The organism is Brevundimonas sp. (genome assembly GCF_035998205.1).
Taxonomy (GTDB): Bacteria; Pseudomonadota; Alphaproteobacteria; order Caulobacterales; family Caulobacteraceae; genus Brevundimonas.
On record NZ_DASYHT010000004.1, the window covers coordinates 447,066 to 552,374 of the forward strand.

Consider the following 105,309-nt stretch of genomic DNA (forward strand, 5'->3'; position numbering starts at 1 on the left):
CCCTCGAAGACCGAGGTGGTCGACGGCGAGCCCAGCTTGGCCAGAACGGTGGACTTGTCGTCAGTGCCGGCGACGATGTCCGTCGGCATGACGTCGATGGGCTGGAAGCCGTTGCGGCCGACCGTCGGGGCGCAGGCGGCCACGGCCGTCGCCGTCGCGAGCGCCGCCAGGACTGGGAAGATGCGAGCCATGCGGTTCCTCTGGTGGGTGCGGTCGTGCGCCGCTGGGGTCCCTCGGACCTTTGACCTATCGTCTGCGGAGCCCTAGTTCAACGGCGCGGCGGAAAGAGGGCCGTGAACCCGATGCTGAAATCCCTGTTCCGGCCCCGCGCCGTCCGTCTCTCGATCGAGCACCTGTACGCCCAGGCGGCGACCCAGGCGCGCGCCCCGGCCTTCTACACCACGCTGGGCGCGCCGGATCGCATCGATGCGCGGTTCGAGCTCTACACCCTGCACGTGCTGCTGCTGGTCATGCGCCTGCGCGACGAGGGGCCGTCCGGGGCGGACGCGGCCCAGGACCTGTTCGACGTCTATGTCTCGGCGCTGGACCATGCCTTGCGCGAGCTCGGGGTCGGCGATCTGTCGATCGCCAAGAAGATGCGCAAGCTGGGCGAGTCGCTCTACGGGCGCATGACCGCCTATGAGGCCCCCCTGCGGGCCGGGGATACCGCCGGTCTGGGCGAGGCCTTCGCCCGCAACCTGTTCGAGTCGGACGACGCCCCCGGGGCGCCGGCCCTGGCCGCCTACGCCGTGGCCAGCCGGGCGCGGCTGGCGGTCCAGCCGATCCGGGACTTGCAGTCGGGCCCCGACTGGGCCGACATCACCGCATGACCCTTCCGAGCGAGCCCCTGCGGCTGAACCAGATCGGCCCCGGCGTCAGCCGCAGCCTCACCGCCGACGCCGCCGCCTGCGAGGCCGTGCGCCGCGATCTCGGCCTCGGGGCGATCCGCGCCCTGTCCGCCGAGGTCGGCATCGCGCCTGCGGGCGAGGGCTGGCGCCTGTCCGGACGGGTTGTGGCCGACCTCGACCAGGTCTGCGGCGTGACGCTCGAACCGCTGCCGACCCGGATCGATGCCCCGTTCTCGGTTGATCTGGTTGAGGGCGAGCCGCCGGTCGAGGACGGCGAGGTCGACATCGATCCGGATCATGACGGTCCGGACTGGGTCGTCGGCCACATCGATCTGTGGGCCTATGCGCTGGAGCATCTGGCGCTGGCGCTCGACCCGTTCCCGCGCAAGCCGGGCGCAGTGTTCGTCCAGCCGGAGGAGGCGGCCGAGGTCTCGCCCTTCGCCGTGCTGTCCCGACTCACGCCCCGGCCCGAAGGCGAAGGTTGACCTGACGTCGGTTCCCTTGCATCCCGGCGCGCGCCGGGTATCGTCCGGCACGTTCGCGACGCGCCCGGGTGAGGCTGGACCGGCGCAGGAGCCCTTCACGCGTGACTTCTCCCATCACCCTGTCCCTCGACGCCATGGGCGGCGACCACGGCCCGACCGTGGTGATCCCGGGCCTGGCGGACTACCTCGAGCGCAGCGGCGACCGCAGCGTCCGCTTCCTTCTGCATGGCGATGCGGCGGCGATTGAGGCCGAGCTGAAGCGCCATCCGGCCGTCGCGGCCGTGGCCGAGATCCGGCAGGCCGAAAAGGTCATCGGCATGGACGAGAAGCCGGCCCAGGCGATGCGCCGCGGCAAGGGCTCAAGCCTGTGGAACGCGGTCGAATCGCTGCGCGCCGGCGAAGCCCAGGCGGCGGTGTCTGCCGGCAACACCGGGGCCCTCATGGCCATCTCCAAGCTGATCCTGCGCATGTCGGCTCCGGGTCTGGAGCGGCCGGCCATCGTCGCCAGCTGGCCCACCCTGCGCGGCGTCACGGCGGTGCTCGATGTGGGCGCCAATATCGAGAGCGACGCCGAGCAGCTGGTCGAGTTCGCCATCATGGGCGAGGCCTTCCACCAGGCTGTCCACGGCGTCGAGCGGCCCTCCATCGGTCTGCTCAATGTCGGCTCCGAGGACATCAAGGGGCACGAGGAGGTCCGCGAGGCGGCGCGCGTGCTTCGCGAGGGCGGCCTTGACCTGAACTATCACGGCTTCGTCGAGGGCGATGACATCGCCAGGGGCACGGTAGACGTCGTCGTCACCGACGGCTTCACCGGCAACATCGCCCTGAAGACGGCCGAGGGCGTGGCCCGCTTCATCTCGACCCTGATGCGCGAGGCCCTGACCTCGGATCTGCAGGCGAAGCTGGGGGCCCTGATCGCCATGCCGGCGCTGAAGCGCATGAGCCGGCGCATCGACCCCAGCGCCATCAACGGCGGGCCCCTGCTGGGGCTCAACGGCATCGTTGTGAAGAGCCACGGCGGCGCTGACGCCCGCGGCTTCAGCAACGCTGTCCGCATCGCCATCGATCTTGGCCGCAGCGGCTATCTGGAGCGGGTCAGCCACAGCCTCGGCCGTCTCGCCGCGCTCGCGCCGCCTGTCGCGACCCCCCAGACCGAGGACGTGTCCCAGTGAGTTCCGCCGCCCCCACCGTGCGCAGCGCCATCACCGGCGTCGGCGGCTACCTGCCCGAGCAGGTGGTGACCAATGACGACCTGGCCGCCATCGTCGACACCTCCGACGCCTGGATCCAGGAACGCACCGGCATCCGCCAGCGCCACAAGGCGCGGGACGATCAGCCGACCAGCGACCTGGCGGTCGAGGCGGCGCGCCGCGCCCTCGCCGACGCGGGCCGGACCGCCGACGAGGTCGATCTGATCATCGTCGCCACGACCACGCCGGACATGACCTTCCCGGCAGTGGCCTCGATCGTCCAGCGCAAGCTGGGCTGCCCCGTCGGCATCGCCTTTGACGTCCAGGCGGTCTGCTCCGGCTTCGTCTACGCTCTCAGCGTCGCCGACGGCTTTGTGGCGCGCGGCCACGCCCGCTGCGCCCTGGTCATCGGGGCCGAAGAGATGACCCGGCTGATGGACTGGACCGACCGCACCACCTGCGTGCTGTTCGGCGACGGCGCTGGCGCCGTCGTGCTGGAGCCGCGGCCGGGGCAGGGGACCAAGGCGGACCAGGGCATCCTCGGCTTCGCCCTGCGTTGCGACGGGACCCGCACCGAGCTGCTCTATGTCGACGGCGGCCCGGCCACGACCGGCACGGTCGGCCATCTGCGCATGGCCGGCAACCAGGTGTTCCGCCACGCCGTGGTCAACATTTCCGAGGGCATCACCGCCGCCGCCGGGGCCGCGGGCCTGACCATTCCCGAGATCGACTGGTTCGTGCCGCACCAGGCCAACCAGCGCATCATCAAGGGCGTGGGCGAGCGGCTGGGTCTCGACGAGGCCAAGGTGATCTCCACCGTGGCCCTGCACGCCAACACCTCGGCCGCCTCGATCCCGCTGGCGCTCGACGCGGCCATCAGGGACGGGCGGATCAGGCGCGGCGACCTGCTGATGCTGGAGGCCATGGGTGGCGGCCTGACCTGGGGCGCCTGCGCGATTCGCCTGTAACCTTCTTTGCCCCTTTGATTTCCCGTGGGTTTGGCGTTCAATGCGCCTGAGACGCGAGGGAGGGGCCCATGCATCAGACCGTGACGCGCGCCGATCTGTGCGAGGCCGTGCATGAATCGCTCGGCCTGTCGCGCCAGGAATGCGCCACCCTGGTCGAGCGCACCCTGGAGTTGATGGTCGAGGCGCTTGAGCGCGGCGAGACGGTCAAGCTGTCGGGCTTCGGCGTCTTCCAGGTGCGTGAGAAGCGCGCCCGCATGGGCCGCAACCCCAAGACCGGCGAGCCCGCCGCCATCCATCCGCGCCGCGTCATCACCTTCCGCGCCTCGCAGATCATGAAGGGCAAGGTCGACGGCGCGAACGGCGCGGCCTGACCCCGATGGCGTCCAAGAGTCCCGACGCCTTTCGCACCATCTCCGAAGCGGCCGAGGAGGTCGGCGCCCCGCAGCACGTGCTGCGCTTCTGGGAGAGCCGCTTCACCTTCATCCAGCCGCTGAAGCGCGCCGGCGGCCGTCGCTTCTACCGGCCACAGGACATTGCGGTGCTGAAGGCGGTGCGGCGGCTGCTGCATGACGAGGGCCTGACCATCAAGGGCGTGCTGCGCCTGCACCGCGAGCAGGGACTGAAGCGGCTGGTCAGCTACGCCGATCCGGCGACGGTCCTCGCCTTCCAGGCCGCGCCTGAGGATGCTTCCGACGCCGGCGATCCGGGCCAGGGGCCGCCCCCCGCCGCACGGCTGGACGCCAGCCGTCGCCGGCGTTTGCAGGATGTGCTGGAGCGGATCGAGCAGGCCCGCCGGCGTCTCGAGACGGCGCTGGCGCGCTGATCGCCTTTTTCGCTTGGCGAGGCGACGACGCCGCGTCTATAGGGGGCCCCTTCGGAGCGTGGCGCAGCCTGGTAGCGCACTTGACTGGGGGTCAAGGGGTCGCAGGTTCGAATCCTGTCGCTCCGACCATCTTCCCTGATCCCCAACCCCTTAGGGCCCGGCGGGCCGTCGTGGCGGCGCTATTCCCCGCCCTTCTCGGCCCAGGTCAGCAGCGGCAGGATGGGCACGCCCCAGGCGGTGCCAGCGATGCCGAAATAGAGCAGCTGGGCCCACCAGACCTCGGGGATGAAGGGGGCCAGCGAGATCACGCCCCAGACGTAGACCGTCAGGAACACCAGCACGCCGATCGCGGCGATGGCCCGGCGCAGGCGCGGGTTCATCGCTTGCTCCGGAACAGGAAGAAGGCGATCAGGGCGACGACCGCGCCGACCCAGCTCCACAGGGCCCAGCCCCAGCTCTCGAGCGTCGCCACGGCGAACACCCGCACCGCCAGAAAGGCCCCGCAGCCGGCCCCGGTCAGGGCCACCAGGGTGGCCATGCCGACACCGCGACGCCCGGCCAGCTGGTCCGCCGCCCAGGCGATCGCCACGGTGGCGAGGACCACCACCCCCGCTTCGAGATACTGCACGGCGTCCGCTCCCTGATCCGCTGCGACGCCGAGGAACGTCGCGCCGACTCGATCTTGCCTTAGCGCGGCGCTATCGCCCATGGGAACGGTCGCCGCGTCTGCGGTCGATCCTAACTGTCCCAGTGTCGAGCGTCGAATGCCCGTGTTCACTCCCCCGGATCGATCCCGCCCCGTCGCCCTCTGGCTGGCGGGCGTGGCCACGCTCGTCTTCATCATGGTGATCGTGGGCGGAGTCACCCGCCTGACCGGCTCGGGCCTGTCGATCACCGAGTGGAAGCCGATCATGGGGGCCATCCCCCCGCTCAACGCCGCGGACTGGAACGAGGCCTTCCAGAAGTACCGGGCCATCCCGCAGTACCAGCTGGTCAACGCCGGCATGTCGCTGGACGAGTTCAAGTTCATCTTCTGGTGGGAGTGGGGTCACCGCCAGCTGGGCCGCTTCATCGGGCTGGCGTTCTTCCTGCCCTGGGCGGTCTTCATGCTGCTGCGGTTCGCCCCGCCGGCCTCGCCGCTGCGGGCCTGGGCCATGCCCGACCGCCTCGTCTGGCGCACCACGGCGCTGCTGGCGCTGGGCGGGCTGCAGGGTTTCATCGGCTGGTGGATGGTCGCCAGCGGCCTGTCCGAGCGGGTGCTGGTGGCGCCGGAGCGTCTGGCGACGCACCTCGGGCTCGCCTTTCTGATCTTCGCCGCCCTGATCTGGACGGCGCTGGAGGCCTGGCACGGGGAGAGCCGCAACGTGCCGCCCGCGGGGTGGGCCCGCGGCGCCGGGGCGCTGCTCGGTCTGGTGTTCGTGCAGTGCCTGCTGGGCGCGCTGGTGGCGGGCGGCAAGGCCGGGCTGGTCTATACCGACTGGCCGATGATGAACGGCGCGCTGCTGCCGCCGGTCGACTGGTCGCAGGGCGCGGTCGCCTTCCTGCACGACCAGGCCCTGACCCAGTTCAATCACCGGATCACCGCCTATCTGCTGCTGGCCTTCGTCACCGTCTATGCGGTGCAGGCCTACCGCTGGCGGCTGGCGGAAGGGGCGGGGGCAGGGGCCTATGCGGTCGCCGCCGGGGTCTGGGCCCAGGCGGTTCTCGGCGTCTTCACCCTGATCTGGTCCGTGCCCCTGTGGCTGGGCGTGGCCCACCAGGGCGGGGCGGCGGTGCTGCTGGGGCTGGCGACGCTGAACCTCTGGCTGGTCCTGCGGTCGCAGCCCCGGCGCTTCATGTCCGGACCGAGGTCCACGGGCCTCTGATCGCCAGGGTCATGCCCGGGTACATGATGTTGACGAACAGCACCTCGCCGTCGGGCGAGAAGCAGGCCCCGGCGAACTCCGAGTTGCCGTGGAAGACGTTGCGGCCGATCGTGTAGATCCTGCCCTCGGGCGTGACGCCCTTGAGGTGATTGCGGATCCGGTCCGAATAGTTGTCCTCGCACAGCACCAGATGGCCCCAGGGCGCGATGGTGATGTTGTCGGCCATGTTGACCGTCTTCTCGTCCGTGCTCTCCACGAACAGCTGCAGCCGGTCGGGGCCGCCGTCGAGGTTGGGCTGCAGGCGCAGCACCTGACCGCGACGGATCGGGCCGCCCGAGGTGGCGGTGAAGTAGGCCTCGTTATCGCCCCACCAGATGCCCTCGCCGCGGGCCACGAGGGCGGCCCCGGCGGCGTGGCCGCGCTGGCGCAGGTCGCCAGCCGGCGCCTCGACGTCCTCCAGATCGACCCAGTCCACCTCGACCCAGTCGCCGACGTTCCAGGCGCGCTGGTCCTGGTTGCGGGTGTCCGCGCCGGGCTGGCCGCGCAGGGCCATGGCCTGCAGCTTGCCGCCCTCGGCCAGACGGCCGGGCGTAGTCGGGATGAAGCGGTAGAACAGGCCGTCGTTCTGGTCCTCGGTCAGATAGACGACGCCGCTACGGGGATCGACGCAGACCGCCTCGTGGTCGAACCGGCCCATGGCCTTGAGCGGTACGGGCTCGACGGGCCCGGTCGCCGTGGCCGGCACCTCGAACACCCAGCCATGGGCCTTGGCCACGTCGCCGCTTTCCGGGGTTTCGTCGGTCTCCTCGCAGGTCAGCCAGCTGCCCCAGGGCGTCGGGCCGCCGCAGCAGTTGGTCGAGGTGCCCGCCAGCGTCAGGCGCTCGCTGACGGTCTGGCGCGTGGCGAGGTCGTAAATGACGGTGGTGCAGCCGCCGGGCAGGGGGCGGCCGTTCTTGTAGGTGTCGAAGGCCTTCGACGCGTCGACCATGCTGATCCGCTCCTCGTTCAGCCCGCCGGGCCCGAGGTTGCGGTGCAGGGCGCTGCGCCCGCGCAGTTCGTGGTTGCGGACCAGGGCGACGCGCGTGCCCTCCAGCGGGAAGCAGGCCATGCCGTCCGGCTGTCCCGGGACGAACAGGCCGTCGTCCATGGTGTCGCCGCTCTGGGAGATGATCTGGTAGGTGAAGCCCGCCGGCAGATCGAGCAGGCCGTTGGGATCGCGCACCAGCGGGCCATAGCCCTCGACCTCGTTGACATAGGTCTCGGCGGTCTGGGCCTCGACGCTGCGGGCCAGGCCGGCGAAGGCGAAGGCGACGGCGCCGGTGTTCAGCAGGCCGCGACGATCGATGCGCATGGGGGCACTCCTCTACGAGCGCGCCTTATGCCTCCGGTCGGCGGGGGGGTCATCACCGAACCATGACGGTTTCGGGGGCGGAATCGTCGCAATACGGGCGCTGCGCATATGGTATTTTAATACCGCGCACGAAAAGTATTTTGAAAACAGAAACTTGATCTGATTTCGGCGCGCTTCCCGCTGTTGACCGCGCGCCGCGTCTCCTCTATCAGCGCCGCTCCCGTCGGTCCGGTCTTCCGGTCCGCCCGTCAGTCCCAGGACCCGAACCCATGCTGAAGACCACCACGGCTTCGCTGAAGCCGGCCGAGGTCGAGAAGAAGTGGATCCACATCGACGCCGAAGGCGTCGTGGTGGGCCGCCTCGCGACCTTCATCGCCAACCGTCTGCGCGGCAAGCACCGCGGCGACTACACCCCGCACGTCGACTGCGGCGACTACGTCATCGTCACCAACGTCGACAAGGTCGTGTTCACCGGCAACAAGCTGACGGACAAGGTCTACTATCGCCACACCGGTCACCCGGGTGGCATCAAGGAAGTGACCGCCGGCAAGCAGCTGAACGGCCGCTTCCCCGAGCGCGTGCTCGAGAAGGCCGTCGAGCGCATGCTGCCGAAGGAATCCCCGCTGGCCCGCAAGCAGATGACGCACCTGCGCCTCTACACCGGCGCCTCGCATCCGCACGAAGCCCAGTCGCCCGAGACGATCGACTTCAAGTCGGCCTCGCCCAAGAACACCCGGAGCGTCTGAGCATGACCGACGTGACCCCCACCGACACCGCCACCGGCTTCGACGCCCTGAAGGGCATGGGCACCGCCGCCGCCGAGGACGCTGCGCCCCGCGAGCCGCAGATCGACGCCCTGGGCCGCGCCTATTCGACCGGCAAGCGCAAGAACGCCATCGCCCGCGTGTGGGTGAAGCGCGGCACCGGCAAGATCACCGTCAACGGCAAGGACGTGGCCGCCTACTTCGCCCGTCCGGTGCTGCAGATGATGGTCGCCCAGCCGCTGAACGTGGCTGACCGCGCCACCCAGTACGACGTGATCTGCACCGTCGAGGGCTCGGGCCTGTCGGGCCAGGCCGGCGCCATCCGCCACGGTCTGTCGCACGCCCTGACCCACTACGAGCCTGAACTGCGCAAGGTCCTGAAGCCGCACGGCTTCCTGACCCGCGACAGCCGCGTCGTCGAGCGCAAGAAGTACGGCCGCGCCAAGGCCCGCCGTAGCTTCCAGTTCTCGAAGCGCTAAGCCGCGTCATACGGTCTGGATTCGGGGCGCTTCGGGGAAACCCGGGGCGCCCTTTCTTTTTCCCTTCTCCCGTTGCGGGAGAAGGGAAGGGGCGGCGGAGCGTCTGCCGTCTGCCTGCCACCTTCTCCGGACAGAGCAGACGGGATAGGAGCGGCGGCATGACCCACACCATCTTCATCGACGGCGAGGCCGGGACCACGGGGCTGGACGTGCTGCGGCGGCTGGAGGGGCGGCGCGATCTGGAGCTGATCCTGCTGGGCGAGCGGCGGCGCGAGCTTGAGGCGCGGCGCGAGGCGCTGAACGCCGCCGATCTGGTGATCCTGTGCCTGCCTGACGAGGCGGCGAAGGAGGCGGTCGGGCTGATCGACAATCCCGAGGTCAAGGTGATCGACGCCTCGACCGCGTTCCGGGTCGCTTCAGGCTGGACCTATGGCTTCGCCGAGCTGGCCCCGCACCAGCGCGGCGAGATCATCGGCGCCCGTCGGGTGTCGAACCCGGGCTGCTATCCAACCGGCTTTCTGGCTCTGGTCGCGCCGCTGGTGCGCGCCGGGATCGTGCCGAGGGACCAGCCTCTGACCGTCAATGCCGTGTCGGGCTACTCCGGCGGCGGCAAGGCGATGATCGCCGAGTTCGAGGAGGGGGCCGGCGCGCCGCCGTATCGGGCCTACGGCCTGTCGCTGAAGCACAAGCATGTGCCGGAAATGACCAAGCACGCCGGGCTGGAGACGCCGGTGCTGTTCGCCCCGGCCGTCGGAGCCTATCGGCAGGGCATGCTGGTGGAGGTCCCGCTGCACCTGTCGGCCCTCCCGGGCTCGCCCTCGATCGAGGTGGTGCACGGGGCGCTCAGCGAGGCCTATGCCGGGTCGCGCTTCGTCGAGGTGGTCGATCTGGAGACGACCGAGGCCATGACCGGCCTGTCGCCGGAGGGGCTGAACGGCACCAACCGGCTTCGGCTGCATGTGTTCGGCGACCGCGGCGGGGCCCAGGTCCGGCTCGTGGCCCTGCTCGACAATCTCGGCAAGGGCGCCTCGGGCGCCGCGGTGCAGAACCTCAACCTGATGCTGGGGCTGCCCGAGGACGCCGGGCTCGCCTGACGGTCAGAGGAAGCGGGCCTTCAGGTCGACGCTGGAGCGCTGGCCCACGGCCGGCAGACAGGTGTCCAGCCAGGCTTCGGCGGCTTCGCGCCCTCGCGCCTTGAGCTCCTGCAGGAAGGTCCATTCCGTGTCGAACTTGGAGCTGAGGCTCAGCTTGCCCAGGTAACTGTCGGCCTCGATGGCGTGCATCAGCACCCGCCGGTAGCGGCCGCGGGCGGTCTCGTTGAGCAGCCCCTCGTCGAGCAGCTTCTGCACGAAGGCGATGGCCCGCAGCTCGGCGGTCAGGGGGGCGTTGAAGGCGATCTCGTTCAGGCGGTCGACGATCTCTCCGGCCTTCTTCGGCGTCTCGTCGCGCCGGAACGGGTTGAGCGGCAGCAGCAGGATGTCCCGGGGCAGGTCGCCGCTGAACAGCGGCCAAAGCGGCGGATTGGCGAGGTAGCCGCCGTCCCAGTAGTCCTCGCCGTCAATCTCGACGGCCTGGAACAGGTGCGGCAGGCAGGCCGAGGCCAGCAGCACCCGGTCGGTGATCTCGGCATTGGTGAAGATGCGCGACTTCGCCCGCTGCACCGCCGTGGCCGCGACGAACAGCCGGATCGGCGAGGCGCGTACCGCCTCGAAATCGATCGCCGCCTTCAGCGCCCGGTCCAGCGGGTTCAGGTTGAAGGGATTGAACTCATAGGGGCTGAGCGACAGGGCCAGGGTCTCGCCGGCGCGCCACAGGGGGTTGTCCTTCAGCCAGCCGCCGCCGAAAGCCGCGGTCCAGATGTTCGAGTCCCCGAAGACATTGCGGCCGCCGGACTGGTTGATCTCGCGCCACAGCTTGTCGAGGGCGGCGCGACCGCCCTCGGGGCCGTCGGCGGCGAGGCCGGAGAGCAGGGCCGCGCCGTTCATGGCCCCGGCCGAGCTGGCCGTCACGGCGCGGATGTCGAGCACGTCGGCTTCCAGCAGCCGGTCCAGCACGCCCCACTGGAAGGCGCCGTGGGCGCCGCCGCCCTGCAGGGCGAGGCAGACGGGCGCGCGGGCCGGCGTGTCGGGGCGTCTGAACGGGTTCCGCACGCCCCCTCCTGTCACCGCTACTGGGCGGTCCAGCCGCCGTCGATGGAGAAGCTGGCGCCGTTGGCCGAGGCCCCGAGGTCGGACACCAGATAGAGGAACAGGCCCGACAGCTCCTCGGTGGTGACGAACTTCTTGGTCGGCTGGGCCGCCAGCATCACGTCCTCGACCACCTTGTCCTTGCTGATGCCGCGGGTCCGGGCCTGGTCGGCGATCTGCTGCTTCACCAGCGGCGTCTCGACATAACCGGGGCAGATGGCGTTGCAGGTGATGTTGTCGCGCGCCACTTCCAGCGCCACCGTCTTGGTGAAGCCCAGCACCCCGTGCTTGGCGGCGACGTAGGCCGACTTGAACGGGCTGGCGACGAGGCCGTGGGCCGAGGCGACGTTGATGATGCGGCCGCGCCCTTGGGCCTTCATGATCGGGATCGCCGCCCGCGTGGCGTAGAACACCGACGACAGGTTGATGGCGAGGATCTTCTCCCACTTGTCGGACGGGAAGGTCTCGACCGCCTCGACGTGCTGGATGCCGGCGTTGTTGACCAGAATGTCCAGGCGGCCGAGCTGGTGCCGGGCGAAGGCGACCATGTCGGCCACCTCGTCGCCGCGGGCCATGTCGGCGGCGTGGTAACGCACGCGCACGCCGCAGGAGGCCTCCAGCTCGGCGCGGGTGCGCTCGATCTCGGCCGGATCGCCCAGCCCGTTCAGCACCACGTCGGCCCCGTGGCTGGCGGCGGCGCGGGCCAGGGCCAGGCCGATGCCGGACGTCGAGCCGGAGACGACGCACACCTGCCCCCGCAGGTCGCCGGGGGCGCGCGGGGCGGCGTCGGCTTGGGGAGCGGCGTCGCCGCGCTTGGACCAAGGGAACATGGGCAATCCGGACTGCTGCAGAAGGCGACAGGCTAGCGGCTGATCATGCCGCTGGCCACCGTCGGGCTCAAGTATTTCCCGACCTGATGAATATCCAGTCGGTCTCGGTCGAGGCGGCGGCGTCGAAGCGGTAGCCGTCGCGGTCGAAGGCCTTGAGATCGGCTGCGCGTTCGATCCGCTGGTCGATGATGAACCGCGCCATGGCCCCGCGGGCCTTCTTGGCGAAGAAGGAGATGATGCGGCTTTCGCCGTCCTTCGCCTCGCGGAACTGCGGCGTCACCACCGGCAGCTTCAGCGCCCTGGCGTCGACGGCGCCGAAATACTCCTGGCTGGCCAGGTTCACGAGCGTCGGGTCGACGTGCCCCTCGGCGTCCGCGTTGAGTTGCGCCGAGATGCGGTCGCCCCAGAAGTCATAGAGGCTGGCCCCGCGCCTGGTCTTCAGCCGGGTGCCCATCTCAAGGCGATAGGGCTGGATCACGTCGAGCGGTCGCAGCAGGCCGTACAGGCCCGACAGGATGCGCAGCCGGTCCTGGGCCCAGTCCAGCGCGGCCGTATCCAGATCGCGCGCCCTCAGCCCCTCATAGACATCGCCGGCGAAGGCCAGCACCGCCGGGGTGGTCCCGGCCGCCACGTCCGGGTCGAAGGCCTGGAAGCGCTCGCGGTTCAGGTCCGCCAGCTTCTCGGAGATCGACATCAGCCGGCGCAGGTCGGCGCGACTCAGCTTGCGCGTCGTCTCGGACAGGCTCGCCACGTCCGCGGCGAAGCGGGGCGTGGTGCGCGGCAGCTCGACCGCGGGCGGGTCGAAGTCGAGGCGCTTGGCGGGGGACAGGACGATCAGCATGGCGCGGGAGATAGCGTCTCCCCCCGCCGATGCAAACGCGGCCTAACCGCCGCCCTAGAACAGCACTGCCGGGTTCATGATGCGCTGGGGGTCCAGCGCGGCGCGGATGGCCTGCATGGCGGCGATCTCCACCGGCGTCTTGTAGCGCCGGGCCTCGTCGGTCTTGAGCCGGCCAAGGCCGTGCTCGGCCGAGATCGAGCCGTCGTAGGTGGCCACCACGTCGTGGACCACGCGCGAGCCCTCCATCCACTGGCCGAGGAAGGCCTGCAGGTCGCCGCCGGGCGGGCACAGGATGTCGTAGTGCATGTTGCCGTCGCCGACGTGGCCGAAGGCCGAGACCCGGGCCCCGGGCGCGAATCGCTCGACCGCGGCGGTGGCCTCGTCGAGGAAGTCGGCGATGCGGCTGACGGGCACCGAGACGTCATGCTTCCAGCCGCCGCCCTCGGGCTTCTGGGCCGCCGACTGCTCCTCGCGCACCTTCCAGAAGTCGGCGCGTTGGGCGGCGTTCTGGGCGATGGCGGCGTCGATGATCAGCCCGGCCTCGAAGGCGTCGGACAGCAACCGCTCCAGCGCCGCCTCGGCCGCGCCCGGCTCGCCCGAGACCAGCTCGATCAGCACATACCAGGGCGGGGCGCTGTCCAGTGGCTCGCGGGTGTCGGGGATGTGGCGCAGCACGAACTCCATGCCGAGGCGCTTCATCAGCTCGAAGGCCTCGACCCCGCCGCCGGTCTCGGCCTTGGCCCGGGCCAGCAGCTCGATGGCGGCGTGGGGCGTCTCCAGTCCGACCATGGCGGTGGCGCGCGAGCGCATCACCGGGAACAGCTTCAGGCTGGCGGCGGTGACGATGCCCAGCGTGCCCTCGGCGCCGATCAGCAGCTGCTTCAGGTCGTAGCCGGTGTTGTCCTTCCGCAGCCGCTTGAGGCCGCGGAAGATCTCGCCGTTGGGCAGGACCGCCTCCAGCCCCAACACCAGGTCGCGCATCATGCCGTAGCGCAGCACGGCGGTGCCGCCGGCATTGGTGGAGACGACCCCGCCGATGGTGGCGGTGCCCTCGGCGGCGAGGCTGAGCGGGAACAGCCGGTCGGCGGTGGCGGCGGCCTGCTGCGCCTCCAGCAGGGTCACGCCGGCCTCGACCACCATGGCGTCGTCCAGCGGGGTCACATCGCGGACGGCCCGCATCCGCCGTGTCGAGATCAGCACCTCGCCGTGCGGGATCTGCCCGCCGACCAGGCCGGTGTTGCCGCCCTGGGGCGTCAGGGCCAGGCCCAGCTCGCCGCACAGGCGCACCATCTGCGCCGTCTCCTCCGTCGAGCGCGGCAGGAGCAGCAGCGGGGTCTCGCCGGTCCAGCGGTTGCGCCACTCCTTCAGCGAGGGGGCGATCTCGAACGGGTCGCGGGTCCAGCTGCCCGGGGGCAGGGCGGCGGCGAGGGTGTCGACGGCGGCGGGGGAGGGCGCGGTCACCACATAATCTCCGATCCGAATTTCTTCAGCGTAGCGTCAGCAGACACCAGCACGAGGCCCTCTACCATCGCCTGTGCAACGATCAGCCTGTCCCACGGGTCTTTATGGTCTCGATCCAGCCGGGCGGCGCTGGCCGCATGGCGCGGGTCGATCGGCAGCCATTCTGCGGGCAGGGCCTCGGCGGCAGGCAGCAGATCGACCGGCAACCGTCTCAGAAACGCATCGCGATCGCGCTTGTACTCGATCTCGTAGACGGAAACGGCGCTGAGGAAGACGTCGTTGTCCGGATTCCGGATCGCCTCGGCGACCGCCGCCGGCAGCCTCGAGACCTGGCCCATGGCCCAGACGAAGACGTGCGTGTCGAGAAGGAGCCTCACGGCTCGTCAGGGAAGATGCGGCTGGCCTCGACCGCCCGCTCCAGTTCCGGGTCCGGGTCGAAGAACACGCTGTCAGGGATGTCGAGATTCAGATGTTCCCATACGCCCAGTCTCCGGGGAGCCTTCCGCTGCGGCTCGATAGGCGTGATCCTGACGGCCGGCTTGCCGTTCCGCGCGATCAGGACCTCCTCGCCCGCCTCCGCGCGGGCGACGAGTTCGGACAGATGCGCCTTGGCTTCAGCAATGTTCATCGTCGTCGACATGCAGGAAATGTAGCATGTGGGGTTCAGATGGACCAACTGGTGTGACCATGTCGAACCTGACGCCCGTCCCCGCCGTTGGTGTCGTCTGTCTGCGGGGCGACGAGGTGCTGCTGATCCGTCGCGGGCGGCCGCCGCGGGTCGGGGAGTGGAGCCTGCCGGGGGGGCGGATCGAGCCGGGGGAGACGGTGCGCGCCGCCGCCCTGCGCGAGCTGCGCGAGGAAACCGGGGTCGAGGCCGAGCTGCTGGGGCTCATCGACGTGGTCGACGGCCTGTTTCCCGAGGCTGGCCGGCACTACGTCCTGATCGATTTCGCGGCGCGCTGGCGGGCGGGCGAGCCCGTGGCCGGCGACGACGCGGCGGCGGCGGCGTTCCATCCCCTGTCAACGATTGATGAGCTGATCGCCTGGGACGAGACCCGGCGGGTCATCCGCGCCGCGGTGAAGATGACGACGAGTTCATGAGGCCGCGTCCGGTTTTGCTGGCGAGCGGGGGCGTCACGCCCTAGCTTTCTCCCAGATAGGGAGATGCAGATGGATTTCTTCAGCCTGTTCGCGATCGCACTGGTCGTCATGGCCTTCATCCTGCTGTTCAGCGTGGTGAAGATCGTGCCCCAGGGCCGCGAGTTCACGGTCGAGCGCTTCGGCAAGTACACCAAGACCCTCAATCCGGGCATCCACATGCTGACGCCCTTCGTCGAGCGCGTTGGTCGCCGCATGAACATGATGGAGCAGGTGCTCGACGTTCCGACCCAGGAGGTCATCACCAAGGACAACGCCATGGTGAAGGTCGACGGCATCGTCTTCATCCAGGTGATGGACGCCGCCAAGGCCGCCTATCGCGTCGATGATCTGCCCTACGCCATCTCGCAGCTGTGCATGACCAACCTGCGGACGGTGGTCGGCTCGATGGAGCTCGACGAGGTGCTGAGCCAGCGCGACAGCATCAACACCCGCCTGCTGCACGTCATCGACTCGGCGACCGAGCCGTGGGGCGTCAAGGTCAACCGCATCGAGATCAAGGACCTGACCCCGCCCGTCGACATCACCAACGCCATGGCGCGCCAGATGAAGGCCGAGCGCGAACGCCGCGCGGTCATCACCGAGGCCGACGGCGAGAAGCAGGCCGCCATCGCCCGCGCCGAGGGGGCCAAGCAGTCGGCCATCCTCGAGGCCGAGGGCCGCAAGGAAGCCGCCTTCCGCGACGCGGAGGCCCGCGAGCGCGAGGCCGAGGCCGAGGCCCGCGCCACCGCCATGGTGTCGGAGGCGATCGCCCGCGGCGACGTCAATGCGATCAACTACTTCGTCGCCCAGAAGTATGTGGAGGCCTTCGCCGAACTGGCGCGCAGCCCGCAGCAGAAGACGGTCATCGTGCCGTCGGAGATGGGGGCCCTGGTCGGCTCGATCGCCGGGATCGGCGAGCTGGTCGGGCTCGCCCGCGCCCAGCAGGACACGCCCCGGCCCGCCAGCCCGCCGCCGTCGGCCTCGCCTGCGGCGGCGCCCGTCGCCCCGCGCCGTCCCCGCGGCGGCGTGCCCCTGACGGAGTGACCTGACCATGCAGACGCTCGCCGACATCTATGCCGCCCAGCCGTTCTGGATCTGGCTGGCGGTCGCCGTGACCCTGCTGGCGGTCGAGGCGGCCTTCACCACCGAATGGCTGCTCTGGCCGGCCGCCGCCGCCGGTGTGGTGGCGCTGCTGACGGCGCTGGGCCTCGACTATGGCCCGGCGTTCGAGGTGGCGGTCTTCTCGATCGTGACGGTCGTCCTGACCCTGTTCGCCCGGCGTTTCGTGCAGAAGGTGAACCCGGCGGCCGAGCCGGACATCAACGCCCGCGACGTCCGCTTCGTCGGCCAGCAGGCGCGGGTGGTCGAGCCTTTCGTCAACGGCCAGGGCCGGGTCTTCATCTCGGGCGCCGAGTGGCAGGCGGAGATCGCCGCCGGCGAGCCGCCGGTCGGGGCTTTCGTCACCGTGACGGCGGCCGAGGGCTCGGTGCTCAAGGTCGCGGCCGGCTAGGCCAGGTCCTCGATCCCGCGGTTAGCCAGGGCGTCGGCCCGTTCGTTGAGGACGTGGCCGGCGTGGCCCTTGACCCAGTGCCACTTCACCTCGTGGCGGGCGCGGGCGGCGTCGAGCCGCCGCCACAGGTCCTCGTTCTTGACCGGCTTCTTGTCCGCCGTCTGCCAGCCGCGCGCCTTCCAGCCGCGGATCCACTCGGTGATGCCCTGCATCACGTATTTGCTGTCGGTGTGCAGGTCGACGCGGCAGGGCCGGTTCAGTGTCTCCAGCGCCTGGATCGCCGCCATCAGCTCCATGCGGTTGTTGGTGGTCAGCGGCTCGCCGCCCCACAGTTCCTTCTCCCGCCCGGCCCCCGCCTGCAGGATCGCGCCCCAGCCGCCGGGGCCGGGGTTGCCCTTGCAGGCGCCGTCGGTGTGGATGATCACGTGGGTCAGGCCGGGACTCATGGCGCGTTGACTACAGGGCCGCTTGGCGTCGCGCCACCGAAGCGCCTATATGCCTTGAGACAGTCACCCGCGGGACATCCGGTCCCGCCTCCTCCGAGACGAGTTCCATGCAGCCCGGCATCTGGCAAATTCTCATCATCGCCGTCCTCGCCCTTCTGCTGTTCGGCGGGCGCGGCAAGATCTCGGGCCTCATGGGCGACGCCGCCAAGGGCATCCGCGCCTTCCGCGACGGCCTGAAGGGCGACGAGGACAAGGGCGAACAGACCCGCGCCGGCGCCCTGCCGCGCACCGAGTCGGAAAAAGAAGACCTCAAGTCCTGAATCGCCTGCGCGTCGGAGATTGACGAATGGGCGGTCTCGGGCCCGGCATCGGCGGGCTGGAAATCCTCGTCATCGCCCTTCTGGCGCTCATCGTGGTGGGCCCGAAGGACCTGCCCGGGATGCTGAACAAGGTCGGCCGCGCCATGGCGAAGGCGAGGGCCATGGCCAGTGAGTTCCGCGCCAGCTTTGACGAGATGGCGCGTCAGTCCGAGCTGGACGAGCTGCGCAAGGAAGTCGAGGCCCTGCGAAGGGGGCAGGGGATGGTGCCCCTCGGCGCCGAGGCCGAAGCCGCCTTCCGCGACATCCAGACCGATCTCAACCAGCCGCTGACCCCGGCGCCGGCGCCTTTGCCGGCGCCCTCCGCCCCCGAGGCGCTGCCGGCGCCCGAACCGGCGTCTGGATCGGCGCCTGAATCGGCGATAGGCGCCACGCCGGCCACGCCCGCGGACAGCGCCCCGGCCGCGGTCCCCGCGAAGCCCCGTGCGCCGCGCAAGGCCCCGGCCGCCGCCGATGGCGCGCCGGCCGCCGTGCGCAAGCCGCGCCGCAAGGCGGCCCCTGCCACGCCCGGAGCTGACGCGTGAGCGCTACAGATCGCGACGAGGCCGAGATCGAGGCGTCGCGCGCGCCCCTGATGGACCATCTGGTCGAGCTGCGCGGGCGGCTGATCGTCTGCGTCGTCGCCTTTGTGGTCGGCTTCATCGGCTGCTTCATCTTCGCCGACCCGATCTACGCCTTCCTGGTGCGACCGTTCGCCGTGGCCGCGGTGTTCCACGAGGCGGCCGGGCCGGATGGCGGGGTTTCGCCGCTCGATCTGATCCTCGGCACCGCCGGCCTGCTGCGCCTGCCGCCCTCGGAGGGCGAGACGGTCAATCTGATCTTCACGGCGCCGCTCGAGTTCCTCATCACCAAGATGAAGCTGGCGGCCTTCGGCGCTGTGATCGTGGCCTTTCCGGTGCTGGCGTACCAGTTGTGGCGGTTCGTGGCGCCGGGCCTGTACCGCAACGAGCGCGGGGCCTTCCTGCCGTTCCTGATCGCGGCGCCGACCCTGTTCACCATCGGCGCGGCGATGGTCTATTTCGTCATGCTGCCGTTCGTCATGCTGTTCTCGCTGGACCAGCAGATCACCGGCGGCGGCATCTCGGCGGAGCTGCTGCCCAAGGTGTCGGACTATCTGAACCTGGTGATGGCGCTGGTCCTGGCCTTCGGCCTCTGCTTCCAGCTGCCGGTGGTGATGACCCTGCTGGGCCTCGCCGGCATCATCTCGTCCCGGGCCCTGGCCTCGGGGCGCAAGTTCGCCATCGTCGCCATCGCCGTAGTCGCCGCCTTCGTCACTCCGCCGGACCCGATCAGCCAGATCATGCTGGGGATCCCGCTGGTGCTGCTCTACGAGGTGTCGATCTGGTGCGTCCGCCTGATCGAGCTGCGGCGCAAGCGCGAGGACGAGGCGGCCGGACTGGCCTCCGCCTGACGGGCCGGGGAGGTCGGCTCCCGACCCGTTGCAGACGTTCGGCCGCTCTGTGATGGTCGCGCTGCGGATTGTCCGTCGATGGAACGGAGCTCAACGTGACGTGGAAGGTTCTCGGCCTGCTTCTGGCGCTCATCACCTCGCCGCAGCAAGGTTCCGCACAGACCCCGCCGAACCCGTGCGGCCTGTCCAGTCTCGAGGCTTGTCGCACCACCAACGCCCTCGTCTCGGATGCCGGGTTCCAGGCTGTGTTGGGACTGTTCCTGGGTGATCGTCAGGCCGCTCATCTGTGGGAGCGCCGACCGGTTCGCGACCAGGTGAGGGCTGTGCTGGGCGGCCCGCCGGAGGCGCCGACCCTCGTCGGAGGTCTTTATCGGTTCACGGCCTGCCGACTTCATTCCTGTTCCGAAAAGGGGGCTGTGGTTCTTACGCCGACCGGAGACATCATCGCGGCGGCCGTGCTGCATTCGACGTGCGCTACGACCCCCGAAACCCCTCGCTGCGCTGATAAGATGCGGCTCGCTGTATACCTGCATCCCGCCGCTGATCGCCCGCTCATTGTTGGTGATCTGGCGCATTGGGCCGAAGACGCCGTTGCGCGGCTATACACACCTGCCGGTCTCTCGCAGACCACGCTGGAGGGCGTCGACATCTTCACGGTGGGCGATAGTGATTGAGGCCAGGTGACACGGGCGCCAGTGACAGTTGACCACCCATTGCTGACTGCCCCCCTGCAGCTCGGCGATTGACGGCCAACCGCCCAGCAAAAAAGCCCCGGACGGCGGACCGTCCGGGGCTTCTGTTCGATGCCGATCTGACCGATCAGCAGCTGTAGTACATGTCGAACTCGACCGGGTGCGGGTGCAGCTGCAGCCGCGCCACCTCTTCCATCTTCAGCTCGATGTAGCTGTCGATGAAGTCGTCATCCATGACGCCGCCCTTCTTGAGGAAGGCGCGGTCCTTGTCGAGGTTCTCCAGGGCCTCGCGCAGCGAGCCGCAGACCTCGGGGATCGAGCCGCGCTCTTCCGGCGGCAGGTCGTAGAGGTTCTTGTCGGCGGCCGCGCCCGGGTCGATGCGGTTCTCGATGCCGTCGAGGCCGGCCATCAGCAGGGCGACGAAGGTCAGGTAGGGGTTGCCCATCGGGTCCGGGAAGCGGGCCTCGATGCGCTTGGCCTTCGGGCTGTGCACCCACGGAATCCGGATCGAGGCCGAGCGGTTGCGGGCCGAATAGGCCAGCTTCACCGGCGCCTCGTAGCCCGGCACCAGGCGCTTGTAGCTGTTGGTGGTCGAGTTGGAGAAGGCGTTGATGGCCTTGGCGTGCTTGATGATGCCGCCGATGTACCAGAGGCACATGTCCGACAGGCCGGCGTACTTGTCGCCGGCGAACAGCGGCTTGCCGTCCTTCCAGATCGACTGGTGCACGTGCATGCCCGAGCCGTTGTCGGCGAACATCGGCTTGGCCATGAAGGTCGCCGACTTGCCGTAGGCCGCGGCGACGTTGTGGATCACGTACTTGTAGAGCTGCAGACGGTCGGCCATCGTCAGCAGGTCCGAGAACTTCAGGCCCAGCTCATGCTGCGCCGGCGCCACCTCGTGGTGGTGCTTCTCGGGGTCGAGGCCGAGGTCCTTCATCACCGCCAGCATTTCGCCGCGCAGGTCCTGGCAGGAGTCGACCGGGTTGACCGGGAAGTAGCCGCCCTTCGGTCCCGGGCGGTGGCCCATGTTGCCCTCGGTGTACTCGGCGCCGGTGTTGGCCGGCAGCTCGGTCGAGTCATAGGCGTAGAAGGTGTTGTGCGGCTGGGTCGACCAGCGCACGTCGTCGAAGATGAAGAACTCGGCCTCGGGGCCGAAGAACACCTGGTCGCCCACGCCCGAGGCCTGGACATAGGCCAGGGCCTTCTTGGCCATCGAGCGGCTGTCGCGATTGTAGGGCTCGCCCGTGTCCGGGTTCAGCACGTCGCAGAACAGGAACAGGGTGGTCTGCTGGTAGAAGGGGTCGATGTAGGCCGTCTTCAGGTCCGGCTTGAGCAGCATGTCGGACTCGTTGATGGCCTTCCAGCCGGCGATCGACGAGCCGTCGAACATCGTCCCCTCGTTGAGGAAGTCGTCGTCGACGAGGTCGATGTCGAAGGTCACGTGCTGCAGCTTGCCACGCGTGTCGGTGAACCGGAGGTCGACGTATTTGACGTCCTTCTCCTTGATCTCCTTGAGGATCTTGTCAGCGGAGCTCATTCTCGGGTCCTGTTCGTTTGGGGGAGGCTACGAAAAACGGCCGTCCCCCGGAGAGGACGGCCGGAACTGAAGGTCAGACGGCCTGGGCGCCGGTTTCGCCGGTGCGGATACGGATCACGTCATCCACGGTCGACACGAAGATCTTGCCGTCGCCGATCTTGCCGGTGCGGGCGGCGGTCTGGATCGCCTCGACCACCGCAGGTGCGAGATCGTCGGGAACCACGACCTCGAGTTTGATCTTTGGCAGGAAGTCGATCACGTACTCGGCGCCGCGGTAGAGCTCCGAGTGGCCCTTCTGCCGGCCATAGCCCTTGGCTTCCAGGACCGTCATGCCTTGCACGCCGATATCCTGCAGCGCCTCCTTCACCTCATCGAGTTTGAAGGGTTTGATGACGGCTTCGATCTTCTTCATGGCGCCCCGATCCCCTGCGCCCGCGGCGCGTCTCCGGCTCGGGAAGCAAAGGGACATTGCATTGCAGCATAACGCAAGAGGCTTTTGTAAATTCGCCATGATCGTGGACGGACAGACGCTGTGACCCAACCGCTCGCCCCGTCGCCAATCGACCTCGACGCCCTGTCGCTGCCGCGGCCCGGAGCCGACACGCACAAGCACAGCCGCGGGCGTCTGGGGGTGGTGTCCGGCGGTCCCCTGCGCACCGGGGCCGCGCGTCTGGCGGCCCGGGCAGGGCTGCGCATGGGGGCCGGGCTGGTCAAGGTGCTGTGCCCGCCGGACGCCGCCCCGGTCCTGGCGCCGGCGCTGGAAGCGGTGATGCTCGACGTGTTTCACGACCCGCTCGATCTGGAGCGTCTGGCGGAGCCGATGGACGCGGTGGTGATCGGTCCGGCGGCCGGCGTCGACGAGGCGACCGTGCTCAACATGGCGGCGCTGGAGCGCACAGGCGCCGCGCTGGTGCTGGACGCCGATGCCCTGACGGTCTTCGCCGGGCGGGCCGAGCAGCTGGCGCAGGGGCTTGACCGGGATGACGTGATCACCCCGCACGCCGGGGAGTTTGAACGGCTGTTTCCCGGGCTGCTGGCGCGTTCGGGGCGCGAGGGCGCCGCGGTCGAGGCCGCCGCGGCGCTGGGCTGCGTCGTCGTGCTCAAGGGCGACCGCTCGCTCATCGCCGCGCCGGACGGACGGCTGCGGATCGAGGCGGGCGGCGCCGCCTGGCTGGCCACAGCGGGGACCGGCGATGTGCTGGCCGGGATGATCGGCGGGCTGCTGGCCCAGTCGATGGACAGTTTCGACGCCGCCAGCGCTGCAGTCGCCCTGCACGCCGAGGCGGCGCGCCGCTTCGGGCCGGGGCTGATCGCCGAGGACCTGCCGGGCCTGCTGCCGCCGCTGCTGGCGGAACGACTGGACGCCCCCGGGGCAACGCCCTAGAGCGATGCGGACGCGGATGTGGCGGAACTGGTAGACGCACTGGATTTAGGTTCCAGCGCCGCAAGGCGTGGAGGTTCGAGTCCTCTCATCCGCACCACTTTCTTGGGGCGCTATCGCTCGCCGCGCGGCGGCTCGCTGCTTGAGCGCGTGGGGCGCTATCGCTCGCGCCGCGGGCGCTCGCTGTTTCAGCGCGGTTTTGGGGCGCTGCCGCTCGCCGCGCGGCGGCTTGCTGTTTGAGCGCGGAAAGAAAAAGGCCCGGGGGCGACTCCGGGCCTTTCGCCTGACCGGGACGGACCCGTCTCAGTCTTCCTTGATGTTGTCGACCTTCCCGCCGAGGGCATCGGCCGGGGAGGCCAGGGCCGTGTCGTCGGTGATGTCGATGCCCTTGGCCAGCTTGGAGTGCCAGTAGCCATAGGCCGCATAGATCAGCGCCCCGACGGCCGCGTAGATCGCCAGGATCGTCAGCGGCAGCGGATTGTCGTCCATCGCGTGCTGGATCATCGGCCAGAAGTTCAGCCCCGCGAGGCCGAGGCAGGCGAGGATGCCGGCGACGGCGGTGGCGATGCCGCCGGGCACGCGGAACGGACGCTCCATCTCCGGATGGCGGATGCGCAGCATGATCACCGAGAAGCAGACGATGGCGAAGGCGCAGGCCGTTCCCAGCGACACCAGATCGCCGAGGATGGAGATCGGCAGGAAAGACGCCGCGGTGGCGATGAGCACGCCCAGCAGGATGGTCCCGACCCACGGCGTGCGGAACTTCGGGTGCACCACCGAGAAGGCCTTCGGCAGCAGGCCGTCGCGCGCCATGGTGTAGAAGATGCGGGTCTGGCCATAGACCAGCACCAGCATCACCGACGACAGGCCGGTGATGGCGCCCACCTTGATCATGAAGCTGATCAGGTTCAGCTGCCCGCCCTCGGCCGAGGCCAGCGGGATGTCGGCCCAGGTCAGGGCCATGCGGTCGATGGCGACGGCGATCGGGGCCGGCGAGGCCAGCTCGAGGTAGGGCACCACGCCGGTCATGACGGCGGCGACCGCCATGTAGATCAGGGTGCAGACGAACAGGGCGCCGAGGATGCCGACCGGCACGTCCTTGGACGGATTCTTGGCCTCGGCCGCGGCGGTCGAGACCGCCTCGAAGCCAACGTAGGCGAAGAAGATGATCGCGGCTCCGCGGAAGATGCCGCCGACGCCGAACTGGTCCCAGCTGTCGCCCTGGGGCGGAATCAGCGGCGTCCAGTTGGCCGGATCGATATAGGCGATGCCGACGCCGATGAAGGTCAGCAGCACGACGATCTTCAGCACCACGATGGCGTTGTTGATGTTCGCCGATTCCGACACTCCCAGCACCAGCAGGCTGCAGACCGCGGCGATGCCGAGGGCGGCGACGAGGTTGAAGGTGCCGGTCAGCGGGAAGCTGGCCCCGGCCGCGCCCTGGACGTACTGGACCAGCGGCGTGGCCCAGCTGGGTCCCTCGCCCCCGGCGAACTGTATCGTCGGGAACAGGCTCTGGCTGATGCCGAAATCCGACAGGATCGACACCACATAGCCGGACCAGCCGACCGCCACCGTGGCGGCGGCGACGCCGTACTCCAGCACCAGCAGCCAGCCCATGACCCAGGCGAAGACCTCGCCCATGGTGCCGTAGGCGTAGGTGTAGGCCGACCCGGAGACCGGCATGGTCGAGGCCAGCTCGGCGTAGCACAGGCCGGCGAGGGCGCAGGCGATGCCCGCCAGCACGAACGAGAACATGATGGCCGGACCGGCGTGCGCCGAAGCCACCTGGCCCGTGAGCACGAAAATGCCGGCGCCGATGATGGCGCCGATGCCCAGACTCATCAGGTTCAGCGGCCCGAGGGTCCGCTTCAGCTCGCTTTTCGCGGCTTCTTTCTGGATCTGAGCGATCGACTTCCTGAGGAACAGACGGTTCCCCTTAGGCCCGAGGCCTTCTGCGGACATGAAATTTACACCCCGTGCGCGCGCCGGCACCATGCCGGTACGCGTTCCGGCGCGGACGCTAGCGATGTGGACAGATTGTCGCAATCCGGTTCATCGCGCTGGCACGCGGGCGCGGCCTCCGCGAGGGTGCGCGGCCTTGAAAAGAGCGTGGGCGCGTCGCCCGCCACGGGTGCGTGCTGGCGCTCGCGGCGCCGGCCCGTCTAGGTTCAGGGACAGGCGATCGTCGGCGTCAGACCGGCGGCGCACCATTCAGACAGGGAGAGTGATTTGGCCGGACCCGCAGGATCCATGGAACAGGCTCGATGGTCATCGAAGGCCGCCTTCGTACTGGCGGCGACAGGTTCGGCCGTCGGGCTCGGCAACCTGTGGCGCTTTCCGACCGAGGCCGGCAGCAACGGCGGCGGCGCCTTCGTCCTCGTCTATGTTCTCTGCGTGGCGCTGATCGCCCTGCCGCTGCTGCTGTCTGAAACCCTGATCGGCCGCCACGGCCAGCGCTCCACCGTGGCGAGCGCCGCCTATCTGGCGCGTCAGTCGGGCGCCAGCCCGGCCTGGAGCCTGATGGCCGTGCTGGGCCTGATCGCCAACACCGCGATCCTGACCTTCTACTGCGTCGTCGCCGGCTGGGTGGTCTACTTCATCGGCACGAGCGGCGCGGACCTGCTGGCCGCCCTCAGCGCCGGCGCGCCCCTGCGCGGCGCCTACGCGGACCAGTCGGTGCCGCAGATCCAGCAGATGATGCCGACGCTGTTCGCGGACCCGGTCCTGCTCATCGCCATGCAGCTGTCCGTGGTGGTCGTGACGGTGCTGATCGTCGCGCGCGGCGTGAAGGGCGGGATCGAGGCGGCGGCGATCTGGCTGATGCCCGCCTTCTTCATCCTGCTGGTCGGGATCACGATCTACGCGGGCATCACGGGCGACTTTGCGGCCGCGGTCGCCTTCCTGTTCACCCCGGACTTCGAGCGGGCTCTGCAGCCCGGCGTCATCAGCGCCGCCCTGGGGCAGGCCTTCTTCTCGCTCAGCCTCGGCGGCGGGGCCATGATCGCCTACGGCGCCTATGCCTCGCGCGACATGAACCTGGCCCGCACCTCCGGCACCATCGCGGTGGCCGACACCAGCGTGGCCCTGATCGCCGGCCTGGCCATCTTCCCGATCGTGTTCAGCGTCGGCATGACCCCGGATGCGGGCCCGACCCTGATGTTCCAGACCCTGCCGGCGGCGTTCCACGCCATGCCGGGCGGGGCCATCGTCGGCTTCCTGTTCTTCGTGCTGGCCCTGTTCGCCGCCCTGACCTCGTCGGTCTCCCTGCTGGAGATCTCGGTCGGCTGGGTGACCGAGAAGTTCGGGCTGAGCCGCGTCCGGGCGTCGGTGATTCTGGGCGTGCTGGTCTTCCTCGGCGGCCTGGTGTCGGCCCTGTCGTTCAACCTGCTGGCGGACCAGCGGCCGCTGGCCGGGGTGCCCGGCTTCGAGGACGCCAACTGGTTCGACGCCGTCGACGGAGTCACCGGCCGTCTGCTGCTGCCGCTGTCGGGCCTGATCACCGCCATCTTCATCGGCTGGGTGGCGGACCGGAAGCTGGTTGACGCCGAGACGGGCCTGACCGGGGCGAAGCTGGCCCTGTGGCGCTTCCTCGTCGCCTGGCTGTGCCCGCTCGGCGTGGCGGCGATCCTCGTCATCGGTCTGTTTCCCGGCCTGCTGGGCTGAGCCGGGTCTGACGCCAGCCTGACTGCGGGGCGCGCGTGACAATCGCGCGCCCTTGCGGCAGGTGCGGCCCATGCGCCTGCCGATCCATGATGTCCTCGAGCCGCTGACGGCCGCCCTCGCGGCCGGCAATACGGCGGTGCTCGCGGCGCCCCCCGGCGCCGGCAAGACCACGGTCGTGCCGCTGGCCCTGCTGGACGCCCCCTGGCGTGGTGACGGCCGGATCCTGCTGCTGGAGCCGCGGCGGCTGGCGGCGCGGGCGGCGGCCGAACGGATGGCGTCGACGCTCGGCGAGGCCCCCGGCGGCCGGGTCGGCTATCGCACCCGTCTGCAGAGCCGCATCGGTCCCGACACCCGCATCGAGGTCATCACCGAGGGCGTCTTCACCCGCATGATCCTCGACGACCCCGCGCTCGAGGGGGTCGCGGCGGTGCTGTTCGACGAGTTCCACGAGCGCAGCCTCGACGCCGACCTCGGGCTGGCGCTGGCGCGGGAAACCCAGCAGGCGCTGCGCGAGGACCTGCGGCTGATGGTCATGTCGGCCACCCTCGACGTGGAGGCGGTGGCCCGGCTGCTGGACCGGCCGCCGGTGATCGCCGCCGAGGGGCGGATGTTTCCGGTCGAGACGCGCTATCTCGGCCGCGACCCGGCCGAGCGGCTGGAGGTCGCCGTGGTCCGCGCCATCCAGACGGCGCTGGCGGCCGACGTCGGCTCGTTGCTCGTCTTCCTGCCGGGGCAGGGGGAAATTCACCGCGTCGCCCGCCTGCTGGGCGAGCGGCTGCGCGATCCTGCGGTGGACGTCGCGCCGCTCTATGGGGCGCTCGACAAGGCCGAGCAGGACCGGGCGCTGGAGCCGGCGCCGGCCGGCCGACGCAAGGTGGTGCTGGCCAGCTCGGTGGCCGAGACCAGTCTGACCATCCAGGGCGTGCGGGTGGTGATCGACAGCGGCCTGTCGCGCGTGCCCCGCTTCGAGCCGGCCAGCGGCCTGACGCGGCTGGCCACGGTGCGGGTCAGCCGCTCCTCGGCCGAGCAGCGGCGCGGCCGCGCCGGGCGGACCGAGCCGGGGGTCTGCTACCGGCTGTGGGACGAGGAACAGACCCGCGGGCTTGTCGGTCATCAGCCGCCGGAGATGGTCGAGAGCGACCTGACCGGGCTGGCGCTCGATCTGGCGCGCTGGGGCGCCGCCTCGGCGGAGGGGCTGGCGCTGCTCGACCCGCCGCCGCGCGGGGCCTTCGCCGAGGCGCGGTCGGTCCTGACCCGGCTGGGGGCGCTGGACGGGGAGGGGCGGCTGACCGCGCACGGCCGGAAGCTGGCGCAGATGCCGCTGGGGCCGCGGCTCGGACATCTGGTGCTCACGGCCGCCGAGGCCGGCGATGCCTTGACCGGGGCGCGCCTCGCCGCCCTGCTCAGCGAGCCGGGGCTGGGCGGGACCGCGACCGATGTGTCGGAACGGCTGGCGGCGCTTGAGCGCGACCGCTCGCCGCGCGCCCGGGACGCCCTGAAGCTGGCCGAGCGCTGGGCCCGGCTGGCCGGCGGCGGTTCGGGCGGCTCGGCTGATCCCGGGGCCCTGATCGCCGCCGCCTTCCCCGAGCGGGTGGCGCGGGCGCGCGGCAAGCCGGGCGAGGTGCTTCTGGCCTCGGGGCGCGGGGCCTTCCTTGATCCGACGGACCTGCTGGCGCGTTCGTCCTGGCTGGCGGTTGCCGAGCTTTCGGGCGGCGACACCGGCGATCGCATCCGGCTGGCGGCGCCGCTGGACCCGGCGGTCCTGACGGACCGGGCGGAGGTCGAGGACCGGCTGGTCAGAACCCCCGGCGGGCGACTGGAGCTGCGCCGGCAGCGCCGCGTTGGCGCCCTCGTGCTGGAGGAGACGGTGGTCGGGCCTCCTGACCGGGCCCAGGTGACCGCGGCGCTCCGCGGCGAGGTCGAGCGCGACGGCCTGAAGGGGCTGCGCTGGGGCGAGCGCGCGGCGGGGTTACGGGCGCGGCTAACCTTCCTCGCCAGCCTGGACGAGGGCTGGCCGGACGTCTCCGACGCCGGCCTGCTGGAAGCGCGTGAGGTCTGGCTCTGGCCGCTGCTGGAGTCAGTGCAGGCGCTCGATGCGATCGGCGACGCGGCGCTGGAGCAGGGTCTGCGCGCGCTTGTGCCCTGGGACCGGGTTCGCGACCTCGACCGGCTGGCCCCGGCCCGGCTGGAGACGCCGCTGGGCTCGGCGGCGATCGACTACGCCGCCGAGGGCGGGCCGCGGGTCGATATCCGCGTGCAGGAGCTGTTCGGCGTGACCACGCATCCGACGGTGGGAGGCGGGCGGACGCCCCTGACCCTCGCCCTGCTGTCGCCGGCGCGCCGGCCGATCCAGCTGACCAAGGATTTGCCGGGCTTCTGGCGCGGCTCGTGGAAGGAGGTGCGGGCCGAGATGCGCGGACGCTATCCGCGCCACCCCTGGCCCGAGAACCCCGCCGAGGCCGAGGCCACCAGCCGGGCCAAGCCGCGCGGGACCTAAAGGCCCTCGGTCGCGGCGTAGACCATGATGCCGGTGGCGACGGCGAGGTTCAGGCTGTCGGCCCGGCCGCGCATCGGAATCTTGACGTTGACGTCGCAGGCGGCGGCCAGCCGGTCGGTCAGCCCGGCCTGCTCGTTGCCCATCAGGATCAGGGCCGGGCGGTTGAGCGCGGCGGCGCGGTGATCGACCGTCGCGTCCAGCCGGGTGCCGATCACCGACCCCGGCCAGCCGGCGCGCCAGGCGAGGAAGTCGTCCACGCTGGCCCGGCTGATCGACACGGCGAACACCGAGCCCATGGTGGCGCGCACGGCTTCCACGGAAAACGGGTCGACGCAGTCGCCGATCAGGATCACCCCGCCGCAGCCGGCGGCGTCGGCGGTGCGGATGATGGTGCCGAGATTGCCGGGGTCGCGGACCTGCTCCAGCGCCACCCAGCAGGGGGCCGAGGTCGGGTCGAGCGCGTCCAGAGGCGTGAAGGCCTGGTCGAACACGCCGAGCACCGTCTGCGGATTGTCGCGCCGGCTGATCTTCTCGAGGATCGCGTGGGTGACGATCACCACTTCGCCGCCGGCGGCGCGGGTCTCGGCCCGGGCCCGGTCGAGCAGCGGGTGCGGCCGGGCGTCCTGGCCCACCAGCAGCAGCCGGGGGGCGCGGCCCTGATCCAGCGCCTCGCCGATGAACTTCAGCCCCTCGGCGAGGAAGCGGCCCGTGGCCTCGCGTTCCTTGCGCATGTGCAGGGCGCGCACGGCCTTGACCGTGTCGTTGGTGAGGGAGGTGATCAGACGATCCGGCACAGCGGCGCTCACGCCGACCACCGGGCGAAGAAGCTGAGACCCAGCGCGCGGGGATCGGGGCCGTCCTCCTCCAGCGCCAGCTCGCCCCAGTCGATCCGGCCGCCCCGCGCGGGCATGGCCCCGGCCATCAGGTGGGCCAGCGACAGACCGGAAATGCGGGCGGCATAGGCGTTGAGCAGCAGGAAGTCGGCGTCTTCGGCCAGCAGGGCGGCGCAGTCCGCCAGCAGGCCGGGCAGGTCCTCGAACAGGCGCCACACCTCGCCGGTCGGGCCGCGGCCGTACTTGGGCGGGTCCAGCACGACGCCGTGGTAGCGGCTGCCGCGCCGCACCTCGCGCGCCACATACTTGCGGGCGTCCTCGACGATCCAGCGGATTGGCCGGTCAGCCAGTCCCGACAGGTCGGCGTTCTCGCGGGCCCAGCCGACCGACTTCTTCGAGGCGTCGACATGGGTCACCTCGGCCCCGGCGGCGGCGAGGGCAAGGCTGGCCACGCCGGTGTAGCCGAACAGGTTCAGCACCTTCAGGCCTGGCCGGCGCGCGACGCGTTCGCTCATCCAGGCCCAGTTGGCCGCCTGCTCCGGGAAGAAGGCGAGGTGGCGGAAGGGCGTGAACCGGCCGGTGAAGCGTGTCGGGCCCCAGCGCAGCGGAAAGGTGTCCAGCGCCCCGCGGGCGAAGCGCCAGCGGCCGGCCTCGTCCTCGTCGGTCGGGTCGAACACGGCGTCGGCGTTGTCGAAGGCTGCCGGGTCGCGCGGGGCCCAGAAGCACTGCGGCTCCGGTCGCACGACCGTGTACCGCCCGTACCGCTCAAGCTTGCGCCCGCCGCCGCTGTCGAGCAGCGCGTAGTCCTCCCACGGACGAGTGGTGAGCAGGGACGGGGCGGAGGCGAGCTGGGGCATTGGCTCCGCGTAGCGCCGGGGCAGGGGCCTCGTCCAGTGGCGTGACCCCGGCGTGCACCGCCACGTCGGCCAGACCGTGCGGGGTCTTGTCCCAGGCGAAGGGCTGGCGCACCAGCCGGACGACCGCATGCGCCATGGCCAGGCTCTGCAGCGCCCAGTAGCCCGGCGCGGTGAGCATCAGCTTCCAGCCATAGGGTCGACCCGCCCGACGACAGCCGACGGCGCAGGCCAGCCAGGCGCTGATGACCCCCGCCGCCACAGTCACGAAGCCGCCGACCGGGGCCAGCGGCGGCAGGCCGGTGACGGCCCAGAGCGCCAGCAGCCAGACCGTCCAGGCGGCGGTCACCGCATAGAGCGCCGCCGCCAGCAGGGTCTGGACGAGGGTGAAGGTCAGGGCGAGCAGCCCGCGCCACCCGAGCGCCAGAGGGTGGCGCAGCTGGACCCCGAGTGTCTGCATGTAGCCCTTCAGCCAGCGCGTCCGCTGCGGCACCCAGGCGGCGACATCGGCGGGCGGCGGCTCGTAGGTCGGCCGGGTGAGGACGCCGAGGCGATAGCCCTTGCGCCACAGGCGAAAGCCGAGATCGGCGTCTTCGGTGACGTTCCAGGCGTCCCAGCCGCCGGCGCGGCGCAAGGCCTCGACCCGGAAGTGGTTGCTGGTGCCCCCCAGCGGGAACGGCCAGCCGAGCCGCGCCAGGGCCGGCAGCAGGATCTCGAACAGGGCGGCGTACTCGGCGGCGAACTGGCCGTGCACGAAGGTCTCCCGGGCGCCGCCCGGGGTGCGGATGCGCAAGGGGGCCTGGAGGCAGGCGAGGGCGGGGTCGGCGGCGGCGAAGCGGGCCGCGGCCTCGCGCAGCTGGCCGGGATCAGGGGCGTCCTCGGCGTCGTAGACGGTGATCAGCGCGCCGGTCGCCCAGCCGAGGGCGACATTCAGGGCGCGCGGCTTGGTGCGCGGCTCGCCCGGCGGCGCGACCCTGACTTCGATCCAGTCCGGTCGCGGGGCGGCGAAGGCGGCGGCCACCGTCTCGGGATCATCCGGTTCGACGAGGATCAGCCCCTGCAGCCGGTCGCGCGGATAGTCGAGCGCGTCGAGCCGCCCGATCAGGCCGGCCACCACCTCCGCCTCCCCGCGCAGCGGGGCCACGACCGTATAGGCCGGCCAGCGCGCGGGCGCCGGGCAGACCGGGGCGGGGACGAGCGACAGCAGGCAGGCGGCGGCGCGGAAGACCGCCATCCAGCAGAACAGGACCCAGCCGCTCCAGACGATGATCGATGCGGTCAGGGCGGGCGCCGCGATTGCGCTCGAGAGCAGCAGGGCGGCGACGCTGGCGACGGTGACAGCCTGGCCCTGGGTCAGGCCCCGGCGGCGGGCGCTGTCCCTGAGCGGCAGGTCCAGGCCCGCCGACGTTTGCCCGTGTCCGTTGCTGGCCATGGCCCGGTTCAACCCCTGATCGCGTATAACGGCGTTATCCCGGGGCGGCAAGTTGGCGCAGCCTTTCGAACGGGGTTAAGCAGGTTCCATGACCTCCGAGGAGTCGCCGGCATGAGCGTTGCGGTCCGCAAGGCGCGCGGTGAAGGCCACGAGCGCCGCGCCGAGATTCTGGCGGCCGCGCAGCGCCTGTTCGTGGAGCACGGCTACGAGGGGGCGACCATCCGCAAGATCGCGGACGCGGTCGGGCTGTCCTCGACGGCGCTCTACATGCACTTCCGCGAGAAGGACGAGATTCTCGTCGAGATCTGCCGCGCCGCCTTTGGTCGGCTGATCGAGGCCAATGAAGGCATTCGTCAGACGACCGCCGCCCCCGAGGCGCGCCTGGTGCTGATGCTGCGGGCCTATCTCGACTTCGCCTTCGCCAACCCCGACGCCTACCGCCTGGTCTATCTGACCCGGCCGGCGGAGGCGCGCGGCGGGGCCGAGGCCACGGCCACGGCCCTGGGCCACCAGCTCTACCGCAGCTTCGAGACCGAGGTGGCCGCGGTGGCCGCTGCGGGCCGGCTCAACGAGGACCCGCGCGTCGCCGCCCAGGTCCTTTGGGCCGGCGTCCACGGGCTGGCGTCCCTGGTCATCACCAAGCCCTACTTCGACTGGGTCGAGCGGGACCGGCTGGTCGACGCCCTGCTCGCCTCGCTGGAGCGCGGCCTGATCCGGGCCTGACCCGAACCCGGCCCGCTTCCGACATCAGGGCTGATAGGGCCGTGGTCCGTCAGGCGTCCCGGCGGCGATGTCCGCCGACAGGGTCAGGGGCGCCGAGCCGCCGTTGAGCCGCGCCTTGTAGATCGAGTGGTTCTCCATCACCCGCATCATGTAGTTGCGCGTCTCGGTGAACGGCGTGCACTCGATGAAGTCGACCGGATCGACCTGGCCGCTGCGCGGGTCGCCGCAGCGCGCCACCCATTGCGGGGGCCGCGCCGGACCAGCGTTGTAGCCGACCGCCGTCAGCAGCATCGAACCGCCGAACCGGCTCATCAGCTCGCCGAGGTGATAGCTGCCCAGCGTCATGTTGTAGTCCGGGTCGAACAGTCGCTCGGGGGCGTAGGGCATCCCCAGCCGGCGCGCCACGCCCTGGGCCGTGGATGGCAGGAACTGCATCATGCCACGGGCGCCAGCCGACGACACGACCGCCGGGTCGAAGCTCGACTCCTGCCGGGTGATGGCCAGGGTAAAGGGCAGGGTGGCCGAGCCGGGGCGCTGCTCCGGGATGCGGATCGGATACTGCCGCTCGGGCAGGATGATGCCGCGCTGGCTGGCGGCGCGACCGGCCATCATCGAGGCGAACTGGTCGCCGTAGGCGCGCGACACGTCGATCAACTGGGCGAAGTCGGCGGCCTCGGTCAGCTGATCGTCGAGCTGGTAGGTGAACACCCGGAACAGCGACATCTCGCCGGTCTCGCCGAGGATGCGCAGGGCGCGGACCAGCTCGTTGGCCTCGAAACGGGCGCGGTCGGCGTCGGTGATCTCCACCTCGGGCGGCAGGGTCAGGGTGGTGATCCCGACCTTCTCGGCCGACAGCTGGCCGTAGAAGCTCTGGATGTGCCGTGCGCCCTCGGTGTAGCGCGCCTGGGCGGTCGCGGCGTCGCCCCGGGCCTCGGCGACCCGACCGAGCCAGTAGTTGGCCCGGCCCTGGGTGATCGGCGTCTGCGACGACTGGCGCAGGGTCTCGAAGTGCCCCTCGGCCCGCGCGGGGTCGTTCAGCTTGGTCAGGGCCACCCAGCCGGCGAAGAACTCCGCGTCGACCTTGCGCTCGCCGCCGGGGAAGCCGTGCCCGGCCATGGCGTGATAGGCGCCCTGCCAGTTGCGCTGTTCGAGGGCGTCGATGAAGTAGTTGCGCCGTTCGTTCCACAGGGTGTTCTGACCCGCCTCATGGGTCGGCGCCGGCGGCAGGCCCGCCAGCAGGGCGAAGCCTTCGGCCTCGCGGCCGGCGGAGCGCAGCAGGCGCACCCGCTCCAGCACCACCGCCGGGTCGCCGGCCTGGGCCGGGCTCAGGCCGGCGACGAGGGCGTCGGGCTGATAGGCGGTGCGCAGGGCGAAGACGGCCTCGGCCACGGCGCGCCGCTCCGGCGACGCCAGAGCCGCCATCGCGCGGGTGGCCGGGCCGTGCGGCCCCAGCAGCAGCTGGCTCAGACGGGCGTCATGATCGGCCTCGGTCAGCCAGCCGCTCCAGCGATTGAGAATGCGGTTCTGGAGCTCGATGTCGAAGGATCGGTTGCGCCACCAGTCGCGAAGGAGCGCGCGGGCCTGGTAGTCGCGGCCGCTGTCCTCGAGGGCGCCGACAAGGGCGATCGCGCCCGCGGCGGTCTCGGGCGCGCCGCCATTGAAGAAGGCGAGCACGGCCTCCGGCGCCGCCATGGCGCGGTCAAGCGCCGCCTCGGCGTCGCTGTGGCGCGACCCGGCGCGCGGCCAGGCGGCGAGGTCACGCTTCGCCGGCCCAAGATCCGCGAGGCTCATCTGCGACCCCGAGGTGTCGGTCAGCGCCCACAGCACCAGCCGTCGGGCCACGTCGTCGCTGATCCGCGCCATGGCGGCGCGAGTGGCGGTGACATCGCGGGCGCGGGCCGCCGCCAAGCCTTCGCGGAAGGCCGCCGCGTCCGCGTCGGACAGGGCGCGCGGCTGATAGGCCGCCTGCACCGCCGTCGGGGCGGCGGCCATGAACAGCGCAGGGTCGGGGGTCGGGGCCAGCAGGGCGATGGCCGCCGCGAGAGTCGTGATCGTCATGCCTTGTGCGAACCCCATCGATCCCTGTTGCAGCCGTGGCGGGGGGCGCCTACTTTCCGCGCCCTTGTTCCGGGCGCCCATCGCCCTTCTCCGCCAGGTCCGTTCATCTCAATGCCCGCTCCGCTGTTCAAGGGCGTCATCACCGCCCTGATCACACCCTTTCGTGACGGAAAGGTGGACTTCGCCGCGTTCGAGGCCCTCGTCGAGCGCCAGATCGCCGCGGGCGTCCACGGCCTGACGCCCGTCGGTACGACCGGCGAGAGCGCGACCCTGACGGTCGAGGAGCGGCAGGCGGTGGTCGAGTCCTGTGTCCGCATCGCCGCCGGCAGGGTGCGGGTCATCGCCGGCTGCGGCTCGGCCTCGACGACCCAGGCCATCGACTTCGTCCGTCACGCCAAGACCGTCGGGGCCGACGGGGCGCTGGTGGTCACCCCCTACTACAACCGGCCTTCCCAGGCGGGTCTGGAGGCGCACTTCCGCGCCATCGCCGACGCGGTGGAGCTGCCGCTGCTGCTCTACAATGTGCCCGGTCGCACCGGCGTGGACATGGCCAACGCCACCGTCGCGGCGCTGGCGGCGCACCCGAACATCGTCGGCATCAAGGACGCCACCGGCGACCTGTCGCGCGTCAGCTGGATGCGCGGGCATATCGCCGGGGACTTCGACCTGATCTCGGGCGACGACCCCAGCTATCCCGGCTATCTCGCCCAGGGCGGTCATGGCGTCATCTCGGTCACCTCCAACGTGGCGCCCGAGGCCATGGTGGCCCTGCACACGGCGGCGGCGTCCGGCGACGCCGGGGCTGCCTGCGACTGGCAGGCGCGGCTGATCGACCTGCACAAGGCCATGTTCCTCGACGCCTCGCCGGCGCCGGCCAAGTTCGCCCTGTCGCAGTTGGGACTGTGCACGGAAGAGACGCGCCTGCCGTTGCTCCCGTGCGCCGACGGGGTCCGGCCCGCGATCACCGCCGCCATGGCCGGGGTCGGCCTGGTCTGATGGCGGAGAGCAAGGCCGGCACCATCGCCGAGAACCGCCGGGCGCGGTTCGACTACTTCCTCGAGGATGTGGTCGAGGCGGGCCTGCAGTTGACGGGCACCGAGATCAAGGCGCTGCGCGACGGGCGCGCCAACATCGCCGAGTCCTACGCCGCCGTCGAAGGGCGCGAGATCGTGCTGATCAACGCCGACATCCCGCCCTACAAGCAGGCCAACCGCTTCAACCATGAGCCCCGGCGGCCGCGGAAGCTGCTGCTGCACCGGCGCCAGATCGACCGCATGATCGGCGCGGTCCAGCGCGACGGCCGCACCATCGTGCCGGTGCGGCTCTACATCAACGAGTCCGGGCGGGCGAAAATCGAGATCGCCCTCGCCAAGGGCAAGAAGCTCCACGACAAGCGCGAGGCTGCCGCCGAGCGCGACTGGCAGCGCGACAAGGCCCGCCTGATGAAGGACCTCGGATAGGCTAGTCGTCCAGACCGGGGACAGCGTCTTCAAGGCCGGTCGCGCGGGCGCGGTCCCGCAACATCCGGTCGACGATCTCGCGCCGCTGGCTGGGTGGGCCGCTCTGGTCCAGTTCAGCCTCATACAGCGCGGAAAGGTAGGCCGTGTCCCAATCGGTCATGCCGGAAGGGCGCGGCTCCATCTCGAAAAGGTTGAGGATGGTGTCGTAGGCCGAGGTCTCGGCGTCAGGGTCGACCTGGGCAAGGGCCACCACACCGATGTAGTCGCCAAGCTGGACGGTGTTCAGGCCGCTGGCGGCGTCCACGTCGACCACGATCACCACGCGCTGAAGCGTGTTGGTGATGTTGGTGCGCAGCCGGCCCCGGGTGACGATCATCGGCGGAGCGCCGCCGGGCATGCGGACCGCTGGCGCGCCTGTGTCGCGGTTCACCGGAAGGCTCACATGCCACCAACGGACCGGAGCGGGGGTGGTGGTGAAGCGTTCCAACGCGAGCCGGCTGCGCGACGCCCCGCTATAGCCCGGCCGGAACAGTCGTGGCCGTCGCTCGACCAGCCCTCGCGCGAGGGCGGCCCCGTCATCCGCGCCGATGATCAGGATGTTGGGGCGGCAGCCCGGCTCGCCGACTTCAAGGTCCACGCGACGGGCGACCTCGGAGACCTGGTCGACGAGGGCCTGCGCCACGTCCTGACGCAGGTTGACAGCCCCGACGCAGACGCGGCGCGCCCAACGTGCAGGGCCGCGGCGCACCGGAGGTTCGATAACGTCGTCGACAAACTGCTCGACGAGATCCCGGAGGCGCGCGCCCTCGACCACGACCGGGTCGACGGTTGTAGGCGGCAGGGCCTGGGCGATGACCGTCCCGGGAACGGTGAGCAGGGCCGCGACGGTTGTCGCCAGGCCAATCAGAAGCCCGTCTGAACGCGACCTCCGCTTCGACATTGCGCTCTCCCCCGCTTCGCGGCCTGATGGAATGGCTGCCTACCGGGAGTATGTGTTCGGACGCAGGGACCGTAAAGGCGCGCGGCGTCGGGCTCAGGCGTGCGCGCCGGCAAGGTCCGGCGTGGCGACCGGCCGGGCGTCGATCACGCCCGGCGGCGCGGGTGTGCTGGCCCCCTGGTCCCACGCCCCGAGCGAGGGCGGCAGGGCCTCTCGCGCGACGCCGATAAGGGCGGCGAGAGCCACGGCCGCGATCAGCACCCAAAGGGCGACGCGACGTTCGACCGGTGAGGAGATGCGGGGCGCTTGCGGCATGGTGTTCTGCATGCCGGCTCAACGCTGCAGCGCTGTGACCGATCCCCGTCCTGCAGCGGTCGGCGTGTAGTCCCGCTTCGCCTGTGACGCGAACGCCACAGGTTGTCGGGTCAGCCGATCAGGTCGCGCGCCCGCTCGAAGATGGCGCGGAACATCTCCGGCGTCAGCCGGCCGGTGTTCGTGTTGAGCCGGGAGCAGTGATAGCTGTTGATCAGCCGGTAGGGGCCAACCTCGGCCTCGGCCGCATGGCCCGACGGCGCGGCGGACCCGGGCAGGCCCAGCGCCTTCAGCACATTGCGGCGTGACACGTCGCCGAGGGTGACGATCACCTTCAGGCGGGGCAGGGCGGCCAGCCGGTCGCGCAGGAACGGCCGGCAGGTCGCCTCCTCGACGGGCAGCGGCTTGTTGCCCGGCGGAGCGCAGCGCACGGCGTTGGTGACGAGGCAGTCGACCAGCTCCAGCCCGTCGTCCGGGCGGGCGTCGTAGCGGCCCCGGGCGAAGCCGGTGGCCAGCAGGGTTTCGTAGAGCAGCACCCCGGCGTGGTCGCCGGTAAAGGGCCGGCCCGTCCGGTTGGCGCCGGTGCGGCCGGGAGCTAGGCCGACCACCACGAGGCGGGCCTGCGGATCGCCGAACGACGGGGCGGCGCCGTTGAACCAGTCCGGGGCCTTCGCCGCATTCTCCTGCCGGTAGGCGACTAGCCGGGGGCAGAGGGGGCAGTCGCGCGGAGCCTCGGGGGTCATGCGCCGGCCCGCTGGCGGCCGAACAACTCCATCAGGTCGGCGAGGTCGATGAAGGCGTCGGCCTGACGGCGCAGGTCGTCGGCGATCTGGGGCGGCTGGGTCTTGAGGGTCGAGACCACGGTGACCCGCACGCCCTTCGCCTGCACCGCCTCGACCAGCCGGCGGAAGTCGCCGTCGCCGGAGAACAGGATGGCGTGGTCGATGTCGCCGGCCAGCCCGAGCATGTCGACGGCGATCTCGATGTCCATGTTGCCCTTGGTCCGGGTATGCCCCTGGGCGTCGGTGAAGCGCCGCACCGGCTTGGTCACCACGGTGAAGCCGTTGTAGTCGAGGAAGTCGACCAGCGGCCGCACCGGCGAGTACTCCTCGCCCTCGACGATGGCGGTGTAGTAGTAGGCGCGCACGAGGCGGGCGCGCTCGCGGAACACCTCGATCATGCGCCGGAAGTCCAGCTCGGCGGCCAGCCCACGGGCGGCGGCGTAGAGATTGGCCCCGTCGATGAACACGGCGAGGCGGTCGTTCGGATAGAGATGCATGGGCGAATGTCCTTCAAAAATGCCGGCCGGCGCGGATTTGGCCGCCGCGCTCGACGCTGCGGTGGTGATCGCTCTGGGGGGCAATGACAAGGGGGACTGGCCCGATGTGGCCGCCGGTCTCGAGGCGGCGCTGGCCCGGTTGCCGGGCATCGGGGTGAACGTGCTGAGCCGCTCGGGCTGGTGGGCGTCCGCGGCCTGGCCGGATCCGGCCGATCCGCCGTTCCTGAACGGGGTCGTGCTGGCCGAGACCGCCATGGGGCCGGAAGCCCTGATGGCGGCGCTGGCAGGCCTGGAGACCGCCATGGGGCGGGTGCGGGCGGCCCGGAACGCCCCGAGGACGCTCGACCTGGACCTGATCGCCTACGGGCGGTTGGCGGGAACCTTCGGTGATCTGGTCCTGCCCCATCCGCGGGCGGCGGAACGGCGTTTCGTCATGGGGCCCCTGGCCGAGATCGCCCCCGACTGGCGACATCCTGTGGTCGGGCAGACGGCCGCGGCGCTGGCGACGGCGGCCACGGTCGGCGCAGACGCCCGGCCGATCGGTTGATCCCCGCGGCGCCGTTGCGCGAACGGCGGACTTCCTCTATTTTCTTTTGTTCTCTCCCCGTTCCGAGGACTCCATGGCCCGCGTCACCGTCGAAGACTGCATCGAGAAGGTTCCGAACCGCTTTGGCCTCGTGCTGCTGGCCGGTCACCGCGCCCGCAACATCGCCAACGGCGCGCCGCTGACCCTCGACCGCGACAACGACAAGAACCCGGTCGTGGCCCTCCGCGAACTGGCCGATGACACTGTCCAGCCGGACGAGCTGCGCGAGAACCTGATCACGACGCTGCAGCGGGTCGACGAGCGCACCGAGGCCGAGGACGAGGCCGAGACCATCGCCCTGCTGGCCGAGCCCCAGCACATGAACATGGCCGAGCAGGAACTGATCCGCGCGCTGCAGTCGGATCGCGACGGCGGCCAGGAGGAGCGCTACTGACGGCAGAGCCGCTCCCCGGCGTTACCGTCCTTCCGGCGCGGTCTCCCGAGTCCCCGCCGCCCGCGCCCGCGCCTGCCGACGACAGCTCGCCGAAGGCGCGCGTTGTCGCCGCCTCTCGCGTTCTGCGCCAGTTCGAGCTGATCGAGGCGGTCAAGGCCTACGATCCCACCGCTGACGAGGCGTTGCTCAATCGCGCCTACGTCTATGCGATGAAGATGCATGGCTCGCAGCTGCGGGCCTCCGGCGATCCCTACTTCGCCCATCCGATCCAGGTCGCCGGCATCCTGACCAGCTACCGGCTGGACACGGCGACCATCGTCACCGCCCTGCTGCACGACGTGGTCGAGGACACCTCGGCGACCAAGGCGGATATCGCCGAGATGTTCGGCGACGAGATCGCCGAGCTGGTCGAGGGCGTCACCAAGCTCAGCCGGCTCGAGCTGCAGGCCGAGCACACGCGCCAGGCCGAGAACCTGCGCAAGTTCATCCTCGCCATCAGCCGCGATGTGCGGGTGCTGCTGGTGAAGCTGGCCGACCGCCTGCACAACATGCGGACGCTGCAGTACGTCAAGCCGGAGAAGCGCGAGCGCATCTCCCGCGAGACGCTGGAGGTCTATGCGCCGCTGGGTCGCTCGATCGGCATCCACTCCATCGCCTCCGAACTGGAGGAGCTGGCCTTCGAGCACCTCAACCCGACCGCCCGGGACGCCATCGCCCGGCGTCTGGAGGCCCTGAAGCTGGAGCACGGCGGCGCCGTCGAGGGCGTCGCCCGCGAGATCGAGCGGGTGCTGGCCGAGGCGGGGATTCCGGCGCGCGTGTTCGGGCGCGAGAAGACGCCCTATTCGATCTGGCGCAAGCTGCAGCGCAAGGCGGTCGGCTTCTCGTCGCTCGCCGACATCTTCGGCTTCCGGGTGATCGTCGAGGCCGAGGACGACTGCTATCGCGCCCTCGGTGTGGTCCACCGCGTCTGGCCCATGGTGCCGGAGCGGTTCAAGGACTTCATCTCCACGCCGAAGTCGAACAACTACCGCTCGCTGCACACGACGGTGGTGGGGCCCGGCGGTCTGCGCATCGAGATGCAGATCCGCACCGAGGCCATGGACCGGGTGGCCGAGGACGGGGTCGCGGCGCACTGGCGCTACAAGAACCAGTCCTATGGCTTCGACCGCGAGCAGATGGAGCAGGACGGCGGGCGTGACCCGCTGCAGAACCTGCGCCATCTGGTGCAGGTGATCGAACACGGCGAGGGCGGCGAGGACTGGGTCGAGCACGCCAAGCTCGAGATGTATCTGGACCAGGTGTTCGTGTTCACGCCGAAAGGCCGGCTGATCAGCCTGCCGCGCGGGGCCATGCCGCTCGATTTCGCCTACGCCGTCCACACCGAGGTCGGCGACAGCGCGGTCGGGGTGAAGATCAACGGCGAGCTGAAGCCGATGCGCACCCGGCTGCAGAATGGCGACGTGCTGGAGATCATCCGCGGGGCCAAGCGCGACGTGCCGTCCGACTGGCGCTCCCTGACCGTCACCGGCCGCGCCCGCTCGGCCATCCGGCGCCACATCCGCACCTCGGAGCGCTCGGAGTTCCAGAAGCTCGGCAAGGTCGCGCTGGAGCAGACCCTCGTCCGCGTCGACCGGGCGCTCTCCGACGTCGCGCTGCGGCCGGCCCTCGAGACCCTCGCCATCGCCGGTGAGGAAGAGCTGTTCGAGGCGATCGGCCGAGGCCAGGTGGCCCCGGCCCGCGTGGTCGAGACGCTGTTCCCGCAGCTCAAGGGCACCGTGACCAGCGCTGCGCCGGAGCGCCGCCGCATGGTCGATGAAGCGGCGCGACTGTTCGTGCGCGGCGGCGGTCTGACGCCGGGCGTGTCCATCCACTTCGGGGCCTGTTGCTCGCCGCTGCCTGGCGACCGCATCGTCGGCATCCTTGAGCCGGGCGCCGGTCTGACGGTGCACACGATCGACTGCCAGCGGCTGGCCGACGTGGCGGACGACGACTCCGTCTGGCAGGACCTGCAGTGGACCGCCCAGGCTGAACAGGGCGCGCTGGCGCGGACCCGGCTGCGCGCCACCATGCGCAATGCGCCGGGCGTTCTGGGGCAGGTGGCGACGGTGATCGGCGAGGCCGGCGGCAACATCCTCAACCTCGCCCTGCAGCATCGGCAGCAGGACTTCTTCGACATCGATCTCGACATCGAGGTGTCCGATCTCAAGCACGCCACCGCCATCATCGCCGCCCTCCGGGCCAATCCCTCCATCGACACCGTCGAGCGCGCCAAGGGTGACTGAGGGCCGCCCGAACGCGCCGCAGATGGCGTCGCCCGCCTATCGTCTGGCGGCGCTGGACCAGGACTTCCTGCTCGGCGACTCCATGCGCGGCGTGCGCTTCCTCATGGAGTACGCCAAGGCCGAGGAGGCGCTGCGCGACTGGGGCGTGCGCTCCACCATCGTCGTGTTCGGCAGCGCCCGGGTGCGCGAGGATGGACCTGGCGAGCAGGGGCGCTGGTACCGCGAGGCGCGCGCCTTCGGGCGACTGGTGTCGCAGACCGGCGGCGCCCTCGGGGCCCGGCCGCGCGACAATGTCATCGCCACCGGCGGCGGGCCGGGCGTGATGGAGGCGGCGAACCGGGGGGCGGTCGACGTCGGCGCGCCCTCGATCGGCTTCAACATCACCCTGCCGCATGAGCAGGAGCCGAACGCGTATTCGACGCCGGAGTTGACCTTCCGCTTCCACTACTTCGCCATGCGCAAGATGCACCTGGCCATGCGCGCCAATGCGCTGGTGGTGTTTCCGGGCGGCTTCGGCACGCTCGACGAGCTGTTCGAAATCCTGACCCTTCGTCAGACGGCCAAGGCGCCGCCGATCCCCATCTGCCTGTTCGACGAGGCCTACTGGCGCGAGGTGATCAACTTCGACGCCTTCCTGCGTCATGGCATGATCAATCCGGCCGACCTGGAGCTGTTCTGCTTCGCCGAGACGGCCGCCGAATCGTGGGAAAAGCTGCAGCGGCGGGGCGTCCATCCGGGCGAGGACATCAGCTGACCGGGGCGATCCGCCGCGCGACAGGACGGGGGTCGCCGAGGTCCGTCGAGGTGGTGTAGGAGGCCGTCATGACCTCAGACGACGTGCTCGACGAATTCCGCGCCGCCGGCGCCCTGCGCGAGGGGCACTTCGTGCTGTCCTCAGGCCTGCACAGCCCGGTGTTCCTGCAGAAGAACCTGGTGTTCATGGACGGCGCCCGTTGCGAGCGCCTGTGCCGGGCCCTCGCGGCGAAGATCACCGCCGCGGTCGGGCCGGTCGACGTCGCCATCTCGCCCGCCGTCGGGGGCATCATCCCCGGCTACGAGACCGCCCGGCATCTCGGTGTCCGGTCGATGTACGTCGAGCGCGAGGGCGGGGAGTTCCGCCTCCGCCGCGGCTTCCATGTCGAGCCGGGCGAGCGCGTGGTGATGGTCGAGGACATCGTCACCACGGGCCTGAGCTCGCGCGAGTGCATCGCGGCGATCCGCGCCGCCGGCGGGGAGGTGATGGCGGCGGCCTGTATCGTCGACCGTTCGGGGGGGCGCGCCGACGTGGGCGTGCCGCTGGTGGCCCTGGCGACCCTGGACGTGCCGGCCTGGCCGGCGGATCAGCTGCCGCCCGAGCTGGCCGCCTTGCCGGTCGAGGATCCGGGCAGCCGTCGCCTGGCGAAGGGGTGACCATGCCGGCTTCGCTGCGCCTCGGCGTCAATATTGATCACGTCGCCACCGTGCGGAACGCGCGGGGCGGGACCCACCCCGATCCGCTGCGCGCCGCCGAGGTCGCTCTCGCGGCGGGGGCGGACGGGATCACGGCCCACCTGCGCGAGGACCGGCGGCACATCTCGGACGCCGACATCGACGCCCTGTCCGCCCTCCTGCGGGCCCAGGCGCGGCCGCTCAACCTCGAGATGGCGGTGACGCAGGAGATGCTGGGCATCGCGCTTAAGCACCGACCGCACGCGGTCTGCCTGGTGCCCGAGAAGCGCGAGGAACGGACCACCGAGGGCGGGCTGGACGTCGTGGGCGGCCACAACTGGATCACGCCCATGGTGGCCCAGCTGAGCCAGGCCGGTGCGCGCGTCTCGCTGTTCATCGGCGCGGACCCGGCCCAGATCGAGGCGTCGCACCGCGCCGGCGCCGCGGTCGTCGAGTTGCACACCGGTGCCTATTGCGACGCCGTCCGCGAGGGGCGCGAGGACGCCGCCGCCGCTGAGCTCGACGCCCTGCGGGCCGGAGCCGCCCGCGCCGCCGCGCTCGGGCTCGAGGTCCACGCCGGCCATGGCATCGACTACGATACGGTGACCGCCATCGCGGCCATCCCGGAGGTGGTCGAACTGAACATCGGCCACTTCCTGATCGGCGAGGCGGTGTTCGTGGGCCTCGGCCCGGCCATCGCCCGCATGCGCGCGCTGATGGATGCGGCTCGCGAGGAGGACCCCGCGCGGTGATCCTCGGCATCGGCGCCGACATGACCGATATCCGGCGCATCGAGGCGTCGCTGGCGCGCTTCGGGGAGAGGTTCAAGGCGCGCTGCTTCACCGAGCTGGAACGTACCCGGTCAGACCGCAAGCCGGACGCCTCCTGGAGCTACGCCAAGCGGTTCGCCGCCAAGGAAGCCTGCGCCAAGGCCCTCGGCACCGGCATGCGCCGCGACGTCTACTGGCGCGACATGGGGGTGGTGAACCTGCCCTCGGGCCAGCCGACCCTGAAGCTGACCGGGCCGGCGGCGGCGCACCTGGCGCGGCTGACGCCCCCGGGCCACGAGGCCCGCATTCATCTGACCCTGTCCGACGAACACCCCTATGCGCTCGCCTTCGTGGTGATCGAAGCCTTGCCCGTGTCATGATCAGGCTATACCGCTCGGGCGGTAAGGACCGCGAAGACGCGGCCGGGGGACGAGGCAAGCCATGAGCGACGCGCAAAAGCCCGTGAACGAGGACGGTCTGTCGCCGTCGGCGTCGGAAACGCCTGACAGCCTCGAGAGCCAGCACAGCGACGCCTCGAGCCAGGCCGCGGCCGATGCGCCGCTGCCCGATCCGGTCGCGGAGCCGCTCGCCGCCGCGCACATCAGCGACAACCGCCGCAAGGTCTGGAGCGACGAGGGCGACATCCCGTTCGACGACGGCGACCGTCGTCTGGGCGATGCGGGTCAGGAAGACGCCGGCGACAAGGATGGCGGCAACGAGCTGCTGGAGATCGTCAAGACGGTCGTCTTCGCCCTGCTGATCGCGCTGGTGCTGCGCACCCTGCTGTTCCAGCCCTTCACCATTCCCTCGGCCTCGATGGAGCCGAACCTTTACGAGGGCGACTACATCGTCGTGTCCAAGTGGAGCTACGGCTATTCGAAGTTCTCCAGCGGCCTGCCCGTGAACCTGCCCCTCGGCGACAGCCGCCTCTTCGGCAGCGCCCCGGCGCGGGGCGACATCGTGGTGTTCAAGCTGCCGCGTGACGACCGGACCGACTACATCAAGCGGGTGGTCGGCCTGCCGGGCGACCGCATCCAGGTGATCAACAATCGCCTGCATATCAACGGGCAGCCGGTGGACAATCGCGAGATCAGCCGCGAGGTCGTGCGGGACGTGTTCGGGCCGCGGGACACCGTGCAGCTGCGCGAGACCCTGCCGGGCGGTCGCAGCTACATCATCCAGGACTTCGGGCCCGGCAACGAGCTGGACGACACGCCGGTCTATGAGGTGCCGGTCGGCTACTACTTCATGATGGGCGACAACCGCGACAACTCCATCGACAGCCGGGTCGACGAGATGAACGGCGTCGGTCTGGTGCCGGACGAGAACCTCGTGGGCCGGGCGCAGATCATCCTGTTCTCCTGGTCCCCGGGCGCCTCGCTCTGGAACCCGGTGAGCTGGTTCGCCAACCTGCGGCCCAGCCGGTTCTTCAAGCCCCTCGACTGACCGCATGACCAACCTCCGCGCCGAGGCCGTCGCGGCCCTGACGCAGCGGCTGGGGCATCGCTTCCAGGATCCGGCCCTGCTTGAGCAGGCGCTGACCCACCCGAGCGTCGGCGAGGGGGCAGGGCAGGGCGCGCGGACGCCGCCCGACAACCAGCGGCTGGAGTTCCTCGGCGACCGGGTGCTGGGCCTGCTCGCGGCCGAAAGCCTGATGCGGCGATATCCGGAGGCGGACGAGGGCGATCTGTCCGCCCGGCTTCACGCCCTCGTCGACAAGCCGGCCTGCGCCCGCGCCGCCGAGACGCTTGGCATCGGCCCGGCGCTGCGGCTGTCTCCCGGCGAAGCGAAGTCCGGCGGTCGCCGGCGTGAGGGCGCGTTGGGCGACGCCATGGAGGCGGTGCTGGCCGCCCTCTACCTCGACGGCGGGCTCGAGGCCGCACGGCAGGTGTTCGAATCGGCCTGGAACGACATGCTCCGGAGCCCGCCGCCTCGCGCGGTTGTGAACCCCAAGTCGGCGCTGCAGGAGTGGGCCATGAAGCAGGCCCTGCCCCTGCCCACGTACCGGATCACGGGACGCACGGGTTCGGATCACGCCCCGACCTTCACGGTCGAGGCGGCCGTGCAGGGCTATCCGCCCTTGACCGCCGAGGGGCGATCACGTCAGGACGCGGAGAAAGCGGCCGCGACGGCCCTGCTCAAGCGTGAAGGCCTGATTTGACCGAAACAGACGTCCCGACGCGCGCCGGCTTCGCCGCCATCATTGGCGCGCCCAACGCCGGCAAGTCGACGCTGGTGAACCGGCTGACCGGCTCGAAGGTTTCGATCGTCACCCAGAAGGTCCAGACCACGCGCTTCCCCGTGCGCGGCATCGCCCTGGCGGGGCAGGCTCAGATCGTCCTCGTCGACACGCCTGGCATCTTCAAGCCGCGCCGTCGGCTGGACCGGGCCATGGTCGCCTCGGCCTGGGGCGGCGCCGGCGAGGCCGACGCCGTCGTGCACCTCGTCGACGCCCAGGCGGAGCTGGCGGCCGAGGACCGCGCCGGCTCGGCCGCCGATCGTCGCTCGGCCGAGGACACCGCCACGATCATCGAGACCCTCAAGGCCAATGGCGCCCGGGTGATCCTCGCGCTCAACAAGATCGACGGGCTGCGCCGTGACACCCTGCTGGGCCTGTCGCAGCGCCTCTACGACAGCGGCGTCTACGACGAGGTCTTCATGATCTCCGCCGCCAACGGCGACGGGGTCGAGGACCTGCGCGCCCGCCTCGCCGGGTTGATGCCCGAGGGGCCGTGGCTCTATCCCGAGGACCAGAGCGCCGACGTGCCGATGCGGGTGCTGGCCGCCGAGATCACCCGGGAGAAGCTGTATCTGCGCGTCCACGAGGAGCTGCCCTACGCCGCCGCGGTGGAGACCACCGCCTTCGACGAGAAGCCGGACGGTTCGGCGCGGATCGAGCAGACCATCTATGTCGAGCGCGACAGCCAGCGGCCGATCATCCTGGGCAAGGGCGGTCAGACCCTGAAGTGGATTGGCCAGAAGTCGCGCGAGGACCTGAACGAGATCCTCGGCCGACCGGTGCACCTGTTCCTGACGGTGAAGGTCGACCCGCGCTGGCAGGAGAGCCGCGCCCTCTACGCCCAGTTCGGGCTGGAGTACGACGTCTGATGTTCGAGGTGCCGCGCCGGGGGCCGCGGGCCTGGCTGCTGCCCCTGATCGCCCTGATGCTGACCGCCGGGGCGGGCGCCGCACTCGGCGTGCGGAGCGTGACCCCGGCGACCCCGGCGGCGGCGGCCGAGGCGCCGCCCGTGCGTCCGCCGCTCACCGCCGAGGCGGGGCTGCCCCTGCTCGGCGCCCGACTGGAAGCGGCCGCCGCCCGGGGCTTCATGGGCGGCGTGCTGGTCGCCCGCGGCGATGAGGTGCTGTTCCGCCAGGTCTACGGGCCTGCGGACGTGCGGACCGGGGCGCCGCTGAAGCTCGACAGCCGCTTCCTGCTGGCTTCGGTCTCCAAGCAGTTCACCGCGGCAGCCATCCTCCGCTTGCAGGATGAGGGAGTGCTGAAGGTCAGCGATCCCGTCTGCCGCTGGATTCAGCCCTGCCCGGAGGCGTGGGCGGGTATCCGGCTGGAGCACCTGCTGACCCACACCTCCGGCATCCCCGACCTGATGGCGCGGCCGGGCTGGGGCCTGGCGCGGGTGACCCCCAAGACCTTGTCCCAGTTGACCGCGGATTCGGCGGGTTATGGTCTCCAGTTCCAGCCGGGCGAGAAGGTCCGCTACGACAACGCCGCCTACAACCTGTTGGCCGATGTGGTGGAGCGGGCTTCAGGGCGGCCTTATCTGGCCTATCTGGACGAGGCCTTCTTCCAGCCGTTGAACCTGAACATCGGCTATGGCGAGGGCGCGCGCGCCCGGGACGTGGTCACTGGCCACGCCCGCTTTCCGGCAGGGCTGACGCCCCAGATCGAGCCGAACCTGAGCATCGTCATCGGGGCGGGCGCCCTGGCGGGCGATCTCGACGACCTGTTTCTGTGGACGCGGGCCCTGCATGACGGCCGGGTGCTGTCCGGGGAAGGTTATGCCGCCATGACCTCGGGCCATGTGTCCGCGGGCGCTACGCGACGGCGCGACTGGGGCTATGGCCTGGCCATCGGCGAGCTGGGGAGCCGGGTCTCGCCCGGGGTGCCTGGCCAGCAAATCTATCACACGGGCAGCTGGTCCGGGTTCCGCAACCTCGTCACCTATCACCCCGACAGCGAGGTGACGGTGGTGGTGCTGACCAACAACTACCATCAGCGCGACGAGGTCCTGCTGATCACCCAGCAGGCGCTCGCCGAGACGCTCGGCCTGCCGATCCCGGGCTTTCGCTGATCGCCTGAGGATGTCGGCGTCACGCCGTTTCTGATGCGGGGCCCATGACGGTCGTCGGTACGGCCACATCGGCTATCTACGTAGTATTACCTAGGCCGCTGAATTGATTCCGCGTCCGGAACTCAACCGTCGCGGTGCGCATGACTACAAGTCGAAAGTGCGTGGGCTGTTACGGTCTTCTGTGTGATCGCTGATAACCTTTATTTGAAACGCGTATTTTCAAAGTGAAGGGCGCGGATACATGGCGGGCCGGCGTTCTGTTAGGTCCGGATTAACTCTCCCGGGCGGACCAATGACGGATCACCGTTCGTCAGGGAGGACGACAATGAGTGCGAAATCCGTGTTCCCGGCCCTTGCGCCGCTTGTTCTCGCGTCCCTTGCCGCCCCTGCGATGGCGGTGGAGGCGGCTCCCGTAGCCGAAGAGGTCATCGTCACCCAGGCCCGTCCCGGAGTGACCCCTGCCGCCCAGCCGGTGCAGCAGGTCTTCTCCACCGGCGTTGCTCGCGGGCGGGATCCGCTGGACAGCGCCACCTCGACCAGTGCGCTGCGGCAGGCCGAGATCGAGCTGCTCGGGGCCCGCTCCCTCGGCGACATCCTGCGCAACATCCCGGGTATCCGCACCGAGTCGTCGACCGGCGACGGCAGCTCCGCCTACACGATCCGCGGCCTGCCGCTGGCCTCCGGCGGTTCGAAGTATATGCAGATCCAGGAGGATGGTCTTCCCGTCCTCGAGTTCGGCGACATCTTCAACGGCGCCGCCGACATCTTCATCCGCGCCGACTTCAATCTTGCTGCGATCGAGGCGATCCGCGGCGGGTCGGCCTCGACCTTCGCGTCAAACTCGCCTGGCGGCGTGATCAACCTGATCTCCCGCACCGGCGACGTCCGCGGCGGGGCCATCCAGGTGACCACCGGCCTCGACTACGACACCAACCGCGTGGACTTCCATTACGGCGCGCCCATCAGCGACAACCTGCGCTTCCATGTCGGCGGCTTCTACCGCACCGGCGAGGGACAGCGGGACGTGGGCTTCAACGCCTACGAGGGCGGGCAGCTCCGGTTCAACATCACGCGGGACTTCGCCAACGGCTATGTCCGGCTGTCCGGCAAGTATCTCGACGATCGTTCGCCCCACTATCTCTGGGGGCCCGTTCGGATCACCGGCACAAACGAGAACCCCGTGTTCGGCAGTTTCGAGGGTTACGACGTCCGGCGGGACTCGATGCTGTCCGGGCACCTTGGAAACCTGATCACGCTCGACGCGGACAACAACCCGGCCGTCCTGCCGCTCAGCCAGGGGCAGGACGCCAATGTCCGCTCCATCGGCATCGAGTCGCGCTTCGATGTTGCCGACTGGACCATCACGCATCGGGCCCGTTACTCGGAGATCTCGGGCGGTACGACGCGCAATCTCGTGTCCGCCATCTACTCGGGGAACAGCCTGCCGGCCTCCCTCGGCGGTGGAACCGGAACCTTCACCTACGCCACCGGACCCCGGCGAGGTGAGGTCCTGACCAACCTCGGTTCGATCAACGGCAATGGGCTGATCGTCGCTTCGGCCCTGAACCGGATCGACTCCAGCGATCTCGGCAACCTCATAAGCGACCTGCGCGCCACCCGGGCCTTCACCCTGTCCGGCGGCGAGCTGACCCTGACCGGCGGGCTCTACAATTCGCGGCAGAACTATCGCAGCGACTGGCTCTATTCGAACCATCTGCAGGATGTGGCCGCGGATGGGCAGTCGGCCCTGATCAACTACACCGACGCCGGCGGCGTGGCCCGGTCCCAGGACGGCTATCTGGGCTTCAACCGGTCCGGTCCCACCGCCTTCTTCCGCCGCCGCTATGACGTCCAGTACGAGATCGCCGCGCCCTACGGCTCGCTCAATTACCGCTTCGGCGCCTTCTCGGTGGGCGCCAGCCTGCGCTACGATACCGGTCAGGTCAGCGGCGAGCTGTTTGGCGCCGATCTCGGCGGCGGGCGCGTGGGCATCCTGCCCACGGACTTCAACGGCGACGGGGTCATCTCGTTCGCCGAGGGTCGCACCGCCTTCACCCCGCTCGATCGACCCGCGCCGGTCGACTACGACTACGACTATCTGAGCTATTCCACCGGCGTCACCTACCGGGTGGCCGAGCCCTTCGCCCTGTTCGCCCGCTACAGCCGCGGCGCGCGGGCGGCGGCGGACAAGGTGCTGTTCTCCAGCAAGGTCAGCATGGTGGACGGCACCATGCCCGACCCGGAGGACGGCTACGACGTCGTCGAGCAGCTGGAGGGCGGCTTCAAGTACCGGACGCCGAGCCTGACGTTCAATGTGACGGGCTTCTCCGCCGATACCGAGGACACCAATGTCCAGGCCGGCGCCATCACCACGGACCGGGAATACACTGCCTATGGCGTCGAGGCCGAGGGCACCTGGCGCCGGGGCGGCTTCAGCTTTACCGGCGGCGTGACCTGGACCCAGGCGGAGATCGTCAACGACCGGGCCAATGCCGCGGTGGCCGGCATGACGCCGCGCCGCCAGCCGGACTTCATCTTCCAGGCCACGCCCGGCTACGAAACCCGGGACTTCACTGTCGGCGCCAACCTCATCGGGGCGACGAGCAGCTGGTCCGACGACGTCAATGTCCTGAAGGTCCCGGGCTACACCCTGGTCAACGCCTTCGTGCAGTACCGTCCGATCGAACGGCTGCAGCTCATGCTCCTCGCCAACAACCTGTTTGACGAGGTGGCCTGGTACGAGATCACCAATGTGTCCGTGCCGGCCAATGGCGTGGGCCGCGGGCGCGCCGCCAATGGCCGCACCGTGTCCCTGTCGGCGCGGTTCGACTTCTGAAGGCTGCGGGCGGCTGCGCGCCTCCGGCGCAGCCGCCCGTCCGCGTCCGGCCGGAACAGGCGAGGGCGCCGCGCTTTTCCTTCACTCCCCGAATGGAGTGACCCATGCGCGCCCTCGTCCTGAACTGCACCCTCAAGCCGTCGCCGGCGACCTCGAACACTGAAGCGCTGGCCCAGGTGCTCATCGACCAGTTCCAAAAGGCGAACGTCGAGACGGATCTGGTGCGGCTCGTCGATCTCGACATCCGCCCCGGGGTCGAGCGCGACATGGGCGAGGGCGACGCCTGGCCTGCGGTGCACAAGAAGATCCTCGCCAGCGACATCGTTGTCATCGCCACTCCGACCTGGCTGGGCCAGCAGTCCAGCGTCTGCATGCGCGCGCTGGAGCGGATGGACGCCCTGATCTCGGAGACGGATGACACGGGTCGTCCGGTCGCCTTCGGCAAGGTCGCGGGCGTGGTCATCACCGGCAACGAGGACGGCGCCCACCACATCGTCGGCACCGTCAGCCAGGCGTTGATCGATATCGGCTTCACCATTCCCGGCCACAGCTGGACTTACTGGCACCTCGGGCCGGGGGTCGGGCCGGACTACACCGAGACGGACAGGGGCCATGACTATTCGGACCGGGTCGGCCGCAACGCCGCCCGAAATCTGATGGCGGCGGCGCAGGCGCTGTCGGCCACCACCTTCCCGGTTCCCGAAAGCGATGGGTGAGCCTAGGCTTGCGGGATGATCGTCGCCCTCGCTGTCGCCCTGTCGCTCCAGACCGCGCCGCCGCCCGACCCGGCCGAAGCCGAGGTCGCAGCGGTGCTCGACGCCCTGAATGCGGCCTCCTCGGCGGCGGATGGCGACGCCTATTTCGCCCTGTTCACGCCGGACGCGCGTTTCGTCGGGACCGATGCGAGCGAGCACTGGACGCTGGAGCAGTTCCGCGCCTACGCCGCGCCCGTGTTCGCCCGGGGGCGCGGCTGGTCCTATCCGGCCACTGACCGCACCATCACCGTCGCCGACATCCCGTGCCGCTGCATCGCGTGGTTTGAGGAGCGGCTCAGCAACGCCAGCTATGGCGAGACGCGCGGCTCCGGCGTGCTGCGCCTGACCGACGAGGGCTGGAAGATCGAGCAGTACGTCCTCAGCTTCGCCGTGCCCAATGGCCGGGCGCGGGCGGTGGTCGAGGTGATCCGGGGCGACGCCACGCCGTGATGGAGTTCCAGGACGACGCCTTTGTCCTGTCGGCGCGGGCGCATGGCGATACCGGGGCTGTGGTCGATCTGCTGACCGAGGCCCACGGCCGGGTCGCGGCCTATGTGGCCGGCGGGGCGTCACGCCGCATGAAGCCCTTCCTGCAGTCGGGCGCGAGGGTCGTGGCCGACTTCCGCGCCCGCACATCCGAGCAGCTGGGCGCCGCCCGTCTCGAGCCGGTGGGGGAGGGGCCGGCGGCCCTGTTCGACGATCCGCTGGCCCTGACCGGTCTGGCCGCCGCCGCCGCGGTGGCCCAGGGCGCCCTGCCCGAGCGCGAGCCGCATCCCGGGGCCTTCTACGGCTTCGAGGCGCTGATGGCGGCCTTCGCCGTGCCGGACGTGTGGCCGGCGGTGTTCGTGCGGTTCGAGGCGGGGCTGCTGGAGGCGCTCGGTTTCGGGATGGACCTGAGCCGCTGCGGGGCCACGGGCGCAACGGATGACCTCGCCTGGGTCAGCCCCCGCACCGGCCGGGCTGTCAGCCGCGAGGCCGGCGCCCCCTATGCTGACCGCCTGCTGCCGCTGCCCGGCTTCCTGCTCGGCGCCCAAGCGGGGCTGGGTGACGGCGACGTCGGGGCCGGCTTCGCCCTGACCGGCCACTTCCTCGAGCGCAATGTCTTCCACGCCCTGAACCGGCCGCTGCCGCCGGCGCGGGTGTGGATGATCGACAAGCTGGGCGAGGCGGGGCGGTTGTAGGGGGCGTGAAGAGTGCTAGTGAGCAAGAGGTGAGCCGCTGCCGCTGACGTCGGCGATCGCGCCTTGCTCACACCTTGCTCACTGGCGCTCTTCACCCCGTCGTCCCCGACGGTCGCCGCTGGACTCTGGCCCCGAACTCCCCGATTCGAAGTCGCATGACCGTTCACACCTCTCCGCCCGAGGGCGGGCGCATCGTCGAGGAGCCGCTGAGCGAGGCGCTGTCGCGGCGCTATCTCGCCTATGCCCTGTCGACCATCACCAACCGGGCGCTGCCGGACGTGCGCGACGGCTTCAAGCCGGTGCACCGCCGCATCCTCTACGCCATGCACCAGATGCGCCTGAACCCGCAGGCGGCGGCGCGCAAGTGCGCCAAGGTGGTCGGCGAGGTCATGGGCGGCTACCACCCGCACGGCGACGCCTCGATCTACGACGCCCTGGTGCGTCTCGCCCAGGACTTCTCGCAGCGCTATCCGCTGGTCGACGGGCAGGGGAACTTCGGCAACATCGACGGCGATAACCCCGCCGCCATGCGCTACACCGAGTGCAAGCTGACGCCGGCGGCGCAGCTGCTGCTCGAGGGCATCGACCAGGATGCGGTCGACTTCCGGCCCACCTACGACGACCAGGACGAGGAGCCGGTGGTCCTGCCGGCCGGCTTCCCCAACCTGCTGGCCAATGGCGCCTCGGGCATCGCCGTGGGCATGGCCACCTCGATCCCGCCGCACAACGCCGGCGAGCTGATCGACGCCTGCCAGCTGCTGCTGACCAATCCCGCGGCCACGACGGTCGAGCTGGTCGAGCGCGTGCCGGGCCCGGATTTCCCGACCGGCGGCGTGGCCGTCGAGAGCCGCGCCTCGATCCTCGAGGCCTATGAGACCGGCCGCGGCGGCGTACGCCTGCGCGCCCGCTGGGAGACCGAGGACCTCGGCCGGGGCCTGTGGCGCATCGTCGTCACCGAGATTCCCTACCAGGTGCAGAAGTCGAAGCTGATCGCCGACCTCGCCGACCTGATCGAGAACAAGAAGGCCCCGCTGCTGGCCGATGTGCGCGACGAGTCGGCTGAGGACATCCGGCTGGTGCTGGAGCCGCGCAGCCGCACGGTGGAGCCCGAGGTGCTGATGGAGAGCCTGTTCAAGCTCTCCGACCTCGAGATCCGCTTCCCGATCAACATGAACGTGCTGGACGGCACGGGCACGCCGCGGGTGCTGGGGCTGAAGGCCTGTCTCGAGGCCTTCATCGCCCACCGGCGCGAGGTGCTGATCCGGCGCGGCCAGTGGCGCATCGAGCGCATCGAGAAGCGCCTGCACCTGCTGGAAGGCCTGCGCATCGTCTTCCTCAACCTCGACGAGGTGATCCGCATCGTCCGCGAGGAGGAGCAGCCCAAGGCGGTGCTGATCGCCCGCTTCGGCCTGACCGAGCTGCAGGCCGACTTCGTCCTCGACACCCGTCTGCGGCAGCTGGCGCGGCTGGAAGAGCTGGCGATCGAGACGGAATTCAAGGCGCTGTCCGAGGAACTTGCGGGCCTGAAGGCGATGATCGCCTCGCCGGCGCAGCAGTCGAAGCTGATCTCGGTCGGGCTGGAGGATGTGCGCAAGGCGCTGATCTCGCCGCGCCGCACGACCATCGGCGAGCCGGTCGACGTCTCCGGCCTGGCGCCGGTCGAAGCCTTCATCCCGCGCGAGGCGATCACCGTGATCCTGTCCGAGCGCGGCTGGATCCGGGCGGCCAGGGGCAAGGTCGACGATCCGTCGGAGCTGAAGTTCAAGGAGGGCGACCAGCTGGGCTGGCTGGTCCCGGCCTTCACGACCGACAAGATCCTGATCGCCGCCACCGACGGGCGGGTGTTCACCGTGCCGGCGGACAAGCTCGCCTCCGGGCGTGGGCACGGCGAGCCGCTGCGTCTGATGATCGATCTGGAGGAGGGCGCCGGGATCGTCGGCGTGCTGGCGCACCAGCCGGGGGCGAAGGTGCTGGTGGCGTCGAAGGCCGGCTATGGCTTCGTCGCGCCCGAGGACGAGCTGATCGCCCAGAAGCGCGGCGGCAAGCAGGTGCTGAACGGCGAGATGCTTGCCTTCCTGCGGGTCGCCGGCGACCACGTCGCCACCATCGGCGAGAACATCAAGGCGCTGATCTTCCCGATCGCCGAACTGCCCGAGATGGGCCGCGGCAAGGGGGTCAAGCTGCAGGCGTTCAAGTCGGGCGGCCTTGCCGACGTGGCGGTCTTCTCCGCCGAGGCGGGACCCGAGTGGGTCGACGGCGGCGGCCGCCGCCGCAACTGGCCCGACTGGAAGGACTGGCTCGGCAAGCGCGCCGCCGCCGGCCGCCAGGGCCCGCGGGGCCTGCGGAAGTTCAGGTAGGGCTGTTCCCCCCCGAAGGGCCCCTCCGTCCCGTCGCTTCACGCCGGGCCACCTCCCCATTTCATGGGGAGGAGAACGCTTTTCCTCCCCACGCAGTGGGGAGGGGGACCGCGAAGCGGTGGAGGGGCCGCTACAGCCCCGCCGCCTTGGCGGCGTCCCACAGGGCGTCCATCTCGGTCAGGTCGGACTGGTCCGGGGTCCGTCCCCCCTTTGCCAGCTCGGCTTCGATGAAGTGGAAGCGGCGGACGAACTTGGCGTTGGCGCCGCGCAGGGCGTCCTCGGGCTCGACCCCCAGCTTGCGGGCCAGATTGGCGACGACGAACAGCAGGTCGCCCATCTCCTCCGCCGCCTTCGCCGCGTCGCCGGCGGCGATCTCGGCCTTCAGCTCGCCGATCTCCTCCTCCAGCTTGGCGAAGACCTCGTCGGTGGAGGGCCAGTCGAAGCCGACGCGGGCGGCGCGCCTGGTGAGCTTGGCGGCGCGGTGCAGGGCCGGCAGGCCGACCGGTACGTCGTCCAGCACCCCGGTCTGGGCCTTCGCCTGACGCTCGGCGGCCTTGAGGTCCTCCCAGCGCAGCTTCTGGGCGGTCCCGTCGGCTTTCGCCGCCTCGTCACCGAACACATGCGGGTGCCGACGCTCCAGCTTGTCGGCGATGGCCGTGGCCACGTCGTCGAAGGCGAACAGGCCCTGCTCCTCGGCCATGCGGGCGTGGAACACGACCTGGAACAGCAGGTCGCCGAGCTCGCTCTTGAGGTCGTCGAAGTCGCCGCGGTCGATGGCGTCGGCTACCTCATAGGCCTCTTCCAGTGTGTAGGGGGCGATGGTGGCGAAGGTCTGCTCCACATCCCACGGGCAGCCGCGCTCCGGGTCGCGTAGCCGCACCATGATGGCCTTGAGGCGGTCGAGGGGGGCGGACATGGCTCAGGCTCCGTCACGGGCGGCGAGGCGGGCGCGGATCTCCGCGTGCCGCTCGGGCGTCAGGGGATAGATGCGCAGCACGACCGCGGACAGGATCAACAGGACCACCGGGGCGGCGATGAACAGCCACTGCAGGCCGAGGATTACGCCCGGGGCGTTGACGGCGCCGGGGGCCGGGTCGAAGCCGATGGCCTCCAGCACGGCGAAGGCCCCGACCGAGATGGCGTAGCCGAGCTTGGAGGTGGCGTTGAGGATGGAGAACAGCAGGCCGGTCTGGTCGGCGTCGGTGTCGAGCCGGATGGCGTCGGCCGCGTCAGCCATCATGGCCCGCAGCAGCAGGTCCGAGGCGCCGAAGGCGAGCCCCACGCCGAACAGGGCGGCGATGGCCGCCGGGAAGTTGCCGGCCGGGACCAGAAGGGTGGCCGCGGCGAAGCTGCCGGCGAAGTAGAGGCTGGCGAGCGCGAGCGCCCGATGCTTGCCCATGCGCGTGGCCAGCCAGGCCCAGACCGGGGCCCCGACCAGTCCGGCGACGAAATAGACCAGCAGCATCAGCGAGGTCTGCTCGCGCTCGAAGCCGCGCGCCTGTTCGAAGAAGTAGAAGAACAGCACCCCGATCAGGCCGCGTGCGGCGCCCAGCAGCAGGTCGCTGAGCAGCAGGCGGCGCAGGACGGGCTTGGCGATCAGGCCCAGCGTCGCCTTCAGCCCGCCGTGGGGCGGCGGGGCGACGCCGCGCGGCTCGGGCGTGAAGCGCAGGGTGATGCACAGCGCCACGGGCAGCAGGACGATGATGAACAGCCCCTGCGCCCGCACCGCCTCGACATAGTCGCGGCCGGTCGCCTGCACGATCGGCGGGATCAGCAGCACCGCCAGCACGCCGAGGATGTTGGCCGCCTGCCACCACGCGTAGATGCGCGAGCGCTGGTCGTAGTCCGGCGACAGCACCGCCGCCCAGCTGGTCTGGGACAGCAGGCTGATCGAGTAGCCGAGGTACATGACCACCAGCCACAGGGCGAGGTGGCCGGCTCCGGCGCCCGGCTCGACGAGGAACAGCAGCCCGACCGACAGCATCAGCACCGGCGCGGCGGCGGCCATCCACACCCGGTAGCGGCCGAAGCGGGTCGAGGTGCGGTCGATCAGCAGGCCCAGCGCCGGATCGACGACGATGTCGGCCAGCCGCACCAGCAGGAAGATCAAGCTGACCGCCGCCAGCGAGACGCCGATGTGGCTGGCGTAGAACTCCGGCAGGGTGACGTAGACCGGCAGGCCGAGCGCCGCATAGGGCAGGCAGCTGGCGGCGAAGGCGGCCAGCACCCGGTTCGGGCGGCGGGCGGAGGGCGTCGGGGCGGCGGACATGGACGATCCGGACAGGCGGCCGCTGAGTCGGCCGGGCTGCATCCTGCCGCGCCGGGCGACGCCGCGCGAGCGGGCGGTTGCAGCCGGCGGCGGCTTGAGGCTTCCTTGGCGGGTGAAAGCCCTGTTCCGCCCCGAGGCCATCCGCACCCGCACGCTCGCTCTCGGGCTGGCGCTCGCCGCTGCGCTGGCGGGGCTCGCCGCTGCTCCGGCCGTCCGGGCGCAGGAAGCCTGCGATGCGGGGCAGGCCGGCTGGAGCGAGGCGGCGGCGGCCAATGGCGCGTCGCTGTCGGCCATGGTCTGGACCCCGTTCGACCGCGAGGAGTACGGCTGGCTGGCCTATGCCCCGCTGGTCCAGCACGAGCTGGACACGCAGTGCGACCCCTCGAGTCCGGCCTTTGCGGAAAAGCTGGCGGCGTTCCAGGTCCGCTTCCATCTGCCGCCGACCGGCCTGTTCGACGCGCCGACGTTCCAGGTGTTCCGCGGGCTATGGCAGGAGCGTCGTCCGTTCGTGATGGCCCGCGTCGCCGACATCTGCCCGGAGCCGCCGCCGCTGCGCGAGCTTGGCTATCTGGTGGCCGAGGAAGAGCACGCCGACCGGCTGACGCGCCTGCTGCGCCGCGACACCCTCGCCGCCTACCGGCGCATGGTGGCCGCCGCCCGCGCCGAAGTTCCGGAGATCGCCGCCGATCCGGAACTGCTGCAGATCTTCTCCGGCTTCCGCGATCCCGAGGCGGATGCCGCCCGTTGCGCGACCGAGCGGAACTGCGACGGCCTGCGCCGCGCAGTCTGCTCGCCGCACCGGACGGGGGCCGCGGTGGATCTCTACGTTGGTCATATCGAGGGGCTGGGGGTCGATTCCACCCATCCCGACAGTCGCCGGCACATGAGCCAGGGCGCGGCCTATCGCTGGCTGGTGCGCAACGCCGGGCGGTTCGGTTTCGTGCCCTATGTCTACGAGCCCTGGCACTGGGAGTATGTCGGGGAGGGCGGGGCGGCCGCGCCGTGATCCGCTGGCGGCCCCTCACGATCGGGGAGCGGGCGCTGGCCCGGGCGGCCCTCGGACCCGCGCCGGGGCTGTCGCGCGTGCGGCTGCTGGCGCTGCCGGGGCTACGCCGCGCCTTCGTCGCCGGGCGCTGGCGCGGACGGGACTGGATCGTCTGGCCCGCACGCGCCCTGACCCCTGACCTGTCGCAGGCCCCGCTGACACGACAGGCGGTGCTGGTGCACGAACTGACCCATGTGTGGCAGGGGCAGGCGGGCGTGTCCCTGCCCGTGGCCAAGCTGAAGGCGGGCGACCGGCCGGAGTCCTATCGCTATCCGCTGCACGCCGCCTGTCGCTGGTCGGACCTCAACATCGAGCAGCAGGCCATGGTGATCGAGCACCGCTTCCGCGCCGGCCGTGGCGAGGCCGTCCCCGGCGATCCCGACTTTTACGTTCGCGTCCGCCCCGCCTGATCGCGACACCCTGGCCCTTGTGAGGATGGTGGCGCGCCTTATATGGCAACCGTGCCTGTTACAGACGGGCGGTTCGATTCACAGGAGGCCGACATGGCGAAGGTTCTGGTGCTGTATCATTCCACCTACGGCCACATCGAGGCGATGGCCGAGGCGGTGGCGGAGGGGGCGCGTTCGGTCGAGGGCGTGACCGCCGACCTGCGCCGCGTGCCCGAACTGGTGCCGGACGAGGTGGCGCGCCAGAGCGGCTACAAGCTGGACCAGGCCGCGCCGATCGCCACGGTCGACGAGCTGGAGCACTATGACGCCATCATCATCGGGGCCGGCACCCGCTTTGGCACCGCCTCGTCGCAGATGCGCAACTTCCTCGACCAGACCGGCGGCGTCTGGTTCCAGGGCAAGCTGATCGGCAAGATCGGCGGCGCCTTCACCGCCACCGCGACCCAGCACGGCGGGCAGGAGACGACCCTGATCGGTCTGATCCAGACCCTCTTGCACCACGGCCTGATCGTCGTCGGCCTGCCCTACAGCTTCCAGGGCCAGATGAACATGGACGAGATCGTCGGCGGCAGCCCCTACGGCGCCACGACCATCACGCGGGGCGACGGGTCGCGCATGCCCAGCCAGATCGACCTCGACGGCGCCCGCTTCCAGGGCCGCCACATCGCCGAGATCGCGAAGAAGCAGTTCGGCTGATCCGGGCGAGGCGCGCGGGCGCGGCGGGGTTCGCTCCGGCCGCGCCCGACGCTGCAGCTCAGGCCGCCTTGTCCATCTCGACCAGCTGCTGGATGGTGACGTAGTCGGTCTTGCCCGTGCCCAGCACCGGCAGTTCGGCCACCTTGACGATCTTCTTGGGCACGGCGAGCTCCGGCGCGCCGTGACTGCGGGCCCATTCGGTCAGGCGCGCCACCTCGGCGTCATTGCGGTCCGTTACCAGCACCAGCTTTTCGCCCTTGCGGCTGTCGGCGATCGCCACGACGGCGTGCCGGCCCTCCGGCCAGACCGCCGAGGCCAGGCCCTCGACCGCCGCGAGGCTGACCATCTCGCCGCCGATCTTGGCGAAGCGCTTGGCCCGGCCGAGGATGGCGATGTAGCCCTCGGGATCGAGGTCGACGATGTCGCCCGTGTCATGCCAGCCGTCGGCCAGCGGCTCGACCCGCTCGGGGTCCGCCGGGTCCAGATAGCCGGCCATGACGTTCGGCCCGCGCAGGTAGAGGCGTTGGCCCTCGTCGATGCCCTCGATCGGCTCCAGTCGCCATTCCATGCCGGGCAGGATCTGGCCGACCGTGCCCGGCCGGTTGCGGTCGGGGTGGTTGACCGCCACCACCGGCGCCGCCTCGGTGGCGCCGTAGCCCTCCAGCAGCTTGAGGCCGTGGAAGCGGGTGTTGAACAGGTGGTGGGTCTCGTCACGGACCCGCTCGGCCCCGGCCACCACGAACTTCAGGGTGCCGAAGTCGTCCGGCCCGGCGACGCGGGCGTACTGGTTCAGGAAGGTGTCGGTGGCGAGCAGGATCGAGGCCTTCGCCTGCGGCAGCAGCTCGACGATCTGCTTGGCGTGCAGGGGGGAGGGGTACTCGAACGCCTTCATCCCCTGCAGGATCGGCAGCAGCACCCCGCCGGTCAGGCCGAAGCAGTGGAAGGTCGGCAGCGGGTTGAACATCACCCACTCGGGCTTCAGGTCGATGTGCTGGCCGACCTGACGAGTGTTGGACACCAGGTTCCACTGGGTCAGCACCACGCCCTTGGGCGCGCCGAAGCTGCCCGAGGTGAACAGGAGCACGCCCGGGCTGTCCGGCGACGTCGGCACGAGGAAGCGGCGCGGCATCATGCCTGCCATCAGGCCGTACAGCTTGTCGGCCAGGCCGATGGTGGTGCGCACGTCGTCCAGCCAGACCACCTCGGCGACCTCGCCGATGGCGGCCACGAGGTCCTCGAGCTTGGCCTGCTCGATGAAGCGGCGGGCGGTCAGCACCTTGCGCACGCCGGCGGTCTGGATCGCCGCCTTCACATTGCGCTCGCCGGCGGTGAAGTTGAGCATGGTCGGCACGCGGCCGTGGGCGTGCAGGCCGAAGAAGGTGACCACCACCCCCATGGACGAGGGCAGCAGGATGCCGACCCGCTCGGCCGGCTCGGTCATGGCGGCGATCTTGCGGCCGAGCACGAACGCGGCCCGGATCAGGCCGGTGTAGGTGAGCGGCTTGCGGTCCTGGTCCTCGAGGATCTCCTTGTCGCCAAAGCGGTCGCGGGCCTCGATCAGGGCCTCGAACACGGTGGCTGGGGTCCCTTCCGTCAGCGGTACGCGCAATCGTTCCTCCGCGGCCGCGTGTCGCGCAGCCTCTGTCGTTGTGGCCGGAAACCCTAGCCAGCGCCCGGGCGGATGAAAAGGCGCGTTACGTCGCGTGAACCCGGGAGCGGTGGCGTGCGCTTGCCAACGGGGCCGGAAACGCCGACATACCGGGCGAAATGGTCACCCTGATCGACAATCTTGCGGCCCGTCCGGCGGACCTGCGGCACCCGGAGAAGCGCAACCGGCCGGAGAGCCCCGTGCTGCGCAAGCCGGACTGGCTGCGGGTCAAGGCCCCGGGCTCGGGCCAGTACAACGCCACCAAGGCGATCGTGCGCGACAAGGGCCTCCACACGGTCTGCGAGGAGGCCGCCTGTCCGAACATCGGCGAGTGCTGGAGCCAGAAGCACGCCACGCTGATGATCATGGGCGACACCTGCACCCGGGCCTGCGCCTTCTGCAACGTGAAGACCGGTCTGCCGCAGCCTCTGGATCCCGAGGAGCCGGTCAAGGTCGGGCTGGCGGTGGCCCAGATGGGCCTGAACCACGTCGTCATCACCAGCGTCGACCGCGACGATGTCGAGGACGGCGGCGCCGCCCATTTCGCCGAGACAGTGCGCCAGGTCCGCCTGCAGGCCCCGGGCACCACGATCGAGGTCCTGACGCCGGACTTCCTGCGCAAGGACGGGGCGGCCGAGGTCATGATCGACTCGCGGCCGGACGTGTTCAATCACAACCTCGAGACCGTGCCGCGGCTGTATCTGAAGATCCGCCCAGGCGCCCGCTACTTCCACTCCCTGCGCCTGCTGCAGAGCGTCAAGGAACGCGACCCCAACCAGTTCACCAAGTCCGGCATCATGGTCGGCCTCGGCGAGACCAAGGAAGAGGTCATGCAGGTGATGGACGACATGCGCTCGGCCGACGTCGACTTCATCACCATCGGCCAGTACCTGCAGCCGACCCGCAAGCATGCGCCGATCGACCGCTTCGTCACCCCGGACGAGTTCAAGGCCTATGAGGCGATCGCCCGGGCCAAGGGCTTCCTGATGGTGTCGTCCAGCCCGCTGACGCGCAGCTCGCACCACGCCGGCGACGATTTCGCCCGGCTCAAGGCGGCGCGGGCGGCCCAGCTGTCCGCGGCGCGCTGATCCTTCCGCCTTGGCCGTCCACCGCGTCACCCGCATCCTGCCCTATGCGCCCGACCAGCTGGCCGGGCTGGTGGCCGATGTGCGCGCCTATCCGGACTTCGTGCCCTGGGTGACGGGGATGCGCGTCTGGAATGCTCGGACCGAGGGCGACACGGACCTGCTCGACGCCGAGGCCTCGGTGGGCTTTTCCTTCCTGAAGGAGCGCTTCGCCACCTGGGTGCGTCACGATCGGGCCGCGCCGTCGGTGGAGGTCGGGCTGATCCGGGGGCCGTTCCGGCATCTGAGGAACCGCTGGGAGTTCCACCCGCATCCAGAGGGCACGCGGCTGGAGTTCATGATCGACTTCGCCTTCCGCAGCCGGATGCTGGACGCCATGCTGCACGCCAATTTCGAGCGCGCGGTCTCGGCCCTGATCGGTTGTTTCGAGGGCGAGGCCCGACGGCGCTTCGGTTTGCGCTGACGCCCCTGCGACGGATCGCGCCGGTCGCGCGGGTGCGCTTTACCTCCTCCCGGCAGGGCGGCATCACACGCAGGTTGTCTCACGGAGGTTCCATGCGTCGCACGTCCCTGATCCTGCTGGCGACGACCGCCGGGCTCGCCGCCTGCCAGACGGCGCCGGTGGCCGATTCCGGCTTCCTGAGCGGCTACGAGGGCCTGACGCCGCGGACGGACACCCTGCGCGCCTCGATCCGGGAGCGGCGCGACGAGGCCCTGGCCGGCGGGGTCGAGCGCCTGTTCATCGCTCCGACGGTGGCGGTGCCGGGCGCGGCCCCGAACATCTCGCCGGCCGATGTCGACCTCGTGCTCGGCGAGATCGATCGCCAGGTCTGTTTCGAGCTGAGCGAACGTTTCACCGTCGTGCCTTCGCCCGAGCCGGGGGCCGGTACGGCGCGCGCCGCTGTGACGGCGATCCGGCCGACCAACCCGGCGGGATCGGGCATCTCCGCCGCCGCCAACTGGTTCGTGCCCGGGCCGATCGGCGTGCGTCTGCCCGGCTCAACCGGCGGCCTGGCGGTCGAGGCCGAGCTGCTGACGGCGGACGGGCGCCAGGCGGCGGCCCTCGCCTGGGCCCGCAACGCGACGGCCGTGGGCACCGACGATCCGTCCCTGTCGCCGGTGGGCGACGCCCTGCAGTTCGCCGAACCCTTCGGCGATCAGGTCGGCGACACCTTCGCGCCGGCCGATCGCGCCGTGCGGCCCATCGCCGATCCGGACCCCTGCGCCCGCTTCGGCTCGCGCAGCCAGGTGGGCGGTTTCGTCGCCGGGGCTGTGACCGGACTCTACGTGCCCCAGGCCGACGGTGTGCGCGCCAGGCCGGCGGAGGCCGCGCCCGACACCCCCGAGGATCGCTAGACCGGCTTCACCTGGCCGTCCCTCCGCCATCTCCACCGCTCATCCCCGCGCAAGCGGGGATCCGGCTCATCTCAAACCGGCTTCACCAGCACGATCTTCTTCTTGCCGGCGGCGAGCTTGAGCACGCCGTCGGCGTTCAGGTCGGCCTCGCCGAGCAGCTGCGCGGCGTCGGCCACCGCCGCGTCATTCAGGCGCAGGCCGCCACCCTGGGCGAGGCGGCGCGCCTCGCCGTTGGAGGCGGTCAGGCCGGCGCGGGTGGCGACGGCGGCGATCATCTGGCCGAGCACCTCGTCACGGGGCAGCTCGACGGTCGGCAAGTCGACCGACAGGCGGCCCTGCTCAAAGGCGGCCTCGGCCGCAGCCCGCGCCCTGTGCGCCTCCTCGGCGCCGTGGAGCATGGTCGTGGCGGCGTCGGCGAGGGCCTTCTTGGCGTCGTTGATCTCCGCGCCCTGCAGGGACTCCAGCCGGGCGATCTCGTCCAGCGGCAGGTCGGTGAACAGCCGCAGGAACCTGCCGACATCGGCGTCGTCGGCGTTGCGCCAGAACTGCCAGTAGTCGTACGGCGACAGCTGGTCGGCGTTGAGCCAGATCGCGCCCTGGGCGGTCTTGCCCATCTTGCCGCCTGACGCGGTGGTCAGCAGCGGCGTGGTCAGGCCGAAGGCGGTGCGGCCCTCGTTGCGGCGCACCAGATCGACGCCGGAGACGATATTGCCCCACTGGTCCGAGCCGCCCATCTGCAGCGTCACGTTCAGCCGCCGGTTCAGCTCCAGGAAGTCCACCGACTGCATCAGCATGTAGTTGAACTCGAGGAAGGTCATCGGCTGCTCGCGCTCGAGCCGCAGCTTGACCGAGTCGAACGCCAGCATGCGGTTGACCGTGAACTGGGTGCCGAACTCGCGCAGGAACTGGATGTAGCCGTAGCCGGACAGCCAGTCGTCGTTGTCGACCATGATGGCGTCGGTCGGACCGTCGCCGAAGGTCAGGAACTTCGCGAACACCGTGCGGATCGTGGCGATGTTGGTCTTGATCGTGTCGTCGGTCAGCTGCGGGCGCGAGGCGTCCTTGCCGGTCGGGTCGCCGACCTTGGTGGTGCCCCCGCCCATCAGCACGACGGGCCTGTGCCCGGCCTGCTGCAGCCGGCGCAGCATCATGATCTGGATCAGGCTGCCGACGTGCAGGCTGGGGGCCGTGGCGTCGAACCCGATGTAGGCCGAGATGACTCCCGCCGTCGCCGCCGCGTCCAGCTCCGCCGGATGGGTGATCTGATGGATGTAGCCGCGCGCCTGCAGCGTCTTGAGGAAGTCGGACTGGAAGATCGGGTCGCTCATGGTCGGCTCCGTTAGCAGGGAAGCCGGCGGCCGTCTTGAGGGGAAGCGCGCCGGCAGGGGGCGGCGCAGGGGTTCGCGGGCCGCTCGCTCAGATCAGCGGGCGGTAATACAGGCCGGACAGGGCGCGGGCGGCGAACATGGCCCGTCCCTAGCCTTCGACATTGACCGTCGTCAATCCGGCGCTATCGCAGAGGGATGCGCCACCTGCTGTCGCCCTTTCCCGGTTCGCCCGCGTCGCCCGTCCAGCGGCTTGAGGTCGAGGTGAGCCGCGTGGAGGGGCGCATCGACCTCGTCTATGCGCTGGTGGGGGATCCCGACGGCGTGCTGTGGCCGGCCCCGGATGCCGGCGGCCGGGCCGACGAGCTTTGGCGCACCACCTGCTTCGAGGCGTTCGTGACCACGCCGGAAGGCTATGTGGAGTTCAACCTTTCGCCGTCCGGGCGCTGGGCCAGCTACGCCTTCGATGGATACCGCGAGGGCATGCGCCCGGCGGCCGAGACCGTGCAGGTGGCGCCCCTCTCGCGGACCGGGACCCGGGCGGTGCTGGCAGGAACCGTCGAGCTGCCGGCCGGGGCGCGGCGTCTGGCGCTCTCCGCCGTGATCGAGGCGGTCGACGGGACGCGCACCTACTGGGCCTTGGCGCATCCGTCGGATAAGCCGGACTTCCATCATCCCGACAGCTTCGTCCTGGACCTCCCATGATCTTCGGCATCGACCGTCTGCTCGCCGATCCGGCCCTGCTGGGCCAGCTGAAGGGGCGGCGCGTGGCCCTGCTGGCGCATCCGGCCTCGGTGACGGCGGACCTGACCCATTCGATCGACGCCCTGATCGCCGCCGGCGTGACCATCACCGCCGCCTTCGGGCCGCAGCATGGGATGAAGGGCGACCTGCAGGACAACATGATGGAGAGCCCGGACTATCGCGATCCGGTGCACGGCTTTCCGGTGTTCAGCCTATACGGCGAGGTGCGCCGCCCGCGCGACGCCTGGATGGATACCTTCGACGTCCTGCTGGTCGATCTGCAGGACCTCGGCTGCCGCATCTACACCTATGTGACGACCCTGCTGTACGTGCTGGAGGCGGCGGCGCAGCACGGGAAGACGGTGTGGGTGCTGGACCGGCCCAATCCGGCCGGGCGGCCGGTCGAGGGCACGACGCTGCAACCGGGCTGGGAGAGTTTCGTCGGCGCCGGCCCGATGCCGATGCGGCATGGCCTGACGCTGGGCGAGATGGGGCTGTGGTTCATCGACCACTTCCGGCTCGACGTCGATTACCGCGTCATCGAGATCCCGGACTACGACCCCGAGGCGGGGCCGGGCTTCGGCTGGCCGCTGGGCGCGCGCGCCTGGATCAACCCCAGCCCCAACGCGCCGAACCTGAGCATGGCGCGGGCCTATGCCGGAACGGTGATGCTGGAGGGCGCGACCCTGTCCGAAGGGCGGGGCACCACCCGGCCGCTGGAGCTGTTCGGCGCCCCGGACATCGACGCCCGGGCGGTCATCACCGAGATGCGCCGGCTGGCCCCGCACTGGCTGGACGGCTGCGTACTGCGCGACATGTGGTTCCAGCCGACCTTCCACAAGCACGTCGGCCAGCTGTGCTCCGGGGTGCAGATCCACTGCGAGGAGCCGCTGTACGACCACCACGCCTTCCGGCCCTGGCGGGTCCAGGCGGCGGGCTTCAAGGCCATCCGGAGCCTCTATCCCGACTACGACCTGTGGCGGGATTTCCCTTACGAGTATGCCTTCGGCAAGCTGCCGATCGACGTGATCAACGGCGGGCCCGGGCTGCGAGCGTGGGTCGACGACGGGGCCGCGACGGCAGACGACCTGGACGCGATCGCCGTGCCGGACGAAGCGGCGTGGCGCGAGGCCCGGCGGCCGTTCCTGCTGTACTGAGCGCGGGGCCTCGCCACCGGGCCGCCACAGTCTCGCGCTGATCTTGTGCTGCGGGAGGGCAACTCATGATCGGACTGCTGCTGGCCGGGGTTCTGGCGTTTCAGGATGCGCCCCCACTGAGCCCCGAAGCGCGGGCCCTGATCGCGCCGGTGGCCGAGGCCATCGCCGCCGAGGAAGCGCGACAGGCGGGGTTGCCGCCCCCTGCGGATGTGCGCGAGCGACTGGATCGTATGGGGGCGCTCGATCAGGCCGGTCGTCGCGCGGCCGTCAGGGTCGATCTGTCACCACTGCCCGAGGCAGAGCGAGACGCGGCGTTTGCTGCGATGGCCGCCCCGATCTCTGCCATGGACGATCGGCTTCTGGCGGAGCTGCTGACCCTGATCCCGCCGGAAGGCTGGTTCCACAAGAGCGTCTACGGCGAGCAGGCGGCCGGGGCCGCTTTCCTGATCATCCAGCATTCGGACATCGAGCAGTGGCGGCGCTTCGTGCCTGTGCTGGAGCCCCTGGTCGCGATCGGCGAGGTCGACGGCCAGGACTACGGGCTGATGTACGATCGGTTGGCGATCAACGAGGGGCGGCCGCAGCGATACGGCACCCAGGTGGTCTGTCGGAGCGGCAAGCTCGTCGTGGACTGGGACAACCTCGAGGATCCGGCCAATGCGGACGCCCGCCGCCTCGCGATCGGGTTTCCCGGGACGCTGGCCGAGTACGAGGCGACGTTTGCGGCCTATCCCCCCTGCGAATGATCAGGCTGGATTGGCTTCGAGGCGCTTGTCGAGATAGGCGCCGACACGGCGGTCAACGGCCTCGATGTGGTCCTGCCAGAAGTGGCTGGCGCCGTCCTCGAGCTCGTAGTCGATGACGATGCCCTTCTGGGCGCGCAGCTTGTTGACCACGCGCTCGACCTCGACCGGCGGCACGATGGTGTCGGCCGTGCCGTGCAGGAACAGGCCCGAGGCGGGGCAGGGGGCCAGGAAGCTGAAGTCGTACATGTTCGACGGCGGCGACACCGAGATGAAGCCGTCGGTCTCGGGCCGGCGCATCAGCAGCTGCATGCCGATGTAGGCGCCGAACTGGTAGCCGGCGACCCAGGTCTGGCTGGCGGCCGGGTTCTGGGCCTGCAGCCAGTCCAGCGCGGTGGCGGCGTCGGCCAGCTCGCCAATGCCCGAATCGAACTCGCCCTGGGACTTGCCGACCCCGCGGCTGTTGTAGCGCAGGGTCGCGAAACCGCGCTTGAGGAACAGCTGGTAGAGGGTGACCGCCACCGGGTTGTTCATGTGCCCGCCCGCCTTGGGGTGCGGGTGCAGGATCAGGGCGATCGGGGCGTTGGGGCGCTTGCCGGGGGAATAGCGGCCCTCGATGCGGCCGGAGGCGCCGGGCAGAATGACTTCAGGCATGGACGGGCGGAAATCCTGTTCAATCTCGGCCGAGGGGCCGGGAGAATACTTGACCGCACAGGTCGGACTTTCTAAGTCCAGCCAGCGCGACCGCTCCCGGTCCGAAGCCGGGGGCCATAGCAGACCGCTTCGCCCAGCGCACGGATTTTGAGGTCATCATGCGTCTGTCGACCAAGGGAAGGTACGCCGTCATGGCGATGGCCGACCTGGCCCGCAACGGCCGGGCCCCGGGGGGCGGCGAGCGCGCCGTGTCGCTGGCCGAGATCGCCTCGCGTCAGGAAATCTCCCTCAGCTACCTCGAGCAGCTGTTCGCGCGGCTGCGCAAGGCCGGGCTGGTGCGCAGCGTGCGCGGCCCCGGCGGCGGCTACCGGCTGGCCCGCGCGGCGGGAACCACCATGGTCTCCGAGATCGTGCTGGCGGTGGACGAGCCGATCCGCGCCACCCGCTGCCAGGCGCACAGCTCGCCGCGCGGCTGCATGCTCAGCGGCGAACGCTGCATCACCCATAACCTCTGGGAAGATCTCGGCGACGAGATCCATCGCTACCTGTCCAGCGTCTCGCTGGAGGATGTGATCGAGCGACGCACCCGCCGGGCTCCGACGTCGCCTGTCCTGGCGGCGGAGGCGGCGGCATGAAGGTCTATCTCGACTACAACGCCACCGCCCTCGTGCGTCCCGAAGTCCGCGCCGCGGTGCTGGAGACGATCGATGAGGGCGGCAACCCCAACGCCGTTCATGCGCTGGGCCGCCGCGCCCGCGCCCGCGTCGAGAGCGCCCGCGCCCAGGTGGCGGCGCTGGTCGGGGCCGATCCGACCGCGGTGATCTTCTCCTCCGGCGGCACCGAGTCGAACGCCCAGGGCCTGGCCAGCGCCCTGGCGGCCGGCTGCGAGCGGGTCATCGTCTCGGCCACCGAGCATCCCTGCGTGGCCGAGGCCGCCGCGGTGTGCGGCCGCCCGGTGGAGGTGCTGCCGGTGGACGGTGACGGGGTCGTGGACCTCGACTGGCTGAAGGCGGCGCTGGCGCGCCCGGGCCGGGCCTTCGTCGCCTTGCATCACGCCAACAACGAGAGCGGCGCGATCCAGCCGGTCGAGGCCGCCGCGGTCCTCGTGCGCGCCGCCGACGGCTGGCTGCACGTCGACGCCATCCAGTCGGCTGGCAAGATCCCCGTCGACATCGGCGCGCTGCAGGCCGACAGCCTGACCCTGTCGGGCCACAAGCTGGGCGGGCTGCAGGGCGTGGGTGCGCTGGTGCTGGGCGCCGGCCGCTCGGCGGTGCGCATCGTCCACGGGTCGGGGCAGGAGCGCGGTCTGCGCGCCGGCACCGAGAACACGCCCGGCATCGTCGGCTTCGGCGTCGCCGCCCAGTGCGCCGCGCGCGATCTGGCGACCCACGGCGACCAGGCCGGCTGGCGCGACGCCGCCGCCGCCCGGGTCAAGGCGGCCGGCGCCACGGTCATCGCCGAGGGCGCGCCGCGCCTCCCCAACACCCTGTTTCTCGCCGTCGCCGACTGGGAGAGCCCGCAGCAGCTGATCGCCCTGGATCTGGCCGGGATCATGATCTCGGCGGGGTCGGCCTGCAGCTCCGGCAAGACGAAGCCGTCGAAGACGATGCTGGCCATGGGGCTGGAGCCGCTGGCCACCGGGGCCGTGCGCGTCTCGGGCGGCTGGGGCACCACCGCAGACGATTGGTCGCGCTTCGCCGAGGCGTGGGCGACCACATATGAGAAGCACCGCGCGCGGATCACGCAGCGCTCGAAGGAACTCGCGTAACCATGGCCGCCGTCAAGGAAACCATCGACACGGTCGCCGAGCTGGAGCGCTACAAGCACGGCTTCGTCTCGGACATCGAACAGGAGTTCGCGCCCCCGGGCCTGAACGCGGACATCATCCGCTTCATCTCGGAGAAGAAGGGCGAGCCGGCCTGGATGCTGGAGTGGCGTCTGGCCGCCTATGAGCGCTGGCAGGCGATGGAGGCCCCGACCTGGGCCGCCGTCTCCTATCCGCCGATCGACTACCAGGCGCTCAGCTACTACGCCGCGCCCAAGCAGAAGGTGGCGCCGAAGAGCCTCGACGAGGTCGATCCCGAGCTGCTGGCCATCTACGAGAAGCTGGGCATCCCCCTGCGCGAGCAGGAGGTGCTGGCCGGGGTCGAGGGCGCGCCGCGCGTGGCCGTCGACGCCGTGTTCGACAGCGTCAGCGTGGTCACGACCTTCAAGGCCGAGCTGGCCAAGGCCGGCGTCATCTTCATGTCGATCTCCGAGGCCCTGCGCGAGCACCCCGAGCTGGTGCGCCAGTACCTCGGCTCGGTGGTGCCGGTCTCGGACAACTACTTCGCCGCCCTGAACAGCGCGGTCTTCTCCGACGGCTCCTTCGTCTATGTGCCGCCGGGCGTGCGCTGCCCGATGGAGCTGTCGACCTATTTCCGCATGAACGCCTCGGGTACGGGCCAGTTCGAGCGCACCCTGATCGTCGCCGCCGAGGGGGCCTATGTCTCCTACCTCGAGGGCTGCACCGCCCCGATGCGCGACGAGAACCAGCTGCATGCGGCGGTGGTCGAGATCGTGGCGCTGGACGACGCCGAGGTGAAGTACTCGACGGTCCAGAACTGGTACCCCGGCGACGCCGAGGGCAAGGGCGGCATCTACAACTTCGTGACGAAGCGCGCCGACTGCCGCGGCGACCGCTCCAAGGTCAGCTGGACCCAGGTCGAGACCGGCTCGGCCATCACCTGGAAGTACCCGTCCTGCGTGCTGAAGGGCGAGGAGAGCTCGGGCGAGTTCTACTCCATCGCCATCACCAACGGCCGCCAGCAGGCCGACACCGGCACCAAGATGATCCACCTCGGGAAGAACTCGAAGTCGCGGATCATCGCCAAGGCGGTCTCGGCCGGGAAGTCGGACTCGACCTACCGCGGCCTGGTGTCGGTGCACCCCAAGGCCACCGGCGTGCGCAACTTCACCCAGTGCGACAGCCTGCTGATCGGGAAAGAGTGCGGCTCGCACACCATCCCCTACATCGAGGCCCGCAACGGCTCGGCCCAGATGGAGCACGAGGCGACCACGACGCGCCTGTCCGAGGACCAGCTGTTCTACGCCCAGCAGCGCGGCCTGTCGGAAGAGGAGGCGGTGGCCCTGCTGGTCAACGGCTTCGTCCGCGACGTGCTGCAGGAACTGCCCATGGAGTTCGCCGTCGAGGCCCAGAAGCTGGTGGCGATCAGCCTCGAAGGTTCGGTCGGATAATCAAAGAAACACAATGCTCAAGATCGAAAACCTCCACGTCGCCATCGACGACAAGCCCATTCTCAAGGGCCTTTCCCTCGACGTTCCGGCGGGCGAGGTGCATGCGGTCATGGGGCCGAACGGGGCGGGCAAGTCGACGCTCGGCTACGCCCTGTCGGGCCGGCCCGGCTATGAGGCGACCGACGGCGCCGTGACCTGGAATGGCGCGGACCTGCTGGCGCTGGAGCCGGCCGAGCGTGCGGCGGCGGGGGTGTTCCTGTCGTTCCAGTATCCGCTTGAGATCCCGGGCGTCCCGGCCATGACCTTCATCCGCACCGCCCTGAACGCCCAGCGCCGGGCGCGCGGTGAGGACGAGGTCTCGGCCCCCGACTTCCTCAAGCGCGTGCGCGAGGCGGCCAGGGCCCTGAAGATGGACCTCGACATGCTGAAGCGGCCGCTCAACGTCGGCTTCTCCGGCGGCGAGAAGAAGCGGATGGAGATCCTGCAGATGGCCCTGCTGGAGCCGTCGCTGCTGATCCTCGACGAGACGGATTCCGGCCTCGACATCGACGCCCTGCGCATCGTCGCCGACGGGGTCAACGCCCTGCGCGCGCCGGACCGGGCCATGCTGGTCATCACCCACTACCAGCGCCTGCTCGACTACATCAAACCCGACCGGGTTCACGTGCTGGCCGGCGGCCGGATCGTCGCCTCGGGCGGCCCGGAGCTGGCGCTCGAGCTGGAGGCGGAGGGCTACGACAAGTTCCTCCCGGCGGCGGCGTGAGCGCCCTGATCGACCTGCGCGATCCCTCGTCCTTCCCGTCGCGGCGGGAGGAGGCCTGGAAGTACACCGACGTGCGCCGGGTCCTGCGCGAGGCCCCGCCGCCGTCGCCGGCCGGCGAGGTCGCGCCGGGCGGTCCGTTCGCTGGGCTGGACGGTGAAGAGCATGCGGTCGTCAACGGTCGCGGCGCCGAGCGGATCGTCGTGAGCGAAGGCGAGGCGGTGCGGCGGCTGCGCTTCGTCTCGACCAGCGCGGGGACGGGCCACCAGGCCGAGGTCGCCATCGAGGTGGCGGCGGGGGCGTCGCTGCTTCTGCTGGAGAGCCATGAGGGGCAGGCCGCGGGCTATGTCGCCAATGCGCGGCTGACCATCACGGTGGGCGAGGGCGCGCGCCTGACCCGCGTGGTGCTGGGCGAGGATGCGGCCGACGCGCTGGCCTTTGTGCGCGCCGAGGTGGCGCTGGCGCCCGGTGCCACCTTCCAGCAAACCACTGTCACCACGGGCGCCAAGCTGCAGCGCTTCGAGACCCATGTGCGGCATCCGGGGCAGGGCGCCTCGGTTCGGCTGGACGGGCTCTACGCCCTGACCGGCGAGCGCCACGCGGACCTGACCAGCGTCGTCACCCACGCCGGTCGCGACGGGGTCACCAGCCAGCTGACCAAGGGTTCGGTGCGCGATACCGGCCGCGGCGTCTTCCAGGGCAAGATCGTCGTCGAGCGTGGGGCCGACGGCACCGACGCCCGCATGGGGCATCACGCCCTGATCCTTTCTGAGCGCGGCGAGATCGACGCCAAGCCCGAGCTGATCATCTACGCCGACGAGGTGCAGTGCGCCCACGGCAACACCATCGGCGCGCTGGATGAAGACGCGCTGTTCTACATGCAGCAGCGCGGGCTCCCGGCCGACGAGGCCCGCGCCCTGCTGACCCAGGCCTTCCTGCTCGAGGTCGTCGACCGGGTCGACCACGAGGGCGCGCGAGAGGCGGTGCGGACATGGCTGACGCAGCGGCTGTGACGACGGCTGTGAACACTCCTCCCCCGCAGAGCGAAGCGGCGCGGGGGAGGAGATGCGCGCTTCGACCCGCTTCCCATCCGCGCCCAGTTCCCGATCCTGTCGCGGCAGGTGAACGGGCGGCCGCTGGTCTATCTGGACAACGCCGCCTCGGCGCAAAAGCCGCGGGCGGTGATCGACGCCCTGACGCGGGCGATGGAGGGCAGCTACGCCAACGTCCATCGCGGCCTGCACACCCTGGCCAATGAGACGACCGAGGCGTTCGAGGCGGCGCGGGCTTCGGTGGCGCGGTTCCTGAACGCCCCGGGACCGGACAACATCGTCTTCACCAAGGGCGGCACCGAGGCGATCAATCTGGTCGCCCACGGACTGGGCGCGGACCTGGAGCCCGGCGACGAGATCGTCGTCAGCCAGATGGAGCACCACTCGAACCTGGTGCCGTGGATGATGCTGCGTGAGACGCGCGGCGCCGTGGTGCGGTTCGCGCCGGTGCAGGACGACGGCGCGCTCGACATGGCGGCGCTCAGGGCCCTGATCGGCCCGCGCACACGCGTGGTGGCGATCACCCACATGTCCAATGTGCTGGGCACGATCAATCCGGTGGCCGAGATCGCGGCGCTGGCGCGCGCGGCGGGCGCCCGGACCGTGATCGACGGCTGCCAGGGGGCGGTCCACTGTGTCCCGGACGTGCAGGCGCTGGGCTGCGACTTCTACGTCATCACCGGCCACAAACTGTATGGCCCGACCGGCATCGGCGCGCTCTACGGGCGGACGGAAGCGCTGGAGGCCCTGCCGCCGTGGCAGGGCGGCGGCGAGATGATCGAGACGGTGACGGAGGAGGGCGTGACCTACGCCCCGCCGCCGGCGCGGTTCGAGGCGGGCACCCCGCCGATCCTCGAGGCCATCGGGCTGGGCGCCGCGCTGGACTGGTATGGGGCTTTCGATCGCCATGCGGTGGCCGCCCACGAGCAGGCGCTCTACGCCCACGCCCGGGCGCGGCTGGAGGGCGTCGAGGGGCTGCGGGTGCTGGGCGAGGCGCCCGGCAAGGGCGCGATCCTGACCTTCACCCTCGAGGGCGCCCACGCCCACGACCTGGCCCAGATCATGGACCGCTACGGCGTCGCCGTGCGGGCAGGGCTGCACTGCGCCGAACCGCTGGCGCGCCGCTTCGGCGTCACCGCCAGCGCCCGAGCCTCCTTCGCCCTCTACAACACCCTCGACGAGGCCGACGCCTTCGTCGACGCGCTGCTCAAGGCGCGGAACTTCTTCGTCTGAGCCCCGCCGATGTCCGAGCCCGCCGACGCCATCACCCGCAGCCCCGACTTCGCCGAGAGCTGGGACGCGCCGCAGAAGAGCGCCCTGTCGCTGGACGAGCTGGCGCGCCTGACCGACGAGATGATCGCGGCGCTGAAGACGGTCTACGACCCCGAGATCCCGGTCGACATCTATGAACTGGGGCTGATCTACCGCGTTGACGTGTCGGACGACCGCGACGTGGTCATCGACATGACCCTGACCGCGCCCGGTTGTCCCGTCGCCGGCGAGATGCCCGGCTGGGTCGAGGCCGCCGTGCGCAAGATCGACGGCCTCGGCGACGTCCGCGTCAATCTGGTGTTCGACCCGCCGTGGGACGCCTCGAAGATGAGCGACGAGGCCAAGCTCGCGCTCAACATGTTCTGATCCGGAGCCGCACGCCCATGTCCGAGCTCGCTACCGCTCCCCGCCCGCGCCGTCCGCGCCCCAAGGTCGTCACCCTGACCGAGGCCGCCGCCACGCGCGTGCGCGAGATCATGGACGGGGCCGACAAGCCCTACGTCGGCCTGCGCGTGGGGGTGAAGAACGGCGGCTGCGCGGGGCAGGAGTACACCCTCGCCTATGCCGAGGCCGTCGCGCCGCTGGATGAGGTGGTCGAGGACAAGGGCGTCACCGTGCTGGTGGAGCCGAAGGCGGTGCTGTTCCTGATCGGCACCGAGATCGACTATGTCACCGACCGGCTGGCCTCGAAGTTCGTGTTCCGCAACCCCAACCAGACCGACGCCTGCGGCTGTGGCGAGAGCGTCACCATCGTCCCGGCGGCGAGCTAGCTGGCCGCGGCCCGGCGCAGTTCGTCGGGCGTGGGCACCTGCACCGCGGGCGTGACCGGACGGCCGGTGGCCTCGGCCACCAGCTCCGCCGTGCGCCCCTCGATGGCCGCCTCCAGCTGCGCCAGGAAGGCCTCCTTCGGCAGGCCGGGCGGGATCGGGGCGAGAAACTCCAGCGTGGCGGTTCCCGGATGCTTCTCGAAGGCTTCCTGCGGCCAGAACAGGCCGAGGTTGGTGGCGACCGGCACGACCGGCAGGTCGAAGTCCCGCGCCATGTGCCAGACGCCGGAGCGATAGCGGAACTTCTCGCCCACCTTCGCCAGATTGCCTTCCGGGAAGATCAGGATGCGTCGCCCCTCGGCGTGGGCGTCGGCGGCGCGGGCCTTGAGCGCCTCGCGCGCCCGGTGGCCGCCGCAGTTGTTGACGACGATCGCCCCGAGCTTGCGCAGCACCGTCGACAGCAGCGGGAACTTTTCCAGATGGTCACCGGTGACGAAGGCGAGGTCGTCGAACTGGTCGTAGGTGGCGAAGCCGTCGCCCCAGCTCTGGTGCTTGGAGGCGATGATGAAAGCCCCGTCCGGCAGGCGCTCGCGGCCGCGCACCTCGATGCGGATGCCGGCGAACAGCCGCATGGCCTGCACCATGCGGCGCACGTACTGGCGGATGACGCGACTGGTCAGCGCCCGGCCGGGGGCGAGCGCGGCGAAAGCGGCCGTAAGGCCGTAGCCGATCGACAGGATCCAGTAGGCGATATTGAAGGCGAGGCTGCGCACGGGGTGGGTCAGGCGGCCTGCTGGCCGTCGACCGTCCGGGCGTCGGTGACGCAGTTCCGTCCGCGCTTCTTGGAGGCGTAAAGGGCCTGGTCGGCCCGCTCGATCAGGGCGGTCGGGGCTTCGCCCGCGCGCAGCTCCGCGAGGCCAGCGGAAACGGTGATGGTGCCCAGCTCGTGATTGGTCGAGCGGCGGCGCAGCTGGCGGGAGGCGATCTCCTCGCGCACCTCATTGAGGACGGCGGCTACGCCTTCGGGGGCCTCGCCGGGGAAGATCAGCGCGAACTCCTCGCCGCCGTAGCGGGCGGCGGTGCGCGGCGTCTTGGCGACGCGGCCGAGCACGCTCGCCACATAGCGGATCACCTGGTCGCCGGTCTGATGACCCCAGGTGTCGTTGAAGCGCTTGAAGTGGTCGATATCGAGCACCGCAAGCGTCAGGGGCGCGCCGCTGCGGCCGGCCTCGGCGCAGGCCTGGTCGAGCGCCTCGTCAAACGCCTTGCGGTTGGCGAGGTTGGTGAGGGCGTCGGTCATGGCGTCACGCCGGACCTGCTCCAGGTGCTCGCGCAGGCGGGATACCTCCTGCACCGAATCTTCGAGCCGCCGTTCCAGCGCCGCGTTTTCGCCGCGCACCTTTTCGGTGGCGGCCGACAGGGAACGCACGACCGAGGCCAGGCCGTCGGCGGCTTCTGCAGTCTCGATCTGGCCCGAGGCCGCGGCCAGGGTTTCGCCGTAGGCCTTCTGCGAGGACTGGGCCTCGGCGATGGCCTGGGAGACCGTGCTCAGTTCACGGTTCAGGACGGCGCCCGCGTCACGGATCTCGTCCGACAGGCGGGTGCGCGACAGATAACGCGCTGCAAGATCTTCCGCCGCCGCCTCGGTGAACGGCTGATGGTCCGCCACCAGCCGCCCGATCTCCTGACCGAGCGCGCCGTTGGGATCGCCGACATAGTGCAGCCAGAGCTCGAAGTTCAGCGGGGTCGGCCAGACTCCGGCCGCCTGCATCTGCTCGAGCGCCCGGCGCGCAAGCTCGAAGGCCTGCGGACCCCGGAGATCCGTCTCGATCTGGCTTTTCGACACACGCCGCTCCCTAAGGGGTCTTACGTAGACCTTAGGCCGGGGCGTCTAACACGGCCTTAATCGAACGTCGAAATCAGGATCGAATTCGCACGGGACGCCGCAGGAAGGCGGGCACGTCGTCGCCAAAGCCCCGCCCGGCAGGCACTGCGGCCGATTCGGGTGCAGGGCGTCCGCCCCGGCTTCCGCCACGCTCCCGCGGCGGCGCGCTCCGGGCCGGGCGGTCGCTTTCGGTGGCGGCAGCGGCCTGCGGGGCCGCCTCGACCGGGGCGACATCGGCCCCCGGCCGGTCCTTCGGCGCGCGGCGCGCCCGGTCGCGATCCCGCCGGCGCGGGGCGTCTTCCGCATCGTTGGCCGGAGCGACGGCCTCGGCCGGCGCTGGCGTGGCGATATCAGCCTCGGCCTCCGGCGCCCGCTCGCGGCGGCGACGGCCGTCTCGCTCGGGCCGGCCAGCCGGCGCAGCAGTATCGAGCGTGAGGGTTTCCGGGGTCTTGCGAGTGAGCTTGAGGACCTTGTCGTAGGACTTCTCGTCCGCGGGGGTCACGATCATGTAGGCCTCGCCGGTGCGGCCGGCGCGGCCGGTCCGCCCGATGCGGTGCACATAGTCGTCGGCGTGGTGCGGCACGTCGTAGTTGAAGACGTGGCTGACCTCGGGAATGTCGAGCCCGCGGGCGGCGACGTCGGAGGCCACCAGCAGCTTCAGCTCGCCGGCGCGGAAGGCGGCCAGCGTCTTCATGCGCATCGACTGGTCGAGGTCGCCATGGATCGGCGCGGCGTCAAAGCCGTGCGTCTTCAGCGACTTGGCGACCACATCGACTTCCGACTTGCGGTTGCAGAAGACGATGCCGTTGTTGACTTCGGAGCGCCGGATCAGGGCCCGCAGCGCCTCGCGCTTGGCCTTGGGGTCCGACGAGGGGATCGGCGCGACGTACTGGGTGATGGTATCCGCCGTCATGGCCGGACGCGAGGCCTCGATCCGGGTCGGATCCTTGAGGAACTGCTGCGTCAGCCGGGTGATCTCCGGCGGCATGGTGGCCGAGAAGAACAGGGTCTGGCGCCGCGGCGGCGTCAGCTTGAAGATCCGCTCGATGTCGGGGATGAAACCCATGTCGAGCATGCGGTCGGCCTCGTCGACCACCATCAGCTCAACCCCGGTCAGCAGCATCTTGCCGCGCTCGAACAGGTCCAGCAGGCGGCCCGGGGTGGCGATCAGGACGTCGACGCCCTTGTTCAGGGCCGCCACCTGGTCGCCCATCGAAACGCCGCCGATCAGCAGGACCCAATTCAGCTTGGTGCCCTTGGCGTACTTTTCGAACGAGGAGGCCACCTGGTCCGCCAGTTCGCGGGTCGGAGCCAGCACCAGGGCGCGCGGCATGCGGGCCCGGGCGCGGCCCGACTGCAGCCGGTCGATCATCGGCAGGGTGAAGGCGGCCGTCTTGCCGGTGCCGGTCTGGGCGATGCCCAGCACGTCCCGGCCGGCGAGGGCGACGGGGATGGCCTGTTCCTGGATGGGGGTGGCGGTGGTGTAGCCGGTAGCGGCCACGGCGGCGAGGGTCGTCTGAGACAGACCCAGGCTGGAGAATTCGGTCATGAAGTCCTTCGGGACGAGAGCGGATATCCGGACGCTCCGCGCATCGGAACGCCCTGTCGGCCTGTCGGAACCGCCCGTTTGTCCGGGGGCGTGCGGGCGGCGCGACTCGCCATCCTGTCCCAAAGGCTGCGGGGCTATAGGGAAATCCCCACGCAAAAGTCAAGTATTACTCCGGGCCAGCCCCTATTGGCGGATCATGAACATCTGTTAACAGTTGCGGCGGGAGAGGGAGGCTCAGAATGCGATCAACAGCATGCGCCCGGGCTCTGGCCGGGTTGGCGGCGGCTGCAAGCGTCGGTCTGGCGGAGCCGGCCTCGGCCAGCCCCGATCTGGAGCCGGCCTTCGGCAATACGGTCGTGTCGGAGTATCCGGACGGCGGCTGGGTCCGCCACTGGTTCGAACCGGACGGCCGTTACCGGGCCCTGTTTTCCAGCGGGCGCGAGATCTCGGGCCGCTGGCGGGTCGAGGGCGACCGCATCTGCCTGAACGACATCACACCGTCGATCATGATGATCCGCCGCTTCTGCACGCCGATGATCGAGGGCGAGGTCGGCGCCCGCTGGACCTCGCGCGATCCTCTCGGCCGCCGGGTGACCAACCAGCTGGTGCGCGGCCGCTGATGATGTCTCGCCCTAAGCGGGCGCTCGCAGCGTTGGTCATCGGCTTGACCACTGCGACCGCGGTTCAGGCGCAGACCGTTGTGGTGGTCCGGCACGCCGAGCGCGACGGGCCTTCGGCCGATCCGGGGCTCTCGGCCGCCGGACATGTCCGCGCCGCCGTGCTGGCGGAGAGTCTGGGGGCCGCGCCTGACCTGATTCTGACAAGCGATCTGCGGCGCACGCACCAGACGGCGACCCCGACGGTTGAGCGGTTTGGTCGACGCTCCGTGGCCGTGCCGCTGACGGACGGGGTCTCCCGCCAGGTAGCCGCTACGGTCGCCCTGCTGGCAGCGCTGGAGCCCGGGGATCACGCCCTCGTGGTCGGGCACAGCAATACGGTGCCGCTGATCGTCCGGGCGCTCGGGGCTGAGGCCGACGATATGCCGGAATGCGAGTACGACCGCCTGACGATCGTCACGCTTGCGCCGGAGGGCGCGCGGGCTGAGGTCAGGCGCTTCGGTGCGCCCACGCCCTGTTGATCAGACGTCCAGGTCCGCCGTGGCGAAGCGGGCGTTTTCCTGGATGAACTGGTAGCGGGCCTCGGCCTTGCGGCCCATCAGGCGCTCGACCAGGTCCTCGATCTCCTCCTCGGAGGCGGGCAGAGTGACCCGCGCCAGCGTGCGCTTCTTCGGGTCCATGGTCGTCTCCTTGAGCTGGGACGCCATCATTTCGCCGAGGCCCTTGAAGCGGCCGATCTCGACCTTGCGCCCCTTGAACACCGTGGCCAGCAGCTCGTCGCGGTGCGCGTCGTCGCGGGCGTACTCCGACAGGGCGCCGGCCTGGATCCGGTAGAGCGGCGGCAGGGCGAGGAAGACCCGGCCCTGGCGGATCGCCTCCGGCATGGAGCGGTAGAAGAAGGTGATCAGCAGGGCGGCGATGTGGGCCCCGTCGACGTCGGCGTCGGTCATGATGACGATGCGCTCGTAGCGCAGGTCCTCGAGACGGAAGCGGCTGCCGGGCTGGACGCCCAGCGCCAGCGCCAGGTCCGACAGTTCCTGGTTCTGCCGCAGCTTGTCGGCGGTGGCCGAAGCGACGTTCAGGATCTTGCCGCGCAGGGGCAGGATGGCCTGGGTGTTGCGGTCACGGGCCTGTTTGGCCGAGCCGCCGGCCGAGTCCCCCTCGACGATGAACAGCTCGGTGCCCTCGGCCGCCTGACGGGTGCAGTCGGCCAGCTTGCCGGGCAGCCGCAGCTTGCGGGTGGCGGCGGCGCGCTGGACCTCCTTGTCCTTGCGACGCTTGAGCCGTTCCTCGGCCCGCTCGATGATGAAGCCGAGCAGGGTGTTGGCCTGCTTCGGGCTCTCGGTCAGCCAGTGGTCGAAGGGATCGCGCAGCAGCTGCTCGACCAGCCGTTGCCCCTCGGGCGAAGACAACCTGTCCTTGGTCTGGCCCTGGAACTCGGGATTGCGGATGAAGACGCTGATCAGGGCCCCGGCGTTGGCGATGACGTCCTCGGCGGTGATCAGGCCGGCGCGCTTCTCGCCGGTCAGCTCGCCATAGGCCTTGAGCCCCTTGACCAGGGCAGCGCGGAAGCCGGCCTCATGGGTGCCGCCGTCGGGCGTCGACACGGTGTTGCAGTAGGAGCTGACGAAGCCGTCGGCCTCGCCGAAACCGGCGGCGGTCCAGGTCACGGCCCATTCGACCGCGCCCGCCTCGCCCTGGCGCTCGACGCGGCCGGCGAAGGCGGGGGTGACCGTCTCCACCTCGCCGATCCGCTCTGCGAGGGCGTCGGCAAGTCCGCCCGGGAAGTGCAGCACGGCCTCGGTCGGGGTCTGGTCCGTGATCCGCTCGGCGGCGCAGGTCCAGCGGATCTCGACGCCGCGGAACAGATAGGCCTTGGAGCGGGCCATGCGGAACAGGCGGGCCGGCTTGAACGCCGCGCCGACGCCGAAGATCTCCTCGTCCGGCCGGAAGCGCACCAGGGTGCCGCGCTTCCGCGACGGGCCGGCCTGCTCGACGGGGCCCAGCACATGGCCGCGGGAGAAGGCCTGGCGCCATTCGAACCCGTCCCGCCAGACCATGACCTCCAGCCGCTCGGACAGGGCGTTGACCACCGAGACACCGACGCCGTGCAGGCCGCCGGAGGTCTCATAGGCCTTGCCCGAGAACTTGCCGCCCGAGTGCAGCACGGTCATCACCACCTCGAGCGCCGACTTGCCCGGGTGCTTCGGATGCGGGTCGACCGGAATGCCCCGGCCGTCGTCGCGCACCGACAGATAGCCCTCGGCGTCGAGATGGACCTCGATCCGCTTGGCATGGCGGGCCACGGCCTCGTCCATGGCGTTGTCCAGCACCTCGGCGAACAGATGGTGCAGGGCCCGCTCATCGGTGCCGCCGATGTACATGCCCGGCCGCTTTCGCACCGGTTCGAGGCCCTCGAGCACCTCGATCGACGAGGCCGAGTAGCCCTCGGCTCCGGCGGGGGCAGGGGGGGCAGGCGGGGCTGGGGGAGGCGCGGGGGTCGGCGCAGGCGCCGCCGGCTCAACTGCAGGCGCAGGCGTCGCCTCAGCCGCCGGGGCGGAGGGCGTTGCCGAGGGCAGGTCGAACAGGGACGGAACTTCGGCGGGCTTGGCCATGACCAGACAATGCGGCGATTCGGGAGGGGGTCTGGTAGGCCGGGCGGAGGTCCGGCGCAACCGCGGTCGGGACCGGATAGCCGAGCATCATCGTCCCGCGCGCCACAATCGCCAGCACCATCACCCAGGCGAGGTCCTGATGGTGCATCAGCACCGACTCCGACAGGCTGAGCGTCAGGACAATGGCGAGGTAGGCGAGGCTGAAGCCGCCCTCGGTGAGGCCGGTCGTGCGCAGCCGCGCCACGGTTCCGGTGAAGCCGATGAGGAAGATGGTTGCGACGAGGACCGCGCCCGGCCAGCCGACCTGGACCAGCAGGTCGATCCAGCCGTTGTGCGCCGATGGAACAAGCCACCCGGTCTGCGCCTGGATGATGTCCGCCGGCACGGAGGTGCGCGTCCAGAAGGCGGCGTAGCCATAGCCGGTCCACGGTCGCTCGGCGACCATGTCCATCAGCGCCGCCCAGATGTCGGTGCGGCCGGTCAGCGACGGGTCCTTGCCGAGCGCCACGAGGATCGTCGGCCCCTCGAGGGTGAAGGCGATCCCGACGACGATGGCGGCGAAGGTGGCGCCCCAGACGGCCAGCACGCCCATGACCGCCCCGCCCTGGCGCGCCGCCCAGACCGCGCCGACAAGGCCGACGCCGATCAGCCAGCAGAGCAGGGACGTTTTCGACTGGGTCATGACCATCAGGAAGGTCGCCAGCACGAGGGTGAGCGCCGCGAACCGCCAGGCGCGGTCACCGACCGCCAGCCAGGCGGCGGCGGCGACCGAGACGCAGACCATCACCTGGCCCATCTGGTTCTTCTCGTACCACATCCCCCGCCACAGGCCGTCGTTCACCTCACGGTGGATGCCGATGGCCGGGAAGGCCAGGACGAAGACGAGGCTGCCGACCGCCATCAGCAGGCCGGCGCAGGCGATCAGGCGGGGCAGGGCCACGCCGCGATAGACGCTGCCCAGATAGACGGCGAAGGCGCCGGCCATGGCCAGGGCGATGACCCGGCGCTGGGTCGTGGCCGCATCGATCGACCACCACTTCGAGGCGAAGGCCAGCAACACCGTCAGCACCAGCAGCAGCAGGGCGGGCCAGGCGCGGACGATGCGATCAAGCCGGCGCAGGAACAGGCCGGCGATGACGGCGAACACCGGCAGCCAGACCAGCCGCAGGATCGGCGTCTCCTCCTGCGTCGGGGCGAACACCGGCCCGACGAAGGCGCCCGTCAGCATGATCACCACAAAGCCGGCCGCGGCCTGCTCCCACCACGGCGGGGCGGGGGGCGCGGTCACGGACAGGGGGGAAGGGGCGGCGCGCACGGCCGAAAGGTCGAACGACGAGGTTAACGAACCTTTGGCGTCCGGCGCTCTTGCCGACTGTGAAAGATCCGCACGACCAGCAGGTCGTCACTCCGAACGACATAGCAGACCACGTATCCATCGCGGCCGAACCGGACAGCCTTTTCCCGCCACCCTCGGGATGTGGCGGCGCCGATGAGGGGGTGTTCTTCGAGCAGGTCGATGACGCCGAGAATCTGGGCCAGCGCCCGGCGAGCGGCGGGTGGCGAGCGTTGTGCGAGCCAGTCCACCTGTGCAGCGAGGTCCCGCTCCGCCCGGCGAGACAGGCGCACCTTCATCCGCGTTTGGCCAGAGCCTCTTCGAGGCGCGCGGTCATCTCTCTCCGGACTTCGGCCCAAGGGCGTCCGGGCTCGTGGAGATCGTGATTGGCGGCATGATCAACGCGCCCGTCGAACGCGACCGGGTCTTCCAGCATCGCCTGGGTCAGCAGTTTCAGCGCCGCAGCCTCGGGCGTCAGCCCGAGCGCCCTGGCCCGCCGCGCCAGCTCGCGTGCGGTCTCCTCGTCGAGGTTCAGGGTCAGCGCGCCGTCAGCCATGCGGGGAAGCTACACCCGACCGGGCTGGAGGGCCAATCAGCCGGCCACCTTCTCCACAAAGGTGTCGATGACCTTCTTCTCGCCCGCCTTGTCGAAGGCGACGACCAGCTTGTTGCCCTCGACGGCGCGCACGGCGCCGTAGCCGAACTTCTGGTGAAACACCCGGTCGCCGCGCGACCAGCCCGAGGCCGCCGCCGGGTCGGCGGTGGCGATCAGCCGCCCTTCGCCCTCGATCACCGTGTGCCGGGCATGGGCGGGCCGGGGCGTCTGGGTCGAGGTGAAGGACTGGGCGCGTTTCCACCCGGGCGAGCCGTAGCCCGCGCCGAAGCTGGGGGCCTCGTCCCAGCGGCTGCGCGCCTCGCGCAGGCCGGGCTGGGCCCCGTAGTAGCCGGTCTCGCTGCGGGCCTCGACATGGTCCGGCGGCAGCTCGTCGACGAAGCGGCTGGGCAGCTGGCTGGTCCAGCGGCCGTAGACCTGGCGGTTGGCGGCGAAGCTGATGCGGGCGTCCTCCCGGGCCCGGGTGACGCCGACATAGGCGAGGCGGCGCTCCTCCTCGAGGCCCTTCTCGCCCTTCTCGTCGATCGAGCGCTGGCTGGGGAAGACGCCTTCCTCCCAGCCCGGCAGGAAGACCAGCGGGAACTCCAGCCCTTTGGCCCCGTGCAGGGTCATGATCTGCACCGCGTCCTCCCCGGCGCCGCGGTCGAGGTCGAGCACCAGCGAGACATGCTCCAGATAGGCCGACAGGCTGTCGAAGGCCTGCATCGACTGGATCAGCTCCTTGAGGTTGTCGAGCCGGGTCTGGCCCGAGGTGCGGTCGGCGCGCTGCATGTCGGTGTAGCCGCTCTCCTCCAGCACCGTCTCGGCCAGCTCCCAGTGCGGGGCGTTGCCGGCCAGCGCACGCCAGCGGTCGAGGTCGCGCACGAAGGTGGCGAGGGCCGTGCGGGTGCGCGCCTGCAGCTCGTCGGAGCCGATCAGGGCGCGCACGGCGGTCATGGCCGAGACGCCCTGGGCGCGGGCAATCTGCAGCACCTTCTGCACCGAGGTGTCGCCGACCCCGCGCTTGGGCGTGTTGACGATGCGCTCGAAAGCGAGGTCGTCGTCCTCGGACTGGATCAGGCGCAGATAGGCGTGGGCGTCGCGGATCTCGGCGCGCTCGAAGAAGCGCGGCCCGCCGATCACCGCATAGGGGATGGCCAGCATGACGAAGCGTTCCTCGAACGCCCGCATCTGGAAGGACGCGCGAACAAGGACTGCCATGTCCTTGTATTTGCGGCCTGCACGGCGCGCCGTCTCGATCTCGTCGCCGATCAGGCGCGCCTCGGCCTCGCCGTCCCAGACGCCGCGCACCTGAACCTTCTCGCCCGGTTGGTCCTCGGTCCACAGCGTCTTGCCCAGCCGGTCGCGATTGGCCGCGATCAGGCCGGAGGCCGCACCCAGAATATGCTTCGTCGAGCGATAGTTGCGCTCGAGTCTGACGACGGCGGCGCCGGGAAAGTCGCGCTCGAAGCGCAGGATGTTGTCGACTTCGGCCCCGCGCCATCCGTAGATCGACTGGTCGTCGTCGCCGACGCAGCAGACGTTGCCGGTCGAGGAGGTCAGCAGGCGTAGCCACAAGTACTGGGCGACGTTGGTGTCCTGGTACTCGTCGACGAGGATGTAGCGGAAGCGACGTCGATATTCCTCTGCGACATCCGCATGTTGCGAGAGGATCGTGAGGTTGTGTAGCAGCAGGTCGCCGAAGTCGCAGGCGTTCAGGGTGACCAGCCGCGCCTGATAGGCGGCGTACAGGCGCTGGCCCTTGCCATTGGCGAAGTCCTCGCCGGGCGGCAGCTTGTCCGGGGTCCAGCCGCGGTTCTTCCAGTGGTCGATCTGGCTCGCCAGCGAGCGCGGCGTCCAGCGCTTGGTGTCGATGTTGTCGGCCTCGAGGAGTTGCTTGAGCAGCCGCTCCTGGTCGTCGGTGTCGAGGATGGTGAAGCTGGGCTTGAGCCCGACCAGCTCGGCGTGCCGGCGCAGGATCTGGGCGGCGATGGCGTGGAAGGTGCCGAGCCAGCGCAGGCCCTCGGCCGCCGGGCCGATCAGATGGGTGATGCGCTCGCGCATCTCCCGCGCCGCCTTGTTGGTGAAGGTGACCGCCAGCAGCTCCCACGGCCGGGCGCGTCCCGTGGCGAGGATATGGGCCAGGCGGGTGGTCAGCACGCGGGTCTTGCCCGTGCCGGCCCCGGCCAGCACCAGCACCGGCCCCTCGGTCGTCTCGACCGCCCGGCGTTGCTCGGGGTTGAGCCCGGCGAGATAGTCGGCGGCGGCCGGCGGCGGCGCGGCGCGGGCGAGGTCCGAGATGCGGGAGGCGGGGCTGTCGGGGAGACTCATGCCCGGAACATAAGGGGCACGACGCGGGATGTCAGCGTCGCGTCTCAGCGCAGCTGGTAACTGACCGTCGCCACCACCCGGACGCGCTTGTTGAGGGCCGCAGGTTCGCTGTCGATGTCCTCGCGGGCGAGAATCTCGAACGAGCCCTGGGTCGCCTGCCGGATCGGGCCCAGCGACGTGCCGGAGTCGCGGGCGAACTGCTCGGCGCCGGTGCGGGCCGAGGCGGTGGCGGCGGCGATCATCTCGGGCCGGATCTCGTTGAGCCGGGTAAAGACGTAGGTGGGGGCCGAGAAATCGAGCTGCACGCCGTCCCGCACCAGATCGTTGAGGGCGCGCTCGGTCTGGGCCACGCGCTGCACATCGGTGGTCCGCACCGTCACCGACTGGGTCAGGATGAAGCGGACGACGTTGTCGGTGGAGCCGTACTCCCGCGCCCGGGTGTCCAGCACCTGCAGCCGGCCGATGCTGACGGCGTCGTCCGGGTAGCCCTGACGGGTCAGGAAGCTGCGCACGAGGGCGAGGTCGCGGTCGATCTTGCCCTGCGCCGCGGGGAGATCATCATTGGCTGCCCGGAAGCTGAGGTTCAGCACGGCGAGGTCGGCGACCACGTCGCGCTCGGCGAGGCCGCGGACGGTGACCTGGCGATTGCCGGTCTGGGCGTTGACGATGCCCGAGCCGATGAAGGCCCCGGCGCCGGCCAGGCCGGCCGCGAGAAGGCCGCCAACGACCGCAGCCGCCACGAGAGTCCTGTCCGGCATGATCTTCGTGCTCCCTCCATGCCCCGGGTCACAATGCGCCGGCGAGGCGGACTGTCAATCGCCGTTCCGCGAGGCTCGGTGCAGGGGACGGAACCGGAGCACGGGCCCCGCGGTTCGGCAGAGGCCTCGTCAACCCGGAAAGCCCGATGACCGACCCGAACCTCCCGCCCCGAACCGAGCCCCGCCCGGACGACCGCCCGAACGTGCACACCACCGTCAACACGCCTTCACGGGGCGGCGGATCAGCGATCGCCTTCATCGTTGGCGGGCTGCTCGTGCTCGTCGCGGTGATCGGCTTCCTCGTCTACACCGGCCGGGCCCCGGCGCCGGAGGTGCCGACCGCCGAGATCGACGTGGACATTCAGGCGCCAGAGCTGCCTTCGGTCCCGACGCCGGACATGCCGGAGACCCCGGCGCCGGCCGCGCCGCCGTCGACCGACGCGGCCGGCTGAGCCAGGGCCCAGGCGAGCGCGGTCGTCCGGCACGTGGACGCCAGTGGCTGGCGGCCGCGCGCCGCATCCAGCCGCGCCATGAAGCCGGCGCGGCTCTCGCCGGCCGCCTCGGCCATGCGGTCCAGCACGGCCCAGAACTCGGGCTCGAGCGCCACCGAGGTGGCGTGGCCGGCCAGCAGGAACGAGCGTTTCTTCAGCATCGATCCCCGTTCTCGCAGAGCGCCCGCCGCGCTACAATGCGGCCATGACCGCGATCGACCCCGCCCTGACCCCGTTCCGTGCGCCGCCGATCCAGCCGCTCCGGGCCTTCCAGGCGTTCCGGCGGCTCGTGCGCAACAAGGAAGACACCGCCCAGGTTTTCGAGATCATGCGCGCCCTGTCCGGCGGCTCGATCGCCCGTGGCTACCAGCGCATGATCGGCACGGTCGAGGGCGGGCGTCAGGCCTTCCTTCGGGCCGAGCTGGCGGCGAAGCTCGACGACCCGGTCTGGCTGGCGCAGTTCGCGCCCGGAACGGTCGGGGCGACCTATCGCGCCTTCCGCGAGGCGCGCGGCTTCACTGCCGAGGCGCTGGCGGATGAGGCCCGCAAGGTGGCGGCGGACGCGGTGGATCTGCCGCATCCCGTGATGTGGTACTCGCGCCGCATTCGCGACGTGCACGACATCTGGCATGTGCTGACCGGGTACGAGACCGACGCGCTCGGGGAGGCCTGCGTCGTGGCCTTTTCCTATGCCCAGACCGGCAACCTCGGCTTCGCCTTCATCGGCTGGGGCGCGGCGCGGGAAATCCAGCGCGAGAACCGGTCCGTTCCGGCCCGCCGCGCGGTGCTTCAGGCCTACAGGCTGGGGCGCAAGGCGGCCTGGTTGCCGGCGCTGGACTACGAGGCCCTATTTGCCGAGCCGCTCGAGGCGGTGCGCGCCCGCCTGCGTCTCGGCGCGCCGACGGTCTATCAGGGCGTGTCGCCGGAGACCCGGCTGGCCCTCAAGCTTCGCGCCTGAAACAGCCTGTCTGACAGCGTGAGGCGACGGCGTCCTGGTCGCGTGCTAGGCGCGCGGTCATGAAGTCCGTTCCGTCCTCTCTCGCGCTCGGCGCGGTGATCGTCTGCGCCCTGATCTGGGGCACGACCTGGTACGCCATCACCTTGCAGCTGGGCGCGGTCGATCCGATCGCCAGCATCGTCTACCGTTTCGGCCTCGCGGCTGTGGTCCTCATGGGGTTCTGCCTCCTGACCGGGCGGTCGCTGAAGCTGACTCCGGCGCAGCATATGGCGGCGGCAGGGCAGGGGCTGTTCACCTTCGCCATCGACTACGCCTTCGTCTACTGGGCCGAGGAGCGCATCGCCTCGGCGGTGGTGGCGGTAGTGTTCGCCGGCCTCGCCTTCCTCAACCTGGCGCTGTTCCGGCTGATCCTGCGCCAGAAGGCGGCGCGGCTGGCCTGGCTGGGCGCCTTTCTGGGCCTGCTCGGCGTGGGGGCGATGTTCGGGGCCGAGCTCATGCGCGCCGAGATGGAGGCGCGCGCCATGGTCGGTCTCGGCCTCGCCCTGCTGGCCGTGCTGGCCGCCGGGATCGGCAATCTGTTCGCCTGGCGGGGCCAGCAGGTCGGCGGGGCCGTCCTTCCCATGACCGGCTGGGCCATGGCCTGGGGCGTCGGCTTCCTGCTGGTCTACGCCCTGATCGCCGGGACGCCCTTCAGCTTCGAGCCGACCTGGACCTATGTGCTGTCGTTGCTGCACCTGTCGGTGCTGGGCTCGGTCGTGGCCTTCGGGCTCTATTTCTGGCTTGCCCGCGCCCGGGGCTACGCCATGGCGTCCTACATCTCGGCCCTGACGCCGCCGCTGGCGATGGGCATTTCCGTCGTGTTCGAGGGCGCGCGCTTCGGCCTGCTGGCCTTCCTCGGCCTTGGTCTGGTGCTGGCGGGCCAGGCGCTGCTGCTGCGGGCCCCGAAGACGGCCTAGCCGCCCGACTTTGTTCCGAAGCGCCACTTCATCGCCAGCACGCCGGCTGACATGACGAGGGCGCAGCTGTTGGCGAGGGTCACCGGCCAGGCGCCGGTCAGGACGCCATAGACCACCCAAAGAGCGAAGCAGGTCACTGTCAGGGCATAGGTCTTCAGCGACACCGACGAGGCGTCCCGGGTCTTCCAGATCTTGAGCATCTGGGGCGCGAAGCTGGCGATCGAGCACAGGGCCGCTGCGACGCCGAAGGTGTTGGCGATGAGCGCGTTCAAGCGCGACGGTCCGGCCGGGTCAGCATGGGGCGCAAACCCCTGCCGGCCCGGCCGGTTCCCTTCGGCTCAGTTGAGCGGGGCCAGCAGCGGCGCCGTTTCCGGCATGGCGTCCACCGACCGCGCCAGTCCGGCCGGGCGGAAGGCGCGCGTGGCCTGCTCGAAGCTGTAGCCCAGCGACAGGATGCGGGCGTCGTCCCACTGTGCGCCGATGAAGCTCAGCCCCACCGGAAGCCCGCGGACGAAGCCCATGGGCACCGTCAGGTGCGGATAGCCCGCCACCGCCGCCAGCTGACTGGCCGAGCCGAGGAAGTTGTCGCCGTTGACCACGTCGATGCTCCAGGCCGGGCTGTTGGTCGGCGCGATCAGGGCCACGACATTGTGCTCGGCCAGCAGCCGGTCGATGCCCTCCGGGCCGGCGAGGCGGAAGGAGGTTTCGCGCGCCGTCCGGTACTCGGGGCTGTCGAGCCCGCCCTTGCTCTCGGCGAGCACGAACAGGTCCTGGCCGAACAGGGCCATTTCCCGCGGCGTGGCGGCGTTGAAGGCGATCACCTCGGCCAGGGTGCGCGTCGGCACCTGGGCCGGGTCGGTGGTGGCCAGATAGGCGTTCAGGTCGGCCTTGAGCTCGGTCAGCAGCACCTCGAACTCCGCCTGACCGATCTGGCCGCGGTTCGGCCCCTCGCTGATGTCCACCAGCTCGGCCCCGGCCGCGCGCAGGGCCTCCAGCGTCTGCTCGAACAGGGCGGATGTGCCCGGGGTGTAGCCCCCGAGGAAGCGCATCACCCCGATGCGGGCCCCGCGCAGGCTGCCGGCGTCGAGGGCGGCGACATAGTCGACCCGTCGCGCGTCGGCCTCGGCCGTGGCCGGGTCGGACGGGTCACTGCCGGCGATCACCGACAGCACTGCGGCGGTGTCGCGCACGGTCCGTGTCATCGGCCCGGCGGTGTCCTGGGAGTGGCTGATCGGCACAATGTGGGTGCGGCTGACGAGCCCCACGGTCGGCTTGAAGCCGACGATGCCGTTGACCGAGGCCGGGCAGGTGATCGAGCCGTCGGTCTCGGTGCCGATCGCTGCCGGCGCCAGACCCGCGGCGACCGCCGCGCCCGAGCCGGAGGACGAGCCGCAGGTGTTGCGGTCCAGCGCATGCGGATTGCGCGTCAGGCCGCCGACAGCGCTCCAGCCGCTGATGGAGTCGCCCGAGCGGATGTTGGCCCACTCCGACAGATTGGTCTTGCCGACGATGACCGCGCCGGCGGCCCGCAGGCGCGCAACCAGCGGCGCATCGCGGCCCGGGGCGTTGTTGAGCAGGGCCATCGAGCCGGCCGTGGTCGGCATGTCGCGGGTCTCGATATTGTCCTTCAGCAGGATCGGCATGCCCGCCACGCCGTCGCCGCTCCACGCCGGCCAGTCGACATTGGCCCAGCGCAGCACGGCGTTGGTGGTGGCGGCGTCACGGACGCACATCGCCGTCACCGCGTCGTCGAGCCCGGCGCAGCGGGTGGACGGGTCCGCCGGCACCTGCGCCAGGACCGGGCCGGCCGCCGTCCCGAGCAGGACAGCGGCCGCCGCGGCGATCAGTCGGCCGCGCGGGAGCCGATGGTCCGGTCGAGGAAGTCGAGATAGGTGCGCCACAGATGCAGTCCCCTGTCGTTGCCGCGGATGCCGTGGCGCTGACCGGGATAGACCATCGTCTCGAACGGGACGCTGGCCTCCTGCAGGGCGTTGAGCACGCGCGTGGTGTTCTCGAAGATGACGTTGTCGTCGGCCATGCCGTGGATCAGCAGCAGGCGGCCGGTCAGGTCGTCGAGCCGGGTCAGGATGTCCGAGGCGGCGTAGCCCTCGGCATTGGCCTCCGGCGTCGACATGAACCGCTCGGTGTAGTGGGTGTCGTACAGGCTCCAGTCGGTCACCGGCGCGCCCGAGATGGCCGAGGTCAGGCCCATGGCCGGCTCGGTCAGCATGTGCAGCGTCATGAAGCCGCCGTAGCTCCAGCCCATGGCGGCGATGCGGTCATCGTCGACGAACGGCAGGCTGCGCAGATAGTTGATCGCCGCCACCTGGTCCTCGACCTCCGGGATGCCCATGCGCAGGTGCAGGGCGGTCTTGAAGGCCACGGACCGGTCGCCCTCGCCGCGGTTGTCGAGGCGGAAGACGACGTAGCCCGCCTCGGTCAGCAGCTGGGTGGTGGCCGGCTGCCAGGCGTTGCGCACGCCGCCGCCCGAGGGGCCGCCATAGACCTGCATGACCACCGGATACTCCCGCGACGGGTCGAAGCCCGGCGGGGTGGTCATCTGCCAGACGAGGGTCTCGCCGGCGTTCTGCAACGTGCCAAAGGTCGGCTCCTGCTTGCGCGCCACATAGGGGGCGAAGGGGTGGTCGGCGTCGAGGGCGTTTTCCTCGATCCAGCGCACGAAGGTCCCGTCGGCGCGGTACAGGGCCGACTGCGGCGGGGTGTCGACGTTGGAGAAGTTGCCGACATAGGCGGTGCCCGAGCCGTTCACCGCCGCGCTCCACCAGCCGCCGCGCGGGGTGATCTCGACCGGCGTGGCGGTCTCGTTCAGGCTGGCGCGGAACAGCTGCTGCTCGATCGGGTATTCGCGCCCGTCGCGCATCGACGCGGTGAAGAAGACCGCGCCGGTCTCCTCATTCACCCCGTCCAGCGTCTTGACGGCGTACTCGCCAGTGGTGATCGGCCGGATCACGCTGCCGTCCGCGGCGTGCAGGTAGAGGTGCCGCCAGCCGGACTCTTCCGACGACCAGATGAAGCGGCCGTCGGCCAGGGCGTGGAAGTCGTGGGTCAGGTCGACCCAGGCCTCGGCGGTCTGGGTGGTCAGCACCCGCGAGGCCCCGGTGGCCGGATCCACCGCCAGCAGGTCGAGCGTCTTCTGGTCGCGCGACTGGCGCTGGACGTAGAGGGTGCGGCCGTCGGCCGACCAGTCGACCCGGGCCAGATAGATGTCCGGGTTCGCGCCGAGGTCCACCTTGACCCGGCGGTTGGCGGTCCGGTCGTGAACGTACAGCTCGACGACGGCGTTGGGGCGCCCGGCGCGCGGGTAGCGCTGCTCGATCACCGTGGCGCCGCCGCCGGTGATGTCGAGGCGGGGGATGATGTCGACCGGGCTCTCGTCGGTGCGCTGCAGGGCGATGTAGCGCTCGTCCGGGCTCCACCAGTAGCCGGTGTCGCGGTCCATCTCCTCCTGGGCGATGAACTCGGCGGTGGCCCAGGTGATGACGCCCTCGCCGTCGGTGGTGACCGGGATCTCGCGGCCGGCGGCGAGATCGTAGATCACCAGATCCTGGTCGCGCACCCACGACACATAGTTGCCCAGCGGGCTGACCTTGGCGTCGATCTCGTCAGCGGCGGTCTCGGTCAGACGGCGCACGGAGCCGTCAGCGCGGGCGGCGAGGAAGACATCCCCTTCCAGCGGGGCAAGGATATAGCGGCCCTGTTCGTCCCAGCTGTATTCGACCACGCCGCGCTGGCTGATGCGCATGCGCTCGCGGCGGGCGATCTCGGCTTCGGACAGCTCGCCGGCCTCGGGCACCAGGGCGCGGGCGTCGACCAGCTTGAACGGCTCGCCGCCGGCCACCGGCGCGGCCCAGAGGTCCAGCACGTTCACGTCGTCATCGCGCGAGCGCAGGAAGGCGACCAGATCGCCGTCCGGCGACAGGCTGACGCCGCGGGCGACCGGTCCGGCCAGCGCCGGGTCGGCGTAGACGCGCTCGGGGGTGAGGATGCCGGGATCGCCGCCCGCGGTCTGGGACCCGGATTGGGCGAAAGCGGCGCAGGGCAGGGCGACGGCGGCGGCGGTGGCCAGCAGGAGCGTTTTCATGAGGTGGCACGCTAGCGGGGCTGTCCGCAGTCGTCGAGAGCGCCGACAGGGTTCAGGGCGCCGCACGGCCTTCCCCCCTGCGGCCATCGTCCCTAAAGAGGCGCCATGACCGACGCCCTCGCTGCGCCGCCCCCGCCCAGGCCCGCCGCTCATCACGAGCTTTCCGTCCTGTGGGTGCGCCACTGGACCGACCAGCTGTTCAGCTTCGCCGTCGAGCGGCCGGAGGATTTTCGCTTCCGCTCCGGCGAGTTCGTCATGATCGGCCTGCCGGGCGAGGACGGCGGCAAGCCGATCCTGCGCGCCTATTCGGTGGCCAGCCCCGGCTGGGCCGAGGAGCTGGAGTTCTTCTCCATCAAGGTGCCGGACGGGCCCCTGACCTCGCGGCTGCAAAAGATCCAGCCCGGCGACCGGGTGCTGATGGGGAAAAAGCCGACGGGGACCCTCGTCCTCGACGCCCTGACCGGGGGCGAGCGGCTGCACCTGATCGGCACCGGCACGGGCCTCGCGCCCTGGCTCAGCGTGGCGCGCGACCCGGAGACCTATGCGCGCTTCGGCCGGGTGATCGTCAGCCACACGGTGCGGCAGGTGGCGGATCTGGCCTATCGCGAGTTCTTCGCCGGAGGCATCCACGAGGATCCCCTGATCGGCGATGAGGCCCGGGCGCAGCTGACCTACTATCCGACGGTGACGCGCGAGGCCTTCCCGACGCCGGGCCGGATCACCGACCGCATCCGCTCGGGCGACTACTTCCGCGACCTTGGCCTTCCCGAGGGCTTCGACCCGGCGCAGGACCGGGTCATGCTTTGCGGCTCCATGGCCATGATCAAGGACACCGCCGCCCTGCTGGACGGCTTTGGCCTGAAGGAAGGCTCCAACGCCGAGCCGGCCGACTATGTGCTGGAGCGCGCCTTTGTCGGGTGAGCCGGTGCAGATCGATCCGCGTGTGGCGCCCGAGGCCTGCGCCGACATGAGCCAGGTGCGCGCCGGCGTCGACGCCCTCGACCGGGCGCTGGTGCAGCTGCTGGCCGAGCGTCAGCGCTACATGGCCGCCGCCGCCCGGATCAAGCCGAACCGCGACGCCGTCCATGACGCGGCGCGAATCGAGGATGTGGTGGCCAAGGTGCTCGCGGCGGCGGAGCCGGCGGGGCTGTCGCGCGACATCGCCGAGCCCGTCTGGCGCACCCTGATCGACCGCTGCATCGCCCACGAGTTCGCGGTCTGGGACGCCACCCGCGACTGAACTGAGTCAGGTGCAGATTGGCCGCTCGCGGTGGTAGCGGGGCCAGATCAAGGCCACGCCGCTGCGCACCAGGGCGCAGTTGACCTCGACCCGGGACGGCGTCCAGCACACGGCGGTGACGCGGTTGTAGCTGCGGCCGGTGCGGGCGCAGTCGACCGAGCGCCCGCTGACCAGCCGTTCCAGTTCGGCCTTGGCCGCCGCGCCCGAGGCGGCGGGGCAGGGGTGATTGGGGCCGCAGGTCTCGTCCAGCTCCCGCGCCGCCACGGCGTGCAGCCGCACCCGCACCCCGTCGGCGCAGCGGAAGGTGTCGCCGTCGGTGACGCGGGCCACCTCGCAGGTGAACCGGTCGGCCGCCGGCGGACTGTCCGCCACGGCTTCCGGGGCGTCGGCGACGGGCCAGACAAGAGCGGCCGCCGCGGCCACGGCGAGGCTGGAGGCCAGCCAGGGGATGCGCCGCCGGGCACGGACGCGGACAGGCTTTCGGAAGGAGCGACGCGACACCATGCGGCGACCGTGGCCGCCGTTGGGTTAAGGCCCGGTTGGCGTGGCGATCAGCCCTTCAGGCTGCGCAGCATCAGCTCGTGCCGCCAGGCGGCGACATCGCCGAGCGCGCGGTCCAGGGCGTCGCGCACGCCCTCGACGCGCCGGTCGTTCGGATCGGCTTCCGCCGCGGCGCAGGCGGCTTCCAGCTCATGCGCGCCAAGTCCGCCGGCCGCGCCGCGGATGGTGTGGCAGGCGTCGACGCGGGCGTCCGGCGAGTCGAGCAGGCGGGACCAGAGCGCCGCCTGCTCGACGAACAGGCCGAGAATCTCCTCGGCGACGGCGTCGTCTCCGCCGGTGGCGCGGTCGAGCACCGAGAAGTCGACGGCGCCGGTCAGGTCGCGGCGGGACATGGGCGGGTCTCTCCCTGGCGGCGCAACGGCCGGTTACAGCCAAGCCTAACCGTAAAGCGGTCGCATCAATAGCGCTTGCATCCTGTCGCGTTCGCCTCTATGTCCCCCGCTCCCGCGACGCCCCGGCGTCCGGGCCGACGACGGTTCGGGTGATTAGCTCAGTTGGTAGAGCAGCTGACTCTTAATCAGCGGGTCGTAGGTTCGAACCCTACATCACCCACCATCGTTTCCCGTTGCAGATCAGCACGTTAGGCGAGCCGTCATCCCCGCCCATCAGCGACCTCCGGACTCGTCGCCAGCAGGAAGTCCGGACTCGGTTGCCGCGGTGTTCTGCTCATGCTCGTGCTGAATGGTGGCAAGGTCATCAAGCCCGCGCCCAGAAATCTCTTCGAGGACGACCCATGAGCCGTCCGCATTGCGCTGCATCACCACGCCTATGCTGGCCTTGCGGCCGTAGTCGACGCCTATGATGTGCAGGCCGCCGCCGGTTTTCGACGTGATCGCCTCGCCCTCGTCGCTGAACCGCATCACGCACTCCTCTCGATGAGCCCGCGCTTTTCCTGGGCGTTGCGCGCCACGGTGCTGTCGCGGGGCAGGTAGGTGGTCAGGATGTTCTGCACGCTGGCGATGGTGTGGCCGGTGATGGCCGCGATTTCGGGAACGGTGCAGCCTGCGCGCGCCAGCTGGACGACGCAAGAGTGCCGGAGCCACTTCAGCTTCAGCGGCCGGGCTTCGGCGGCGACGGCCACCTCGCGCACCGCGGCGAACACCTTGGACGCGGCGGTGTCGTCGGCCTCCAGCCGCTTGCCGATGAGACGGGCCCACGGCTGGCCGGTGCGGGCGTCGCGGAACAGGTAGAGCGCCCCGTCGCCACAGAGATGGCCGAGAATGCCCCTCAGGCGGTCGCTGACAGGGATCGACACCTTCGCCGCGGTCTTGGCCTGCTCGAACTGGAATAGGCCCTCAGCGGGCAGATATTCGGCCCCTGCGCGGAACAGGTAGGCGTCGGTCAGGCGCTGGCCGATCTCCCACTCCATGAGGATGAGCGCGGCCATGGCGTGCTGGCCGGACACGAGGGCGGCCCACGCATACGTCTCCACGTCCTCGCGCTCCCAGATAGCCACGCGCGTCTTCACCGTGCGGACGCGGATCCTGCGCACCGGGTTGTCCTTGCGCCAGCCAAGGTCGATGGCCTGCTCCATCATCATCTGCAGGACGATCTTGACCGCGCGCTTGGTCGAGGGCCGGTCGTCGAAGCCGGACAGGAACGCCTCGGCGTCGGGCTTGGTCAGCGTGGCCGGGTCCGGCTCGTCGTTCACCGTGGCCCACGCGGTGACGTAGCGCGCCATGCTCTCGTAGCCGCGCTGCGTGCGGGGTGCCGCGTCCTTGAACTGCTGGGTCGCCCGCCAGGTATCGAGCAGCGCCTTCATCGTGCGCGCCTTGGGCGGGGTGATCGTCGGCCCGGCGCGTGTTTCCAGCAGGCGGCGATAGTGCCGGTCGGCGTCGGCCCGGATGCGCGCGAGTTCGGCGGCGTCGGTCAGGTCGCCGCGCCGGCCTTCAGTCGGCAGCGGTATTGTCGACGGCCAGTCGGACGGCCGCAGTCGCTTCGGCACCTCGAACACGACCGGGTGCGTGCCGTCCGTCCGCGCGGGGTAGACGCGAACGAACCTGCCGAGATCGAGCTTCACTGATGGCATGGGCGTCGGCCTTCTTCCATGTGGAGGCCGGCTGCGCGGGTTCGGGCGCCGGCGGCTGTGCGATGTTCAGGGCGGCCAGCACGGCGTCCCTGTCGTAGATGTCCTCGGCGCCGCGGTCGATCGGCTGGACGAGCCACCGGCCCTCGCGCTTCCGGCGCCGGAAGGTGCGCGCGCTGATGCGGGCGAGCTGCAGCACCTCGCTGGTCAGCAGCCTGGGGGGCAGGTCGGCCGGTTCTCGCATCACCCCTCCCCCGGAGGGCTGGGGAGTTCGGTCCAATGCGTCGCTTCGTCGGCCAGCCAGTCGTCGTACTCGCGGCCCGACACGTTTGGCTCCTGCCATCCAAAGGCGCCCCATTCCCTGACGCCCATGAAAGGCGACTGAGAAAATGTGCCGCGACCAAAAACCAGCACCGCCGTCCCATCCTTCGGCGCGCTCTCGATAGGCTTCCACTCGCTCATCTGTTCATTCCTTTGTGGTGGGGCGGGGAAGGTTGAGGAAGTATCGATCGTAAGCTCCGCATGACCGGCACACCCAACCAGAGCCGGCGGTCAGGGCCCATTCGTGTTTGCACGTCTGCGCTCGCCAGAACGCCCGCGAGTCCGCGCTTGCAGGGAGAACGCTCACCCCTCCCCCTCCTTCGCTCTCAGGATGGCGGCGACTAGGGCAAGGGCGGGGGTCTTGCCGAGTGTCTTGATGGTCGGGCCGCACGGGTCGGGATGATACAGGTATGCTTGGCCAGACCCGGCAATCTCCAGCGTGATGACCCACCCCGGCAACACCCGCTCCGCCAGCCCCACGGCGGCGTCTATGCTGGTGGTGTAGTGCCCGACGTCATCCGCCCACTTCGAGCCAAGCTCACACGTCAGCGCTTCGCGCGGCCCCTCTTCGGTCTGCTCGACATGCAACGCGCCGTGATTCACGTCGGGCTCAAACAGCGCAAACCAGACTGCGCCATCCAACTCCCTCGACCCCACCTCTGCCGCTTCGATCCGTTCAATGAGGGTCTGCTCAGTCATGGGTGTCCTCCAGACGTGCGCGGGCAATCTTTCCGCCATCCTCAGAGATGGCTTGGCGTCCGGCGTCGCCTTCGCTGTGGATGAGGCGAGCGAGGCGGGACTGTTCCGCGTAGAACAGCAGCGCCTCCCTGTCCTTCTCCCGCTCGGCTTCCAGGTGACGGATACGGGCGATGAGGTCGAGGACGGTGGCGGGGTTGGCGGCGGCGATGAAGGCGGCGTCGGCGTCGTAATCGCTGCGATCTTCGCCTTTTCGCGCATATCGCTCGTAAAGGGTAACCACCTCGTGACGACGCGGCGTCAAGATCACGGCCCAAGGGTCGGCGTCGTCGCATTCGTGGTATCTGGTCTCGCCGAACAGCGCGGTCCACGGCCCCTCACTGGCATCCTTCGCCAGTCTCTCAAGCTCGGTAAGATCAGTCATGGGGAGTGTCCTTGAGGGTGTCCGGGGGCGCTAGGGCGTCGGCTGCGGTATCGCCCTGCCACGATCCGCCATCCTTGATCCATTCGAGTGCTCGCCGCAGCCTGTCGATCTCTGCTTGTGCGTCCTGCGCCTTGATGCACCATGACGCGGCCTCGGCGGTCTGCTGGTCGAGTTCGGCCTGTAGGCGGTCGATCTCGGCCTGTGCGGGGGCGTGGGGGGTGAGGGCAGACACCATTTCCCGGATGCGGCGGATGCCCTCCTGCACCGTGGGGAGCGTGTCGTTCGCCCAGTCTCCGGGCTCGCCGCCGTATCCATAGCGGGCCTTGTTCCAGACCGTGAAGCACAGGTCGCGAATGAAGCCGCCGTTGATGTCGTCGCCGAGCAACTCGCGCTCACGCTCAAGTCGCCTCCAGTCCTCCAGCTTATCGGTCATTGGCCGGGCTCCTGTAGGGCTGCTCGGGCGTTTCGGTAGGCTTGGTCGAGAAATGGGTTAACACCCATCGGATAGTGCGCGACGAAGCTCCGCAGCGCCCGCTCCAGCCGCTCGATGCGGTCGGCGGCTTCGGGGCCGTCAGGGTTATAGGGAACCGCTCGCGCGCCGTAGTCGTCAGCCTCGCAGTCAACGTCGCAGACGTAATCGCGATCGTCTCGGCCCTCGCGCACATACTTTACGCGCCGCAGCCTCTCCACCAGATCATCACGGGTCTGCTCACTCATCGGTGGCTCCTGTTGCGCGTGAGATGGCGGCGCGGGCCTTGGCGTAGTGCGAGTGCGCCTGTCGGTGAAAATCCTTTTCGGCCATCTCGCAGAGAGCCTCATAGGCATCCGAAAGGTTTTTCAGCGCCTCCAGAAGGTCCGGCGCGGCGGAGATCAGGCGGGCGTGTTCCGGTGTCGTGACGCTCGCCACAAGCCCGTAAGACTCGCCCTCACCCCCGCAGACTAGCAGCGCGCCAGTCTCAGGGTCGGAAACGTCGCTAATGTGCCAGCCGCTCATCACTCTTCTCCATCTCCAATAGGCCCGTAGGCCAGTTCCAGGCGCCTACGGACGGTCGCCCGGGAAGTCGTCGGCGTAGGCCGGCGGGGTGGACAGCTCGGCATCCAGCATGACGTGCAGCCGCTCAATCTCGGCCGCGCGCTCGGCGTTGTTCGCCGACAGGTCAGCGCGCAGGCCGGCGCCGTTGTCCCAGATCTTCGCCAGCGCCCTCGCATCGGCAGCCGCGCGCAGGGCCTGCTCGAACTTGTCGGCGCGAGCTTCAAGCGTGGCGGCGGGGGCGGGCGCGGGGCGGGAAGCCTCGCGCAGGACTCGCACCTGGAACGGCGCGCGCTTGCCCTTCGTCTCCGTCAGCGCGATCACCATGTCGCGGTCGATGTGCGACATGTGGCTGATGCGGATGCCGCCGACCTGCATCCCGCCCCACTTCACGGACGGGTCGCGGTACAGCGTGACAGCGCGGCCCTCGTACGCCTTGGCGTCGGGGCCCCAGGCATGGACGAGTACGCGGGCCATGGACTTGCAGGGCTTCCACGGCTTCCCGTTGTCTTCCTCGAAGAAGATCGACACCGGCTGCTCGGACCCCGGCCGCACGTCGACGCGGGTGATGGTGATGGTGCGCGGCCCGGGGATCAGGTCGTCGGCGTTCATCTGGTCGGACTTGGGGACGATGACGGCGGTCATGTCGGTCATAGAATCTCTCCTGAGGTGGTGTTGGCGAAGTGTCCGAAGTGCTCGGCTGCGGCGTGCGCGTATGCCGCGCCCGCCTCTTCTTCGGTTGTGAAGCGCCCGAGGTAGCAAAGCTTGCCGTCGACACGAATGGCTGCTCGCCAAGCCTTGAGGTTTCTCGGGCTGGGATCGACCCAGACGCCCTTGAAGCGAGATGTGCCGCCCCTCTTTCCGCGCCTGTTCATCATGTTCTGCAGCTGCGTTGCCAAGCGCAGGTTGGAGCGTTGGTTGTTTAGGCCGTTGCCATCGACATGGTCCGTCACCAGCCCCTTCGGCGTTTGAATGATCTCTCGATGCATCGAAATCACCTGTCGGTTCTCGCCGCGGCGCTTGGCGTAGAACCCTCCGCGGCCGTTCTTCTGCGCGTGCCACTTCCATTGCGACAGCCAGGCGAAGTCATCGTCATCGACGATCGCGCACTGGCCCTGAGTGAGGGGGATCAGCCTAGACATACATCTCCTGAATGACGCGGCGCTCGGTCGGGATCAGCCGTTCGCCGGAGTTGAGGGTGCGCTGGTACTGCTCCAGCGCTGCGGCCAGCCTGCCCTCGAAGGCCGAGGCGGCATCGAGGATGGCGGCCTGAATGATCGGGTCGGGGAACACGCGGATGGCCACCATCGGCATGCCGCCGCAGTAGCTGACGAAGTCGATCCAGCGGCGCTCGGTCACGAGCAGTCCGGTCTGGAGCTGCAGCACGAACTCGGCCGGCACCTCGCGGTCCACCAAGGTCTGCACCTGATACTTCTGGCGCCGGGACTTGCACTCGATCAGCCCGTCTTCGCCCACGAGTCCGTCCGGCGAGTAGCCGATCGTGAAGCCCCATCGGTTGTTGGTGATGAAGCCGACCTCGGTGACGGGGTGGTAGCGCTCGGCGTACAGGTGCCGGGCTTCGATTTCGTCGTCGCGCCCGCGCAGCATGTCGTCGGACACGTAGTGCGGCTCGACGTAGCCGGTGATGCGTTGGGCCAGCAGCTCGTAGAGGTGCGAGCGCTCCTTGTCGTTGCTGGCGGCTTTAAGCGTCGGCGTGACGATCAGCTTCATCTCGCTGGCCGTGAGCAGGCCGCATCGCGCGGCCAGCCACTGATCGGAGCCCTGAATGAAGCTGTCGTGGATCTTGATGTGGTCAGGCATCAGGCGACCACCCGCTGCACGCGCAGCCCCTTGGTGGTGTGCGCCCACGCCTCGCAGCCGGCCGGGACGGGCTGGCCGCACGGCAGGCGGTCGAGCTTGCGGGTGCGCCACCAGTTCGTCGCGCGCGGCTTCTTGAACGGGCGGGCGCTGCTGATGAGCTTCCCAGGCCCCTGCTTGACCGGGGCAATGCGGGCGGCGCGCATCTCGGACAGTTCGAGCGCGGCGCGGTTGGCGGCCACACGGGCCATGACGCGCTTCGCCTCCTTGAAAGCGATGCGGCGGGCTTGCTGGCGGTTCATGCTCACACCTCCCCCAGCGCCGACAGGTACAGGTCGAGGATCGCTTCCTCTTCCTGCCGCTTGGCCCGGTCCTGCTTGCGGACCTTGAGCACCTTGCGGAGGGTCTTCACGTCATAGCCTTCGCCCTTGGCCTCGGCGAATACCTCCTTGATGTCGCCGAGGATGGCTTCGCGGTCCTCGTCCAGCCGCTCAAGGCGCTCGACGATGGTGCGCAGGCGGCCCTGCGCCGTGGCGGTCAGGATGTCGGGGGATGCGGTGGTCATGTGGTCCTCTCTGGTGATGGGGTGGACACCCGGCGCGAACGCGGTCATCTCAGCCACGGGGCCGGTCCTTCTGCTGGAGTGCTTGATGGGCGTGCGACCGACGATCATCCGTGACGACGAGACGCTGGTCGCCATCCTGCGCGGCCGCCGGCTGCAGCTGGGCATCGGGCAGGCCGAGCTCGACGACATGATCAACTGGCCGGACGGGTACACGGCCAAGGTCGAGGCTCCGGGCCGGAAGTACGGGCGCCGCAGCCTCTGGGGCCTGAGCTCGTTCCTGAACTACTGGCTGGAGTCGCTGGGCCTCGCCCTGGTGGTGATGGACCGCGCCGAGGCCGAGCGTCTGGCGGCTGCGAGCGATGCGCCCCCGGCGGCCCTGAGCAGCCACGACGCCTACGCCGGCCGGACCCGGAAGCGGGAGGTCGTCCAGCACCGCGTGCTGCGGGTGGCGTACGTGTTCCCGGGCGGCCGGAAGGCTGCATAGGCCGAACGCCCAGCGCTCCATGGGCGAGAGCTTGCCGAGGGCGTCGAGGCTGCGGACGTGGTCGAGGGTGGCGCCGATCATCGGGCGGCCATGCTCACGACGAGCGCGGCGGCGACGATCAGCACGGCGGCGATGATGGCGGGCATGTTGAGCTGGTGCGGCGCGGGCACGTTCTGCGCCTGCATGGCCTCCAGTTCGGCGCGGCGCTCACGGACCTTGGCCCACTCGGGATGGTCGGACAGGCCGAGCGGGTGCGGCTCGTGCCATGACGGGTCGGTGATGGGCGTCATCTTCAAACTCCCAGCAGGAGCACGCCGGTCATCCACGCGAGGATGAACAGGGCGGCGGTGAATGCGGCGGTGAACACGGCCGTGGCGATCAGCTCGGGCCAGTTGCGGACGGTGCGGAGGGCGGCGCGGATCACAGCGTCACCTCCGGCCACCTGGCGCCGACGATGCCGCACGCCATGGCGAACGCGTCGCCGGACTTGGGCGGCTCCGGCTGGCGCAGCTTCTGGACGAGCTTCAGCGCCTCGGTCAGCAGGTGCTCGGCTTCTTCCAGCGCCACGTCGCGCCGGGTTTCCGACCGCACGTCGTCGCCGTCGAACGCCAGCACGATGGACAGGTTGTGCGCGGCGTCGTTGGCGAACGACCGGGCGCGGGTGATGTCGCGGGGGGAGGGGGGAGCGAACCGGGTCATGCCGCCACCTTCCGGCGCATGACGATCATCGTGCTCTCAGGGGCTTCACGGTGACGAACCCAGCCGCCCATGCAGGCGTAGAACCCCCCGCGGCGAATGGTGATGTCGCGGGTGTCGTCTTGCAGGCGCGCCAGCAGGTTCTGCTCGGCTTCACCCTCGGGCGTCAGCACGATCTGCTCCAGCCCGTCCTCGATGTAGAGGGCGATCTTCATGCCGCCACCCACATCGCAGCGGTCAGCCGGTCGACCCGCGCCAGCAGCCGCGACCGGGCCGCCTCGTAGTCGCCGGGCTGAATGCCCTCCAGAAACGCAGGCAGCACCGTGTCGTGCTGGACGTGCGAGCAGAGGGTGTCGAAGTTCTCGTCGATCTGCCGGATGCCGTTGCGCAGGTAGCGCAGGGCCTCGTCGGTCGGCATGTCCTTGGCGCGCGCGATCCAGCGGTCGACCGCGTCGTGCATCGCTCGGATGTTCGGATGCGTCGGGATACTGGCCACGACGCTGGGCATGTGTTCGCCGATGGGCGACAGCGGGCTTTGCACGGCAATGCTCTCCCTTGGTGATGGGAGAACCGTAGCAAACCTAGTGTTCTGGCGTCAACGTCAACCCTAGAAAAACTAGAGCGGCCCGATTTTCCTGTGCGCCGTCAAAGCACAAGGGGGCCGGATCGAGCGCCGCGCGGCTGGAATGAGCCCACAACGACACCGATGATCTCCGGCCCCTCTTGGGCGTCCCGGACGCTCTGCAGGCGGATCGGTTCTTGATGCGCGGGGTCCGTCGACCGCGGCCACAGCGCCACGCCGCCCGGCTCTGACACGATCTCCTTGAGGGTCGTTTCATACAGTCCGCCGCGCTGGCGTCGCACAACGACGTGATCGCCCTCGCGGATGCCGGCCTCGTGCGCCGGGCAGACAATCACCACCGAGCCGTCCGGATAGTGCCGGTCCATGCTGCGGCCGGCCACATGGAGCGCGAAAAGGTGCGCTCTCTCATACTCCGGCAGGGCGACCGGCACGAACTCGGTCGGGCCTTCGCCCTGCTCCGGCAGTTCCGCCCACGCTCCCGCCCTGACTTCCCCCAGAACGCCGACCATGCGCAGACCTTGAGGGCGGGATGCGACAGGTCCGGTCGCCTCTGGCCCGAACAGGATGGCCGCCGGATCGACCTTCAGGACGCGCGCGTACGCCTCGGCCTGATCCTTCGAGATGCCGTTGATGCCGGTTTCCTGATTGAGGACCGTCGCCTCGCTTAAGGGCCGGTCCCTGCCGAGCACCATCGCCGCGCGCCGCCCGAGCTCCTTCGCGCTCATGCCGGCCGCCTTGCGGAACTGCCTCAATCTCTCGCCTGGGGACATGGCGCTGGCCATGCGCCTAGACACCCTCACTAGTCCTGTTGACACGCAACAGCAGGAAAACTAGGGTTTGCCCCATGACGGAGAAGACGACCCACTTCAAGCCGGTCATTGACCGCTGGCCCACACAGGCGGCGCTGGCCGGCGACATCGGCG

Annotated in this window: 126 protein-coding genes and 3 tRNA genes (2 of these 129 running past the window's edge); 67 read left to right on the forward strand and 62 right to left on the reverse strand. The window is 70.3% G+C overall.

Annotation, left to right across the window (positions count from 1 at the left end; genetic code table 11):
• Positions 1–191 carry the beginning of an outer membrane protein assembly factor BamE gene (locus tag VGN74_RS04850; protein WP_327446233.1) on the reverse strand. The gene continues 289 nt to the left of window position 1, outside the view, so the window shows 191 of its 480 coding nt (coding positions 1–191); its start codon is at positions 189–191; its stop codon lies beyond the left edge, outside the window.
• Between the two features lie 111 nt (positions 192–302).
• Between VGN74_RS04850 and VGN74_RS04855 the strand changes: the two genes are divergently transcribed.
• The 7 genes from VGN74_RS04855 (at position 303) to VGN74_RS04885 (ending at position 4,443) form a co-directional block, all read left to right on the forward strand.
• Positions 303–830 carry a ubiquinol-cytochrome C chaperone family protein gene (locus VGN74_RS04855; protein ID WP_327446234.1) on the forward strand — a complete coding sequence of 176 codons (528 nt, stop codon included), beginning with the start codon at positions 303–305 and terminating at the stop codon, positions 828–830.
• The gene (locus VGN74_RS04860; protein WP_327446235.1) at positions 827–1,333 is read left to right on the forward strand and encodes a DUF177 domain-containing protein; all 507 of its coding nucleotides are present in this window, start codon (positions 827–829) and stop codon (positions 1,331–1,333) included. Before VGN74_RS04855 ends, VGN74_RS04860 begins: the two co-directional genes overlap by 4 nt.
• A gap of 101 nt (positions 1,334–1,434) precedes the next feature.
• Entirely contained in the window at positions 1,435–2,505 is a 1,071-nt protein-coding gene (gene plsX / locus VGN74_RS04865; protein ID WP_327446236.1) for a phosphate acyltransferase PlsX, read from the forward strand.
• A gap of 17 nt (positions 2,506–2,522) precedes the next feature.
• Positions 2,523–3,491, forward strand: coding sequence for a beta-ketoacyl-ACP synthase III (locus VGN74_RS04870; RefSeq protein WP_327446679.1), 969 nt, complete (start codon positions 2,523–2,525; stop codon positions 3,489–3,491).
• 68 nt (positions 3,492–3,559) lie between these two features.
• Entirely contained in the window at positions 3,560–3,862 is a 303-nt protein-coding gene (locus VGN74_RS04875) for an integration host factor subunit alpha (protein ID WP_327446237.1), read from the forward strand.
• A gap of 5 nt (positions 3,863–3,867) precedes the next feature.
• On the forward strand, positions 3,868–4,314 hold the full coding sequence (locus tag VGN74_RS04880; RefSeq protein ID WP_327446238.1) for a MerR family transcriptional regulator: 447 nt from the start codon (positions 3,868–3,870) through the stop codon (positions 4,312–4,314).
• Positions 4,315–4,366: 52 nt separating this feature from the next.
• A tRNA-Pro gene (locus tag VGN74_RS04885) sits at positions 4,367–4,443 on the forward strand.
• A gap of 50 nt (positions 4,444–4,493) precedes the next feature.
• Here VGN74_RS04885 and VGN74_RS04890 read toward each other — a convergent pair.
• Together VGN74_RS04890 and VGN74_RS04895 are read right to left on the reverse strand one after the other, a co-directional pair.
• Positions 4,494–4,694 carry a DUF2842 domain-containing protein gene (locus VGN74_RS04890; RefSeq protein ID WP_327446239.1) on the reverse strand — a complete coding sequence of 67 codons (201 nt, stop codon included), beginning with the start codon at positions 4,692–4,694 and terminating at the stop codon, positions 4,494–4,496.
• Positions 4,691–4,942 carry a transglycosylase gene (locus VGN74_RS04895; protein ID WP_327446240.1) on the reverse strand — a complete coding sequence of 84 codons (252 nt, stop codon included), beginning with the start codon at positions 4,940–4,942 and terminating at the stop codon, positions 4,691–4,693. The genes VGN74_RS04890 and VGN74_RS04895 overlap by 4 nt, the downstream gene beginning before the upstream one ends.
• A gap of 136 nt (positions 4,943–5,078) precedes the next feature.
• Between VGN74_RS04895 and VGN74_RS04900 the strand changes: the two genes are divergently transcribed.
• Positions 5,079–6,179 carry a COX15/CtaA family protein gene (locus VGN74_RS04900; protein ID WP_327446241.1) on the forward strand — a complete coding sequence of 367 codons (1,101 nt, stop codon included), beginning with the start codon at positions 5,079–5,081 and terminating at the stop codon, positions 6,177–6,179.
• Here the strand turns inward: VGN74_RS04900 and VGN74_RS04905 are convergent.
• The gene (locus VGN74_RS04905; protein ID WP_327446242.1) at positions 6,148–7,530 is read right to left on the reverse strand and encodes an alkaline phosphatase PhoX; all 1,383 of its coding nucleotides are present in this window, start codon (positions 7,528–7,530) and stop codon (positions 6,148–6,150) included. The genes VGN74_RS04900 and VGN74_RS04905 overlap by 32 nt on opposite strands.
• A gap of 269 nt (positions 7,531–7,799) precedes the next feature.
• On the opposite strand from VGN74_RS04905, the gene rplM reads away from it, so the two are divergent.
• From rplM to argC, 3 genes are all read left to right on the forward strand, one after another.
• Positions 7,800–8,276, forward strand: a complete 477-nt coding sequence (rplM, locus tag VGN74_RS04910; RefSeq protein WP_327446243.1) for a 50S ribosomal protein L13 — start codon at positions 7,800–7,802, stop codon at positions 8,274–8,276.
• 2 nt (positions 8,277–8,278) lie between these two features.
• Positions 8,279–8,773: a 30S ribosomal protein S9 gene (gene rpsI, locus VGN74_RS04915; protein WP_327446244.1), complete on the forward strand. Its 495-nt coding sequence runs from the start codon at positions 8,279–8,281 to the stop codon at positions 8,771–8,773.
• 158 nt (positions 8,774–8,931) lie between these two features.
• Positions 8,932–9,867 (forward strand): N-acetyl-gamma-glutamyl-phosphate reductase, encoded by a 936-nt coding sequence (gene argC, locus VGN74_RS04920; protein ID WP_327446245.1) that lies wholly within the window; start codon positions 8,932–8,934, stop codon positions 9,865–9,867.
• 3 nt (positions 9,868–9,870) lie between these two features.
• Here argC and VGN74_RS04925 read toward each other — a convergent pair whose 3' ends face one another.
• The 6 genes from VGN74_RS04925 to VGN74_RS04950 all read right to left on the reverse strand — a co-directional run bounded on the left by VGN74_RS04925 (position 9,871) and on the right by VGN74_RS04950 (position 14,731).
• Positions 9,871–10,923, reverse strand: coding sequence for a patatin-like phospholipase family protein (locus VGN74_RS04925; RefSeq protein WP_327446246.1), 1,053 nt, complete (start codon positions 10,921–10,923; stop codon positions 9,871–9,873).
• A 17-nt stretch (positions 10,924–10,940) separates the two neighbouring features.
• Positions 10,941–11,789 (reverse strand): 3-hydroxybutyrate dehydrogenase, encoded by an 849-nt coding sequence (locus VGN74_RS04930; RefSeq protein ID WP_327446247.1) that lies wholly within the window; start codon positions 11,787–11,789, stop codon positions 10,941–10,943.
• Positions 11,790–11,856: 67 nt separating this feature from the next.
• On the reverse strand, positions 11,857–12,630 hold the full coding sequence (gene yaaA / locus VGN74_RS04935) for a peroxide stress protein YaaA (protein ID WP_327446248.1): 774 nt from the start codon (positions 12,628–12,630) through the stop codon (positions 11,857–11,859).
• Between the two features lie 54 nt (positions 12,631–12,684).
• On the reverse strand, positions 12,685–14,091 hold the full coding sequence (locus VGN74_RS04940) for an FAD-binding oxidoreductase (RefSeq protein ID WP_327446249.1): 1,407 nt from the start codon (positions 14,089–14,091) through the stop codon (positions 12,685–12,687).
• Complete coding sequence (locus tag VGN74_RS04945; RefSeq protein WP_327446250.1) at positions 14,088–14,468, reverse strand: type II toxin-antitoxin system VapC family toxin; 381 nt, start codon at positions 14,466–14,468, stop codon at positions 14,088–14,090. The genes VGN74_RS04940 and VGN74_RS04945 overlap by 4 nt, the downstream gene beginning before the upstream one ends.
• On the reverse strand, positions 14,465–14,731 hold the full coding sequence (locus VGN74_RS04950; RefSeq protein ID WP_327446251.1) for a type II toxin-antitoxin system prevent-host-death family antitoxin: 267 nt from the start codon (positions 14,729–14,731) through the stop codon (positions 14,465–14,467). The genes VGN74_RS04945 and VGN74_RS04950 overlap by 4 nt, the downstream gene beginning before the upstream one ends.
• A gap of 47 nt (positions 14,732–14,778) precedes the next feature.
• Between VGN74_RS04950 and VGN74_RS04955 the strand changes: the two genes are divergently transcribed.
• The 3 genes from VGN74_RS04955 to VGN74_RS04965 all read left to right on the forward strand — a co-directional run bounded on the left by VGN74_RS04955 (position 14,779) and on the right by VGN74_RS04965 (position 16,741).
• Positions 14,779–15,192, forward strand: coding sequence for an NUDIX hydrolase (locus tag VGN74_RS04955; RefSeq protein WP_327446252.1), 414 nt, complete (start codon positions 14,779–14,781; stop codon positions 15,190–15,192).
• A gap of 108 nt (positions 15,193–15,300) precedes the next feature.
• Positions 15,301–16,275, forward strand: coding sequence for an SPFH domain-containing protein (locus tag VGN74_RS04960; protein ID WP_327446680.1), 975 nt, complete (start codon positions 15,301–15,303; stop codon positions 16,273–16,275).
• Between the two features lie 7 nt (positions 16,276–16,282).
• Positions 16,283–16,741, forward strand: coding sequence for an NfeD family protein (locus VGN74_RS04965; protein WP_327446253.1), 459 nt, complete (start codon positions 16,283–16,285; stop codon positions 16,739–16,741).
• On the opposite strand, the gene rnhA is transcribed toward VGN74_RS04965, so the two are convergent.
• Entirely contained in the window at positions 16,738–17,187 is a 450-nt protein-coding gene (gene rnhA / locus VGN74_RS04970; protein ID WP_298275002.1) for a ribonuclease HI, read from the reverse strand. The genes VGN74_RS04965 and rnhA overlap by 4 nt on opposite strands.
• Positions 17,188–17,294: 107 nt before the next feature.
• Between rnhA and VGN74_RS04975 the strand changes: the two genes are divergently transcribed.
• From VGN74_RS04975 to VGN74_RS04990, 4 genes are all read left to right on the forward strand, one after another.
• Positions 17,295–17,507, forward strand: coding sequence for a twin-arginine translocase TatA/TatE family subunit (locus tag VGN74_RS04975; RefSeq protein ID WP_327446254.1), 213 nt, complete (start codon positions 17,295–17,297; stop codon positions 17,505–17,507).
• 26 nt (positions 17,508–17,533) lie between these two features.
• Positions 17,534–18,088 (forward strand): Sec-independent protein translocase protein TatB, encoded by a 555-nt coding sequence (gene tatB, locus VGN74_RS04980; RefSeq protein ID WP_327446255.1) that lies wholly within the window; start codon positions 17,534–17,536, stop codon positions 18,086–18,088.
• A complete protein-coding gene (gene tatC / locus VGN74_RS04985) occupies positions 18,085–18,975 on the forward strand; it encodes a twin-arginine translocase subunit TatC (protein ID WP_327446256.1) in 891 nt (296 codons plus the stop codon). Before tatB ends, tatC begins: the two co-directional genes overlap by 4 nt.
• A gap of 95 nt (positions 18,976–19,070) precedes the next feature.
• Positions 19,071–19,649 (forward strand): hypothetical protein, encoded by a 579-nt coding sequence (locus VGN74_RS04990; RefSeq protein ID WP_327446257.1) that lies wholly within the window; start codon positions 19,071–19,073, stop codon positions 19,647–19,649.
• Between the two features lie 145 nt (positions 19,650–19,794).
• Here the strand turns inward: VGN74_RS04990 and glnA are convergent, their stop codons facing one another.
• Positions 19,795–21,204 (reverse strand): type I glutamate--ammonia ligase, encoded by a 1,410-nt coding sequence (gene glnA / locus VGN74_RS04995; protein WP_327446258.1) that lies wholly within the window; start codon positions 21,202–21,204, stop codon positions 19,795–19,797.
• A 73-nt stretch (positions 21,205–21,277) separates the two neighbouring features.
• Positions 21,278–21,616, reverse strand: coding sequence for a P-II family nitrogen regulator (locus VGN74_RS05000; RefSeq protein WP_175359614.1), 339 nt, complete (start codon positions 21,614–21,616; stop codon positions 21,278–21,280).
• 120 nt (positions 21,617–21,736) lie between these two features.
• Between VGN74_RS05000 and VGN74_RS05005 the strand changes: the two genes are divergently transcribed.
• Both VGN74_RS05005 and VGN74_RS05010 read left to right on the forward strand, forming a co-directional pair.
• Complete coding sequence (locus tag VGN74_RS05005) at positions 21,737–22,588, forward strand: NAD(P)H-hydrate dehydratase (RefSeq protein ID WP_327446259.1); 852 nt, start codon at positions 21,737–21,739, stop codon at positions 22,586–22,588.
• Positions 22,589–22,600: 12 nt separating this feature from the next.
• Positions 22,601–22,685, forward strand: a tRNA-Leu gene (locus VGN74_RS05010).
• A 203-nt stretch (positions 22,686–22,888) separates the two neighbouring features.
• Here VGN74_RS05010 and VGN74_RS05015 read toward each other — a convergent pair.
• Entirely contained in the window at positions 22,889–24,550 is a 1,662-nt protein-coding gene (locus VGN74_RS05015) for an amino acid permease (RefSeq protein ID WP_327446260.1), read from the reverse strand.
• Between the two features lie 288 nt (positions 24,551–24,838).
• On the opposite strand from VGN74_RS05015, the gene VGN74_RS05020 reads away from it, so the two are divergent.
• Together VGN74_RS05020 and hrpB are read left to right on the forward strand one after the other, a co-directional pair.
• Positions 24,839–26,251 carry a sodium-dependent transporter gene (locus tag VGN74_RS05020; RefSeq protein ID WP_327446261.1) on the forward strand — a complete coding sequence of 471 codons (1,413 nt, stop codon included), beginning with the start codon at positions 24,839–24,841 and terminating at the stop codon, positions 26,249–26,251.
• A 70-nt stretch (positions 26,252–26,321) separates the two neighbouring features.
• Complete coding sequence (gene hrpB, locus VGN74_RS05025; protein WP_327446262.1) at positions 26,322–28,748, forward strand: ATP-dependent helicase HrpB; 2,427 nt, start codon at positions 26,322–26,324, stop codon at positions 28,746–28,748.
• Here the strand turns inward: hrpB and VGN74_RS05030 are convergent.
• The 3 genes from VGN74_RS05030 to VGN74_RS05040 are packed head-to-tail and all read right to left on the reverse strand — an operon-like array spanning position 28,745 to position 31,867.
• Positions 28,745–29,554 (reverse strand): TrmH family RNA methyltransferase, encoded by an 810-nt coding sequence (locus tag VGN74_RS05030; protein ID WP_414643525.1) that lies wholly within the window; start codon positions 29,552–29,554, stop codon positions 28,745–28,747. The two genes, hrpB and VGN74_RS05030, sit on opposite strands and share 4 nt — an antisense overlap.
• Positions 29,551–30,438 (reverse strand): class I SAM-dependent methyltransferase, encoded by an 888-nt coding sequence (locus VGN74_RS05035; protein WP_327446263.1) that lies wholly within the window; start codon positions 30,436–30,438, stop codon positions 29,551–29,553. Before VGN74_RS05035 ends, VGN74_RS05030 begins: the two co-directional genes overlap by 4 nt.
• The gene (locus tag VGN74_RS05040; protein ID WP_327446264.1) at positions 30,347–31,867 is read right to left on the reverse strand and encodes a glycosyltransferase family 2 protein; all 1,521 of its coding nucleotides are present in this window, start codon (positions 31,865–31,867) and stop codon (positions 30,347–30,349) included. The genes VGN74_RS05035 and VGN74_RS05040 overlap by 92 nt, the downstream gene beginning before the upstream one ends.
• A gap of 111 nt (positions 31,868–31,978) precedes the next feature.
• Here VGN74_RS05040 and VGN74_RS05045 point away from each other — a divergent pair, with 111 nt between their 5' ends.
• Positions 31,979–32,590 carry a TetR/AcrR family transcriptional regulator gene (locus tag VGN74_RS05045; RefSeq protein WP_327446265.1) on the forward strand — a complete coding sequence of 204 codons (612 nt, stop codon included), beginning with the start codon at positions 31,979–31,981 and terminating at the stop codon, positions 32,588–32,590.
• A 24-nt stretch (positions 32,591–32,614) separates the two neighbouring features.
• Here the strand turns inward: VGN74_RS05045 and VGN74_RS05050 are convergent, their stop codons facing one another.
• A complete protein-coding gene (locus VGN74_RS05050) occupies positions 32,615–34,648 on the reverse strand; it encodes a lytic transglycosylase domain-containing protein (RefSeq protein ID WP_327446266.1) in 2,034 nt (677 codons plus the stop codon).
• 111 nt (positions 34,649–34,759) lie between these two features.
• Between VGN74_RS05050 and dapA the strand changes: the two genes are divergently transcribed.
• Both dapA and smpB read left to right on the forward strand, forming a co-directional pair.
• Positions 34,760–35,644 (forward strand): 4-hydroxy-tetrahydrodipicolinate synthase, encoded by an 885-nt coding sequence (dapA, locus tag VGN74_RS05055; protein WP_327446267.1) that lies wholly within the window; start codon positions 34,760–34,762, stop codon positions 35,642–35,644.
• Entirely contained in the window at positions 35,644–36,108 is a 465-nt protein-coding gene (gene smpB, locus VGN74_RS05060) for an SsrA-binding protein SmpB (protein WP_327446268.1), read from the forward strand. Before dapA ends, smpB begins: the two co-directional genes overlap by 1 nt.
• 1 nt (position 36,109) lies before the next feature.
• Here the strand turns inward: smpB and VGN74_RS05065 are convergent, their stop codons facing one another.
• The 4 genes from VGN74_RS05065 to VGN74_RS05080 form a co-directional block, all read right to left on the reverse strand.
• Positions 36,110–37,048 (reverse strand): hypothetical protein, encoded by a 939-nt coding sequence (locus VGN74_RS05065; protein ID WP_327446269.1) that lies wholly within the window; start codon positions 37,046–37,048, stop codon positions 36,110–36,112.
• A gap of 93 nt (positions 37,049–37,141) precedes the next feature.
• Complete coding sequence (locus tag VGN74_RS05070) at positions 37,142–37,360, reverse strand: hypothetical protein (protein WP_327446270.1); 219 nt, start codon at positions 37,358–37,360, stop codon at positions 37,142–37,144.
• A 110-nt stretch (positions 37,361–37,470) separates the two neighbouring features.
• On the reverse strand, positions 37,471–38,100 hold the full coding sequence (locus VGN74_RS05075; protein WP_327446271.1) for a uracil-DNA glycosylase: 630 nt from the start codon (positions 38,098–38,100) through the stop codon (positions 37,471–37,473).
• Positions 38,097–38,636: an NYN domain-containing protein gene (locus VGN74_RS05080; protein WP_327446272.1), complete on the reverse strand. Its 540-nt coding sequence runs from the start codon at positions 38,634–38,636 to the stop codon at positions 38,097–38,099. The genes VGN74_RS05075 and VGN74_RS05080 overlap by 4 nt, the downstream gene beginning before the upstream one ends.
• A 19-nt stretch (positions 38,637–38,655) precedes the next feature.
• Here VGN74_RS05080 and folK point away from each other — a divergent pair, with 19 nt between their 5' ends.
• The 16 genes from folK (at position 38,656) to parC (ending at position 55,535) form a co-directional block, all read left to right on the forward strand.
• A complete protein-coding gene (folK, locus tag VGN74_RS05085) occupies positions 38,656–39,183 on the forward strand; it encodes a 2-amino-4-hydroxy-6-hydroxymethyldihydropteridine diphosphokinase (protein ID WP_327446273.1) in 528 nt (175 codons plus the stop codon).
• 73 nt (positions 39,184–39,256) lie between these two features.
• Positions 39,257–39,616, forward strand: a complete 360-nt coding sequence (gene rpoZ, locus VGN74_RS05090; RefSeq protein WP_327446274.1) for a DNA-directed RNA polymerase subunit omega — start codon at positions 39,257–39,259, stop codon at positions 39,614–39,616.
• A gap of 122 nt (positions 39,617–39,738) precedes the next feature.
• A complete protein-coding gene (locus VGN74_RS05095; protein WP_327446682.1) occupies positions 39,739–41,898 on the forward strand; it encodes a bifunctional (p)ppGpp synthetase/guanosine-3',5'-bis(diphosphate) 3'-pyrophosphohydrolase in 2,160 nt (719 codons plus the stop codon).
• Complete coding sequence (locus VGN74_RS05100) at positions 41,891–42,652, forward strand: LOG family protein (protein ID WP_414643526.1); 762 nt, start codon at positions 41,891–41,893, stop codon at positions 42,650–42,652. Before VGN74_RS05095 ends, VGN74_RS05100 begins: the two co-directional genes overlap by 8 nt.
• 68 nt (positions 42,653–42,720) lie before the next feature.
• On the forward strand, positions 42,721–43,308 hold the full coding sequence (gene pyrE / locus VGN74_RS05105) for an orotate phosphoribosyltransferase (RefSeq protein ID WP_327446276.1): 588 nt from the start codon (positions 42,721–42,723) through the stop codon (positions 43,306–43,308).
• A gap of 2 nt (positions 43,309–43,310) precedes the next feature.
• The gene (locus VGN74_RS05110) at positions 43,311–44,078 is read left to right on the forward strand and encodes a pyridoxine 5'-phosphate synthase (RefSeq protein WP_327446277.1); all 768 of its coding nucleotides are present in this window, start codon (positions 43,311–43,313) and stop codon (positions 44,076–44,078) included.
• Positions 44,075–44,476: a holo-ACP synthase gene (acpS, locus tag VGN74_RS05115; RefSeq protein WP_327446278.1), complete on the forward strand. Its 402-nt coding sequence runs from the start codon at positions 44,075–44,077 to the stop codon at positions 44,474–44,476. The genes VGN74_RS05110 and acpS overlap by 4 nt, the downstream gene beginning before the upstream one ends.
• A 289-nt stretch (positions 44,477–44,765) precedes the next feature.
• Positions 44,766–45,542: a signal peptidase I gene (gene lepB, locus VGN74_RS05120; protein ID WP_327446683.1), complete on the forward strand. Its 777-nt coding sequence runs from the start codon at positions 44,766–44,768 to the stop codon at positions 45,540–45,542.
• Between the two features lie 4 nt (positions 45,543–45,546).
• Positions 45,547–46,257, forward strand: coding sequence for a ribonuclease III (gene rnc / locus VGN74_RS05125; RefSeq protein ID WP_327446279.1), 711 nt, complete (start codon positions 45,547–45,549; stop codon positions 46,255–46,257).
• Positions 46,254–47,204 carry a GTPase Era gene (era, locus tag VGN74_RS05130; protein ID WP_327446280.1) on the forward strand — a complete coding sequence of 317 codons (951 nt, stop codon included), beginning with the start codon at positions 46,254–46,256 and terminating at the stop codon, positions 47,202–47,204. The genes rnc and era overlap by 4 nt, the downstream gene beginning before the upstream one ends.
• Positions 47,204–48,406: a serine hydrolase domain-containing protein gene (locus tag VGN74_RS05135; RefSeq protein ID WP_327446281.1), complete on the forward strand. Its 1,203-nt coding sequence runs from the start codon at positions 47,204–47,206 to the stop codon at positions 48,404–48,406. Before era ends, VGN74_RS05135 begins: the two co-directional genes overlap by 1 nt.
• Before the next feature lie 325 nt (positions 48,407–48,731).
• Entirely contained in the window at positions 48,732–51,242 is a 2,511-nt protein-coding gene (locus VGN74_RS05140) for a TonB-dependent receptor domain-containing protein (RefSeq protein ID WP_327446282.1), read from the forward strand.
• A gap of 104 nt (positions 51,243–51,346) precedes the next feature.
• Complete coding sequence (locus VGN74_RS05145; protein WP_327446283.1) at positions 51,347–51,958, forward strand: flavodoxin family protein; 612 nt, start codon at positions 51,347–51,349, stop codon at positions 51,956–51,958.
• A gap of 15 nt (positions 51,959–51,973) precedes the next feature.
• The gene (locus VGN74_RS05150) at positions 51,974–52,447 is read left to right on the forward strand and encodes a nuclear transport factor 2 family protein (RefSeq protein WP_327446284.1); all 474 of its coding nucleotides are present in this window, start codon (positions 51,974–51,976) and stop codon (positions 52,445–52,447) included.
• Positions 52,447–53,178 carry a DNA repair protein RecO gene (gene recO / locus VGN74_RS05155; protein ID WP_327446285.1) on the forward strand — a complete coding sequence of 244 codons (732 nt, stop codon included), beginning with the start codon at positions 52,447–52,449 and terminating at the stop codon, positions 53,176–53,178. The genes VGN74_RS05150 and recO overlap by 1 nt, the downstream gene beginning before the upstream one ends.
• A gap of 155 nt (positions 53,179–53,333) precedes the next feature.
• Entirely contained in the window at positions 53,334–55,535 is a 2,202-nt protein-coding gene (gene parC, locus VGN74_RS05160) for a DNA topoisomerase IV subunit A (RefSeq protein ID WP_327446286.1), read from the forward strand.
• Positions 55,536–55,665: 130 nt separating this feature from the next.
• On the opposite strand, the gene mazG is transcribed toward parC, so the two are convergent.
• Positions 55,666–56,451 (reverse strand): nucleoside triphosphate pyrophosphohydrolase, encoded by a 786-nt coding sequence (gene mazG, locus VGN74_RS05165; RefSeq protein WP_327446287.1) that lies wholly within the window; start codon positions 56,449–56,451, stop codon positions 55,666–55,668.
• Positions 56,452–56,454: 3 nt separating this feature from the next.
• Positions 56,455–57,804: an MFS transporter gene (locus tag VGN74_RS05170; protein ID WP_327446288.1), complete on the reverse strand. Its 1,350-nt coding sequence runs from the start codon at positions 57,802–57,804 to the stop codon at positions 56,455–56,457.
• On the opposite strand from VGN74_RS05170, the gene VGN74_RS05175 reads away from it, so the two are divergent.
• The 3 genes from VGN74_RS05175 to wrbA all read left to right on the forward strand — a co-directional run bounded on the left by VGN74_RS05175 (position 57,803) and on the right by wrbA (position 59,955).
• Positions 57,803–58,810, forward strand: coding sequence for a D-alanyl-D-alanine carboxypeptidase family protein (locus VGN74_RS05175; protein ID WP_327446289.1), 1,008 nt, complete (start codon positions 57,803–57,805; stop codon positions 58,808–58,810). The two genes, VGN74_RS05170 and VGN74_RS05175, sit on opposite strands and share 2 nt — an antisense overlap.
• On the forward strand, positions 58,807–59,259 hold the full coding sequence (locus tag VGN74_RS05180) for a hypothetical protein (RefSeq protein WP_327446290.1): 453 nt from the start codon (positions 58,807–58,809) through the stop codon (positions 59,257–59,259). The genes VGN74_RS05175 and VGN74_RS05180 overlap by 4 nt, the downstream gene beginning before the upstream one ends.
• 93 nt (positions 59,260–59,352) lie before the next feature.
• A complete protein-coding gene (wrbA, locus tag VGN74_RS05185; RefSeq protein WP_327446291.1) occupies positions 59,353–59,955 on the forward strand; it encodes an NAD(P)H:quinone oxidoreductase in 603 nt (200 codons plus the stop codon).
• Between the two features lie 58 nt (positions 59,956–60,013).
• Here the strand turns inward: wrbA and VGN74_RS05190 are convergent, their stop codons facing one another.
• Positions 60,014–61,528: an AMP-binding protein gene (locus VGN74_RS05190; protein ID WP_327446292.1), complete on the reverse strand. Its 1,515-nt coding sequence runs from the start codon at positions 61,526–61,528 to the stop codon at positions 60,014–60,016.
• Positions 61,529–61,722: 194 nt separating this feature from the next.
• Here VGN74_RS05190 and lipA point away from each other — a divergent pair, with 194 nt between their 5' ends.
• From lipA to VGN74_RS05205, 3 genes are all read left to right on the forward strand, one after another.
• Positions 61,723–62,691 carry a lipoyl synthase gene (lipA, locus tag VGN74_RS05195; protein WP_327446293.1) on the forward strand — a complete coding sequence of 323 codons (969 nt, stop codon included), beginning with the start codon at positions 61,723–61,725 and terminating at the stop codon, positions 62,689–62,691.
• Positions 62,692–62,701: 10 nt separating this feature from the next.
• Positions 62,702–63,151, forward strand: coding sequence for a type II toxin-antitoxin system RatA family toxin (locus VGN74_RS05200; protein WP_327446294.1), 450 nt, complete (start codon positions 62,702–62,704; stop codon positions 63,149–63,151).
• Between the two features lie 92 nt (positions 63,152–63,243).
• Complete coding sequence (locus VGN74_RS05205; RefSeq protein ID WP_327446295.1) at positions 63,244–64,044, forward strand: DUF3313 family protein; 801 nt, start codon at positions 63,244–63,246, stop codon at positions 64,042–64,044.
• Positions 64,045–64,115: 71 nt separating this feature from the next.
• Here VGN74_RS05205 and tyrS read toward each other — a convergent pair whose 3' ends face one another.
• Complete coding sequence (gene tyrS / locus VGN74_RS05210; protein ID WP_327446296.1) at positions 64,116–65,372, reverse strand: tyrosine--tRNA ligase; 1,257 nt, start codon at positions 65,370–65,372, stop codon at positions 64,116–64,118.
• 195 nt (positions 65,373–65,567) lie between these two features.
• On the opposite strand from tyrS, the gene VGN74_RS05215 reads away from it, so the two are divergent.
• The 3 genes from VGN74_RS05215 (at position 65,568) to VGN74_RS05225 (ending at position 68,016) form a co-directional block, all read left to right on the forward strand.
• On the forward strand, positions 65,568–66,074 hold the full coding sequence (locus VGN74_RS05215; RefSeq protein ID WP_327446297.1) for a DOMON-like domain-containing protein: 507 nt from the start codon (positions 65,568–65,570) through the stop codon (positions 66,072–66,074).
• Positions 66,071–67,270, forward strand: coding sequence for a DUF1343 domain-containing protein (locus VGN74_RS05220; protein WP_327446298.1), 1,200 nt, complete (start codon positions 66,071–66,073; stop codon positions 67,268–67,270). The genes VGN74_RS05215 and VGN74_RS05220 overlap by 4 nt, the downstream gene beginning before the upstream one ends.
• Before the next feature lie 65 nt (positions 67,271–67,335).
• Positions 67,336–68,016 (forward strand): DUF6624 domain-containing protein, encoded by a 681-nt coding sequence (locus tag VGN74_RS05225; protein WP_327446299.1) that lies wholly within the window; start codon positions 67,336–67,338, stop codon positions 68,014–68,016.
• On the opposite strand, the gene VGN74_RS05230 is transcribed toward VGN74_RS05225, so the two are convergent.
• Positions 68,017–68,667 carry an alpha/beta hydrolase gene (locus VGN74_RS05230; RefSeq protein ID WP_327446300.1) on the reverse strand — a complete coding sequence of 217 codons (651 nt, stop codon included), beginning with the start codon at positions 68,665–68,667 and terminating at the stop codon, positions 68,017–68,019. It abuts the gene before it with no gap.
• A 158-nt stretch (positions 68,668–68,825) separates the two neighbouring features.
• Here VGN74_RS05230 and VGN74_RS05235 point away from each other — a divergent pair, with 158 nt between their 5' ends.
• From VGN74_RS05235 to VGN74_RS05270, 8 genes are all read left to right on the forward strand, one after another.
• Positions 68,826–69,302: an Rrf2 family transcriptional regulator gene (locus VGN74_RS05235; RefSeq protein WP_327446301.1), complete on the forward strand. Its 477-nt coding sequence runs from the start codon at positions 68,826–68,828 to the stop codon at positions 69,300–69,302.
• Entirely contained in the window at positions 69,299–70,435 is a 1,137-nt protein-coding gene (locus tag VGN74_RS05240) for a cysteine desulfurase family protein (RefSeq protein ID WP_327446302.1), read from the forward strand. Before VGN74_RS05235 ends, VGN74_RS05240 begins: the two co-directional genes overlap by 4 nt.
• 2 nt (positions 70,436–70,437) lie before the next feature.
• Positions 70,438–71,904: a Fe-S cluster assembly protein SufB gene (sufB, locus tag VGN74_RS05245; protein WP_327446303.1), complete on the forward strand. Its 1,467-nt coding sequence runs from the start codon at positions 70,438–70,440 to the stop codon at positions 71,902–71,904.
• A gap of 13 nt (positions 71,905–71,917) precedes the next feature.
• Complete coding sequence (gene sufC, locus VGN74_RS05250) at positions 71,918–72,667, forward strand: Fe-S cluster assembly ATPase SufC (protein ID WP_327446304.1); 750 nt, start codon at positions 71,918–71,920, stop codon at positions 72,665–72,667.
• Entirely contained in the window at positions 72,664–73,677 is a 1,014-nt protein-coding gene (gene sufD, locus VGN74_RS05255) for a Fe-S cluster assembly protein SufD (protein ID WP_327446305.1), read from the forward strand. The genes sufC and sufD overlap by 4 nt, the downstream gene beginning before the upstream one ends.
• Before the next feature lie 108 nt (positions 73,678–73,785).
• The gene (locus VGN74_RS05260) at positions 73,786–74,949 is read left to right on the forward strand and encodes a cysteine desulfurase (RefSeq protein WP_327446306.1); all 1,164 of its coding nucleotides are present in this window, start codon (positions 73,786–73,788) and stop codon (positions 74,947–74,949) included.
• 9 nt (positions 74,950–74,958) lie between these two features.
• Positions 74,959–75,354 carry an SUF system Fe-S cluster assembly protein gene (locus VGN74_RS05265; protein WP_327446307.1) on the forward strand — a complete coding sequence of 132 codons (396 nt, stop codon included), beginning with the start codon at positions 74,959–74,961 and terminating at the stop codon, positions 75,352–75,354.
• A gap of 17 nt (positions 75,355–75,371) precedes the next feature.
• Positions 75,372–75,758: an iron-sulfur cluster assembly accessory protein gene (locus VGN74_RS05270; protein ID WP_327446308.1), complete on the forward strand. Its 387-nt coding sequence runs from the start codon at positions 75,372–75,374 to the stop codon at positions 75,756–75,758.
• Here the strand turns inward: VGN74_RS05270 and VGN74_RS05275 are convergent.
• From VGN74_RS05275 to VGN74_RS05285, 3 genes are all read right to left on the reverse strand, one after another.
• Positions 75,755–76,528, reverse strand: a complete 774-nt coding sequence (locus tag VGN74_RS05275) for a lysophospholipid acyltransferase family protein (RefSeq protein ID WP_327446309.1) — start codon at positions 76,526–76,528, stop codon at positions 75,755–75,757. The genes VGN74_RS05270 and VGN74_RS05275 overlap by 4 nt on opposite strands.
• Before the next feature lie 8 nt (positions 76,529–76,536).
• Complete coding sequence (locus VGN74_RS05280; RefSeq protein WP_327446310.1) at positions 76,537–77,601, reverse strand: GGDEF domain-containing protein; 1,065 nt, start codon at positions 77,599–77,601, stop codon at positions 76,537–76,539.
• 73 nt (positions 77,602–77,674) lie between these two features.
• On the reverse strand, positions 77,675–79,189 hold the full coding sequence (locus tag VGN74_RS05285; protein ID WP_327446311.1) for a DEAD/DEAH box helicase: 1,515 nt from the start codon (positions 79,187–79,189) through the stop codon (positions 77,675–77,677).
• Between the two features lie 239 nt (positions 79,190–79,428).
• Here VGN74_RS05285 and VGN74_RS05290 point away from each other — a divergent pair, with 239 nt between their 5' ends.
• Both VGN74_RS05290 and VGN74_RS05295 read left to right on the forward strand, forming a co-directional pair.
• Positions 79,429–79,809, forward strand: coding sequence for a hypothetical protein (locus VGN74_RS05290; protein WP_327446312.1), 381 nt, complete (start codon positions 79,429–79,431; stop codon positions 79,807–79,809).
• 44 nt (positions 79,810–79,853) lie between these two features.
• Positions 79,854–80,327: a phosphoglycerate mutase family protein gene (locus tag VGN74_RS05295; protein WP_327446313.1), complete on the forward strand. Its 474-nt coding sequence runs from the start codon at positions 79,854–79,856 to the stop codon at positions 80,325–80,327.
• On the opposite strand, the gene parE is transcribed toward VGN74_RS05295, so the two are convergent.
• The 7 genes from parE to VGN74_RS05330 form a co-directional block, all read right to left on the reverse strand.
• A complete protein-coding gene (parE, locus tag VGN74_RS05300) occupies positions 80,328–82,421 on the reverse strand; it encodes a DNA topoisomerase IV subunit B (protein WP_327446314.1) in 2,094 nt (697 codons plus the stop codon).
• Positions 82,351–83,709, reverse strand: a complete 1,359-nt coding sequence (locus VGN74_RS05305) for an O-antigen ligase (protein ID WP_327446315.1) — start codon at positions 83,707–83,709, stop codon at positions 82,351–82,353. The genes parE and VGN74_RS05305 overlap by 71 nt, the downstream gene beginning before the upstream one ends.
• Positions 83,710–83,759: 50 nt before the next feature.
• The gene (locus VGN74_RS05310) at positions 83,760–84,053 is read right to left on the reverse strand and encodes a type II toxin-antitoxin system RelE/ParE family toxin (RefSeq protein WP_327446316.1); all 294 of its coding nucleotides are present in this window, start codon (positions 84,051–84,053) and stop codon (positions 83,760–83,762) included.
• On the reverse strand, positions 84,050–84,310 hold the full coding sequence (locus VGN74_RS05315) for a hypothetical protein (RefSeq protein WP_327446317.1): 261 nt from the start codon (positions 84,308–84,310) through the stop codon (positions 84,050–84,052). The genes VGN74_RS05310 and VGN74_RS05315 overlap by 4 nt, the downstream gene beginning before the upstream one ends.
• 36 nt (positions 84,311–84,346) lie before the next feature.
• Positions 84,347–86,677 carry an ATP-dependent helicase gene (locus VGN74_RS05320; protein WP_327446318.1) on the reverse strand — a complete coding sequence of 777 codons (2,331 nt, stop codon included), beginning with the start codon at positions 86,675–86,677 and terminating at the stop codon, positions 84,347–84,349.
• Positions 86,678–86,721: 44 nt separating this feature from the next.
• On the reverse strand, positions 86,722–87,435 hold the full coding sequence (locus tag VGN74_RS05325) for an SIMPL domain-containing protein (RefSeq protein ID WP_327446319.1): 714 nt from the start codon (positions 87,433–87,435) through the stop codon (positions 86,722–86,724).
• Between the two features lie 361 nt (positions 87,436–87,796).
• Positions 87,797–88,087, reverse strand: a complete 291-nt coding sequence (locus VGN74_RS05330) for a ribbon-helix-helix domain-containing protein (RefSeq protein ID WP_327446320.1) — start codon at positions 88,085–88,087, stop codon at positions 87,797–87,799.
• Between the two features lie 44 nt (positions 88,088–88,131).
• On the opposite strand from VGN74_RS05330, the gene VGN74_RS05335 reads away from it, so the two are divergent.
• Together VGN74_RS05335 and VGN74_RS05340 are read left to right on the forward strand one after the other, a co-directional pair.
• Entirely contained in the window at positions 88,132–88,884 is a 753-nt protein-coding gene (locus tag VGN74_RS05335; protein ID WP_327446321.1) for a Coq4 family protein, read from the forward strand.
• Positions 88,885–88,943: 59 nt separating this feature from the next.
• Positions 88,944–89,840: a DMT family transporter gene (locus VGN74_RS05340; RefSeq protein WP_327446322.1), complete on the forward strand. Its 897-nt coding sequence runs from the start codon at positions 88,944–88,946 to the stop codon at positions 89,838–89,840.
• On the opposite strand, the gene VGN74_RS05345 is transcribed toward VGN74_RS05340, so the two are convergent.
• From VGN74_RS05345 to VGN74_RS05355, 3 genes are all read right to left on the reverse strand, one after another.
• On the reverse strand, positions 89,837–90,112 hold the full coding sequence (locus tag VGN74_RS05345; RefSeq protein ID WP_327446323.1) for a SemiSWEET family sugar transporter: 276 nt from the start codon (positions 90,110–90,112) through the stop codon (positions 89,837–89,839). The two genes, VGN74_RS05340 and VGN74_RS05345, sit on opposite strands and share 4 nt — an antisense overlap.
• Positions 90,113–90,178: 66 nt before the next feature.
• On the reverse strand, positions 90,179–91,573 hold the full coding sequence (locus VGN74_RS05350; protein ID WP_327446684.1) for an amidase: 1,395 nt from the start codon (positions 91,571–91,573) through the stop codon (positions 90,179–90,181).
• Positions 91,574–91,683: 110 nt separating this feature from the next.
• Positions 91,684–93,942, reverse strand: coding sequence for a S9 family peptidase (locus tag VGN74_RS05355; protein ID WP_327446324.1), 2,259 nt, complete (start codon positions 93,940–93,942; stop codon positions 91,684–91,686).
• 105 nt (positions 93,943–94,047) lie between these two features.
• On the opposite strand from VGN74_RS05355, the gene VGN74_RS05360 reads away from it, so the two are divergent.
• Positions 94,048–94,863 (forward strand): ferredoxin--NADP reductase, encoded by an 816-nt coding sequence (locus tag VGN74_RS05360; RefSeq protein WP_327446325.1) that lies wholly within the window; start codon positions 94,048–94,050, stop codon positions 94,861–94,863.
• A complete protein-coding gene (locus VGN74_RS05365) occupies positions 94,835–95,182 on the forward strand; it encodes a chorismate mutase (protein ID WP_327446326.1) in 348 nt (115 codons plus the stop codon). Before VGN74_RS05360 ends, VGN74_RS05365 begins: the two co-directional genes overlap by 29 nt.
• Before the next feature lie 6 nt (positions 95,183–95,188).
• On the opposite strand, the gene VGN74_RS05370 is transcribed toward VGN74_RS05365, so the two are convergent.
• Complete coding sequence (locus VGN74_RS05370) at positions 95,189–95,686, reverse strand: nuclease (protein ID WP_327446327.1); 498 nt, start codon at positions 95,684–95,686, stop codon at positions 95,189–95,191.
• A 47-nt stretch (positions 95,687–95,733) separates the two neighbouring features.
• Entirely contained in the window at positions 95,734–96,075 is a 342-nt protein-coding gene (locus VGN74_RS05375; RefSeq protein ID WP_327446328.1) for an Hpt domain-containing protein, read from the reverse strand.
• Between the two features lie 147 nt (positions 96,076–96,222).
• Here VGN74_RS05375 and VGN74_RS05380 point away from each other — a divergent pair.
• Positions 96,223–96,298: transfer RNA gene (locus tag VGN74_RS05380), tRNA-Lys, on the forward strand.
• 50 nt (positions 96,299–96,348) lie between these two features.
• Here the strand turns inward: VGN74_RS05380 and VGN74_RS05385 are convergent.
• The 14 genes from VGN74_RS05385 to VGN74_RS05450 form a co-directional block, all read right to left on the reverse strand.
• Positions 96,349–96,603, reverse strand: coding sequence for a hypothetical protein (locus VGN74_RS05385; protein ID WP_327446329.1), 255 nt, complete (start codon positions 96,601–96,603; stop codon positions 96,349–96,351).
• Positions 96,603–97,697 (reverse strand): hypothetical protein, encoded by a 1,095-nt coding sequence (locus VGN74_RS05390; protein ID WP_327446330.1) that lies wholly within the window; start codon positions 97,695–97,697, stop codon positions 96,603–96,605. The genes VGN74_RS05385 and VGN74_RS05390 overlap by 1 nt, the downstream gene beginning before the upstream one ends.
• The gene (locus VGN74_RS05395; RefSeq protein ID WP_327446331.1) at positions 97,633–98,013 is read right to left on the reverse strand and encodes a hypothetical protein; all 381 of its coding nucleotides are present in this window, start codon (positions 98,011–98,013) and stop codon (positions 97,633–97,635) included. The genes VGN74_RS05390 and VGN74_RS05395 overlap by 65 nt, the downstream gene beginning before the upstream one ends.
• A complete protein-coding gene (locus tag VGN74_RS05400) occupies positions 98,013–98,231 on the reverse strand; it encodes a DUF551 domain-containing protein (protein ID WP_327446332.1) in 219 nt (72 codons plus the stop codon). The genes VGN74_RS05395 and VGN74_RS05400 overlap by 1 nt, the downstream gene beginning before the upstream one ends.
• Positions 98,232–98,393: 162 nt before the next feature.
• A complete protein-coding gene (locus tag VGN74_RS05405; protein WP_327446333.1) occupies positions 98,394–98,789 on the reverse strand; it encodes a hypothetical protein in 396 nt (131 codons plus the stop codon).
• The gene (locus VGN74_RS05410; protein ID WP_327446334.1) at positions 98,782–99,210 is read right to left on the reverse strand and encodes a hypothetical protein; all 429 of its coding nucleotides are present in this window, start codon (positions 99,208–99,210) and stop codon (positions 98,782–98,784) included. Before VGN74_RS05410 ends, VGN74_RS05405 begins: the two co-directional genes overlap by 8 nt.
• Positions 99,203–99,643 carry a hypothetical protein gene (locus VGN74_RS05415; protein ID WP_327446335.1) on the reverse strand — a complete coding sequence of 147 codons (441 nt, stop codon included), beginning with the start codon at positions 99,641–99,643 and terminating at the stop codon, positions 99,203–99,205. Before VGN74_RS05415 ends, VGN74_RS05410 begins: the two co-directional genes overlap by 8 nt.
• Positions 99,640–99,927 carry a hypothetical protein gene (locus VGN74_RS05420; protein ID WP_327446336.1) on the reverse strand — a complete coding sequence of 96 codons (288 nt, stop codon included), beginning with the start codon at positions 99,925–99,927 and terminating at the stop codon, positions 99,640–99,642. Before VGN74_RS05420 ends, VGN74_RS05415 begins: the two co-directional genes overlap by 4 nt.
• Positions 99,920–100,204 (reverse strand): hypothetical protein, encoded by a 285-nt coding sequence (locus VGN74_RS05425; RefSeq protein ID WP_327446337.1) that lies wholly within the window; start codon positions 100,202–100,204, stop codon positions 99,920–99,922. The genes VGN74_RS05420 and VGN74_RS05425 overlap by 8 nt, the downstream gene beginning before the upstream one ends.
• 45 nt (positions 100,205–100,249) lie before the next feature.
• Positions 100,250–100,894 (reverse strand): hypothetical protein, encoded by a 645-nt coding sequence (locus VGN74_RS05430; protein WP_327446338.1) that lies wholly within the window; start codon positions 100,892–100,894, stop codon positions 100,250–100,252.
• A complete protein-coding gene (locus VGN74_RS05435) occupies positions 100,891–101,382 on the reverse strand; it encodes an HNH endonuclease (RefSeq protein WP_327446339.1) in 492 nt (163 codons plus the stop codon). The genes VGN74_RS05430 and VGN74_RS05435 overlap by 4 nt, the downstream gene beginning before the upstream one ends.
• A complete protein-coding gene (locus VGN74_RS05440) occupies positions 101,375–102,061 on the reverse strand; it encodes a lambda exonuclease family protein (RefSeq protein ID WP_327446340.1) in 687 nt (228 codons plus the stop codon). Before VGN74_RS05440 ends, VGN74_RS05435 begins: the two co-directional genes overlap by 8 nt.
• On the reverse strand, positions 102,061–102,360 hold the full coding sequence (locus tag VGN74_RS05445) for a hypothetical protein (protein ID WP_327446341.1): 300 nt from the start codon (positions 102,358–102,360) through the stop codon (positions 102,061–102,063). The genes VGN74_RS05440 and VGN74_RS05445 overlap by 1 nt, the downstream gene beginning before the upstream one ends.
• Before the next feature lie 2 nt (positions 102,361–102,362).
• Complete coding sequence (locus VGN74_RS05450; RefSeq protein WP_327446342.1) at positions 102,363–102,623, reverse strand: DUF2312 domain-containing protein; 261 nt, start codon at positions 102,621–102,623, stop codon at positions 102,363–102,365.
• Between the two features lie 85 nt (positions 102,624–102,708).
• On the opposite strand from VGN74_RS05450, the gene VGN74_RS05455 reads away from it, so the two are divergent.
• A complete protein-coding gene (locus VGN74_RS05455) occupies positions 102,709–103,107 on the forward strand; it encodes a hypothetical protein (protein WP_327446343.1) in 399 nt (132 codons plus the stop codon).
• A 77-nt stretch (positions 103,108–103,184) separates the two neighbouring features.
• On the opposite strand, the gene VGN74_RS05460 is transcribed toward VGN74_RS05455, so the two are convergent.
• From VGN74_RS05460 to VGN74_RS05485, 6 genes are all read right to left on the reverse strand, one after another.
• Positions 103,185–103,397 (reverse strand): hypothetical protein, encoded by a 213-nt coding sequence (locus tag VGN74_RS05460; RefSeq protein WP_327446344.1) that lies wholly within the window; start codon positions 103,395–103,397, stop codon positions 103,185–103,187.
• Between the two features lie 2 nt (positions 103,398–103,399).
• On the reverse strand, positions 103,400–103,531 hold the full coding sequence (locus VGN74_RS05465) for a hypothetical protein (RefSeq protein WP_327446345.1): 132 nt from the start codon (positions 103,529–103,531) through the stop codon (positions 103,400–103,402).
• On the reverse strand, positions 103,528–103,806 hold the full coding sequence (locus VGN74_RS05470; RefSeq protein WP_327446346.1) for a hypothetical protein: 279 nt from the start codon (positions 103,804–103,806) through the stop codon (positions 103,528–103,530). The genes VGN74_RS05465 and VGN74_RS05470 overlap by 4 nt, the downstream gene beginning before the upstream one ends.
• Entirely contained in the window at positions 103,803–104,018 is a 216-nt protein-coding gene (locus VGN74_RS05475; RefSeq protein WP_327446347.1) for a hypothetical protein, read from the reverse strand. The genes VGN74_RS05470 and VGN74_RS05475 overlap by 4 nt, the downstream gene beginning before the upstream one ends.
• Entirely contained in the window at positions 104,015–104,344 is a 330-nt protein-coding gene (locus VGN74_RS05480) for a hypothetical protein (protein ID WP_327446348.1), read from the reverse strand. Before VGN74_RS05480 ends, VGN74_RS05475 begins: the two co-directional genes overlap by 4 nt.
• A 104-nt stretch (positions 104,345–104,448) precedes the next feature.
• Positions 104,449–105,168 carry an XRE family transcriptional regulator gene (locus VGN74_RS05485; protein WP_327446349.1) on the reverse strand — a complete coding sequence of 240 codons (720 nt, stop codon included), beginning with the start codon at positions 105,166–105,168 and terminating at the stop codon, positions 104,449–104,451.
• Between the two features lie 62 nt (positions 105,169–105,230).
• On the opposite strand from VGN74_RS05485, the gene VGN74_RS05490 reads away from it, so the two are divergent.
• Positions 105,231–105,309, forward strand: partial view of a hypothetical protein gene (locus VGN74_RS05490; protein WP_327446350.1) — the start only. It continues 191 nt past the right edge of the window; 79 of the gene's 270 nt are visible here — the first part of the coding sequence; it begins with the start codon at positions 105,231–105,233; the stop codon falls past the right edge of the window.

Bases quoted from the DNA above. Each gene is read 5' to 3' on its own strand.
- VGN74_RS05450 (WP_327446342.1), bottom strand. From the start codon at position 102,623: ATGACCACCGCATCCCCCGACATCCTGACCGCCACGGCGCAGGGCCGC.
- VGN74_RS05225 (WP_327446299.1), top strand. From the start codon at position 67,336: ATGATCGGACTGCTGCTGGCCGGGGTTCTGGCGTTTCAGGATGCGCCC.
- VGN74_RS05050 (WP_327446266.1), bottom strand. From the start codon at position 34,648: ATGACGATCACGACTCTCGCGGCGGCCATCGCCCTGCTGGCCCCGACC.
- rnhA (WP_298275002.1), bottom strand. From the start codon at position 17,187: ATGAGTCCCGGCCTGACCCACGTGATCATCCACACCGACGGCGCCTGC.
- VGN74_RS05270 (WP_327446308.1), top strand. From the start codon at position 75,372: ATGTCCGAGCTCGCTACCGCTCCCCGCCCGCGCCGTCCGCGCCCCAAG.
- VGN74_RS05315 (WP_327446317.1), bottom strand. From the start codon at position 84,310: ATGGCTGACGGCGCGCTGACCCTGAACCTCGACGAGGAGACCGCACGC.
- VGN74_RS05045 (WP_327446265.1), top strand. From the start codon at position 31,979: ATGAGCGTTGCGGTCCGCAAGGCGCGCGGTGAAGGCCACGAGCGCCGC.
- VGN74_RS05400 (WP_327446332.1), bottom strand. From the start codon at position 98,231: ATGAGCGAGTGGAAGCCTATCGAGAGCGCGCCGAAGGATGGGACGGCG.
- VGN74_RS05485 (WP_327446349.1), bottom strand. From the start codon at position 105,168: ATGGCCAGCGCCATGTCCCCAGGCGAGAGATTGAGGCAGTTCCGCAAG.
- VGN74_RS04875 (WP_327446237.1), top strand. From the start codon at position 3,560: ATGCATCAGACCGTGACGCGCGCCGATCTGTGCGAGGCCGTGCATGAA.
- VGN74_RS05310 (WP_327446316.1), bottom strand. From the start codon at position 84,053: ATGAAGGTGCGCCTGTCTCGCCGGGCGGAGCGGGACCTCGCTGCACAG.
- VGN74_RS04890 (WP_327446239.1), bottom strand. From the start codon at position 4,694: ATGAACCCGCGCCTGCGCCGGGCCATCGCCGCGATCGGCGTGCTGGTG.
- tatB (WP_327446255.1), top strand. From the start codon at position 17,534: ATGGGCGGTCTCGGGCCCGGCATCGGCGGGCTGGAAATCCTCGTCATC.
- VGN74_RS05240 (WP_327446302.1), top strand. From the start codon at position 69,299: ATGAAGGTCTATCTCGACTACAACGCCACCGCCCTCGTGCGTCCCGAA.
- VGN74_RS05020 (WP_327446261.1), top strand. From the start codon at position 24,839: ATGGAACAGGCTCGATGGTCATCGAAGGCCGCCTTCGTACTGGCGGCG.
- VGN74_RS05455 (WP_327446343.1), top strand. From the start codon at position 102,709: ATGGGCGTGCGACCGACGATCATCCGTGACGACGAGACGCTGGTCGCC.
- sufC (WP_327446304.1), top strand. From the start codon at position 71,918: ATGCTCAAGATCGAAAACCTCCACGTCGCCATCGACGACAAGCCCATT.
- VGN74_RS04960 (WP_327446680.1), top strand. From the start codon at position 15,301: ATGGCCTTCATCCTGCTGTTCAGCGTGGTGAAGATCGTGCCCCAGGGC.
- VGN74_RS04955 (WP_327446252.1), top strand. From the start codon at position 14,779: ATGTCGAACCTGACGCCCGTCCCCGCCGTTGGTGTCGTCTGTCTGCGG.
- VGN74_RS05460 (WP_327446344.1), bottom strand. From the start codon at position 103,397: ATGACGCCCATCACCGACCCGTCATGGCACGAGCCGCACCCGCTCGGC.
- pyrE (WP_327446276.1), top strand. From the start codon at position 42,721: ATGACCTCAGACGACGTGCTCGACGAATTCCGCGCCGCCGGCGCCCTG.
- VGN74_RS05425 (WP_327446337.1), bottom strand. From the start codon at position 100,204: ATGAGCGGCTGGCACATTAGCGACGTTTCCGACCCTGAGACTGGCGCG.
- VGN74_RS05040 (WP_327446264.1), bottom strand. From the start codon at position 31,867: ATGGCCAGCAACGGACACGGGCAAACGTCGGCGGGCCTGGACCTGCCG.
- VGN74_RS05070 (WP_327446270.1), bottom strand. From the start codon at position 37,360: ATGCCGCAAGCGCCCCGCATCTCCTCACCGGTCGAACGTCGCGTCGCC.
- VGN74_RS05135 (WP_327446281.1), top strand. From the start codon at position 47,204: ATGTTCGAGGTGCCGCGCCGGGGGCCGCGGGCCTGGCTGCTGCCCCTG.
- hrpB (WP_327446262.1), top strand. From the start codon at position 26,322: ATGCGCCTGCCGATCCATGATGTCCTCGAGCCGCTGACGGCCGCCCTC.
- VGN74_RS05405 (WP_327446333.1), bottom strand. From the start codon at position 98,789: ATGACTGAGCAGACCCTCATTGAACGGATCGAAGCGGCAGAGGTGGGG.
- VGN74_RS05360 (WP_327446325.1), top strand. From the start codon at position 94,048: ATGACCGACGCCCTCGCTGCGCCGCCCCCGCCCAGGCCCGCCGCTCAT.
- VGN74_RS04930 (WP_327446247.1), bottom strand. From the start codon at position 11,789: ATGTTCCCTTGGTCCAAGCGCGGCGACGCCGCTCCCCAAGCCGACGCC.
- rnc (WP_327446279.1), top strand. From the start codon at position 45,547: ATGACCAACCTCCGCGCCGAGGCCGTCGCGGCCCTGACGCAGCGGCTG.
- VGN74_RS05220 (WP_327446298.1), top strand. From the start codon at position 66,071: ATGATCTTCGGCATCGACCGTCTGCTCGCCGATCCGGCCCTGCTGGGC.
- VGN74_RS05335 (WP_327446321.1), top strand. From the start codon at position 88,132: ATGACCGCGATCGACCCCGCCCTGACCCCGTTCCGTGCGCCGCCGATC.
- VGN74_RS05150 (WP_327446284.1), top strand. From the start codon at position 51,974: ATGATCGTCGCCCTCGCTGTCGCCCTGTCGCTCCAGACCGCGCCGCCG.
- VGN74_RS04855 (WP_327446234.1), top strand. From the start codon at position 303: ATGCTGAAATCCCTGTTCCGGCCCCGCGCCGTCCGTCTCTCGATCGAG.
- VGN74_RS05000 (WP_175359614.1), bottom strand. From the start codon at position 21,616: ATGAAGAAGATCGAAGCCGTCATCAAACCCTTCAAACTCGATGAGGTG.
- VGN74_RS05065 (WP_327446269.1), bottom strand. From the start codon at position 37,048: ATGTCGAAGCGGAGGTCGCGTTCAGACGGGCTTCTGATTGGCCTGGCG.
- VGN74_RS05075 (WP_327446271.1), bottom strand. From the start codon at position 38,100: ATGACCCCCGAGGCTCCGCGCGACTGCCCCCTCTGCCCCCGGCTAGTC.
- VGN74_RS05435 (WP_327446339.1), bottom strand. From the start codon at position 101,382: ATGTCTAGGCTGATCCCCCTCACTCAGGGCCAGTGCGCGATCGTCGAT.
- VGN74_RS04975 (WP_327446254.1), top strand. From the start codon at position 17,295: ATGCAGCCCGGCATCTGGCAAATTCTCATCATCGCCGTCCTCGCCCTT.
- VGN74_RS05445 (WP_327446341.1), bottom strand. From the start codon at position 102,360: ATGAACCGCCAGCAAGCCCGCCGCATCGCTTTCAAGGAGGCGAAGCGC.
- VGN74_RS05035 (WP_327446263.1), bottom strand. From the start codon at position 30,438: ATGCCCCAGCTCGCCTCCGCCCCGTCCCTGCTCACCACTCGTCCGTGG.
- VGN74_RS05265 (WP_327446307.1), top strand. From the start codon at position 74,959: ATGTCCGAGCCCGCCGACGCCATCACCCGCAGCCCCGACTTCGCCGAG.
- VGN74_RS04860 (WP_327446235.1), top strand. From the start codon at position 827: ATGACCCTTCCGAGCGAGCCCCTGCGGCTGAACCAGATCGGCCCCGGC.
- VGN74_RS05140 (WP_327446282.1), top strand. From the start codon at position 48,732: ATGAGTGCGAAATCCGTGTTCCCGGCCCTTGCGCCGCTTGTTCTCGCG.
- VGN74_RS05430 (WP_327446338.1), bottom strand. From the start codon at position 100,894: ATGACCGACATGACCGCCGTCATCGTCCCCAAGTCCGACCAGATGAAC.
- VGN74_RS05420 (WP_327446336.1), bottom strand. From the start codon at position 99,927: ATGAGTGAGCAGACCCGTGATGATCTGGTGGAGAGGCTGCGGCGCGTA.
- parC (WP_327446286.1), top strand. From the start codon at position 53,334: ATGACCGTTCACACCTCTCCGCCCGAGGGCGGGCGCATCGTCGAGGAG.
- VGN74_RS04880 (WP_327446238.1), top strand. From the start codon at position 3,868: ATGGCGTCCAAGAGTCCCGACGCCTTTCGCACCATCTCCGAAGCGGCC.
- VGN74_RS04900 (WP_327446241.1), top strand. From the start codon at position 5,079: ATGCCCGTGTTCACTCCCCCGGATCGATCCCGCCCCGTCGCCCTCTGG.
- VGN74_RS05015 (WP_327446260.1), bottom strand. From the start codon at position 24,550: ATGTCCGCAGAAGGCCTCGGGCCTAAGGGGAACCGTCTGTTCCTCAGG.
- glnA (WP_327446258.1), bottom strand. From the start codon at position 21,204: ATGAGCTCCGCTGACAAGATCCTCAAGGAGATCAAGGAGAAGGACGTC.
- rpoZ (WP_327446274.1), top strand. From the start codon at position 39,257: ATGGCCCGCGTCACCGTCGAAGACTGCATCGAGAAGGTTCCGAACCGC.
- VGN74_RS05230 (WP_327446300.1), bottom strand. From the start codon at position 68,667: ATGCCTGAAGTCATTCTGCCCGGCGCCTCCGGCCGCATCGAGGGCCGC.
- parE (WP_327446314.1), bottom strand. From the start codon at position 82,421: ATGGCCAAGCCCGCCGAAGTTCCGTCCCTGTTCGACCTGCCCTCGGCA.
- rplM (WP_327446243.1), top strand. From the start codon at position 7,800: ATGCTGAAGACCACCACGGCTTCGCTGAAGCCGGCCGAGGTCGAGAAG.
- sufB (WP_327446303.1), top strand. From the start codon at position 70,438: ATGGCCGCCGTCAAGGAAACCATCGACACGGTCGCCGAGCTGGAGCGC.
- rpsI (WP_327446244.1), top strand. From the start codon at position 8,279: ATGACCGACGTGACCCCCACCGACACCGCCACCGGCTTCGACGCCCTG.
- VGN74_RS05365 (WP_327446326.1), top strand. From the start codon at position 94,835: ATGTGCTGGAGCGCGCCTTTGTCGGGTGAGCCGGTGCAGATCGATCCG.
- VGN74_RS05370 (WP_327446327.1), bottom strand. From the start codon at position 95,686: ATGGTGTCGCGTCGCTCCTTCCGAAAGCCTGTCCGCGTCCGTGCCCGG.
- folK (WP_327446273.1), top strand. From the start codon at position 38,656: ATGCCGGCCGGCGCGGATTTGGCCGCCGCGCTCGACGCTGCGGTGGTG.
- VGN74_RS05145 (WP_327446283.1), top strand. From the start codon at position 51,347: ATGCGCGCCCTCGTCCTGAACTGCACCCTCAAGCCGTCGCCGGCGACC.
- lipA (WP_327446293.1), top strand. From the start codon at position 61,723: ATGGTCACCCTGATCGACAATCTTGCGGCCCGTCCGGCGGACCTGCGG.
- VGN74_RS05110 (WP_327446277.1), top strand. From the start codon at position 43,311: ATGCCGGCTTCGCTGCGCCTCGGCGTCAATATTGATCACGTCGCCACC.
- mazG (WP_327446287.1), bottom strand. From the start codon at position 56,451: ATGTCCGCCCCCCTCGACCGCCTCAAGGCCATCATGGTGCGGCTACGC.
- VGN74_RS05440 (WP_327446340.1), bottom strand. From the start codon at position 102,061: ATGCCTGACCACATCAAGATCCACGACAGCTTCATTCAGGGCTCCGAT.
- VGN74_RS05325 (WP_327446319.1), bottom strand. From the start codon at position 87,435: ATGCCGGACAGGACTCTCGTGGCGGCTGCGGTCGTTGGCGGCCTTCTC.
- VGN74_RS05330 (WP_327446320.1), bottom strand. From the start codon at position 88,087: ATGCTGAAGAAACGCTCGTTCCTGCTGGCCGGCCACGCCACCTCGGTG.
- VGN74_RS05175 (WP_327446289.1), top strand. From the start codon at position 57,803: ATGGACGATCCGGACAGGCGGCCGCTGAGTCGGCCGGGCTGCATCCTG.
- VGN74_RS05350 (WP_327446684.1), bottom strand. From the start codon at position 91,573: ATGTGCGTCCGTGACGCCGCCACCACCAACGCCGTGCTGCGCTGGGCC.
- tyrS (WP_327446296.1), bottom strand. From the start codon at position 65,372: ATGAGCGACCCGATCTTCCAGTCCGACTTCCTCAAGACGCTGCAGGCG.
- wrbA (WP_327446291.1), top strand. From the start codon at position 59,353: ATGGCGAAGGTTCTGGTGCTGTATCATTCCACCTACGGCCACATCGAG.
- VGN74_RS05215 (WP_327446297.1), top strand. From the start codon at position 65,568: ATGCGCCACCTGCTGTCGCCCTTTCCCGGTTCGCCCGCGTCGCCCGTC.
- VGN74_RS05375 (WP_327446328.1), bottom strand. From the start codon at position 96,075: ATGTCCCGCCGCGACCTGACCGGCGCCGTCGACTTCTCGGTGCTCGAC.
- argC (WP_327446245.1), top strand. From the start codon at position 8,932: ATGACCCACACCATCTTCATCGACGGCGAGGCCGGGACCACGGGGCTG.
- recO (WP_327446285.1), top strand. From the start codon at position 52,447: ATGGAGTTCCAGGACGACGCCTTTGTCCTGTCGGCGCGGGCGCATGGC.
- VGN74_RS05170 (WP_327446288.1), bottom strand. From the start codon at position 57,804: ATGTCCGCCGCCCCGACGCCCTCCGCCCGCCGCCCGAACCGGGTGCTG.
- VGN74_RS05290 (WP_327446312.1), top strand. From the start codon at position 79,429: ATGCGATCAACAGCATGCGCCCGGGCTCTGGCCGGGTTGGCGGCGGCT.
- VGN74_RS05475 (WP_327446347.1), bottom strand. From the start codon at position 104,018: ATGAAGATCGCCCTCTACATCGAGGACGGGCTGGAGCAGATCGTGCTG.
- VGN74_RS05205 (WP_327446295.1), top strand. From the start codon at position 63,244: ATGCGTCGCACGTCCCTGATCCTGCTGGCGACGACCGCCGGGCTCGCC.
- VGN74_RS05235 (WP_327446301.1), top strand. From the start codon at position 68,826: ATGCGTCTGTCGACCAAGGGAAGGTACGCCGTCATGGCGATGGCCGAC.
- smpB (WP_327446268.1), top strand. From the start codon at position 35,644: ATGGCGGAGAGCAAGGCCGGCACCATCGCCGAGAACCGCCGGGCGCGG.
- VGN74_RS04905 (WP_327446242.1), bottom strand. From the start codon at position 7,530: ATGCGCATCGATCGTCGCGGCCTGCTGAACACCGGCGCCGTCGCCTTC.
- VGN74_RS04965 (WP_327446253.1), top strand. From the start codon at position 16,283: ATGCAGACGCTCGCCGACATCTATGCCGCCCAGCCGTTCTGGATCTGG.
- VGN74_RS05395 (WP_327446331.1), bottom strand. From the start codon at position 98,013: ATGCGAGAACCGGCCGACCTGCCCCCCAGGCTGCTGACCAGCGAGGTG.
- VGN74_RS05410 (WP_327446334.1), bottom strand. From the start codon at position 99,210: ATGACTGATCTTACCGAGCTTGAGAGACTGGCGAAGGATGCCAGTGAG.
- VGN74_RS05340 (WP_327446322.1), top strand. From the start codon at position 88,944: ATGAAGTCCGTTCCGTCCTCTCTCGCGCTCGGCGCGGTGATCGTCTGC.
- VGN74_RS05285 (WP_327446311.1), bottom strand. From the start codon at position 79,189: ATGACCGAATTCTCCAGCCTGGGTCTGTCTCAGACGACCCTCGCCGCC.
- VGN74_RS05320 (WP_327446318.1), bottom strand. From the start codon at position 86,677: ATGAGTCTCCCCGACAGCCCCGCCTCCCGCATCTCGGACCTCGCCCGC.
- yaaA (WP_327446248.1), bottom strand. From the start codon at position 12,630: ATGCTGATCGTCCTGTCCCCCGCCAAGCGCCTCGACTTCGACCCGCCC.
- VGN74_RS04950 (WP_327446251.1), bottom strand. From the start codon at position 14,731: ATGTCGACGACGATGAACATTGCTGAAGCCAAGGCGCATCTGTCCGAA.
- VGN74_RS05080 (WP_327446272.1), bottom strand. From the start codon at position 38,636: ATGCATCTCTATCCGAACGACCGCCTCGCCGTGTTCATCGACGGGGCC.
- dapA (WP_327446267.1), top strand. From the start codon at position 34,760: ATGCCCGCTCCGCTGTTCAAGGGCGTCATCACCGCCCTGATCACACCC.
- VGN74_RS05385 (WP_327446329.1), bottom strand. From the start codon at position 96,603: ATGCGGTTCAGCGACGAGGGCGAGGCGATCACGTCGAAAACCGGCGGC.
- VGN74_RS05470 (WP_327446346.1), bottom strand. From the start codon at position 103,806: ATGACCCGGTTCGCTCCCCCCTCCCCCCGCGACATCACCCGCGCCCGG.
- VGN74_RS05355 (WP_327446324.1), bottom strand. From the start codon at position 93,942: ATGAAAACGCTCCTGCTGGCCACCGCCGCCGCCGTCGCCCTGCCCTGC.
- VGN74_RS05415 (WP_327446335.1), bottom strand. From the start codon at position 99,643: ATGACCGATAAGCTGGAGGACTGGAGGCGACTTGAGCGTGAGCGCGAG.